This window comes from Lactobacillus gallinarum (genome assembly GCF_002160635.1).
GTDB lineage: Bacteria > Bacillota > Bacilli > Lactobacillales > Lactobacillaceae > Lactobacillus > Lactobacillus gallinarum.
Genome location: NZ_NFKZ01000006.1, coordinates 1 through 94602 on the forward strand (window position 1 = coordinate 1; position 94602 = coordinate 94602).

Annotated in this window: 88 protein-coding genes, 1 tRNA gene, 2 pseudogenes, 1 riboswitch and 1 other annotated feature; of the genes and pseudogenes, 29 read left to right on the forward strand and 62 right to left on the reverse strand. The window is 37.0% G+C overall.

Features of this window, described 5'->3' with window-relative positions:
- Nucleotides 1-372: 372 nt before the first annotated feature.
- Both B5E95_RS03620 and B5E95_RS03625 read right to left on the reverse strand, forming a co-directional pair.
- A pseudogene (locus B5E95_RS03620) lies at nt 373-873 on the reverse strand (YbhB/YbcL family Raf kinase inhibitor-like protein).
- 104 nt (nt 874-977) lie between these two features.
- Nucleotides 978-2324 (reverse strand): threonine/serine exporter family protein, encoded by a 1347-nt coding sequence (locus B5E95_RS03625; RefSeq protein ID WP_025005804.1) that lies wholly within the window; start codon nt 2322-2324, stop codon nt 978-980.
- A 169-nt stretch (nt 2325-2493) separates the two neighbouring features.
- Between B5E95_RS03625 and B5E95_RS03630 the strand changes: the two genes are divergently transcribed.
- From B5E95_RS03630 to B5E95_RS11055, 3 genes are read left to right on the forward strand one after another with little or no spacing between them, the layout of a single operon-like run.
- The gene (locus tag B5E95_RS03630) at nt 2494-3432 is read left to right on the forward strand and encodes a sugar-binding transcriptional regulator (protein WP_025005803.1); all 939 of its coding nucleotides are present in this window, start codon (nt 2494-2496) and stop codon (nt 3430-3432) included.
- Nucleotides 3433-3450: 18 nt separating this feature from the next.
- Nucleotides 3451-3783, forward strand: coding sequence for a transporter (locus tag B5E95_RS03635; protein ID WP_087235593.1), 333 nt, complete (start codon nt 3451-3453; stop codon nt 3781-3783).
- 53 nt (nt 3784-3836) lie between these two features.
- A complete protein-coding gene (locus tag B5E95_RS11055; protein ID WP_255404978.1) occupies nt 3837-3968 on the forward strand; it encodes a hypothetical protein in 132 nt (43 codons plus the stop codon).
- Nucleotides 3969-4033: 65 nt separating this feature from the next.
- Here the strand turns inward: B5E95_RS11055 and B5E95_RS03640 are convergent, their stop codons facing one another.
- Complete coding sequence (locus tag B5E95_RS03640) at nt 4034-4414, reverse strand: DUF1828 domain-containing protein (protein ID WP_025005801.1); 381 nt, start codon at nt 4412-4414, stop codon at nt 4034-4036.
- 132 nt (nt 4415-4546) lie between these two features.
- On the opposite strand from B5E95_RS03640, the gene B5E95_RS03645 reads away from it, so the two are divergent.
- The 4 genes and pseudogenes from B5E95_RS03645 (at nt 4547) to B5E95_RS03660 (ending at nt 8262) form a co-directional block, all read left to right on the forward strand.
- The gene (locus B5E95_RS03645; protein WP_087235594.1) at nt 4547-5104 is read left to right on the forward strand and encodes an ECF-type riboflavin transporter substrate-binding protein; all 558 of its coding nucleotides are present in this window, start codon (nt 4547-4549) and stop codon (nt 5102-5104) included.
- Between the two features lie 12 nt (nt 5105-5116).
- A pseudogene (locus B5E95_RS03650) lies at nt 5117-6826 on the forward strand (ABC transporter ATP-binding protein).
- Nucleotides 6819-7652 carry an energy-coupling factor transporter transmembrane component T family protein gene (locus B5E95_RS03655; RefSeq protein WP_087235595.1) on the forward strand — a complete coding sequence of 278 codons (834 nt, stop codon included), beginning with the start codon at nt 6819-6821 and terminating at the stop codon, nt 7650-7652. Before B5E95_RS03650 ends, B5E95_RS03655 begins: the two are co-directional and overlap by 8 nt.
- Nucleotides 7653-7890: 238 nt before the next feature.
- Nucleotides 7891-8262, forward strand: coding sequence for a dihydrofolate reductase family protein (locus tag B5E95_RS03660; RefSeq protein ID WP_233186977.1), 372 nt, complete (start codon nt 7891-7893; stop codon nt 8260-8262).
- Nucleotides 8263-8522: 260 nt separating this feature from the next.
- Here the strand turns inward: B5E95_RS03660 and B5E95_RS10700 are convergent, their stop codons facing one another.
- The 15 genes from B5E95_RS10700 to B5E95_RS03730 form a co-directional block, all read right to left on the reverse strand.
- A complete protein-coding gene (locus B5E95_RS10700; RefSeq protein ID WP_164480598.1) occupies nt 8523-8681 on the reverse strand; it encodes a hypothetical protein in 159 nt (52 codons plus the stop codon).
- Nucleotides 8682-8711: 30 nt separating this feature from the next.
- Nucleotides 8712-9167, reverse strand: coding sequence for a DUF441 domain-containing protein (locus B5E95_RS03665; protein ID WP_025005797.1), 456 nt, complete (start codon nt 9165-9167; stop codon nt 8712-8714).
- A gap of 287 nt (nt 9168-9454) precedes the next feature.
- Nucleotides 9455-10996, reverse strand: coding sequence for a citrate lyase subunit alpha (gene citF, locus B5E95_RS03670; protein WP_025005796.1), 1542 nt, complete (start codon nt 10994-10996; stop codon nt 9455-9457).
- Complete coding sequence (citE, locus tag B5E95_RS03675) at nt 10986-11900, reverse strand: citrate (pro-3S)-lyase subunit beta (RefSeq protein ID WP_003626613.1); 915 nt, start codon at nt 11898-11900, stop codon at nt 10986-10988. The genes citF and citE overlap by 11 nt, the downstream gene beginning before the upstream one ends.
- Nucleotides 11901-12194, reverse strand: a complete 294-nt coding sequence (gene citD / locus B5E95_RS03680; protein WP_025005795.1) for a citrate lyase acyl carrier protein — start codon at nt 12192-12194, stop codon at nt 11901-11903.
- Complete coding sequence (citC, locus tag B5E95_RS03685) at nt 12184-13236, reverse strand: [citrate (pro-3S)-lyase] ligase (protein ID WP_087235596.1); 1053 nt, start codon at nt 13234-13236, stop codon at nt 12184-12186. The genes citD and citC overlap by 11 nt, the downstream gene beginning before the upstream one ends.
- A 90-nt stretch (nt 13237-13326) precedes the next feature.
- Complete coding sequence (locus tag B5E95_RS03690) at nt 13327-14118, reverse strand: alpha/beta fold hydrolase (protein ID WP_087235597.1); 792 nt, start codon at nt 14116-14118, stop codon at nt 13327-13329.
- A gap of 78 nt (nt 14119-14196) precedes the next feature.
- Nucleotides 14197-15663 carry a DASS family sodium-coupled anion symporter gene (locus tag B5E95_RS03695; RefSeq protein WP_056945425.1) on the reverse strand — a complete coding sequence of 489 codons (1467 nt, stop codon included), beginning with the start codon at nt 15661-15663 and terminating at the stop codon, nt 14197-14199.
- 577 nt (nt 15664-16240) lie between these two features.
- Nucleotides 16241-17557, reverse strand: coding sequence for a C1 family peptidase (locus B5E95_RS03700; protein ID WP_087175846.1), 1317 nt, complete (start codon nt 17555-17557; stop codon nt 16241-16243).
- A gap of 125 nt (nt 17558-17682) precedes the next feature.
- On the reverse strand, nt 17683-18609 hold the full coding sequence (locus B5E95_RS03705; RefSeq protein ID WP_025005791.1) for an L-lactate dehydrogenase: 927 nt from the start codon (nt 18607-18609) through the stop codon (nt 17683-17685).
- Between the two features lie 163 nt (nt 18610-18772).
- The gene (locus tag B5E95_RS03710; RefSeq protein ID WP_087235598.1) at nt 18773-20149 is read right to left on the reverse strand and encodes a flavocytochrome c; all 1377 of its coding nucleotides are present in this window, start codon (nt 20147-20149) and stop codon (nt 18773-18775) included.
- A gap of 11 nt (nt 20150-20160) precedes the next feature.
- Nucleotides 20161-21564, reverse strand: coding sequence for a class II fumarate hydratase (locus B5E95_RS03715; RefSeq protein WP_056945423.1), 1404 nt, complete (start codon nt 21562-21564; stop codon nt 20161-20163).
- A gap of 130 nt (nt 21565-21694) precedes the next feature.
- Nucleotides 21695-22396, reverse strand: coding sequence for a methionine ABC transporter permease (locus B5E95_RS03720; RefSeq protein ID WP_013437718.1), 702 nt, complete (start codon nt 22394-22396; stop codon nt 21695-21697).
- On the reverse strand, nt 22389-23450 hold the full coding sequence (locus B5E95_RS03725) for a methionine ABC transporter ATP-binding protein (protein WP_025005790.1): 1062 nt from the start codon (nt 23448-23450) through the stop codon (nt 22389-22391). Before B5E95_RS03725 ends, B5E95_RS03720 begins: the two co-directional genes overlap by 8 nt.
- 11 nt (nt 23451-23461) lie before the next feature.
- Complete coding sequence (locus B5E95_RS03730; RefSeq protein WP_087235599.1) at nt 23462-24316, reverse strand: MetQ/NlpA family ABC transporter substrate-binding protein; 855 nt, start codon at nt 24314-24316, stop codon at nt 23462-23464.
- A 42-nt stretch (nt 24317-24358) separates the two neighbouring features.
- Nucleotides 24359-24598: a binding site (T-box leader), on the reverse strand.
- A 136-nt stretch (nt 24599-24734) separates the two neighbouring features.
- Here B5E95_RS03730 and B5E95_RS03735 point away from each other — a divergent pair.
- On the forward strand, nt 24735-25667 hold the full coding sequence (locus B5E95_RS03735; protein WP_087235600.1) for a DNA/RNA non-specific endonuclease: 933 nt from the start codon (nt 24735-24737) through the stop codon (nt 25665-25667).
- Between the two features lie 45 nt (nt 25668-25712).
- Here the strand turns inward: B5E95_RS03735 and B5E95_RS03740 are convergent, their stop codons facing one another.
- From B5E95_RS03740 to B5E95_RS03760, 5 genes are all read right to left on the reverse strand, one after another.
- The gene (locus tag B5E95_RS03740) at nt 25713-28127 is read right to left on the reverse strand and encodes a cation-translocating P-type ATPase (RefSeq protein WP_087235601.1); all 2415 of its coding nucleotides are present in this window, start codon (nt 28125-28127) and stop codon (nt 25713-25715) included.
- Nucleotides 28128-28725: 598 nt separating this feature from the next.
- Nucleotides 28726-29232 (reverse strand): dihydrofolate reductase, encoded by a 507-nt coding sequence (locus B5E95_RS03745; RefSeq protein WP_087175838.1) that lies wholly within the window; start codon nt 29230-29232, stop codon nt 28726-28728.
- Nucleotides 29233-29241: 9 nt separating this feature from the next.
- The gene (locus B5E95_RS03750) at nt 29242-30198 is read right to left on the reverse strand and encodes a thymidylate synthase (RefSeq protein WP_087235602.1); all 957 of its coding nucleotides are present in this window, start codon (nt 30196-30198) and stop codon (nt 29242-29244) included.
- 141 nt (nt 30199-30339) lie between these two features.
- On the reverse strand, nt 30340-31728 hold the full coding sequence (locus tag B5E95_RS03755; protein ID WP_087235603.1) for an amino acid permease: 1389 nt from the start codon (nt 31726-31728) through the stop codon (nt 30340-30342).
- Between the two features lie 133 nt (nt 31729-31861).
- A tRNA-Ser gene (locus B5E95_RS03760) sits at nt 31862-31950 on the reverse strand.
- A 148-nt stretch (nt 31951-32098) separates the two neighbouring features.
- On the opposite strand from B5E95_RS03760, the gene bsh reads away from it, so the two are divergent.
- Together bsh and B5E95_RS03770 are read left to right on the forward strand one after the other, a co-directional pair.
- On the forward strand, nt 32099-33076 hold the full coding sequence (gene bsh / locus B5E95_RS03765) for a choloylglycine hydrolase (protein WP_087175835.1): 978 nt from the start codon (nt 32099-32101) through the stop codon (nt 33074-33076).
- 103 nt (nt 33077-33179) lie between these two features.
- Nucleotides 33180-33755 (forward strand): phosphatase PAP2 family protein, encoded by a 576-nt coding sequence (locus tag B5E95_RS03770; protein WP_087175834.1) that lies wholly within the window; start codon nt 33180-33182, stop codon nt 33753-33755.
- Nucleotides 33756-33807: 52 nt separating this feature from the next.
- Here the strand turns inward: B5E95_RS03770 and B5E95_RS03775 are convergent, their stop codons facing one another.
- Entirely contained in the window at nt 33808-34641 is an 834-nt protein-coding gene (locus B5E95_RS03775) for a DegV family protein (protein ID WP_087175833.1), read from the reverse strand.
- A 226-nt stretch (nt 34642-34867) separates the two neighbouring features.
- On the opposite strand from B5E95_RS03775, the gene eno reads away from it, so the two are divergent.
- The gene (gene eno, locus B5E95_RS03780; RefSeq protein WP_025006139.1) at nt 34868-36154 is read left to right on the forward strand and encodes a phosphopyruvate hydratase; all 1287 of its coding nucleotides are present in this window, start codon (nt 34868-34870) and stop codon (nt 36152-36154) included.
- A 78-nt stretch (nt 36155-36232) separates the two neighbouring features.
- On the opposite strand, the gene B5E95_RS03785 is transcribed toward eno, so the two are convergent.
- Together B5E95_RS03785 and B5E95_RS03790 are read right to left on the reverse strand one after the other, a co-directional pair.
- On the reverse strand, nt 36233-36886 hold the full coding sequence (locus B5E95_RS03785) for a DUF4767 domain-containing protein (protein ID WP_241146311.1): 654 nt from the start codon (nt 36884-36886) through the stop codon (nt 36233-36235).
- A 109-nt stretch (nt 36887-36995) separates the two neighbouring features.
- On the reverse strand, nt 36996-37484 hold the full coding sequence (locus B5E95_RS03790) for a nitroreductase family protein (RefSeq protein ID WP_087235604.1): 489 nt from the start codon (nt 37482-37484) through the stop codon (nt 36996-36998).
- Between the two features lie 123 nt (nt 37485-37607).
- Between B5E95_RS03790 and B5E95_RS03795 the strand changes: the two genes are divergently transcribed.
- The 7 genes from B5E95_RS03795 (at nt 37608) to B5E95_RS03825 (ending at nt 44554) form a co-directional block, all read left to right on the forward strand.
- Entirely contained in the window at nt 37608-38468 is an 861-nt protein-coding gene (locus tag B5E95_RS03795) for an ROK family protein (RefSeq protein WP_087235605.1), read from the forward strand.
- A gap of 177 nt (nt 38469-38645) precedes the next feature.
- Nucleotides 38646-40028 (forward strand): glycoside hydrolase family 1 protein, encoded by a 1383-nt coding sequence (locus tag B5E95_RS03800; RefSeq protein ID WP_087235606.1) that lies wholly within the window; start codon nt 38646-38648, stop codon nt 40026-40028.
- On the forward strand, nt 40028-41443 hold the full coding sequence (locus B5E95_RS03805; protein WP_014565767.1) for a PTS sugar transporter subunit IIC: 1416 nt from the start codon (nt 40028-40030) through the stop codon (nt 41441-41443). The genes B5E95_RS03800 and B5E95_RS03805 overlap by 1 nt, the downstream gene beginning before the upstream one ends.
- Nucleotides 41444-41461: 18 nt before the next feature.
- A complete protein-coding gene (locus tag B5E95_RS03810; protein WP_013437702.1) occupies nt 41462-41704 on the forward strand; it encodes a hypothetical protein in 243 nt (80 codons plus the stop codon).
- Between the two features lie 121 nt (nt 41705-41825).
- Nucleotides 41826-42548, forward strand: a complete 723-nt coding sequence (locus B5E95_RS03815) for a GntR family transcriptional regulator (RefSeq protein WP_087235607.1) — start codon at nt 41826-41828, stop codon at nt 42546-42548.
- A 9-nt stretch (nt 42549-42557) separates the two neighbouring features.
- Nucleotides 42558-44039, forward strand: a complete 1482-nt coding sequence (locus B5E95_RS03820) for a family 1 glycosylhydrolase (protein ID WP_087235608.1) — start codon at nt 42558-42560, stop codon at nt 44037-44039.
- A gap of 104 nt (nt 44040-44143) precedes the next feature.
- Nucleotides 44144-44554, forward strand: coding sequence for a DUF3284 domain-containing protein (locus tag B5E95_RS03825; protein WP_025006145.1), 411 nt, complete (start codon nt 44144-44146; stop codon nt 44552-44554).
- Between the two features lie 351 nt (nt 44555-44905).
- Here the strand turns inward: B5E95_RS03825 and celB are convergent, their stop codons facing one another.
- The 4 genes from celB to B5E95_RS03845 all read right to left on the reverse strand — a co-directional run bounded on the left by celB (nt 44906) and on the right by B5E95_RS03845 (nt 47801).
- Entirely contained in the window at nt 44906-46258 is a 1353-nt protein-coding gene (gene celB, locus B5E95_RS03830; protein ID WP_087235609.1) for a PTS cellobiose transporter subunit IIC, read from the reverse strand.
- Between the two features lie 199 nt (nt 46259-46457).
- Entirely contained in the window at nt 46458-46970 is a 513-nt protein-coding gene (locus B5E95_RS03835) for a PTS cellobiose transporter subunit IIA (RefSeq protein ID WP_087235610.1), read from the reverse strand.
- A 105-nt stretch (nt 46971-47075) separates the two neighbouring features.
- Complete coding sequence (locus tag B5E95_RS03840; RefSeq protein WP_014918983.1) at nt 47076-47438, reverse strand: PTS lactose/cellobiose transporter subunit IIA; 363 nt, start codon at nt 47436-47438, stop codon at nt 47076-47078.
- A gap of 27 nt (nt 47439-47465) precedes the next feature.
- A complete protein-coding gene (locus B5E95_RS03845; protein WP_087175826.1) occupies nt 47466-47801 on the reverse strand; it encodes a PTS sugar transporter subunit IIB in 336 nt (111 codons plus the stop codon).
- Between the two features lie 309 nt (nt 47802-48110).
- Here B5E95_RS03845 and B5E95_RS03850 point away from each other — a divergent pair, with 309 nt between their 5' ends.
- Complete coding sequence (locus tag B5E95_RS03850) at nt 48111-48815, forward strand: GntR family transcriptional regulator (protein WP_025006149.1); 705 nt, start codon at nt 48111-48113, stop codon at nt 48813-48815.
- Nucleotides 48816-48899: 84 nt separating this feature from the next.
- A complete protein-coding gene (locus B5E95_RS03855; protein ID WP_087235611.1) occupies nt 48900-50345 on the forward strand; it encodes a 6-phospho-beta-glucosidase in 1446 nt (481 codons plus the stop codon).
- A 75-nt stretch (nt 50346-50420) separates the two neighbouring features.
- Here the strand turns inward: B5E95_RS03855 and B5E95_RS03860 are convergent, their stop codons facing one another.
- Complete coding sequence (locus B5E95_RS03860; protein WP_087235612.1) at nt 50421-51341, reverse strand: aldo/keto reductase; 921 nt, start codon at nt 51339-51341, stop codon at nt 50421-50423.
- A 137-nt stretch (nt 51342-51478) separates the two neighbouring features.
- On the opposite strand from B5E95_RS03860, the gene B5E95_RS03865 reads away from it, so the two are divergent.
- Entirely contained in the window at nt 51479-52408 is a 930-nt protein-coding gene (locus B5E95_RS03865; protein WP_087235613.1) for a nucleoside hydrolase, read from the forward strand.
- A gap of 50 nt (nt 52409-52458) precedes the next feature.
- Here the strand turns inward: B5E95_RS03865 and B5E95_RS03870 are convergent, their stop codons facing one another.
- Both B5E95_RS03870 and B5E95_RS03875 read right to left on the reverse strand, forming a co-directional pair.
- Nucleotides 52459-52974: an SA1002 family membrane protein gene (locus tag B5E95_RS03870; RefSeq protein ID WP_087175821.1), complete on the reverse strand. Its 516-nt coding sequence runs from the start codon at nt 52972-52974 to the stop codon at nt 52459-52461.
- A 10-nt stretch (nt 52975-52984) separates the two neighbouring features.
- Entirely contained in the window at nt 52985-53254 is a 270-nt protein-coding gene (locus tag B5E95_RS03875; RefSeq protein WP_025006152.1) for an FMN-binding protein, read from the reverse strand.
- Nucleotides 53255-53577: 323 nt separating this feature from the next.
- Between B5E95_RS03875 and B5E95_RS03880 the strand changes: the two genes are divergently transcribed.
- Nucleotides 53578-55188 (forward strand): Mbeg1-like protein, encoded by a 1611-nt coding sequence (locus B5E95_RS03880; protein ID WP_087235614.1) that lies wholly within the window; start codon nt 53578-53580, stop codon nt 55186-55188.
- A 36-nt stretch (nt 55189-55224) separates the two neighbouring features.
- Here the strand turns inward: B5E95_RS03880 and B5E95_RS03885 are convergent, their stop codons facing one another.
- From B5E95_RS03885 to lysA, 9 genes are all read right to left on the reverse strand, one after another.
- Complete coding sequence (locus B5E95_RS03885) at nt 55225-55848, reverse strand: NUDIX hydrolase N-terminal domain-containing protein (protein ID WP_087235615.1); 624 nt, start codon at nt 55846-55848, stop codon at nt 55225-55227.
- Between the two features lie 9 nt (nt 55849-55857).
- A complete protein-coding gene (locus tag B5E95_RS03890) occupies nt 55858-56958 on the reverse strand; it encodes a serine hydrolase domain-containing protein (protein WP_241146312.1) in 1101 nt (366 codons plus the stop codon).
- 105 nt (nt 56959-57063) lie between these two features.
- The gene (locus B5E95_RS03895; protein WP_087235617.1) at nt 57064-58122 is read right to left on the reverse strand and encodes an aspartate-semialdehyde dehydrogenase; all 1059 of its coding nucleotides are present in this window, start codon (nt 58120-58122) and stop codon (nt 57064-57066) included.
- A gap of 2 nt (nt 58123-58124) precedes the next feature.
- Nucleotides 58125-59300, reverse strand: a complete 1176-nt coding sequence (locus B5E95_RS03900; RefSeq protein ID WP_087235618.1) for an aminotransferase class I/II-fold pyridoxal phosphate-dependent enzyme — start codon at nt 59298-59300, stop codon at nt 58125-58127.
- Between the two features lie 20 nt (nt 59301-59320).
- Complete coding sequence (dapB, locus tag B5E95_RS03905; protein ID WP_025006158.1) at nt 59321-60100, reverse strand: 4-hydroxy-tetrahydrodipicolinate reductase; 780 nt, start codon at nt 60098-60100, stop codon at nt 59321-59323.
- Complete coding sequence (gene dapA, locus B5E95_RS03910; protein ID WP_087235619.1) at nt 60093-61028, reverse strand: 4-hydroxy-tetrahydrodipicolinate synthase; 936 nt, start codon at nt 61026-61028, stop codon at nt 60093-60095. The genes dapB and dapA overlap by 8 nt, the downstream gene beginning before the upstream one ends.
- 1 nt (nt 61029) lies before the next feature.
- Nucleotides 61030-62184: an N-acetyldiaminopimelate deacetylase gene (locus tag B5E95_RS03915; RefSeq protein ID WP_087235620.1), complete on the reverse strand. Its 1155-nt coding sequence runs from the start codon at nt 62182-62184 to the stop codon at nt 61030-61032.
- A 2-nt stretch (nt 62185-62186) separates the two neighbouring features.
- Nucleotides 62187-62897, reverse strand: coding sequence for a 2,3,4,5-tetrahydropyridine-2,6-dicarboxylate N-acetyltransferase (dapD, locus tag B5E95_RS03920; RefSeq protein WP_087235621.1), 711 nt, complete (start codon nt 62895-62897; stop codon nt 62187-62189).
- Between the two features lie 19 nt (nt 62898-62916).
- Nucleotides 62917-64233: a diaminopimelate decarboxylase gene (gene lysA, locus B5E95_RS03925; protein ID WP_087235622.1), complete on the reverse strand. Its 1317-nt coding sequence runs from the start codon at nt 64231-64233 to the stop codon at nt 62917-62919.
- A 93-nt stretch (nt 64234-64326) separates the two neighbouring features.
- Nucleotides 64327-64499: riboswitch (Lysine riboswitch) on the reverse strand.
- Between the two features lie 204 nt (nt 64500-64703).
- Here lysA and B5E95_RS03930 point away from each other — a divergent pair.
- Together B5E95_RS03930 and dapF are read left to right on the forward strand one after the other, a co-directional pair.
- The gene (locus tag B5E95_RS03930; RefSeq protein ID WP_087175812.1) at nt 64704-66077 is read left to right on the forward strand and encodes an aspartate kinase; all 1374 of its coding nucleotides are present in this window, start codon (nt 64704-64706) and stop codon (nt 66075-66077) included.
- A complete protein-coding gene (gene dapF / locus B5E95_RS03935; protein ID WP_025006164.1) occupies nt 66070-67074 on the forward strand; it encodes a diaminopimelate epimerase in 1005 nt (334 codons plus the stop codon). The genes B5E95_RS03930 and dapF overlap by 8 nt, the downstream gene beginning before the upstream one ends.
- Nucleotides 67075-67116: 42 nt before the next feature.
- Here the strand turns inward: dapF and yjeM are convergent, their stop codons facing one another.
- The 8 genes from yjeM to rpsO all read right to left on the reverse strand — a co-directional run bounded on the left by yjeM (nt 67117) and on the right by rpsO (nt 76627).
- A complete protein-coding gene (yjeM, locus tag B5E95_RS03940; RefSeq protein WP_087235623.1) occupies nt 67117-68625 on the reverse strand; it encodes a glutamate/gamma-aminobutyrate family transporter YjeM in 1509 nt (502 codons plus the stop codon).
- A gap of 123 nt (nt 68626-68748) precedes the next feature.
- Nucleotides 68749-69339: a ribosome biogenesis GTP-binding protein YihA/YsxC gene (yihA, locus tag B5E95_RS03945; RefSeq protein ID WP_087235624.1), complete on the reverse strand. Its 591-nt coding sequence runs from the start codon at nt 69337-69339 to the stop codon at nt 68749-68751.
- Entirely contained in the window at nt 69329-70603 is a 1275-nt protein-coding gene (gene clpX / locus B5E95_RS03950) for an ATP-dependent Clp protease ATP-binding subunit ClpX (protein WP_087235625.1), read from the reverse strand. The genes yihA and clpX overlap by 11 nt, the downstream gene beginning before the upstream one ends.
- Nucleotides 70604-70733: 130 nt before the next feature.
- Nucleotides 70734-72065, reverse strand: a complete 1332-nt coding sequence (tig, locus tag B5E95_RS03955) for a trigger factor (RefSeq protein ID WP_087235626.1) — start codon at nt 72063-72065, stop codon at nt 70734-70736.
- Nucleotides 72066-72209: 144 nt separating this feature from the next.
- Nucleotides 72210-73400, reverse strand: a complete 1191-nt coding sequence (gene tuf, locus B5E95_RS03960; protein ID WP_025005019.1) for an elongation factor Tu — start codon at nt 73398-73400, stop codon at nt 72210-72212.
- A gap of 189 nt (nt 73401-73589) precedes the next feature.
- Nucleotides 73590-74423, reverse strand: coding sequence for a tetratricopeptide repeat protein (locus B5E95_RS03965; protein ID WP_087235627.1), 834 nt, complete (start codon nt 74421-74423; stop codon nt 73590-73592).
- Between the two features lie 2 nt (nt 74424-74425).
- Nucleotides 74426-76198: a ribonuclease J gene (locus tag B5E95_RS03970; RefSeq protein ID WP_025005021.1), complete on the reverse strand. Its 1773-nt coding sequence runs from the start codon at nt 76196-76198 to the stop codon at nt 74426-74428.
- A 159-nt stretch (nt 76199-76357) separates the two neighbouring features.
- Complete coding sequence (gene rpsO, locus B5E95_RS03975; protein WP_003628079.1) at nt 76358-76627, reverse strand: 30S ribosomal protein S15; 270 nt, start codon at nt 76625-76627, stop codon at nt 76358-76360.
- A gap of 196 nt (nt 76628-76823) precedes the next feature.
- Between rpsO and rpsT the strand changes: the two genes are divergently transcribed.
- A complete protein-coding gene (rpsT, locus tag B5E95_RS03980) occupies nt 76824-77081 on the forward strand; it encodes a 30S ribosomal protein S20 (RefSeq protein WP_014919008.1) in 258 nt (85 codons plus the stop codon).
- Between the two features lie 60 nt (nt 77082-77141).
- Here the strand turns inward: rpsT and holA are convergent, their stop codons facing one another.
- From holA to typA, 9 genes are all read right to left on the reverse strand, one after another.
- Nucleotides 77142-78128 (reverse strand): DNA polymerase III subunit delta, encoded by a 987-nt coding sequence (gene holA, locus B5E95_RS03985; RefSeq protein WP_087175808.1) that lies wholly within the window; start codon nt 78126-78128, stop codon nt 77142-77144.
- Nucleotides 78125-80413 (reverse strand): DNA internalization-related competence protein ComEC/Rec2, encoded by a 2289-nt coding sequence (locus B5E95_RS03990; protein ID WP_087235628.1) that lies wholly within the window; start codon nt 80411-80413, stop codon nt 78125-78127. The genes holA and B5E95_RS03990 overlap by 4 nt, the downstream gene beginning before the upstream one ends.
- A complete protein-coding gene (locus B5E95_RS03995) occupies nt 80382-81080 on the reverse strand; it encodes a helix-hairpin-helix domain-containing protein (protein WP_087235629.1) in 699 nt (232 codons plus the stop codon). Before B5E95_RS03995 ends, B5E95_RS03990 begins: the two co-directional genes overlap by 32 nt.
- A gap of 77 nt (nt 81081-81157) precedes the next feature.
- Nucleotides 81158-82192: a SepM family pheromone-processing serine protease gene (locus B5E95_RS04000; protein ID WP_025005025.1), complete on the reverse strand. Its 1035-nt coding sequence runs from the start codon at nt 82190-82192 to the stop codon at nt 81158-81160.
- On the reverse strand, nt 82176-82670 hold the full coding sequence (gene coaD, locus B5E95_RS04005) for a pantetheine-phosphate adenylyltransferase (protein ID WP_025005026.1): 495 nt from the start codon (nt 82668-82670) through the stop codon (nt 82176-82178). Before coaD ends, B5E95_RS04000 begins: the two co-directional genes overlap by 17 nt.
- 2 nt (nt 82671-82672) lie before the next feature.
- Nucleotides 82673-83221, reverse strand: a complete 549-nt coding sequence (gene rsmD / locus B5E95_RS04010) for a 16S rRNA (guanine(966)-N(2))-methyltransferase RsmD (RefSeq protein WP_025005027.1) — start codon at nt 83219-83221, stop codon at nt 82673-82675.
- The gene (locus tag B5E95_RS04015) at nt 83218-83562 is read right to left on the reverse strand and encodes a DUF2129 domain-containing protein (protein WP_025005028.1); all 345 of its coding nucleotides are present in this window, start codon (nt 83560-83562) and stop codon (nt 83218-83220) included. The genes rsmD and B5E95_RS04015 overlap by 4 nt, the downstream gene beginning before the upstream one ends.
- Nucleotides 83559-84740, reverse strand: coding sequence for an FtsW/RodA/SpoVE family cell cycle protein (locus B5E95_RS04020; protein WP_087175803.1), 1182 nt, complete (start codon nt 84738-84740; stop codon nt 83559-83561). Before B5E95_RS04020 ends, B5E95_RS04015 begins: the two co-directional genes overlap by 4 nt.
- Before the next feature lie 95 nt (nt 84741-84835).
- The gene (typA, locus tag B5E95_RS04025; protein WP_025005030.1) at nt 84836-86683 is read right to left on the reverse strand and encodes a translational GTPase TypA; all 1848 of its coding nucleotides are present in this window, start codon (nt 86681-86683) and stop codon (nt 84836-84838) included.
- 251 nt (nt 86684-86934) lie between these two features.
- Between typA and def the strand changes: the two genes are divergently transcribed.
- The 4 genes from def (at nt 86935) to B5E95_RS04050 (ending at nt 90733) form a co-directional block, all read left to right on the forward strand.
- Complete coding sequence (def, locus tag B5E95_RS04030; RefSeq protein WP_025005031.1) at nt 86935-87489, forward strand: peptide deformylase; 555 nt, start codon at nt 86935-86937, stop codon at nt 87487-87489.
- 343 nt (nt 87490-87832) lie between these two features.
- Nucleotides 87833-88054: a DNA-dependent RNA polymerase subunit epsilon gene (locus tag B5E95_RS04040; RefSeq protein WP_025005032.1), complete on the forward strand. Its 222-nt coding sequence runs from the start codon at nt 87833-87835 to the stop codon at nt 88052-88054.
- A 6-nt stretch (nt 88055-88060) separates the two neighbouring features.
- On the forward strand, nt 88061-89740 hold the full coding sequence (gene rnjA, locus B5E95_RS04045; protein ID WP_087175802.1) for a ribonuclease J1: 1680 nt from the start codon (nt 88061-88063) through the stop codon (nt 89738-89740).
- A gap of 45 nt (nt 89741-89785) precedes the next feature.
- Nucleotides 89786-90733: a diacylglycerol/lipid kinase family protein gene (locus B5E95_RS04050; RefSeq protein ID WP_087235630.1), complete on the forward strand. Its 948-nt coding sequence runs from the start codon at nt 89786-89788 to the stop codon at nt 90731-90733.
- A 50-nt stretch (nt 90734-90783) separates the two neighbouring features.
- On the opposite strand, the gene recD2 is transcribed toward B5E95_RS04050, so the two are convergent.
- The 3 genes from recD2 to B5E95_RS04065 are packed head-to-tail and all read right to left on the reverse strand — an operon-like array spanning nt 90784 to nt 94441.
- Nucleotides 90784-93138 (reverse strand): SF1B family DNA helicase RecD2, encoded by a 2355-nt coding sequence (gene recD2 / locus B5E95_RS04055; protein ID WP_087235631.1) that lies wholly within the window; start codon nt 93136-93138, stop codon nt 90784-90786.
- Complete coding sequence (locus B5E95_RS04060; protein ID WP_087235632.1) at nt 93138-93782, reverse strand: tetratricopeptide repeat protein; 645 nt, start codon at nt 93780-93782, stop codon at nt 93138-93140. The genes recD2 and B5E95_RS04060 overlap by 1 nt, the downstream gene beginning before the upstream one ends.
- Nucleotides 93782-94441, reverse strand: a complete 660-nt coding sequence (locus tag B5E95_RS04065; protein ID WP_025005037.1) for a histidine phosphatase family protein — start codon at nt 94439-94441, stop codon at nt 93782-93784. The genes B5E95_RS04060 and B5E95_RS04065 overlap by 1 nt, the downstream gene beginning before the upstream one ends.
- Nucleotides 94442-94602 lie beyond the last annotated feature (161 nt).

The following is a 94602-nucleotide window of genomic DNA, read 5'->3' on the forward strand; positions in this document are numbered from 1 at the left end:
TTTTTTGACCAGGCTTACGATCGCTGTTATTAAAGCTTGCTCGGCTTGCCTGTCCACGAGATCTCTCGGGGTAAGACATTCATCTCTTATTTTCCACTGCCTCCTGGTTTACCGTCTTGGTTTTACGGTTGTCTTTTGGACTTCGACTTGTCTTGCAGTCTTATCCACCATTTGGCCTGACCAGATTTCTGTACGTAGGCTCGGAAAACTCGCTAGCCACTTCCTTCACCCATAGCGTCACCGCTATCAGCTTGTGGTTCACTACACTTGGCGACAACTACCCGTGGTCTAGACTTTCACTAGACTAGATGAAATGTCATGCCCGACACACAAGCATAAAATAAGACTCCTGAAATATCAGGGGTCTTATTTTTATTTAGCACGACTTGGAATTTCAATAGTTGTCTTAGCAATAATGTGATCTTTCACTTTGGCTAAAAATTCATTTAGATAATAACATCTTTTAATTCCAATTCATCATCCAAGGCATAGACTGTTAATGAATAATTATGCGTCTTATCTGGTGGCATAGGACCTGTGTAGCCCAATACCGGTCCTGAAGGCAAAAACTTACTAATATTGCTGTTATAACCTTGAACAAAATCAATATTTTGATGATGTTGACTAATATCAGCGGAAATATCTTTGACTGGCAAGTTTGCAGCTAACCAATGAATCCAAGTAAAACCACAAACTGGAACTGAATCATAATCATAAAAACAAACTGCTAAGTTTTTTTACATCTTTAGGCACGTCAGAAACAAAAATGGGAAAAGAGCGGCTAGGCTTACCTTCAATTTTTTGATCTGCAGGTGCGAATTTGCTATAACGATCAAATAAGTAACCGTTCATTGTTGGTACTTCAATTTTCATATTATCACCTCATGTTCATTATATTAGTCCTTAACTCAAAAAGGTTATCAAAAGCAAATTAAAAGAGCCAGAAAAATCTGACTCTTTTTTGCTATTCAACTTTATTAATCCGCATGTCTCCACTTCTTGTCTGTTAAGATACGTGCGGCAAGCAGCCCAAAAGGAAGTGCAATGACAATCATCAATGCTTCAGTAATCCAGTAAGCACCGATGTTAATGTTAGTAATACCGAAGTTGAACACTGCGCGGTACATATATAGTCCTGGCACCATAATTACGATTGAAGGAACAGTAATCGCAATTCGTGGGAAACCAACTTTTTGTCTAACAATACTTGCCAAAAGTCCGGAAACAAGAGCTCCAATAAAGGCTGCTAAAGCCGGTGCCATATGAGCGTAATCAACTAGACTCAGTCGTAAAGTATTAGCCATCGCACCCATAATTGCGGCAGTTGCGGCCATATTCGGACGACTATTAAACATAATTGAGAAGCCAAATACCCCGCAGAAGCTGGCAATTAAGCGCAAGAATGTTAGCATCCCCGGATTAATGCTCAACTTAAGCATGGAACCCGGATGCAAATTCAAAATCGTAGCCACTGCCCACCCTGACATGGTGGCAATCGTAATGATCAAAAGCGCATAGGTCATTCTCTCAAGCCCAGATCTCATATCTAGCTTAGACATGTCCAGTCCTGAAGTAATGAATGGAAATCCCGGAATCACGAACAGCATTGCACCAATATAGCCGTAAGCATGATGATAATCCAAATGGAAAATCATCTTGCCAATGTGAAATGTCAAGAAGTAAACTGCACAAGCAACTGCTACAGCAACCGCGATTTTAGCTACAAGGGTCATTTTCCGCTTGCCCATGAGTGCTCGAACATAATTTCCTGCCCCTGCACCTAAGAAGGCACAGATAACTTCAGGCCAGCCGCCACCTAGTAAAAAGATAAAGCCTGCACAAGCTAAACCGGAACTTAGACCCGCAATTACTGCAGAATATGCTGATTTTTGATTTTCAATCTCACGCAAACGCTTGTGAATCTGTCCAATATTCCAATTACCATGACCTGCTTCAAACTGACGAACGAATTTTTCTAGTTCATTCAATTTAGTCATATTAACATCAGTCGCTGGCAAAGATAGCGTCTGTGAATATGACTCATTATCTACGTCAAAACAGGTATACTCGATTGAAACCAACCCAATATCCGTCGAACAGGTAATTCCTAAAGTTCTTGCAATCGTGTCCATCGAATCACGTACACGCCAGGCACCTGTCCCACAACTTAACAGCATAATCCCTACTCGGCCAACAATTGAGGCCTTTTCTACTAGAGTAGCATCCTGTGCCATCGTCTTATTATCACTCTTGAAAAATTCCTCCCATAGAATCTTCATGTGATGTTTTTGCGACAAATGATATTCTCGTTCCTTTTCCTTCATTAGATTAATTACTTTCCCTCATTTTTAAAATTAATTAAAATACGCTTTTCTATTTTAACACAGTAATATTTACGGAAAGCATTTTATATTTTTCAAAAAATAAGCGTTCCATTTTACTATTTTAAATCTATAATGAATATATGAATCATATAATAAAGGACGGTTTATAGTGGCACAATTAACCGATGAACAACTTGCTAGCATTGCACATGACTTTTATCTCAGCAAGTTAAATATCGCAGAAATATCACAAAAATATAACCTATCGCGCTATTTAATCACTAAGGCGTTAGACGATGCAGAAATGCGCGGAATCGTTAAAATCAAAATTACTCAAGGAATTAAACGCAATCAGGTTTTAGAACGAAAATTCCAAAAGCTCTTTGGCTTAAAAGAAGCTTTTATTCTCAAAAGTTCTGAAAATGATGCTAACGACGATGAATCTGTTGTCAACTTCGCTACTAAGCAAATTCAAACTTATTTGCAAAATACCCATATCGCCGGAGTCACATGGGGCAGTACAATGCGCGGTGTAATTAACAACTTTAATGAAGAAAACTTTAATAAGCTCTACTTCATTCAGCTCCTAGGGCACGCCATTAATGCAAATCGCCGCAAAAATCCTTTGGTTCAAGACGCTGCAGAAAAATTCCACGCTAAAAGCTTAGGATTGCCTACGCCACTTTACATCTTAAATCCTAAAATTATTCCAGCTTTAAAGAAAGAACCCTACTTTAAAATAGTTGAAAATTGTTATCACAACTTAGACCTTCTTTTTACCGGACTAGGAACTCTTGATTCATTCAAGGCTAATCCATTCTTAGATAAAAATTACGGTCCGCAACTATTTAAGAACATTCCAGAAGAACAAGTGGCCGGATTAATTATGGGACGTCCCTATAATATCAACGGAGAATTTTTCACTGATTTCGAAAAACACATCTGTGGTATATCAATGAATGACATTATGCAAACACCTACACGCTTCTGCGTTGTTAATAATCGCTTTAAGTCTAAAGCACTATTAGGCGCTCTGCGTAGCGGCATCATCACCCACTTGGTTATTAATGATGATTTGGCCCACCGCGTTTTGCGAGAAGCAGAATAATTATTAGAGGGGATAATTATGAAAAAATCAAAATATGATCTATGGATCGGAGCAATCAATTTAATCAACTGTTGTCTATTTATCTGTTCCTGGTTTGCAATCTTTGGTGCAGATTTCACAGCTAAAATTGCCTTCTTTTTCTATCTTTTTGCCTGGATTGGCGTGATTCTTAATGCAATCGCCGTCGTTCAATCACACAACTTAAGCATTTCATTAATAGGACCGATCTTAGGCGTAATCGGCAATGCCTTATATGGTTTTACCGCTGTGTTAGCCTTACCGGCAGTGATTATCAATATCATTTCTGCATTCTTTATTTTCATGCAGCATAACAATAAGAAAAAAGTATGATCAGATTAACTTTTCGATAAATTCGATCTACAATGACGATAGAGGTGATAATTATGGAGTTTAGAGTAGATGACTGTATTCCAGATGTTGAAACAATTATGGCCTTAGCCGAGGACATCGCTGATTTTAATTTAAACGGTAAAAAACCAGAAGATGTTCATGTAGGAAGGATTAGCAATGTTTAAAGTTGCCCGAAAAAGTTTGTATCAAAAAATGCATCCCTGATTAAACAGATCAAGGGATGCATTTTTTAGCCTAAATATGAAATGGCAACTTGCAATTGTGCCAGCTTCATTGCTGCCTGAGCTACATTCTTGCGGTCAACATCAACATAAATTTCACAGTGGTCTTCGTCAAACTGATAACCTGAACCAAGAGCAATATCTGCCGCAGTCTCATATAATTCCATATCTTCTTGATTAGGATCAAGTTTAAACAAAATTCGACCGCCATCACTTACGCGGCAATGATCTTCATCTTCCTTTACCCATACATAAACGGTATCGCCATAAGAATCAATCATCATTGTCGCAATTTGCATGGTTTGATCATCAACCCAAATAATTTTGGTCTGATCGGCCGCATATTGGCCAATTTCATTATCTAATTTTTTAAGTTCATCTTGTCTCATTTTTACCTCTAACTACTACTTCACTATTATCATAATTTTAATTGTAACATATCCACCCTTTTCTGCTACATCCCCTTGACGGTAACCGCTTTCCAATTATACGGTGTTATTATCACAAATCGGAGAAAAATTATGAAAAAACAAGGTTTATCTGTTAAAAATGTTGTCGCTATAGGGATCGGTTCTGCCATCTACGTTATTCTGGCGCGCTTCACCTCAATTCCGACTCCTATTCCTAATACCAACATCGAGCTAGTCTTTCCTTTCCTAGCTCTTTTCGCAGCCATTTATGGTGCTAAAGTCGGTTTTGCGGTCGGTTTCATCGGCCATACCCTATCTGATTTTATTATGTATGGTCAAACCTGGTGGAGTTGGGTTTTGGCTACTGGTGTACTTGGTTTGATTATTGGCCTTGCCTGCAAAAAGCTTGATTTGAAAAATGGTATTTTCGGTATTAAGCAAATTTTGCTATTTAATATCACTCAAATTATTGCCAATATCATAGCCTGGATAATCGTTGCCCCTATCGGAGACATTATCATCTATAGCGAACCTGTTAACAAGGTATTTGTTCAAGGAATCAGTGCCACCCTCTCAAATGGTATCACCATCTTGATAGTTGGTACGCTTTTATTAAAAGCTTATGCAGGTACCAAAATTAAAAAAGGCAGTTTACGTAAAGAAGATTAGAAAGACTTAGGCATGACTGAACCTATTATTACTTTTAAAAACTTTTCATTTAAATATGACAGCTAGGCATTCCCGACGCTACAAGACATTAATTTAACTATTAATCGCGGTGAAAAAATATTGATTGCGGGACCATCTGGTAGTGGCAAGTCAACTATTGGCCACTGCATCAATGGCTTGATTCCTAATATTGATACAGGAACGATTACAGGCGAATGCTTAATTAATGGCAAAAATATCAAGGAGACCGACCTCTTTGACCTCTCATTTACTACATCGACTATCTTGCAGGATACTGACAGTCAATTCATTGGTTTAACTGTCGGTGAAGATATCGCCTTTGCACTAGAAAATGATTGTCGTCCGCAAAACAAGATTAGACAAACTGTTCACCGCTGGGCTGACAAGCTAGAGATCAGCGATTTATTAAAGCAAGCACCGCAAAGCCTGTCTGGCGGACAAAAACAAACCGTGGCCCTTGCTGGCGTCTTGATTGATGAATCACCTATTATGCTATTTGACGAGCTCTTAGCCAACTTAGATCCCGCTTCAGAGATGAAAACGATGGCGTTAATCGATCAAATTCAAAAGGAATTAAACGCCACAGTAATTATTATTGAACACCGTTTAGAAGAAGTGCTCAGCCGACCGATCGACCGCGTCGTTTTAGTCAATGATGGCAAAATTATCGCCGATAAATCACCTAACGACCTGCTTCATCAAAACAAGTTAGAAGACATCGGTGTAAGAAGTCCACTTTATCTAACTGCTTTAACCAAAGCAGGCGTTGACTTGGATGCCATTCCTGATCTCACCTCAATAAAAGCTCTACCTGATGACGAAAAAATTGGACAAAAATTACAAAAATGGGCAGATGATGCTTCTTTGACTTCTAAAAAAGAAGAAAAACAGCCCCTGCTCGAATTAAAAGGCGTAGGACACCGCTATAACCATTTACAAGTTAATCCACTACGCGACGTTACAGCTACCATCAACAAGGGAGATTTCGTTTCCATCGTAGGACAAAATGGTGCAGGCAAAACTACGCTTTGTCGCCTGATCTGTGGCTTTATTCCTAATGAAGGTAAAATCTTATTTGATGACGACGACCTATCGCAATATTCTATTAAACAAATTTCTGAAAAAATTGGTTATGTCATGCAGGATCCTAATCAGATGATCTCGCAAAAAATGATTTTTGATGAAGTTGCTTTGGGTTTATGCCTACGTGGTTACAGCAAAGATGAAATCAAGGATAAGGTTTTTAAGACTTTGAAAATCTGCGGTCTTTACCCTTACCGTCATTGGCCAATTTCTGCTTTGAGTTTTGGTCAAAAAAAGCGTGTGACCATCGCCGCTATTTTGGTTCTAGAGCCTGATGTCATCATCCTAGATGAGCCAACCGCTGGTCAAGATTGGAAGACCTATACAGAGATCATGAGCTTTTTAAAGAAGTTGAATGAACAAGGCAAGACGATCATGATCATTACCCATGACATGTACCTGATGATGGAATACACTAATCGCTCATTGGCTTTTGCCGATGGTAAACTAATTGCGGATACCGAACCGATTAGATTATTAACCGAAAAAAGTTTAATTAAAAAGGCTTCTCTTAAACGAACTAGTCTCTATGACTTGGCTCATAAATATAATTTAAGAGATCCTAATTACTTTGTCCGCGCTTATGTCGATTCAGAAAGGACCAGTCAAAATGCATGATCAAAACCAGATTCTAGGCTACCAGCCCGGCACCAGCTTTATCTATCAACTAAACGCGACTACTAAGCTAATCTTCATGTTGCTGGTCTCGGCGGCTTGTATGATCACTTATGATACACGCTTCTTACTCGCAATTTGTGTTTTCTCGATCATCTTATTTAAAGAAGCACAAATTAAATGGTCACAAATTTCCTTTATCGTGAAATTTATTGTTGCCTTCATGATTTTAAATTTGATCTTTGTTTATCTTTTTCAACCAACTTATGGTCAAGAAATATATCATTCACGTAGCATCATCATTCATGCTGGCTACTTCACTCTCACGATCCAGGAAGTCTTCTATTTATTCAACTTGCTACTAAAATATATCTGCTCAATTCCGATCGTCTTATTATTCTTGTTGACGACCAATCCGAGTCAATTCGCCGCTAGTTTGAATAAAATTGGCATTAGCTACAAGATCTCTTACGCAGTGGCGCTGGCTTTACGTTATATTCCTGACATTCAGAATTCATATTGGGCTATCTCTGCTGCTCAGCAAGCTCGAGGCAACGAATTGTCAAAGAAAGCTAAGTTATCGCAGCGAATCAAAGGAACTTTAAACATCATTATGCCGCTTATTTTCTCTAGTCTGGAGAGAATCGATACCATCAGTACCGCCATGCAGCTACGTCGCTTTGGTTCTAAGAAGAAAAGAACCTGGTATGTAGCTCAATCATTTAAGAAAGAAGATTATTGGGTGATGGGATTGTCAGTCTTGTCTATTTTAATCGTGATTTTGCTCTGGCAATTGAATCATGGCCGCTTTTATAATCCATTTATGTAGCAAAAAGCTCTATCGCTTTTTGACGAAAAATAATTCTAATAAGGTTATTACTTCTAATTAATCGGAAATGAAAGGACCATAAGGTAAAATGAGAAAAGTTGTTCTATTTATTGCAATGAGTCTTGACGGATATATTGCAGATAGTAATGGTGGTGTTGAATGACTAAAGGGACAAGGTAATGATAACGAAAATATAGATACCTATTCTGAATTTACCCAAAATATAGATACAATTTTAATGGGCTGGAACACATATCATCAAATTGTTACAGAGCTTTCTCCGACAAAATGGATATATAGCGATTTTACTACTTATGTGATTACACACAATAAGAGTAATTCTAACAAGCAAATTATTTTTACAGATGTAAACCCTATAGATTTATTGGAAAAATTAAAGCAACAAGATGGCAAAGATATTTGGATTTGCGGTGGAGCTAATCTTGTTCAACAGATAATGCGTGCAGATTTAATTGACAGATATTACATTTCCATTATTCCAACACTTTTGGGGAAAGGTATTAAACTTTTTGGAGAGTTGCCAAAAGAACAAAAACTATCATTAGTTCGAACACGCAATTATAATGGAATTGTTGAGTTAGTATTATGAACACAGAACCAGACACATAGGTGCAGAGTCATTGAATTTGTGAGAAATCACAGTTCGTTGACTCTATTTTATTTCATTAGGTTTCCTATCAGGCCAGAAAGAACAGATTGACGGCATAACTTAATAAAAAATGTCTGTTAAGAAACAGCTTATTCAGCGCACCTAAAAAGCTGCTTATTGCCTAAATTTGGACAACAAGCAGCTTAAAATTTTGGAATATTATCGTGTCAGGCTCTTAACTTAATGACATTGATTTTGCATTAGTCCTTTTTATGTTTTTTCTTTTTATCATCGTCATCAATCGTGACAACTTCAGGCTTCTTAGGAATTGGCGGTGTAATAACTTCATAGTTACGCAACCGTCGTTCTAAATAATCATCTAATCGCTGCGTGATCTCTTCATGCACTATAATCGCCATTACACTCACCCACCTTTACTACATTATATATTAGAAATGTAAGTTAAATAAAGTGATAACCAGATAAGTCATACCGCTGGCAATTACGGGACCGGCAGCCACGCCCTTAAATACTACTACGCCGATGATCGTTCCTAAAACCAAGGCGACAGTTACTTGTGGCACGGCGGCTAACTGATCAACGCCATATCTTGACAAAATAGCTACAGCAATCCCGGCTAAGATAGCGATCCACCCTGCTGGCGATTTGAAAGTATTGATCAAATCCTTAAAACCAATCTGCCCTGTCGCAATTGGAATCAAGATTGCCACTGAAATAACGGTGACGCCCCAATTGATACCTTTGGCTTGAATCACTGGCAGCCACTTGCTGGCAAACGGAATTAACTTTAACGCCATCACTACGCCTGTAGCGATGATCAATGACATGTTTTTACCAACCAGGGCGACAACTAATACTAATGCTAAAAATAGCCAACTCTCCATATTTTTCCCCTTCATTTTATCTATCTTTCATTTAAATCTACACAAGAAAAAAGTTAGTGAAGCTGACTCACTAACTTTCAATTAGAATATTTTCATTATAACTAAATCTGCTTAAAAATAGAATTATTTTTTCTCAAGTCAAAATAAGTGAAAACTTATTATTAAAATGTCATAATAAAGATACTCAGACAAATATATGTATACGCATAGCCTATCTACCAAGATAGGCTCGTTTTTGTATAAAAAAGACATGCGCCTCAGCACATGTCTTTCAACAGAATCAATTTTTAGTCTTTTACTTCTTTAATAGCATCAATAATTGTACCATCACGGTATTCAACTAAAGCTACAGTCCGGTCAGTATATTCAAGTGGCTTTGGTACACCAACTTGCTTTTCTGCCGTCTTTTGCAAATCATGAATGTCCAAAATATTAAGTCCAGGCACATTCTTAAATGCATCAATCAAGTCCTTGCGGGCTGGGTTAATTGCAATGCCTCGTTCAGTAACCAATACATCGATTGATGAACCTGGTGTAACGATAGTTTCAACACTAGGTACAACAGTAGCATTTCTACCACGAACAAGTGGAGCAGTAATAATGGTCATCTTAGCACCTGCGGCAGCATCTTGGTGACCACCAACGGCACCACGAATTACACCATCAGAACCAGTCATGACGTTAACATTGAAGTTAGTATCAATTTGCAATGCGGACAAAATAGAAACATCAAGGTTATTAACAACCGCACCCTTGTTATGAGGATCGGCATACCATGAAGCATCAATTTCTTGTTGGTTCTTGTTATTAGCCATAGATTGAGCAGCACCCTTATCAAAGTCCTGAACATCCATTACTTTTCTAACAAGACCTTCTTCAAGCAAATCAGTAGTTGGCTTAGTAATACCACCCAAAGCAAATGAAGCAGTAATACCGTCCTTAATCATGCTTTGACGAAGGTAACGAGTAACAGCTAATGCGGCACCACCTGAACCGGTTTGGAAACTGAAGCCTTGCTTGTAGTATGGTGAGTTAACAATAACTTGGTTAACCATTTGCGCAATCTTAAGTTCCTTAGGATCCTTGGTAAAACGAGTAGCACCTGAACCGATCTTGTCAGGGTCACCTACTTTATCAACCTTGACTACGTAGTCAACTTGGTCTTGCTTGATTGAAGCTGGGGTATTTGGATAATCAACAATATTGTCAGTTAAAAGAACAACTTTGTTAGCATATTGAGCATCCATTAAGGCATAACCTAATGAACCAAAGACAGCATCCCCATCTTGACCATTAGCGTTACCTGCAGGATCAGAAACAGGCACACCTAAGAAGGCAACATCGATCTTGATTTCTCCTTCTTCAATTGAACGAGCACGATTACCGTGTGAACGGAAAATCACAGGATTCTTCAAGCCGCCGTGAGAAACGAAGTCACCAAGTGAACCACGCATCCCTGAAGAAGTAATGTTAGTAATGACGCCCTTCTTAATAGCTTCAATTACCTTATCATTCATAACACCAGTTAATGAACTTGGAGCCAAAGTTAAATCCTTGTACCCCATAGCAATGATCTTGTCCATTACCATGTTAAAGATGTAGTCACCATTTCTAAAGTGGTGGTGGAATGAAATAGTCATGCCATCTTTCAAGTTGTTCTTGATTACGTCATCAAGAGAAGCAACGACCTTATCTTGACCAGTAGTTACGCGAACCTTTGGAGCTACACGCTTTACTTCTGGATGACCAATTTCAGTAGTTTCAAATGGCTTTAAATCCATTTTATTCATTAAATCGTCTGGTAATTCGCGTTTTACTTTATTCTCCAATGTAGTTACCTTCTTCATCAATCAAGTTAGAAGCTTTTGCAGTTTCAAGTACACGAGTTGCTTTTTCTACAACTGGCTTATCGACCATCTTACCGTTAAGTGAGATAACGCCGCTACCCTTAGCCTTGGCTTCACGAATAGCATTTTCAACATTTTTAGCTTGTTCAATTTCTTCTTTAGTTGGATTGAAGACCTTGTTAACCATCGCAATTTGACGTGGGTTAACCAAACTCTTACCGTCATAACCCAATTCGTGGATGTAATTAGTTTCACGATAGAAGCCTTCGGTATCCTTCATGTTAGAAAAGACAGTATCAAAGGCATAAACGTCGGCGGCGCGAGCTGCTTGCAATACCATATTACGTGCAAATTCAAGTTCACGACCATCTGGGTAACGGTGAGTGTGCATATCAGCAGTGTAATCTTCACCAGATACAGCAAGTCCCATCATCAATGGTGTAGCTGTCGCAATTTCTGGAGCATTCAAAACACCCTTGGCACTTTCAATGGCAGCCATGACACCGATTGAACCTTTTTCAATGCCATATTCATCTTCCCAGTGTTCAATGTCCTTGACCAACTTTTGAATCATTGCTGCTGATTCGGTCTTTGGCAAACGGATAACATCAACGCCGGCCTTAACCATGGCACGAACATCTTCATCATAAAATGGCGTGTCTTGACCATTTACTCTAACTACGATTTCGCTACCGCCAAAATCAACAGTCTTAATTGCTTCGTAAACAAGCATTCTAGCTGCGTCTTTTTCAGTCAAAGATACTGAGTCTTCTAAGTCGAGCATGATTGAATCAGCGCCATAAATGCCGGCATCTTTGATCATGGCAGGGTTATTACCAGGAACGAACATCATGGTTCTACGTAAACGATTTTTAACGTAAGTCATTTAAAGCACCTCCAAGTCAGGCTTATCTTGTGTTTCAGTAGCACGTTGAGCAGCTGCTAAAGTACGAGCCTTAATCACACAATCAAGCGCACCCTTGTCAGTTGCCTTAACCTTGGCATTTTCTAAACCGTACTTCTTCAAAGTCTCGGTGATCACCTTTTCAATTTGATCACCATATGCCTTTTTAACTTCAGATTCCAAATCGATTTCAATACCGTTAGAACCTTTAGAGATCATGATTTGAATATCAGAACTTTCGAGGGTTCCTGCTACGGCAGTAGTTTTAATTTCCATCAATATTCATTCCTTTCTCAATTCTCGATTGCAATTCACTCATATTTTGCTTAATAAACTCATAGGTAGATTCGGGTACAAACTTGTTGATCTTTGCCAAATCTCCATCCTTGATCCATTGTCTTACCTGAGTAGCAGTCACAATTTGTCCTGACTTTTCTAGGCGCTTAACAGTAATCACTTCAATATCAGGACCAAGCTCATGAGCTAAACTAACATTATAAAAGTGCGTCGTACGTGAAATAGGTTCTTGACCGATATAACGACGGGCAATGTTCAAAGCGGGTGCAATTTTATTCTTGAACACTGCAGCATCGACTGAGGTTTGGACGTCAATCAATTCATCAGGTGATTTTAAGAAATAAGCTGGGAATGTTGCTGGAGAAACCATGTAATCGCCACCTGAAACAACTTTTACATTAGCAAATTGCTTGGTCCCTTCCTGCACCAGCTTCATTCTTTCGTTAAAATTGAACAAGGAAACATCATTAGCTACCACAAAAACATAGACTAAATTATTTTCTTCACTTGCCATCTTAACTAAGTGTTGATGACCCAAGGTAAAAGGATTGGCATTCATCACAATCGCTGCGATCTTCTTATCAGCTTGATCTTCTACCTTTAGCAAATCACTCAAGAAATCATTTACATCTGGCATCCCGTTCTCTAAAAAAGCTGCCTCATCTGTCTTAGCCAGCAAATTAAAATGCAAGTGCTCAAAACTAGACGCATACTTGGCTTTAGTAAAAACGAATGAATGGTAAATCTTCTGCTCAGCTAAATACTGGAGCAAGTTGGTAACCACCTTGTTAAAGCGGGCGCCTTGAGTATCTTCATTAATCACGCCCACATACTTCAACACGTTCCCGGCAACGCTGCCTGTACCAACTAGCTTGCCATCCTCATCTACTAAACCAATCGTATGGTCGATTTGATCAACTTCACGTGCACTAAAATTATGCAGATCTAAAGATGAAAGCAAATTCTCCCACTTTTGACGAGTTGCGGCATCACTTAAAAACAAATCAACTACTTTATCCATTGATATGCCACCTTACTATTATCAAAGAGCAAGTAATCTTTTTCACAAAGAATAGTTTACTCTTGCCGTTTTAATATTTCAAATTTGTGCTTAATTTTTTAAATTTTGCAAAAATTCACTAATAATCTGATGAACTTTTGCTGGTTGTTCTGCCTGAGGCAAGTGCCCACATTCCGGAACAATTGCGGTTTCAACCTTCTCATTCAGGAATTTAATTGCCTTCGTAAAATCAGGATTAAAGAATGGTGATTTTTCACCAGCAATTACCAGCATCGGAACTGGACTATCCATAATCATATCGCGCCAATCTTGTTCCGCATGCTCTACCAAGCAATTGTAGTTTTCCTCAGGATTATAAGGAAAAGCTTGATATTCATTCTTGGCATCTTGGAACATTTTTTCATCAATATGATGGTAAAAAGCCTTGCCAAAATCGAATTTTAACATTTCTGGATAATTATCCCAGGTTAAATCCTTAAAGCCATATTGCCAGGTCTTGTCGGCGATCATCTTAGGTGATTGATCTAGATCAACCATCGCCTTAAGCCGGCCCTTACCATAAATGGACAAGTAGGCCCAGATGTTGGCCGCACCCATGGAATTACCGATAGCAACAACATCGTGCAAATCCAGCTCTTCCATCAATTCTTCCAGGTCAACGGCATGACGACTGATTCGCTGACCGCGGTAGGTGCGCTCGGATTGTCCTTGATTGCGCGGATCAAGCATGACGAAGCGATAACGATCATTAAAAAGTGCAATTAGGTCTTGCCACATTTGACTAGAACCACCGATACCGGGGATGCCTAATAAAACAGAGCGATCTTTTTCCCCTGTATCGCTGTAATGCAGCATGACATCATCATTTGTTTTAAATTTCATTTTGATCCTTCTTTGTATTCTTAGTTTTAACCTTATTATTACACAAAAAAGCAACCTGGTTTCCCAGATTGCCTTTTTCTACCAAACACCGATAATCTTCATCCAAAGTGAACCTACAATACCAAAGATCAGCATGTAGAGAATACCCAAGATGAAATTCATCTTCCACCATTCTTTTTGCTTAACGTAGCCTGTCGTAGCCAAAATTGAAGCAGGACCGTTAGCATAGTGAGTAGTTGAAGCGTTAATTACACCAGTAAATGCTAACAGCATAGCTGAAAGGCCAAGCGGTGCACCCATTGCAGTAGCTACAGTTAAGAATGGCAAATAAAGAGCTGTCATGTGAGCTGTACCACTAGCAAAGAAGTAGTGAGTGTAGAACATTAACAAAATAAGTACTACTAAAACAAGGCCCCAGCTGATGCCGTGAACTTCGCTTTGAATAAACTTGGTGAACCAATCGATAAAGCCGTAAGAAATCAACTTACCGGCCATGAAGATCAAGATTGAAAGCCAAATCAAAATGTTCCAAGCACCAGTTTCATGCAAGGCATCTTCCATGCTTAACACACCAGTAATTAATAAAAGCGTTACTGCTAAAAATGCAACAAAGGCTGAGTTAAGTTGTGGAATCTTGAAGAATCCTGAAAGAACCCAAAGTAAAATAGCTAAAGAAAAGACAATTGCCATGATCTTTTCAGGTTCGGACATTGGACCCATCTCTTTTAATTTGCCATCAGCCCAATTTTTAGCATTAGGAGTTTCCTTAATCTCAGGTGGATACATCTTGTAAATTACAATTGGAATAATCAATGTAGCCACGATTACTGGAACTAAGCCTGCCCAGAACCAGCTAATCCAGCTCATTTGATAGCCCTTTTGTGCGGCCATCTGTTGAGCAACCAAGTTAGGAGCAGCACCGGTAATAAATAGTGCTGTTGATAAAATATTAGCGTGAAAGGCGGTGAAGTCTAAGTATGCACCGATCTTCTTTCTTGAAGGATCGTGAGGATTAGACTTGTAACTCTTGGAAATAGATTCAACTACAGGCCAAGTTACCCCACCAGTACGAGCACTGTTAGATGGAATAAGCGCACCCATGATTAATTCCAAGCCGGTAACGGCATAACCGATACCAATTGATCGCTTACCGAACTTTTTAATCATTAAGTAAGCTACACGGTTACCTAAACCGGTCTTGCTAATACCATGAGCCATGATAAAGGCCATAGCGATTAGCCAAGCAGCAGAGTTGCCAAAAGAACTCAAAATACCAGTTTGTACTACCACGCCCTTGGAATTAACTATGTCTTTAACTGGAGCTAAGCCAACTAAGACAGTTACTACCATTCCGAGCAATGTTGTACCACCAATTGGCAATGGCTTTGTGATACATCCCACAATCGTTGCAACAAAGATTGCAAACATTTCCCAGGCTTGAAGTGATAAACCACTTGGTCGCCATGGTGTGATCAACCACAGCACTATACCTACTACTAAAGGCCAAATGAAGCCTTTATAATTTACCTTCTCTAAATTTTTCATTTTTCTCCCCTGATGAGTATTCAATAAAAAAATCAATTCAAAAATGAATTTTTTCACATAGTATTATATACCTTTCAAGGGAAATTTAAACTATTTTAAAAAGAAAGTTATTTTTTATGTTTTTTAAAATAAAAAACAAGTGCATTTCTGCACTTGTTCGCTTGTCTTAACAAACATTAGTTTGATAAAATTATATCTGCAAAAAAGTTAAATTAGCGGTGGTACTTCTTTTAGAAAGAAGTTGATGCTTATGGTGTAAATCATTTTGCTCATATTCTAAAGAAAGGAGGACCAATTTTACTTGATGAATCTTCTTGTATTCATCCTTGGTGTAACATTTTTCTTATGTTGCCTGGCATCGGAGCTTGTATATCTAATCACCCAGACTATTCGATTAGTTATTCTAATTCGAACATTAAAAAAATAGCAAAATTAAAAACCGCTTCAATAGCTTTTGGAAGAAGTTTAGCGGTTTTTAATTAATCCTAAACAGTACCACCGTTTTTTAACGGTTTTGCACTAAAGAGGTGCGGCAGTCGTAATGCCGGCCTCTTTTTTCATTTCTAATTATATCACATTAGCCAATATTATCCCAAGGCTTCAAGTCTACTGCTGGACCTTCTGCAAGTTCAACTTGCTCCTTAGTCAAAAATTCTTTTCTAACTACGACATCATAAACATAGTCTTCAAACCATGGTTGACTCATTTCGTAAAAGCCCTTGTGACCAAACTTGTCACCCCATGAATTTTCAACCTTCCACTTGCGAATGTGGCCGTGATCTTCATCAACACCGACTAAGGTCATATCGTGAGTAGCAAAACCTTCGCCAGTCGCTAAACGATCAGCCTTGCTCATCTTGGTATCAACACCAAATAATTTATCGGTTTGGTAAAGTTCGGTATCAAGATAACCAGTCTTTCTTTCCATTTGCTTCAAAACGTCGTTACCAAAGATTACGGCATCCCCAGACTTAAGTTGTGCTACAGCAGCTTGAGCCAAGTATTCAATTGGCACATTCAAAAACTTAATTTGATCACCGCCATCAACATTGTCATAAAGTGGCATATGGTAAAGCTTGTTAAATTCGTGGTTAGGACAGTTTGATAAAACTACATAATCATCAAACTTAAAGTCCTTGAAATACTTTTGTACGAATTCACGTGGAGTTAAGTCTCTTTCCAAGTGATATTTCTTGTCGTCATCGCGGTATTCCAAGTCAAACTTCTTTGGTGGTTCGCCTAGGGCAACAGATACCATGCGGTAAACTTCATTCAAAAAGTGCTTCTTAGCCTTTTCAATTTCATCTTGTGAACTGCCTTCACTCACTAATTTACGTAAAGCAATAGCATCTTTTCTTTCCTTACGTGCTAAAGAATCGATCAAACCAGTAGTATTGTTGGAGTTAAAACTTTCAGGCATTGCGTATGAAGGTACAACACCATATTTTTTAACTAGGTTGATGGCCATGCTCCAAAGGCCGCCATCTTCACCAGCAAAAGCTAACCATGATTGCACTTCGCGGTCGTTAAGTGGCTTATCAGCCAAACGGATCATTGCATCATAAAAGGCATTTGCACGTTCAATCTTATCCCAGAAAAAGTTATAAGCTTGTGAGAAAGTGAAATCTTTTACTTTGTTTTGCTTGCCAAAGTAATGACGCAAAACATTCAATGTGGCAAATTCCCAGCAACGACCAGAATGCTTTTGGTCAGTTACGCCACCTACATCAAGTTCAGTTGAAAAAACATGGTTTAAACGTTCTGAAACGCGATCGTTAAAGGATGCTTCAAGTAATCCGCTACGACGAGCAGCACGTGAAGCAACTTGATTTTTGCTATTAGTATTGAAATCGGCAGAAAAGTCTGCGATCTCTTGATCAGAAATAACTGTCATATCCTACCTCGTCAGTCTCTAATTTCTTATTAATTCTTTAATCATAATAATACCTTCTTTTGTATTATCTAGCAAGCAAAAAAAGGCGTTCAATGAACGCCTTTTTCTTAATATATCTATATCAATTAAAGTTCAATACCTGATAAAACTTCTTGCATTTTATCAGCTGAGTTGAGCATCTTAGCCTTTTCAGCATCTGAAAGCTTGGTTTCGATTACTTGTTCAATACCTTCACCGTTGATAACAGTTGGAGTACCTAAGTACAAGTCGTGCTTAATGCCATATTCGCCGTTAATTGGTGCTGATAATGGCAAGCAGATTGAACGGTTGTCCAAGATGGCACTAACGATTTGGGTAAGCATCATTGCAACACCATAGAATGTAGCACCCTTGTTAGCGATGATCTTGCCGCCCTTCTTGCGGACGTCAGTTTCAATTTCACTTAAAACATTGTCATTAATTTCTGCATAGTCGCGAAGCGGCTTGCCATCAACAGTTGATTCATCAAAGTTTTCAAAACTAGTATCACCATGTTCACCAAGAACCATTGAGTTAACCTTGGCAACTGGAACATTAAGCTTCTTAGCAAGTTCAACGCGAAGACGCATTGAATCAAGTGAAGTACCAGTACCAATTACACGGTTCTTAGGGAAGCCTGATAACTTTTGAGTTAAAGTAGTTAAGATATCTACTGGGTTTGCGGAAACAACGAATACACCCTTAAATCCTGATTCAACAACGGGTTCTACAATGCTCTTTAAAATCTTAACGTTCTTAGCAACCAAATCAAGTCTAGTTTCACCAGGTTTTCTAGGAACACCAGCAGTAATTACACAAACGTCAGCATCTTTAGCATCACTGTATTCAGCTGGATGGATATCAGTTTGACCCATAAATGGAGTAATATCTTCAAGGTCCATTGAGTCACCAACTGGACGATCCTTAGCTACATCGCAAATTGCCAATTCATCAACAGTAGCGTTTTGCAATAAGTCATTTGCAAAAGTTGAACCTACGGCACCATCACCAACAAGAAATACTTTTCTACTCATAAGTTATATTAGTCCTTTCATAAACGTAATTTTCTACATATTCCATTATACACTAAGCGCTTACATTAGACACTATTTATTAATTAATTACGTTAATATTGTGCTTTTCTTAACAAATATATTGAAAAAAAGACAACTCTCATTGTCTCTTTTTCGGTTAGATTTATTTGTGTTCTCTAGCGTATTTAGCCATTTGAATACCAGCTTGGCGACCAAAGATAACCGTTTCAGCAACTGAGTTACCACCAATACGGTTGTTGCCGTGAAGTCCGCCAGAAACTTCACCAGCTGCATAAAGACCTTTAATTACGTTACCGTTGGTATCCAATACTTGAGTTTCGGTGTTGATATGAATTCCGCCCATAGTGTAGTGAATAGCTGGGTGAATGTGAATAGCGTAGTATGGTCCAAGGTTTAATTCACGATCCATACCAGTAGTTCTGCCAAATTCCTTATCCTTGTGGTTTTCAACGGCCTTGTTCCACTCATCTACTGTGGCAGCTAAGTTTTCTGGATCAACATCAATTTCCTTAGCTAAGTCGGCCAAAGTGCTGCCCTCCTTAACCAAGCCAATGTGGTCATAAAATTCTACAGCTGCAAAATGAGCACGAACACCTGAATCGAAGACCAAGTATGCACCGTCTTCGTTTAAACCAGTAATCGCACTTGAAACAATTTTACGGGTGTTTAATTCGTTAACAAAACGCTTGCCGGCCTTGTTAACCAAAATAGCACCTTCACCACGTAAACCTTCACCGATTAAGTAAACGTGTGGGTTATCAGTATCTGCAGTTGGGTGAACTTGAATAAAGTTCATTTGCATCAATTGCGCACCAATTTCTTTAGCAAGCTTAATCCCATCGCCAGTAGCACCTGGTTGGTTGGTAGTCTTGTAGTCAACTAAATCTGGACGATACTTCTTGATGATTTCTTTAGAAGCGCCAAAGCCACCAGTAGCAAGCAAAACTGCCTTAGCCTTAATTGTTTTAACGCCTTTATCAGTTTCAACTTCTACGCCGTTAACATTGCCATTCTTGTCTTGCAACAATTTAGTTACTTTAGCACCAGTAAAGATGTCTACACCGGCCTTTTTAACTTGGTTAGTTAAACGTGAAGTCAAATAAAAGCCAACAGGTTCCATTGAACCTGGACGGTGAGCTCTCTTTACGCTCATCCCACCGGTAATGGTTAAATCAGTCAAACGAACGCCATATTTCATTAACCAGCTAATTGCAATAGCAGAGTGGTTAACAAAGTACTTAAGCATTGCACGGTCGTTTAATAAACCGCCACCCTTTAAAGTTTCTTCGTAAAAGTCACGGTTGTTGTCAATGATTCCTTCATCAAGTTGAACCAATGATTCAGATGCGTTCATACCACTAGAAGCACGACTAGTGTTACCACCAATTTTACCGTTCTTTTCCAAAATAACAACATTCAAACCAAGTTCACGAGCTTGAAGTGCTGCTGTTAAACCAGTACCACCTGAACCAACAATTATTGCATCATATTTATTTTTTAATTCTTTATTATTTGGCATAATATCCCCTATTATTCTTCTGGAGTGGACTTGTCGACATTAGTCATCTTCATGTAGTCCATCCATTCATCGTATTGCTCTTCGGTAACCTTGCCGCTCTTTAAGGCAGCTTCTTTCAAAGTAGTGCCCTCTTTTTGTGCAGCTTGGGCAATTTTAGCAGCAGCATGGTACCCAATGTGTGGTGATAAAGCAGTAACTGTCATAAGTGAATTTTCAAGCAATTCATCCATACGCTCTTCGTTAACAGTTAAGCCATGTATCATTTTATCAGCAAAACCAGTAATTGTACCAGTTAATATATCACAAGAATCAAGGAATGAAGCAATCATGACAGTCTTAAAGACGTTCATTTCAAAGTTACCTTGACTTGCAGCAAAAGTAATCGTGGTATCATTACCAAATACTTTAGCAGCAGCCATAGTTACAGCTTCGGCTTGAGTTGGGTTTACCTTACCTGGCATGATACTTGAACCTGGTTCGTTAGCAGGAATATTTAATTCACCGTAACCAGCTCTTGGACCTGATGCCAAGAATCTGATATCTTGAGCAATCTTAAACATGTCGGCTGCGAGCGTCTTAAGTGCACCATGCATTACATCAAGACCTGAGTGGTGAGCTAAGCCCCAGAACTTGTTGGTCTTAACCTTGAATTCGTGACCATATACTTCTGATAATTTACCAGCAATCTTTTCAGTCATGCCTGGTGCAGCGTTAAGTCCGGTACCTACAGCAGTACCACCGATAGCCAATTCATAAAGAGTTGGCTTCAATTCTTGAATGTATGAAAGATCATGTTTCAATGCGGAAATGTAGCCAGATAATTCTTGACCAAAAGTAAGTGGAGTTGCATCTTGCAAGTGAGTACGACCAACCTTAACAGTTTTCCAGTACTTCTTTTCCTTAACTACTAATTCATCAATCAAATGCTTGATAGCAGGTTCAAGCTTGTCTAAGGCTTCAACAGCAACGATATTCATAGTAGTTGGATAAGTATCATTAGATGATTGACCACGGTTAACATCATCGTTAGGCAAAATACCTAAACCTGGGTGAAGCTTGTTGGCCAAGTTAGCCACTACTTCGTTAACGTTCATGTTACTTTGAGTACCTGAACCAGTTTGAAGTACGTGTAATGGAAAGTCTTTTCTTAAATCTGTATCATTAAGTGCTAAAAGATGATCAATTGCATCTTCAATTGCTTCACCTTTTTCTTTAGGTTCATCCCCAACCTCAACGTTTGATTCAGCTGCCGCCTTCTTCAAATGCAAAAAGGCACGGATGATTTGAATTGGCATTAATTCACCGCTTGGGAAGTTATTGCGACTTCTTTCTGTTTGTGGACCCCACAAAGCATCCTTAGGAATTTTTACAGGGCCAATAGTATCACTTTCAATACGATATTCTTCTTCGCTCATTATTTTTCCTCCTTACATAAGCATAAGGTTTTTGTTAGTTTTCAATCACCTTTTATGATACCTGTAAAGGCTTTCTTTTTCAATTAAAGAAAAAAGATCTAGGATAGCCTAGATCTCATCTTAAAAATTTCTACCTATTTTGATGGTTCATCTTTTTAGCAAAGAAGTCACCAACAATTTGTACAATAAAAATCAAAATAATTACTAAGACAGTAGCAACTAAGGTAACGTCATTGTTAAAACGATTGTAACCATATGAAATAGCTGTGTTACCTAAACCACCGGCACCGATGGCACCAGCCATTGCAGTTAAACCAATCAATGAAATGATGGTTACTGTTGAAACGCGGATTAATTCTGAACGTGATTCACGTAAGTAAACATCAAAAATGATATCTGAAACAGTTGCGCCTAAACTTTGAGCAGCCTCTACTTTACCTGTGTCAACACTTTCAAGGGCAACTTGTACCTGACGAGCGTAGAATGGGAAAACACCTAAAGTTAATGGAACTAAGGCTGCCTTCATCCCGATTTGAGTACCAACAATCTTTTGCGTAACAGGTGCAACAAAGGCAAGCAAGATTACAAATGGAATAGCTCTAAAAATTGAAACTATCTTATCGCAAACGTTATACCAGAACTTGTTTGGACGAATACCGTCTTCTTTGGTTACAACAAGCAAAACACCAAAAATAATTCCGAGAATGCCACCGAAGATTGTGGCCCAAAAAGTCATGAATAATGTTTGAAAGATACTAGTTCCCCAGCCAGCGTCTCCGCCCCAGCCGAGTTGTACGACATTTGGACAAACTTTTTCAAACCAACTAATCATCTAAATTCCCCTTTTCATCCAATCTAGTCAAAGTAACGTTTTGCTTCTCCAAGAATTCTCTAGCTTGCTTTTGCTTATCGGCATCCCCTTTAACCAAAACAACCAAAGTACCGATCGCTTCGCCATTTAACAGTTCCACGTTACCATAAAGCATTGAAACCTCTACTCCAATTTGACGGTAAAGTTCAATAATGATGGACTTAGTCACATTGGCAATGCTGTAAACCAGTTGATATACCTCTTCATTTGCTTCTAGTTTGCCAAGGTTCAAGGCCTCTAAAGTTTGAATAGCTTCAAGGCCACCACCAACAAAGCGTTTAGTCAATTCCTTCTTAGGATGCAAGAAGACTTGACGCAAATTGCCTTTTTCAATCATCTTACCGTGTTCCATTACAGCAACCTTATTACAGATCTTCTTAACGGCATCCATTTCGTGGGTGATTAAAACTACAGTCAAACCTAATTGCTTATTGAGTCGCTTCAATAGATCCAAAATTTGTTGTGTATTTTGTGGATCAAGCGCACTAGTAGCTTCATCAGAGATCAAGATATCGGGGTGGTTAGCCAAAGCACGAGCAATAGCTACTCTTTGTTGCTGACCACCTGATAATTCAACTGGATAAAAGTTAGCCTTATCTTTCAAATCAACTAAATCAAGCAATTCTAATGAACGTTTTTCTAATTCTTCATCGGAAAGTTTTGCATGCTTTAATGCAAAAGCAACATTTTCTAAAACCGTTGTTTCATTTAATAGGTTGAAGCCTTGGAAAATCATGCCGATTTTTCGACGTTCCAGTTGCAATTGTTTATTAGAAATAACTTGTTTGCCCTCTTTAACAAAATCGACATCGTTGACCTTGATATTACCCTTGCTAGGATGTTGCAGGAGATTAATCGTTCTAACCAAGGTTGACTTACCGGCACCAGAGAAGCCGACAACTCCATAAATATCGCCTTTTTCAACGTGCAAAGTTACATCGCTAACTGCTTTGACAACTTTACCCTTTTTTTGAGGAAAATCTACATCAATATGATCTAATTGAATAATGCTCATTCTAACCCCTCCTACTTAATCTTGATATCCCAAGCAGCAATTTGTGAATTACCGTAGTAGTGCTTAGTCATCTTCTTTGTCTTTTCGGTTTGGTAGGCCTTAACCACATCTTTGTAAAGTCGGTTGTTTTCTTGAACCTTCTTAGCACAAATGATGTTGATCCATTGCTTAGAATCTTTGTTAACTGGTTCAACGTAAATAGTTTGCTTATCGCCTAAACCAGCTGGACCAGCATAGTCGTTGTTAACTACTGAAGCATCAACTGAGTTGATTACTCGACCAGTTTGTTCAGCACCAACTTCCTTTAACTTAAGGTTGCGTGGGTTCTTAGTGATATCGGCTACAGTAACAAGTGTCTTGCCCTTTCTTAAACCGATTAAGCCAGCGTTTTTAAGAACAAACAATGCTCTTGATTCATTAGTTGCATCATTTGGAATGGCAATAGTTGCACCATCTGGCAATTGAGACAACTTCTTGTATTTCTTAGAGTACAAACGAATTGGTGCAATATAAGTTTTACCGATTGGAACTACACCACCACCATTTGACTTGTTCCATGCTTTAAGGAAGGCGTAGTGTTGGAAAGCATTCAAATCAACATCGCCAGATTTCAAAGCCTTGTTTGGCTGGTTGTAATCAGTAAAATTCTTTATCTTAATCGTAATACCATATTTATCTTTAGCCGTTTGAGCAACGCTCTTCCAAATAGCTGCATCTTGTTTACTTTGTGAGACAACACCAACTGTTACAGTCTTGGCTTGGGTTTTACTTGGAATTCCTGGTCCAAAACTAAACCAACCAGCAATTAAGATTAAAACGCCGATAATTGTCCAAATAATTGTATTTCTCCGTCTACGCTTACGCATGTAACTCAACTCCTAATAATGAAAATAAAAAAGCATTCATCCTAAAAGGACGAATGCTCGTGTTACCACCTTTAATTCATTTATCACTCACGCGATAAATCTCATTAGCTATCAAATTAATAGCCTGCACTGTTAACGGGTGCAAATCCGCTGATAGCTAAATATCACTATCAGTCATCGTTCCAAGCCCATATTCGCTAGGGCCTATTTGCTAACTTTCACCACCACGTTAGCTCTCTTTATAAATAGGAAACTAGTTACTCAGCTCTTCAAGATGTTTGATTAATAATTTGTTATAAATAAGTTATCATCATTTTTTAATCTAGTCAACATATTTTTTAATTATTCTTCTGAGTAAGCGGTTTTATTTTATAATATGGTTATATCTTATAATTTAATAATTGCTAAGGAGAAAGAAATGAAGAAAAATCACTTTCGAAGTTTGGCTCTCTTATTAGTAGCGGCAGTAGGCTTGATTTCCTTTGCCAATACTAATGTCCCATGCAATAACCAAACCGTTTATGCCGTTTCAGATAAATCACTCGCTAATCTGAAATTTCATAAACAAGAAATTGTTACGGTCGACCATAATGAACCGCGCTTCTCTAAAAGTACGTTGTCAAAGAAAAATGGTCCCTGGCAAAAATACAGTAATTTAGATTACTTAAATAGAGCTCAGGCGGCTAATGCCCTTTTGAATAAGAGATTGATGCCCCATAGTCCAAGAGCCGGTTTGACTTGGGATCCAACTGGTTGGCACAACAAACGCATTGCTAGTGGCTGGCTTTACAACCGTTGTCACCTAGTTGGCTATCAATTAACCGGTCAAAATAATAATCCGCGCAACCTAATTACTGGAACACGTGAATTAAACGATCCAGACATGCTCAAGTACGAAAATGAAGTTGCCAATTATTTGAAAGATTCTTCAAGTAATTACGTTCGCTACAGAGTTACACCAATTTTCAAAGGTAATGACTTGTTAGCAAACGGTGTTGAAATGGAAGCTAAATCAATCGGCAGCAATGCTGTTGATTTCAATGTTTATATTTTCAATGAGCAACCTGGCGTAATCTTAAACTACAAAGATGGTACTAGTCGCGTTAAACATGGTTCAAGTATGATTGCTGAACATGTAAAAGCTAGAAGCCATCATGTGACTAAAGCAAGAACCATTCATAACATTAAGCACAAGATTTCTACTGCAAATTACCGTGTAATTGGTAACAAACGCAGCAAGATTTATCATGTTGCCAGTGGTGAAAACTATCATATGAGTTCAGCCAATGCAGTTTACTTCCATTCAGAAGCTGCTGCTAGACGTGCTGGTTATCGTAAATCATTAAGATAATGAAAAAGAGTTATCTGCTTTTTTAAACAGATAGCTCTTATTTTTTTATTGAACGCTCTTGCGCCCGCGTTGATAAGCTTCATGCAGTTCCGCAAAAGTCATATTCTTGCCCTTTTGATCAAAGACAACCAATACTTCTTGCACACCATCCAAAATTCTTGATAACCAGCGGAAAATTGTAGTTGCCGCACAGAACAAGATAAATAGAATGAACATTGCCTTATCAGAAATCATGGTCAGTGAGAACAGATTGTGTAAGAAGATAATCGCTAAAACTAACCCGGCGAATGATCCAATCATTACGCATAAACGGAATTTATTTAATGGAGCTGAAATGTGGTAAAGTACCATCATTCCCACTGCCACCAATAAAAGTGTTGCCGTTGTACCTACATCATTATGATCAAGCGATATATAGCCGCCTGCAACCACCAAAATACTTACCGCCAGCATATCGGTTACCCCACCAGGGATTGCTCTTGCCAAAATATTGGGAATAAATTGTCCGCGAATTCTATTGTGATTACTTTCTAGAGCCAACAAGAATGATGGTAAGCCAATGGTGAAGGCAGAAATCAAGGTAATCTGTGATGGCTGTAATGGATAATCAATGACCATTACGAGTGAGAAGATAGCCATCAAAAATGAGAAGATATTCTTTACCAAGAACAAACTGGCTGAACGCTGAATGTTATTAACTACGCGCCGACCTTCATTTACCACCTTAGGCATTCTAGCAAAATTTGAATCAAGCAATACTACTTGAGAGGCTTGAACAGCCGCACTGTTACCGGATGCCATCGCAATTGAACAGTCTGCTTTCTTCATTGCCAAAATATCGTTAACACCATCGCCTGTCATTGCCACAGTATTACCTTGTTTTTGTAAAGCCTTAACAAATTTACGTTTTTGTTCTGGTTTCACTCTGCCAAAGACACTATAATTTTGGACTGCTTCTTCATAACCATCTTCTGGAATTTCGGAAGCATCAATATATGCATCTGAATTTTGGATACCGGCTTGCTGCGCTACTCGCGAAACCGTGACAGGATTATCACCGGAGATCACCTTAATAGCCACACCTTGTTTAGCAAAGTATTCAAAGGTTGCTTTAGCTTCTTTTCTAATCGGATTAGTCAAAAGAATGTAGCCATAGACTTCAACTGGCTTAGTCAACTTAGAATCATCTTCAGTTAAAATTCCAGGATAGTCGGCCACAATTAAGACACGATAACCAGTCTTGGCATATTTTTCAAATTCAGCTTGGTATTCCTCAAATTGGTCTCTCAACACCATTTCTGGTGCCCCAATTAATAAGGTATGATCGTCAAAAATGACGCCGCTGTATTTATTAACAGAGGTAAAAGGTAAAATGCTGCTGGCTTTTTTGCCATTATTTTGAGTGAAAAAGCCGTGAACAGCCTTCATCGTAGCATTATCAGCTGGCATATTTTGAGCAAAATCACCAATTACATTATCCAAGTCACCTTGATAATTTTTGGAAGGAACAGCCTTTTCCACGCTCATTTTTGGCTCAGTAATTGTACCAGTTTTGTCAACGCACAATACGTTAACGCGAGCTAGAGTTTCAACACTCTTCATATCATGCAGCATTACCTGTTTGCGTGCCAATCTTACAGCAGAAAGAGCCAACGCAATCGTTGTCAAAAGGTATAAGCCTTCTGGAATCATCCCGATAATGGCTGCTTCCATGGAAACGATGCTGCGGTAAAGCGACATTTTATTAACGAAAAAGCTCATTGAAAAGAGGGCTATTCCCAGGGGAATAATAATGATTCCGACCCATTTAATCAATTTATTAATGGAGCGAACCATCTCTGATTGCTCACTATTTCCCATGGCTTTTGCTTTAATAGTTAATTTAGAAATATAGCTTTCTTTACCAACTTTTTCTAGTTGCATGTATGCAGAACCTGAAACTACGAAAGAACCAGACATCAATTCATCGCCCACTTCTTTAGTAATTTCATCGGATTCACCTGTTAACAGTGATTCATTGACGCGGATATTTCCTTTAATGACTTGACCATCGGCAGGAATCTGATCCCCAGTTTTCAATAAGACAATATCGCCCTTAACCAGTTTTTCAATCGGAACTTGCTCTTCTTTTCTATTACGCAAGGCTCCAATATCCGTGGCATTCATCACATTTAACTTGCTTAAAATTTTCTTTGCTCGAATTTCTTGTACAATCCCGATCACGGTGTTCAAGATAATTACTGGCAAAAAGGTCAAATCCTTATATGCTCCAACCACTACCAGCAAAATAGATAGAACTAAGAAAATCAAGTTAAAGTAGGTAAAAACATTTTCACGAATAATTTGCTTATTTGTTTTAAATTGATCGTCAACAGCTTTGTTGACTTCTCCAGCTGCAATTTTTTGTTCAACTTCAGCTGTAGTTAATCCTGTTTCTAAATTTGTCTTTTCTTCGTTCATTTTCTTTTCCTAAGTAAATATTTTTACGTACTATTATACCGAAGAAATAAAAGAGCCCGCAACTTGCAAGCTCTTTTTTAATGGATTTAATTTTTTCTTTACAGTTCTTCTAAATCACTATCGGCCTTACTTTCAACAATGAATTCTTTCATTACATTTTAATCTTTGATCATCACTTTTAGTAGGAATTTCACCTACTTCATATAAAGCTACAGTAGAAGGGCTCCACCCTATTACTTTTGCAAATTGCTTTTACGTTAAATTCCACTTTTGTCGTAATGCTTTAATCTCTTCAGGTTTAACGAAATCAAACATTTCACGATATTTATCTTGAGCTATCTTTATAGCTGCATTATCTAGAGTCATATCTGGAACAACTTTTTGAGTACTATCATCAAATCATGCAGGCGCAGTTATTTTGATTTCTTTGCCTCTAATATTGAAAGTGTTGGTATAGTTCTTAATTGAAGTAGTCATAGCGTTCCCCTTAATATAACTAAATTATATAGGATTTCACTATGAATTCATAGTAAAGCATTAGCTAAAATTTTAGATGTAAAAACACGTTACTAACAATCATAGTAACGTGCTCTCTATTTTAATTCTTTCTCTGATAAGTCAAAAAAGTATAAGGATATTTATTCTTTTCATCGGCTTCATGATGTTTTTTCTTCACCAACTTAAACTGATCATAATCTATCTCTGGCATAACAGTATCTGCTTCAAAAGTAGCGTCAATCTCCGTTTTTTCCAAAACATCTACTTGCTCAAGCAATGTCTTAAAAATTGACACCCCACCAATCGCGCAAAGCTTTTCACCCTGATGATTTTGAATATAATCATTTAATTCAGCAACCGAATTAACAATCAATACCTGATCATTATCTTGGTACTTCTTTTTCAAATCTTGATCATGAGTTAAAACGATATGCTTTCTCTGAGGCAATAATCTTGGCAAACTCATGAAAGTTTTTCTACCCATGATAATTGGATGACCAATGGTTTTCTCTTTAAAATGATGCAGATCTGCTGGCAAATGCCATGGCAAATGTCCGTCTAATCCTATCTGATGTTTTTGGTCTTCTGCCCAAACATACTCGATCATCGCGTCCTCCTAAACTGCAACCGGCGCCTTAATCGTGCCATGATGCTGATAATCAACCACTTTAATATCCTTCATTTCAAAATCTTCGATCTTTTTCTTTTCAGGATTAAGCCATAATTGTGGTGAATCATACGGCTTACGGCTAAGCAATTCTTCAACTTGCTTGAAGTGATTGCGATAAATATGGGCATCCCCCAATGTATGAATAAACTCACCAACTTGCAAACCCGTTTCTCGAGCAATCAAATTAAGTAAAAGCGAATATGATGCAATATTAAATGGCACGCCTAAAAACATGTCCCCTGATCGTTGATAAAGCTGTACACTGATTTTGCCATCAACCACATAAAACTGAAACATGACATGGCAAGGTGGAAGTGCACTAGTCGGAACGTCTTCAGGATTCCAAGCGGTAACAATCATGCGGCGTGAATTTGGCGTTTCCTTAATTTGCTTGATCACATCAGCAATTTGATCAATAAATCCGCCTTCCCGCTTTTTCCAATGTCGCCACTGCGCACCATAGACATCGCCTAAGTTGCCATACTTCTTAGCAAAATCTTCATCATCCAAAATCCGTTGATCAAACTTTTTCATTTCTGCTTGATAAATCTTGTTAAACTCTGGATCACTTTGACTGCGCAAGCCAAAATCCGTCATATCGGGACCTTGATATTCGCTGCTATTAACCCAATTTTTAAAGGCCCATTCATCCCAGATATGGTTATTATGCTCTAATAAAAAGCGAATATTAGTATCTCCTCTTAGATACCACAACAACTCACTTTTAATCAGGCCAAATGGCACCTTCTTAGTAGTCAACAATGGAAAACCTTGCGAAAGATCGAAACGCATTTGAGCACCGAAATAACTCCTAGTACCTGTCCCCGTTCGATCATCCTTATCATATCCTTCTGTCATAATTTTCTGCAATAGATCTAAATATGGTTGTTCAAGAATCGCCATTTTTGTTCACCTTTCAAAAAATCATTTTCTATTACAATACCATAGATATAGTGGTTTTGATAATGCGATATAGTCATATTTAGTAGTTTATATAAATTAAGCAAAGAAAAAAATCCCAAAACTTAATTTGGGATTTTTCTTCTAATTTTTCTTAAATTCACCTTTATGTCTTACCAAATATACGATTGTCGCAGCAATCAATACTAAGGCACCCACAATAACGGAAATTCTAGTATCCGGATTGATAAACATAAAGACAACGATGACTAAGAGCATTAAGAATGCGAAGTAATTTGAAAATGGATATAGTGGCAACTTAAATGGATGATTTGCCATTACGTCCTTATTGTGTCTTCTAAATCTAAGTTCAGCTAACAAGATTACAAACCATGGAATCATTCCCGGCAAAACTGATGAACTGAAGACTACTACAAACAAATCAGAAGCTGAATGATTAAATTGTGAAGCAATTACATTTAAAACAAAACCGATAAAAATACCACCTGAAATACCCATAATTGCACGATCTGGAACAATTCGCTTAGAAATGTGCTTGAAAATTCCAGGAGCTTCTTTATCATGTGACAATTTAAACAGCATTCGACTTGAAGAATAAATACCTGAGTTGGCACCCGAAAGCGCAGCCGTTAACACCACAAAGTTAATAATTGAGGCAGCTGCGGTAATTCCCACTTTAGCAAAAGTAGTTACAAATGGTGACCCCAGACTACTCAATTGATCCCATGGGTAAATAGTCACAATTACGAAGATGGCACCAACATAGAAGATCAAAATTCTGAATAAAACAGATTTAACACTTTTGACAATTGCTTCTTGTGGGTTGGCAACTTCCCCTGCAGAAATTCCTAAAAGTTCAATACCTTCATAAGAACCTACAATAATAGACATAGAGAAGAAGAAACCTTTAAAACCACCGGTAAAGAAACCACCATGTGCCCATAGATTGCTAAAACCGGTAGGTTTACCACCGTTACCCACGCCAAAGAAGATAACGATAAAGCCTAAAATGATCATTAAAATAATGGTAACGACTTTGATCATAGCAAACCAAAATTCCAAGGACGCATAGGCTTTGGCACTTGCAAGGTTAGCTAACAAAAGAAAGGCGATAATTATTATCCCCGACCAAAGCACGCTGATATTCGGCCACCAATATTTTAGATATTCGGTTGCGGCAACAACTTCGGACATCCCTACGACGATGTATTCAAAGACATTCGCCCACTCGGCAAGATACCCAGCTAAGGGATGCACGTATTCCGTTGCATAATCAGCAAATGAACCAGTACCTGGGTTGACATAGAGCATTTCCCCTAGAGCTCTCATGACAATGTACAAGATTAACCCAACAAACATGTAGGCTAATAATACGGACGGACCAGTCCATTTAATAGTTGATGTTGACCCCATAAATAAGCCGACACCGATTGCTCCACCAAGTGAGATCATCTCCATTTGGCCAGCAGACATGGTACGGCGCAGTTGGGGTGCGTTATTCTTTTTACTCATATAACAACTCCAAAAAAATCAGTTCTATCCTATTAAAATATTCTTCGATAAATTTAATTTTAAACTTGATGATTTGTCAAGAGAAAAAGAAAAAAACTACCATTCATTACATGGTAGTTTGCTAAAAATTCTAAGGAGTGTACAGGATTTGAACCTGCGCGCCAAGGAAAACTTGGTTCGCCGGATTTCGAGTCCGGTGCATTACCACTCTGCCAACACTCCATAACGTTATCATTATAACTCATTATTATAGATAATCAAAAACAAACTAGAATTTTATATAATTTCAAAATTTATTGTGCTAAACTATCCCTAAAGCATCATATCGGTACTCTATTTTTAGATATAGTTGATAGAAAAGAGAACAATTATGTGTACATCTATTATATTTAGTCCAAGGGATCACTACTTTGGCCGCAACCTTGACCTTGAAGTTACTTTTGGACAACAAGTTGTTATTACTCCACGCGACTACGTATTCAAGTTTCGTGACATGCCTAAAATCGATCATCACTATGCAATGGTTGGTATTGCATTAAATGCAGATAGTTACCCATTATACTTTGATGCAGCTAACGAAAAAGGCTTAGGAATGGTCGGTCTTAACTATCCAGATAACGCCATTTACTACGACGTAAAAGAAGGCAAAGACAATATTGCTTCATTCGAATTTATTCCTTGGATCTTAGGCCAAGCAGCTACTGTTGCAGAAGCTAAGAAATTATTATCTACCATCAACATTACCAAGAAGAACTTCAGTGACAAGATGCAAGCATCCCCACTTCACTGGATCATTGCAGATAAAACTGGTGTTTCTATTGTTGTTGAAACTGATGCAGACGGTATGCACGTTTACGATAATCCTGTTGGCTGCTTAACTAACAACCCACAATTCCCTAAGCAATTGTTCAACTTAAACAACTACGCAGATGTTTCTGCCGCAATGCCAAAGAACAACTTCTCAGATCAAGTTAAAATGGACGGCTACAGCCGCGGCTTAGGTTCACGCAATTTGCCAGGTGGTATGGATTCAGAATCCCGTTTTGTCAGAGTAGCCTTCAACAAGTTTAACGCCCCTACTTCCGATTCTGAAGAAGAAAACGTGGACACTTACTTCCATATTCTGCATTCAGTAGAACAACAAAAAGGCCTGGATCAAGTCGGCCCAGATGCTTTTGAGTACACTATTTACTCTGATGGTATCAATTTGGATAAAGGTATCTTCTACTACACTACTTACACTAATAAGCAAATCAACGTAGTTGATATGAATAAAGAAGATTTAGACAGCAGTGATTTAATTACTTACGATATGCTCACTAAAGGTAAATTTAATCATCAAAACTAAAAATTGCGCAAATAATGTTAATTTTGTTTAAAGATTAGCATTATTTTTTCTTTTGCGGTTAAAATAGATTTTACAAATAAGTTATTGGGGATATTGTGCATCAATGAATAATTATTTAGTGTTGCTCCTTGCAGCAACTGTTTTATTGTTACTCATTTTTAATATCAAGACCTCACGTCGTTTTAATCTATTTGACCACTGGCTACACCATCAATTAGTTAAAAAACGCAGTGGTTACAAATGGCAAGTAATTGCCTTTATTAACGATCCCAAATTGATGGTCGTTTGGGACGTGCTCTTAGCTGGCCTTTTGTTAAATGAAGAGCGCAATTTAACTGCACTTTGGGTATTGGGTACCTTAGGTTTTGCGGATATTTCCGGCATCATTTTAAAGAGATTGATCCGGCGCAAGCGTCCTATTCTCCACTCAAACATGGAAGAAGGCTACAGCTTCCCTAGTGGGCACGTTTTAGGAGCAACGACCATGGGGCTAATTCTATTGCAGCTTTTTGCTAAAGATTTAGGACTCGCCTTCATCATCACAGTTATTGCTGTTTGGATAATGGTAATCATTTCTCGCTTGAGTTTAAAAGCCCATTACCCATCAGACATAATTGGTGCAACTAGTTTAGCAATCGTTTGCTTTAGCATTTCACAACAATTGTTTTTAGCACTCTAAACAAAAACGAGTATGTTTCTTGGAACATACTCGTTTTATTTTAATTTATCTTTTATTCGTGAAAACCAACCATAATTCCGCCCTCTTCAGCATAAAAACTGCAAAGGCCGCGCATTGGACGGATCGTAACTTGAGCATCAGGATATTCAGCCAAGATCTTATCTTTGATAATCTCGGCATCTTTTTCATTTTCGCAGTGGTCAATAATCACTTCACCGCCATGATAATTGTCGTCCTTCATGTATTTAAGCAATTCACGTATTGCTTTTTTCATACCCCTAGCCTTAGTTAATGGTTCAAGCTTACCTTCCTTGCTTGCCGTACCGATCAAGTTGATTTTCAAAAGACCGGCAACCTTGGCTGCGACTGGTGAGACACGCCCATTCAGAGACAAATTATGTAGTGATTGCAGAATAAAGAGCAAATGCGTACGCATTCTGAATTTGGCAATTACTTCTTCGAGATCAACAAAGCGGATATCGCCTTGAATCATTTTCTCAATACCGTGCAAAACAATAGTTAATTCAGGGCCCGCACTTCTTGAGTCAACTACAATAATTTGACTGGTGGGATGCTTTTCCTCATACATTGTTTTTGCTTGAAGTGCTGAGGAAAAAGTACCACTCATACCACTAGTCATCGTGATGATGATAGCTTTTTCGGTACCTTCTAGTGCATTAAGCCAAGCTTGAATGCTAGGACAAGTAGTCTTACCGGCAATTTGATTTTGATTCATATCATTCAAAAATTCTCTGATATTCAAATTTTGATCGTCAATATAATCCTTACCGCCAAAAGAAATAGTCAAAGGTACTACTTCCACGTTGTGGTCAGGATCGCTTTTCATATTGCTACTAGAATCAATAATTAATTTAATATTCTCCATAATCGAATTCCTTATTTATCATAAACAATTATTTTAATACATGTATTATAGCGCGTTGATATAGTAATTTATTATTGTCTTTATTAATTTTTAAAATGTAAACCGCTTTCATATGTTTACATGATCACAAAGTTAGGCTAAAATTTGAATTGTAAGCGGGACAAAAATTGTTCCGTATGGCATGCAAAATTTTTGTTACATGCCATAATTTTTGAGGAGGTTTATAATGCTCAAATCAGTTATTGAAAATGTACACGCACTCGAAATTTTTGACTCACGTGGTAACCCAACTGTTGAAGTTCACGTTACCCTTTCAAACGGTGTCGTAGGTAAGGCTGAAGTTCCATCAGGTGCTTCAACTGGTGAAAACGAAGCCGTTGAATTACGTGACGGTGGTTCACGTCTTGGCGGTAAGGGCGTTTCAAAGGCTGTTAACAATGTTAACACTGAAATTAACGACGCTTTAAAGGGTATGGATCCATTTAACCAACCTAAGATTGACCAAACTATGATCGACTTAGACGGTACTCCAAACAAGGGTCGTCTTGGTGCTAACGCTATCTTAGGTGTATCAATGGCTACTGCTGTTGCTGCAGCTAAGGCTAGTCAACAACCTCTTTACCGTTACCTTGGCGGTATTGATCTTGAAATGCCACAAACTTTCCACAACGTTATCAACGGTGGTGAACATGCTGACAACGGTATCGACATCCAAGAATTCATGATCACTCCAATTGCTAAGACTTCATTCCGTGATGGTTTCGAAAAGATCGTTAACGTATACCATACTTTGAAGAAAGTTCTTGAAGACATGGGTTACGAAACTGGCTTGGGTGACGAAGGTGGTTTCGCACCTAACATGAAGAACTCAGAAGAAGCTTTGAAGGCTTTACACGAATCAATCGTTAAGGCTGGTTACAAGCCAGGCGAAGATATCGGTATTGCATGTGACTGTGCTGCTTCATACTTCTACAACAAAGAAGACGGCAAGTACCACCTTGAAGGCAAGGTTCTTGACGATGAAGAATTAGCTGCATACTACGACAAGCTTCTTGACGAATTCCCAGAATTAATGTCAATGGAAGACCCATACGACGAAAACGATGTTGACGGTATGGTTAAGTTCACTCAATCACACAAGGACCGTATCCAAATCGTTCTTGACGACTTCATTTGTACTAACCCAGCACTTTTGAAGAAAGCCATCAAGGAAGGTGCCGGCAACGCTTCATTAATCAAGTTGAACCAAATCGGTACTGTTACTGAAACTCTTGAAACTATCCGTATGTCACGTAAGAACGGCTACAACACTATGATTTCTCACCGTTCAGGTGAAACTGGTGACACCTTCATCGCTGACTTGGCTGTTGCTATCAACGGTGGTCAACTTAAGACTGGTGCTCCAGCTCGTTCAGAACGTGTTGAAAAGTACAACCGTTTGCTTGAAATCGAAGAAGAACTTGGCAAGGGCGAACGTCTTGCATTCTTCCCAGATGATGTTGACCACGATTAATTTCGATTAACCGAGTACAATTTCAACAAAAAGCATGTAGATTAATTTCTACATGCTTTTTTGTTTTATCTTTAATTATTATTTTTCAGTATATATCTTGCTAAAATCTTTATTTAGCTCCTTATCTTTTACTACTTTAACTATTACTGGATTAGCATTTTTAGATTGATCTAATAAAATAACTGGTTTATTCTTCATCAAGCAGAATAAATAGGTATTATGCCATGACTTAAAGTCCTCATTAGCAATGGCTACAATATTATATTGATAATTATTTTTTCCTAGTGGACTATAGCCAATCTTGATAACCTTTTTATTAAGTAAAAATCTATTCTTCTTAAGAACGTCAGGATAAGTGGGGCCATTTTTAGTTTTCAAAACACGTTTACCATCATAAAAACGATAATTTTGTCCCATTGTCTTACCCCATTGATTAACAGCTTTTTGCAATTTTTGCGTCTTTGCGGTATCCCACTTATTTACAATTTTCTTCTTAGGAGCCTTGGTCTTTTTCTTAGTGACTTTCTTTGTGTTTTTCTTTTTAACTACTTTTTTCTTTTTCGGCACAGTTTTCTTACTTGAAGATTGTGCCTTTTTTACCTTAGTTTGAAAACTTTCCTTTTTCTCACTGCCGATTGTAACTGCATCTTTTCCAAAATGCACTTGACTACAACCAGTCAGCGTTGTCATTAAAAATAGTGTAGATATTCCTACTAAAACTTTCTTATTCATAGTTTCCTCATCTTAATCATATAACTACGAATATTATATGATAAAAGGCTTACAAATAACTAATTTGATCAAAAAATAAGGGCTAACTAATGTCAGTCCTTTATTTTTATTAATAAATAGTTACTTGATATCTCTTAGAACGATCTCCTTTTTCAGGTTCCACTGCACTTTTTCCTACAGCCACGATTACTGTAGTTTGAAAAGCGGGATCAATTCCTAATTCTTGTTGCAGATCGTTAAAATCATTAAGTCTTGCTGCACCGCCCATAATATAAACTGAGCCTAAATCCAGATCAGTTGCCTCAAGCATAATATTCTCTGCAGCAACTGATGCATCCCGTTCACCAAATTCACTATCTTTTTTAGTATTGATCAAAAATAAAACTGGTGCATTATAACAAGAATTATTAGTTACCTCTTCTATCTTATTGCGTAGACCTTCGTCTTTAACTACAACTAAGTTCATCACATTTGCTTGGTGCATGCCACAAGGTGCGGTTTGAAAAGCGGCAATCATTTCTTGAATCTTCTCATCAGAAATTGCTTCATTAGAATATTTACGGACTGCTCTTCTATTTTCAAAAATTGAATTTACCATATATAAGCCTCCTAAGCTTCCTTACATTCCTATTTTATCATTAGGTGAATTGTTGACAACGCTTTCAAAAATATTTATGATTATCTTAAAAAGTATATATTTTTACTAAGGAGATTTTTGATCATGAATTTAGCCGCAATTGATATAGGTGGTACAACAATTAAGATAGCAACTTGGAAAGATGGCAAATTACAAAATAAACATGCCGTAGATACTCCCAAAGATTTAGACACTTTTTATTCTGTTTTAACTGATGAAGTAAACAAAATAAAAGAAGATACTGATATTAAAGGTGTCGCAATCTCTGCACCGGGTGCTGTAAACCAAAAAACGGGCATTATCGGTGGTACTAGTGCACTTCCATACATTCACAACTTTAAAATTGTTGACAAATTAGAAAAACGCTTTGAATTACCTGTTTCCATGGAAAACGATGCTAACTCTGCTGCTTTAGGCGAATTAGCAGAAGGTGCAGGTAAAGGCTCCGATAGTATGGCCTTCTTCGTAATTGGCACAGGTATCGGTGGCGCCATTATTATTAACCAAAAAGTTTGGCATGGTGCTCACCTATTTGGTGGTGAATTTGGCTACATGGGGTTTGATACAGAATCCGTCAGTGACCTCGCTTCCCCAGTAGCAATGGCCAACCGCTACAATGAAAGAACTGGCAAAAAACTTGATGGTAAAACCGTCTTTGCCTTAGCAGATGAAGATGATCCAGTAGCTAGCGATGAACGTCAAACTTTAATTCATTCCCTAGCTCTGGCAATTTACAATGTTCAACAAAGTTTTGACCCTGAAAAAATTGTAATCGGTGGTGGAATTTCCAATAATCCAGAATTAATTCCATTGCTGAATCGTGAAATCGATCATATTCAAACTCAAATTAATCCATCAAGCATTAAACCTGAGATCGTTCTCTGCAGTTTAAAGAGTGATGCAAACTTACGCGGTGCGGTAGCAAATTTTGAGCAAACACATTAATAGCTAAACGCTAATTGCTATTTAACCCTTCTAAAAGGCCCAATATAATGGGCTTTTTATTTTGCAATTATAAAAAGTATAGATTTTTAATTAAAAAGCTATTTATTTTTGCATGCATTATGCTATACTTATTTGTGTAAAAAATGAAAGCACTTACAGAGAGGAGAGAAGATCTAGATGACTGAAAAGCGCAAATTGCCATCCACATTCCTTTGGGGCAACTCAGTTTCCAGTATGCAAACTGAAGGTGCATGGAATGAAGATGGCAAGGGGCTTTCAGTCTATGATGTCCGACCTGCTACTGACAATACTAGTGACTGGCATGTAGCAATTGATGAATATCATAGATATGACGAAGACCTCGACTTACTGAAGGACATGAACATGAACATGTATCGTATTCAAATTTCATGGTCTCGTGTTTGTCCTGATGGAGACGGCGACTTCAATCAAAAAGGTATTGACTTCTATGATCGATTAGTTAATGCAATGCTTAAACGTGGCATTCAACCAATGATCTGTCTTTACCACTTTGATATGCCGCTTAATTTAGCCAAAAAGTACAACGGTTTTATGTCACGGCACGTAGTTGACGCCTTTGTCCGTTTTGGTAAAAAAATGATCGACCATTTCAGTGATCGAGTGAAATATTGGATTGTCTTCAACGAGCATAATCTATATTTCCAAGATGAAGTTTTTAATATTTCAGGTTACGAATCTGGAGATAAAAGTTTGGATGATATGTACACTATCTTCCACCATACGATGATGTGTCATATTCAATTAGCAAATTACATCCACGAAAATCACTCAGACGTAAAAATTGGTGGAATGCTTGCTTACCAACAAATTTATCCAGCAACGAGTAAACCTGAAGACGTTTGGGCAGCAAAGCAAGTACAAGAGTTTTTAAACTTTAATATTTACGATGCTGACAACGGCTGCGGCTATTCACCAGAAGTAATGCAATATGTCAAAAATCATGGCATTCAAATGGACATTACAGATGAAGATAAAGAAATTATGAAGAAAGCTAAAGCTGATTTCCTAGCATTTTCTTACTATTCATCCTGGGTTTTATCTAGCGATAAAATTCCTGAGGGTGAAGCTCCTAACCATTACCTTAACAAGGGCGGAGTTGAGTCCAAATATGTTAAGACAAACGATTGGGGCTGGGCAATTGATCCACTAGGATTTAGGAATGCAATTACTACAATGTACAACTACTACCGTATTCCTATTTTCCCTATTGAAAATGGTATCGGCCTCAAGGAAACTTGGGACGGTGAGCATATGATTGAAGATGATGAGCGTATTGCTTATCACCGCGACCATATCAAAGCAATGAAAGATGCTATTTTCGATGACGGCGCCAAGGTGCTTGGTTATCTCGGCTGGGGATTAATTGATATTCCAAGTTCTCATGCTGATATGGAAAAACGCTACGGTGCTGTTTACGTCAACAGATCAAACCACGATTTAAAAGATTTAAAACGTGTGCCTAAGAAATCATTCTATTGGTTTCAAAAGGTACTTAAAGATAATGGAGATGAATTATAATGACTGATCAAAAACAATCTGGGTTCAGTAATTTTGTGAACAGCAAAATTCTGCCACCTATTATGAAATTTGTTAATACTAAAGCTATTGTTGCTTTACAGAATGGTATGATTTATACTTTGCCATTCATTATTGTTGGTTCTATTTTCTTAATTTTATCCAACATCCCTATTCCAGCAGTGGCTAATGCAATTAATGCTTCTGGTTGGGGGGCAATTTTCAATCAAGCTTACACCACAACTTTTAACATTATGGCACTTTGGGGCTCAATTGGTATTGCTTATATTTATGTCAAAAATGAAGGCTATGAACCATTAGCTGGTGGGCTTACCGCATGTGCTTCCTTCTTAATGCTCCAAACTTTAGCAATCGACAGCCCATTAAAAGCCGCTTTAACTTCCGGTATCAATAACGGTCAAATGAGCGGCAAGGTAGTTGCTGAAAATATTGATAAGTTACCTCATGCTTTACAAACATTCTTGGAAGCTCCTGTAACTGGTGTTATCAACATCAATTGGCTTGGTGGTGACGGTATGATCGCTGCCATTATCGTAGGTTTGATTGTTGGTTGGGCTTACTCAGCAATGATGAAAGCTGGTTGGACTATTAAGCTTCCTAAGCAAGTTCCACCTGCAGTATCTAACCAATTTACTGCTATGATTCCAGCTGGTGTAATCTTAACTGTTACTATGCTTATCTTCGGTGCATTTAATAACTTTGCACACACTGACTTCTTACAATGGGTATACAAAACCATTCAATCACCATTACAAGGTGTATCAGATTCATTTGGTGGTGCAGTTGTTATCGCTTTCTTAGTACCATTCTTCTGGTTCTTCGGTGTTCACGGTGGTTTGATTGTTGGTTCCATTGCTGGTTCACTTCTTCAAGCAAACTCATTTGACAACGCTCAATTATACAGAGCCGGCAAATTAACTATTGCCAACGGTGCTCACGTTGTTACTAACGAATTCTACAACAACTTTATTAACTTAACTGGTTCTGGTATTACTATCGGTTTAGTTATCTTCATCTTAATTGCTGCTAAATCAGCACAAATGAAATCATTAGGTAAATTGGAATTAGTACCTGGTATCTTCAACATTAACGAACCATTCCTCTTCGGTATGCCTATCGTTATGAACCCATTCCTTGCAATTCCATTCTTCTTAACTCCAATTGTCGTAGCTATCTCTACTTACTGCGTAATCAGATTTGGTATTGTTCCACCATTAAATGGTATGGCTGCACCTTGGACTACGCCAGCTGTTATTTCCGGATTCCTAATCGGAGGTTGGAAGATGGCCATTTGGCAAGCATGTACTCTAGTAATTTCTACTTTGATCTATTGGCCATTTGCTAAGAAGTATGACAATATCTTACTTAAACGTGAACAAGCAAACGAAACTAAATAATAAAAGAGGTATTTAAAATTGAATAATGAAGAAAAAATTGTAAATGAATTTGATCGTGACGGTCATCATTATAAAATTGGCGTCAAAGCCGATGGCCAAGTATCTGTATACTTAGATGATGAAACCAAAGCTCATCATGGATATCACTTCCCTGGTGTTATCCAAATCCCTAAAGGAATTGAAATCGATGGTCAAATGGTTTTACGACTCCCTATTGACTGTGATGATGCAATTGATCAAGGTATTAAAGATTTGAAATAATTCATAAAAAGAGACGTTGTTAAGCTATAAAAAGAGTAAAATAATGTCTCTTTTTTACTAAAGTATAGACTTTGCTATATAATAAAAATATAAATCTAATATAGAAATAGAATGGAAAAACATGGCAAAGGCAAAATATCTAGAAGTAGCAAATGAATTAAGAAAAAGAATTAAACAAGGCATCTACAATAAGCAAGAGCCTCTTCCCGATCAAGAGACATTTGCTCAAGAATTTAATGTCAGTCGCTTAACTGTCAAAAAAGCATTTGATGGTCTTGAACGACAGGGTCTGGTTTATAAACAATCCGGACTTGGCACCTTCGTTACTGGAGAAATTCCAATTAAGGAAAAAGTTGATGCTCCAGCTAACGCATTCATTGGTTTAAGAAATCAAATGGGTAAAGATGCCATTAAGAGTCAAATTATTCATTTCTCCGTAGAATTTCCTGATGAACAAATGCAAAAGAATCTTGAAATCAAAAAAACAGAACCGATTTATAATATTGTTCGTTTAAGACTTTATAATGATAAACCACTTATCCTTGAGCATACTTACATGCCGGTTAAATTAATTCCTGATCTTGATAAAAACATTTTGCATAAATCAATTTATGACTACATTCATAAGAATCTTAATTTAAAATTTGGACACGCCTATCGTAAGATTCGAGCTAATAAAGCAGACGAATATGATCAAAAATATTTAAATGCTAAAAAAGATGATCCTATTCTCGAATTGGAACAGATTATTTGGCTTACTAATGGTCAACCTATCGAATATTCTGTCAGCAAGAATCGTTATGATACACGTGATTATGTACTATTAGATAATAATCGTTTTTAGAGGTAATATATGGCATTCACAAAAGAATTTACTTGGGGCGGCGCTACCGCTGCTAACCAATATGAAGGCGGATATGATGAAGGCGGCAAAGGCTTAAATGCCGTTGATGTTTTAACTAATGGTTCAGCTACTGAACCACGTAAAGTAACTTGGAAGAAGCCTAATGGTGAAACAGGTGCTACTCCCCTAGTTTGGGGCAAAGACTTCAAACTGCCTGAAGGTGCAGTTCCTACTCTGCTTGATGGTTACTACTACCCAAGTCACCAAGGTACAGACTTTTACCACCATTACAAGGAAGATATTAAATATATGGCAGACATGGGCTTTGATGTTTTCCGTTTATCAATGAACTGGTCCAGAATTTTACCAAATGGCGATGATGAAAAGCCTAATGAAGAAGGATTAGCATTTTACGACAAGGTATTCGATGAATGTGCTAAGTATGGTATTGAACCATTAGTTACTTTATCTCACTACGAAACTTCCCTCTCTTTAATCACTCGCTTCGGTGGCTGGAAAGATCGTCGTTTAATCGATGCTTTTGTTCATTATTCAAATATTGTAATGAATCATTACAAAGGCAAAGTTAGATACTGGCTTACTTTTAACGAAATTAACGCGATGGATATGGCTCCATACATGGGCGGTGGCCTAATCGATGGTAGTGAACAAAATCGTGCCCAAGGTGCCCACAATCAATTTGTAGCAAGTGCTAAAGTAGTTAAGTTGGCTCACGAAATCGATCCAAATAATCGCGTTGGCCAAATGTTAGCCTACTCTGCTTACTACCCATACACTTGTGATCCTAAGGATCAAATTAAAGTTATGGAAGTAAAGCAAGATATGCTTTTCTATAGTGATGTTCAAACTGGTGGTCACTATCCAGAATATCGTTTAAAGAAGTATGAACGCGATGGAATTAAGCTGGATGATACTCCAGAGGATTACGAATTGATCGCTAAGTACCCTGCTGACTTCTTAAGTTTCTCCTGCTACACTTCAAATGTTTTAACTACTCATGAAGCAGAAGCTAAAGCATCTGGTAATGTTAGCGCAGGTGGCGTTAAGAACCCTTACCTTGAAAGTAATGCCTGGGGTTGGGCAACTGACCCAGATGTTTTAAGAATTGCTCTTAATGATCTCTGGGACCGTTACCACAAGCCTCTCTGGGTAGTTGAAAATGGTTTAGGCTCCGCCGACACTTTAGAAAAAGACGGCAAGGTCCATGATGATTACCGTATTAATTACTTGCGTAGTCAAATCAAATCTATGAGGGATGCCGTTACAATTGATGGCGTTGACTTAATGGGCTACACTACTTGGTCGGCAATTGATTTAGTATCTAACGGTACCGGTGAAATGAAGAAACGTTATGGCTTCGTCTATGTCGATCGTGATGATCGTGGCAATGGATCACTTAAGCGTTACCCTAAGGATTCATTCTACTGGTACAAGAAAGTCATCTCATCAAACGGTGAAGATTTAGACTAATTTAATCCTAAAATAGAGCCTAACTTATGAAAAAGCTAGACTCTATTTTTTTAAATAAATATAATTAAGATATAAGTAATATAGAAATAGAGAGAAGAAAAAAATTGATAACTATTACAAGACAATTCAACTTTAAAGCTAAAGATTTCTTTGATTATTTAGAAGAACAACTAATCCCTGCTATTAAAAAAGCTAGAGGCAATGATATGCCCGTTGTTTTAAGCAAGGGTACTAAGTACGAAATGGACGGTGCTAAGGTTGAAATTACCGATTATGAGCGTAACAAGGTCTATGGTGCTCACTTCAAGACTAGCCGTCTTGAGCTCCAGATTAAGTATGTAACTGAAGATAATGCCGAAGGCGTAAAGATTACCTTCAGTGAAGATATGCTCAGCTTTGACCGTGAAAAGCATGGTAAGTTACAGACCTTGTTCTATAACTGGCAGCTTAAGATGGGCGCTAGAAAAGAATTAAAACGTATGGGTGACAACGTTTATGCCAATATGGCTGCTTAGAATCACCCTCTCAGCATGAAAAAGACCGTAGTTCGTTTGAATTACGGTCTTTTTTATGGATCAATGCTGGTATTGGTTAAATTGAGTATCAATGCTAATTAATTAAATAATACGTTTCTGCTTCATGCATATTACTCTTCCTTTCTTATTCAATTTAAATACCCAATAATACTCGTCAACATCTTTTCGTCTACTGCTCTTTTCAAATTTGTTGCCAATTATGAATTACTACTTAAAGTTAACTAAATTAATATGAACTGAATTTTTAATTAATCAAAAAAACGTTGCCAGATTAGACAACGTTTTTTATCGTTCAAAGTTAACAAAGTTTTATTTTAATTTTTTAATTTATTAATTCTTAGCAGTATCTGCTTGTTCTTGCTTAAGCAATACATTGTCGTAGTGCTTAATGAATGGGAACCAGATCAAGAATGCAACGATCGCACAAACTACTGAAAGAACGGCACCTTGCCAACTAGCAGTTGCGATGAAACCACTCAAACCAACTGGAGTTGGCCATGGTTGTTGTACGATGATCTTAGGTACTAAATGAGTAGTTACAGCAACATAACCAATAATACCTGAAGCAAGCGGAGCACAAATAAATGGAATCAATAAGTTAATGTTATAAACGATTGGTAAACCGAAAAGAATTGGTTCGTTAATGTTAAAGATAGCTGGGACTAATTCAACCTTACCAATTTCTTTTAATTGGACTGAACGTGAACCAAAGGCAAGCCAGATAGCCATACCTAAAGTGGCACCAGAACCACCAATAATTACGAATGAGTTCATTGGGTCACCAGCGAAGAAGTGTGAAGCACCATTTACGTTAGCAGCCATGTTAGCCAAAACAATTGGCGTATAGAAAGCACTCATAATTGTGGCACCGTGAATACCAAACCACCATAAGAAGTGGATCAAGAAGATAATGATGAGGAATCCCCACCAAGTATCAGCGATATTACTAATGAATGAGAATGGAATGTAAAGAACCTTGAAGATATCAGTTCCTAAAGTTACCAAAATCAATTCAATAACTGCAACAGTTAAAGCAATACAGAAACCTGGAATCAAAGCACTGAATGAGTTAGATACACCAGCTGGAACAGATGCAGGCATCTTAATTCTCCAGTTATGCTTAACCGTGTAACGGTAGATTTGAACTGTTAACCAAGCAACTACCAAACCGGTAAAGATACCAACTGAGGCAATTCTAGTAATACCACCAGTTGAAGCTTCATAACCACCAGCAACCATCTTAGCCTTAGTAAGAATAGTAACAAATTGAATTGAACCATTCTTCCAAACAAGTTCTGGTACAGTAATGAAAAAGGCCATTAAGAACATTAATAAACCGTTCATTGGTACCAAATCAAGTTTTTCTTCTTGACGGTAAATATTTGTATATGAATATGCAAAAGTACCGGCAAAGATCAATGCCAAAATACCCATAGTAGCATTGTAAACAACTTGGAATAAGTTGGTAAAACGACCCAAAGTATTTGCATAAAATTCAGCAAATCCAGGAATTGGAAATGCTTGTGGTAATACAGTTAAAATTAAGAATATTGCTCCGATAATAGAAAATGAAATAACGCTATAGCCAGCGTCCATGATAGCTCTAACAAAGCGTGATGAGGCAAATTTCCCGGCTTTTGCCGCAATCTTATCTTTGAAAGAAGCTGAATTAGAATCAGCCATATTCTTTTCCCCCTCAATATTTCTGAAACATTCATCAAATCTGAACAACTTTATTATATCGAAAGCGATTTCTTATGTAAACGCTTTTTCTTTACATACGGTATACCGTTGAAATCAAAAGTCTTTACTTTTCCCATTATCACGGGCTTTTGGACAAAATAAAAAAACTTATAGTTATTTATAAGTTTCTTCATATAATCTATTGTTGATGCTTCTTGAAAACTTCAATTACACGGTAATAACGATCCTTATCGTTCAAAATTTGATGAATTCTGAATTCGCATAAAGCCGCTAAAACAATTCCGATTAACAGGAAAGCAACCATGAAATACAAAATATCATTGTTAATTACAAATGGAAAAATCATCTTTTTAAGTGGAGTAAACAAACCGATTGCCAGCAATGCATTAACTGCCATCTGGACGTATAAATATATTCTAGTAATTGGAATGTCACGCTTACGATTGTGCATCTTAGATAACTGCTCAAAACTAGCTACAGCAGAATAAACTCCCACAATTAGCGCAGCAAAAATTCCAAATCGTGAACCATAATATGCACTAATAATAAACCACATCAAATTACAAAATAAAAAGATGGTTACAATATATCTAATCATCAAATACCGACTAAAATACATGTACTTAATACTTTCTCGGTGCTTAGTCCGTGCTACTTCTGCTTTTTCTCTTTCGACTTCTTTTTGATTCATATTTCTTCTCTCAATCTAAACTTAATTATTTTCATTTTAGCATTTTTGCGTAAAAAAATAGATCCCACTTTTTCGTGAGATCTATTTTTATAGCGATTACTTTTATTATTTCTTAAGAGAGCCAGACTCATATAGCTTTTCATAAAGATCTACCATTTCTCCAGCTAAGTCCCTAAAGGTAATAGCGTTCATCAAGTGGTCTTGTGAGTGTACCACTAATAAAGTGACATGCATATGGTCACCTTGTGCCTCTTTGGTAAGCATATTGGTTTGTGAATTATGAGCTTCAAGAAGTGACTTGTCACTTTCCTTAAGCTTTTCACGTGCGCCTTCAATATCGCCTTTTTTAGCAAGACGAATTGCTTCAAAGGCTAAACTTTTTGCGTTACCACCATTAGCAATAAGGCCCATAGCAGCCATTAATGTTTCTTGTTCCTTTTGCTCTGGAGTTTGCTTTTCTTCTGCCATAAATCTGTCTCTCCTTTAATTAGTCAATTAACCCTTAATCATTTTTTCGGCTTGAGCCAAAACGTTCTTACCGTTCATCATGCCATAGTCTTGCATGTTAATAACATCTAAAGGAATGTCCTTGCCGTCCTTGCCTCTACCTTTAACCTTCTTTTCAAAGTCACCTCTCATGTAGCTTACTTGAGGCCCAAGAAGGACACAGTCAATTTCTTTTTGATCCATTTTGTCATCAGCTTCTGAAGCTGGGCAAGCAAAGATTTCTGCATCAATGCCTTGTTCCTTAGCAGCTTCTTGCATCTTAGTTACCAAAAGTGAAGTACTCATACCTGCACTACAATTTAACATAATAGTTTGTTCAGCCATAATATAAAATCCTCCTGATCATTACGTTTTATATTTAAATTTCTTTTATTGATCTACGCCAATTATTATAAAACGCTTTCATTGTTTTGTAAACAAAAATATATACTTTTGTTTTCCCATCACTAAATATTATGTATCACTTGTATGCCTTTTCAAATACATACAAGCTACATGTAAAGCATACCACTTTACTTATGAAATTGCTTACAATTTTTGTACAAAAAATTAGCAACCGCTTACACAACGATAAAGAAAACTGGTAAAATAGCAATGAAACATTTCCCTTTACAATAGAGAGGAGGCTTACCCTTGAGTCGTTATCAAGAAATAGCCAATGATATAGAAAAAGATATTATTGAAAAGAAGTATGTTAGACAGTTGCCTGAGCAATTTGATTTGGCTAAGAAATATCATACTAGCCGAGTAACTATTGTTCATGCTCTTAAAATTTTGCAAAGCAAAAAATTAATCAAAGCTGTCAAGGGACACGGTACCTTCATTACTAGCAAGTCGATTCCTGATATTTTTCTTAACTCTGGTGTCAACGAACATACCGGCTTCACCAGACATGTCAATAGCGCCTTTCTATTAACTAGCAATGTAATTTCGTTTAATATTCGACGGCCGAGCGCTGAAGAATGCAAAGCTTTATGTCTAGACAAAAATGATGAGGTTTATGACATTATTAGACAACGTATCTTAAATGGAAAACCAGCTAGGTTGGAATATACCGTCATGCCGATTAAGCGCATCCCCGGAATCACAATGGATATTCTGCACAAATCAGTTTACTCCTATATTCAAAATGAGCTGGGGCTTAAAATTGGCAAGGACGATCGGATCATTACCGCAGAAAAATCTGATGCCTACGATATGAAATATCTTGACTGTGCCATCGACGATCCCGTTTTATGTATTCAACAAAAAGCGTTTTTAGAAGACGGCCGTCCCTTTGAATTATCAGAATCGCGCAATCGCTATGATCGAGGCGCCTTAACAGTCAACGGTGACTAAATTCAACTTGATTTTAAAAATACACTGTGTCAGAATGACTATTGTAAACGTTTCCAGTTACATACAGAAAGAGAGGAATAATTAATGTATTCAGCAAAAATGCCAAAAAACTTTTTATGGGGTGGTGCTGTAGCTGCTCACCAACTTGAAGGTGCTTGGAAAGAAGGCGGCAAAGGAGTTTCCGTTGCCGATGTTATGACAGTCGGTTCCGCTACTAAGCCACGTGAAATTACTGATGGTGTTCTTCCAGGTAAGAACTATCCTAACCACTCAGCAATTGATTTCTACCACCACTACAAGGAAGACATCAGGTTAATGGCAGAAATGGGCTTTAAGGCTTTCAGAACTTCTATTGCCTGGACTAGAATTTTCCCTAACGGTGATGAAAAAGAACCTAATGAAGAAGGTTTAAAATTTTATGACGATTTATTTGATACCTGTCATGAATACGGCATTGAACCTGTAATTACCCTCTCCCACTTTGAAATGCCATTCAATTTGGCTAAGAACTATGGTGGTTTTACCAACCGTAAAGTAATTGACTTCTTCGTACATTTCGCAGAAGTTTGCTTCAAGCGTTACAAGAACAAGGTTAAGTACTGGATGACTTTCAATGAAATTGATAACCAATCAGCATTTAACAATGACTTCTTAATGGCTACTAATTCTGGTATTCTTTTCAAAGATGACATGACTGACAGGGATAAAGAAGCTGCAATGTATCAAGCTGGTCACTATGAATTAGTTGCTTCTGCATTAGCAGTTAAGATTGGTCACAAGATCAACCCTAACTTCCAAATTGGTTGTATGATCAACTACTCACCTGTTCGTCCACTTACTCCATCAAGTGATGATGTATTATTAGCTGACAAGTGGGAGCAACGCCGTGATTGGTTCTCAGACGTTCATGTTTTTGGCGAATATCCAAATGCTGTTGAAGCTTATATCGAAAGAAATGGCTACCGTCCTGACATCACTGATGAAGATAGAATTGTCTTAAAGGAAGGTACAGTTGATTATGTTGGCTTTAGTTACTACCAAACTACTACTGTTTCAAGCGAAAAAGTTAAGCCTGATGATTTAACTGATTTAGCTAAAGCTGTAGCTAAGAACCCTACTTTGAAGCGTAGTGACTGGGGCTGGGAAATCGATCCAGAAGGTTTGAGAATTGCCTTAAACCAATTGCAAGATCGTTACCACAAGCCATTGTTCATCGTTGAAAATGGTCTTGGTGCTTACGACAAGGTTGAAGACGGCAAGGTTCACGATGACTACAGAATCGACTACTTGAGAAACCATATTTCAGAAATGGAAAAGGCTGTTGAACTCGACGGTGTTGACTTAATGGGTTACCTTCCATGGGGCTGCATCGACTTGGTTTCTGCTGGTACTGGTCAAATGGACAAGCGTTACGGCTTTATCTACGTTGACAAGAATGATGCCGGTGAAGGTACTTTGGCTCGTTCACGTAAGGATTCATTCTTCTGGTACAAGAAGGTCATCAAATCAAACGGTAAAGATTTAGATTAAAATAATTATCTTAATTACTAAAAAAAGAGTTAGGTGAAATTCATCTAACTCTTTTCATTTGGCCTTTTTAACTTATTATGGCAAATCATTACCGGCTGCTAAATACAAATCGTACCATTCTTGCTTAGTTAATTGAATGTCGCTACCAGCCGCTGAATCCGCAATATGCTGAGGATTCATTGAACCAACCAAGATTTGAATCTGTCCAGGACAACGCAAAATCCAACTGGCTGCAATTGCATTTTTACCTACTTGATAATGTTCGGCTAACTTTTCTAATTCTTCATTTAATTGCGGAAACTTCGAATTATTGATAAAGGTTCCTTCAAACATACCATATTGGAATGGTGACCAGCACTGCAATGTTATTCTGTGCCGCAATAAGTAATTCCACGTTTGGCCATCATGATCTACTGACTTTTCATCGGTCATGTTGGTATGAACAATACTATCAAGCATCCCCGTATGCATCAAGCCAAACTGCAATTGGTCAAACATAATTGGCTGAGTCACTGCTGTTTTAAGCAATTCAATTTCACTAGCATTAAAGTTAGAAACACCAAAGAAGCGCACCTTCCCTTGTGCCTGCAATGTATCAAAAGCCTCCGCTACCTCCTCTAGATCCATCAAAATATCGGGCCGGTGCAGAACCAAGCTATCTAAGTAGTCAACCTGCATTCTGTCTAGGATGCCATCTACAGCAGTCAAAATATATTTTTCAGAAAAATCATATCGCTTGCCTGGTACAATCCCTGTTTTAGATTGGATGAAGAGCTTATCTCGGCCAATCTTTGTTTCTTTTAGTGCCTGCCCAAAAACTGTTTCTGACTTTCCACCGCCATATATATCGGCTGAATCGATAAAGTTAATTCCTTCTTCATAAGCTGCACTAATTGCATCCGCCGCTTCTGTTACGCTTTTTTGATTCATCCGCATAATGCCTAATGCCATAGCCGGAATGGAAAGCGTAGATGGTCCCATTTTAATTTGTTTCATAGTTATTGCCTTTCTGTGTATATCAATATTCTTATTATAAGATTAATGTAAGCGGTTTTACAAATATCTTAAATTAAAATATTTCTTGTTAATTAGACATGCTAAAATGAATGTAATTAGTTAGAAAGGTTCAAAAAATGAAACAAATATATTTTAATCATGATGGTAACATTGACGATTTAGTATCTTACCTGCTTCTTTTGCAAGCTCCTGATATCAAATTGTTAGGTGTCGGTGCAATCGATGCCGACGGTTTTATCGATCCCTCTGTTGCAGCATGCCGTAAGATGACTGATCTTTTTAATCTGCGCGGAGATAAATTAGCAGTTGCCCGTTCAAATTCAAGAGCTGTCAACCAATTCCCACACGACTGGCGCATGGCTACATATTCCTTTAATTATTTACCTATCTTAAACGAAAAGGGTTCGATCGATACTCCACAAGCTGAATTACCTGCTCACCTTGATATGGTTGAAAAACTTAAGCATGCAAAAGAACCAGTCACATTAATTATGACCGGTCCTTTAACTGACTTAGCACGTGCTCTTGATGTTGACCTAGATATTGAAAAACATATCAAAAAACTTTACTGGATGGGCGGCTCTCTTGATGATCATGGTAACGTAGCCATGGTTAACGCAGATGGCAGTCAGGAATGGAATTCATTCTGGGATCCATACGCTGTTAAACGCGTTTTTGATTCCAATATTTCAATTCAAATGGTGGGCCTTGAAAGTACTGAAGAGATCCCATTAAATGATGAATTGCGGCAACACTGGGCAAGTTTACGCAAATATCCAGCTATGGATTTAGTTGGCCAAGGCTACAGCCTAATTATCTCAATCCCTTCTGCTGAACTTTACCTTTGGGATGTACTTACTACAGTTAGTGCATTGTATCCAGAAGTTGTTAAAACTGAAAAAGCTAAGGCTACAGTTATTACTGATGGAATGAGTGCTGGTAGCTTTAGACGTGATCCTAACGGTCGTGAAGTTGACATCGTTACTAAAGCAAACAAGGAATTATTCTTCCAAAAGATGGATGAAATTCTTGAGAGAACTAAGTAATAACATTACCATGAACAATAAAAGCATCCCGGAATTGGGATGCTTTTTAATTAAATTGCCTTAATAAACTTTTTATATAAAATCACGGCAATCCACGCCGAAATAAATGAAGGTAAAACGACAACCACTAGCAAATTCGGATCTAGGAAATTACCTACTCTAATGAAGTGAGTAATCGTACTGATATGCTTAATATTGCTGAAAATTGCCTGATAAACTGTCACATAAATCAGCGACCATTGAATATAATATTCAACCAAAGTCAAAGTCGTCGTCGAAAACTTGAAAACATGAGCGGCCACTCGCATTCCCCAATAGATAAACATCCCGGAAAGTACCACAAATGCCGCCAGCAACAAGAAGAGATTCCCTAAATTCACATGATCCTTATCCTGCATCATGAAATATGCAATTACAAAAAAGAGCAAAAAGTTAACTGTACTAAAGAAAATTTGAGCAAGAAATAGAATTGCCGCCTTCAAAAATTCAAATTTATGCTCCGAACGAAAAAGGGCAATAATCAAGATGATAATTGCTCCAATAACAAAGTATGTTGTAACGTGCATTAATCTTCCTCTACTTTTTTGCTTGCTTTAGAGCATCCGTAACTGCTTCTTTAACTCCATTTGAAGTAAAAGTTGCACCACTTACCGCATCGATATCTGCAGATTGCTTAGTCAGAATTTCATTTTCAAGCTGCTTTTCTGCTTTTTGACCATATTGTGGCGTTTCAGTAGATAAATCTAAATCAGCTGCCACGATTTTTTGATCCTTAACAGTTAACTTCACTTTAACAAAGCCTGCCATGCCTCTTGCTTCAGCATCATATATTCCATCTTTTAACATAAAAATTCCCCTTTTAAAATAAAAAAACGCCCTCATACATATTGTACAATACATACAAGAGTAATTTTTTCAAAAAATGTAAAGATATAAGTATACCATTAACTATCAATAACTGATATACTTATGTGCGGGTTATAATTTCTATAAGTCCTTATTATAATCCATCATTACAGGTAGTTGAATCCCCTTCTACCTGTTTTTATTATAGTATAAAATAACGAATGTTGCTAAATAGCTAAAAAAGTTTTTTGTTACACTATCTCTCAATAGTTACGTTAAAATTGTAGAGGGGATTATAGTTTTTTCATTTGAAGAGGTAAAACATGTATCCAGATAATAATATTCTTACATATTTAAAATGGCGTGGAGACATTGACTTTAGTACATCGCCTTTCAATGATATTGATGCACTTGTTTTATCTATTTTTTCTTATCTTGAATTGCATGATATTGTTAGTGGCGATGCTAAAACAATTACTGTAGATGAAGCAGCTAAGCTCTATTTTGCAGATGATCACCCACGTAATGATAATTTGCAATATCAAGAACTATTTAAATTAATGGCACGAGCCGAGCGTTTTAAAAAGGCGCAATTATCTTATTTTACTAGCACGTTAACTGAACATACTCAATTTAGTGCCATTAAAATCGAATTAACTGATGGAACTAATTTCGTCGCCTTTCGTGGTACAGATGATTCACTTATCGGTTGGAAAGAAGACTTTGAAATTAGTTTCAGAATTACTGTTGCACAAAAGCAAGCAGTTAAATTACTCGAACGTATTTTAAAAGCGGACGATCAAGATTATTATCTTTGTGGTCACTCAAAAGGTGGCAATTTAGCCGAATATGCTGCAATTAATATTGAGCCCAAACTTCGTAAACGAATTAAGCGGATCTACACTTTTGATTCTCCTGGTATCGCTGAAGAAGTAGGTGCACAGCTTCCATTAAAATATCTACAAAACACGTTAAGAAGATTTGTGCCAGAGTTTAGCGTTATCGGCCGCTTATTTGAACCTGAAGGAATCCATCCAACTATTGTGAATAGTACGCGCAATAATTTGAGTCAACATGATACTTTCAGTTGGCAAATCATTGGTTCGAGCTTTGATACTAAAAGGCATAGAAATCCGCAATCAAAAGTTTACAATCAACTAATCAACCAATGGATTGGAAACGCAACGCTTGAAGAACGCGAATCTCTAACCAATGATTTATTTGCTGCACTAGGCGCAAGTGGCGCTACCAAGATCAACGAATTAGATAAAAATGGTTTCGGTGGTTTTGGGGCTATTCTGCTGTCATTTACAAATTCTTCTCGTAGAACACGCTTCGTTTTTGGCTCCTTGTTTTCATCAATTTGGCAAACAATCAAAAGTCGCCATCTAACTAAAGTACTGTTTTCGACTGATACAATCGTTGGTTGGATCCTGGTAGTGTTGGGTATCATCAGTTTAACCATGCCTCAATATGCATTACGTGCTTTTGGTGTTCTAGTAGCATTTGCTGGAATTGGCTTTAGTGTCCATCAAATTTTAGATACGGCAAATTCTAGTTTAAAAGAGAAGCAGAAACAGTTCTTTATTATTTCATACTTAGTTGTTTTTGCTCTATCAACGGCTTTAATTTCTAATAATCGTTTGTTAATCTTCTTAGCTCACTATTTCTTGGGAATATTTTTAATTATTTATTCTTATGTCAGACTGCGGCAACTAATTCTTCATAGAATATCAGGCGTATTCCGGATCACAGTCGTGGCTACGGAAGCAGTTATCGCCTTTGCCTTAGGAATTATCGTCATCATTAATCCACGAGCATTCGATCGCAAATCTATCCTGATAATGGGAATTTTATTAATTATCTACGGTTTCTTCAAACTTATTGGAGAATTATTTGATCAGCGGCCCAAGATGCCAAAAAATCACAGATGAAAAAAGCAAGATGGATTTTTCCATCTTGCTTTTTCGTTAATCAAAAACAGTTTGCCAATTGGGATCTTTGGATGCCTCATAACACATCTTTATTTGTTCAGGCGTATTTCGACCAAGTGATAACTTAGGCAGATTATTTAATGAAAAGTAACGACAATCTGTAGTTTCAATGTTCTTTTCGAATTCGCCACCTATTACCTTGCACAAATAAAAAGCTTTTATAATTCCAGTAGCTCGAATTGGCTTATTATGTTTATTTCGATCTTGTAAAGCGATCAATTTAATTGGTTTGACATCTCTGCCTGATTCTTCTTTTGCTTCCTTAATACAGTTTTCTTCGGTAGAAAGATTAGCTTCACACCAACCACCTGGAAGTGACCAATCGTCAGATAGTTTCTCATGAACTAACAAAATCTGATCATCTTTAAAAATTGCGGCTCTCGTCTCTATTTTTGGAGTTTGATAGCCTTCATCACCACAAAATAAAGTTTTAACTTTTTCAATTGGCATCCCTGTTTTAACAGTCATCATTTCAGCCGCAATTTGACGAATTTGTTCATATCGTTCACGATCAAAGACATCATGACCATATTTCAAACCATTTTGAGCAATGCTCTGTAATTCAATTGCCCAATCAGTAAATTGATCTCCTGTTTTCATCTTTTGCCTCTATCTTTTAATGAAAGTGTCAGATTTAATATGCTTTAAAATGCTATAACCTACGCTTTTAATTTGATTTTTACTACCGTATGGCTGATTTAAAAACATCACAATTCCATTTTTATTGTCTGTAGTAAGTTGCATCCAATTAGTAAAATGAGTATCTCCAAAATTACCATAAGCCAATTTCAGTTTACCACCATCTTTTAAATAAAAACCGCCAGAGTATGTATTAACTTTGGATTTTAAATGACTTAAATAATTGAATTTCTTCTCAGTTAAAACTTTGCCATTATGCAATCCTCGTTGAATCTTATAATAATCACCAGCGGTAGAGAATAAGTTTCCCGCACCTGGAAGTTGAGACACTACATATCTATTAGCATAAGAAGCGCTTTGATAGTTTTTACCATGACGATAAAGATATGAAATAGCATCTGTCTTTGAACGAGGAATATTTTGATAAACATATGTATGCTTTAAATGAAGTGATTTAATAATTCTGTTTTTTACGTTTGCTGCATAAGATTTACCGGTTACTTTGCGAATGATACCTGCAAGCAAAACATAATTGGCATTATTATAATTAAAAGCTCCCCGCTTGGTGTGAGATGTAGCATTGGCCTTAGCAACAGTCCAATTAATTGCGCCATTTTCAGAGAAATTAATACCATGACTAGACTCGGTACCAATCACATTAATTCCTGAAGTATGGGTCATTAATTGACCTACTGTAATATGCTTAGCCTGCTTTAATCTTGGATACCAACGTGAGATTTTAGTATTTTGTGAAAACTTTTTTTGATAAATTAACTGCGTAATAATTGCCGCTGTTACAGATTTTTGCAATGAGCCAACAGGATATAATAATTTCTTATTACCATTTTTAATTTTACGTCTGTAGTAGCCATAACCAACATTAACTGTTTGACGATGTCCATCCTTAACAATTTCAATCGTGCCGCGTAAATGATGCTTATTCATTGTTTTAATAGCATATTTACGTAATTGACTATTGGAATATGTCTTGGCATTAACTGTTGCGCTATTACCTAAAAAAATAAATGAAGATAAAAATGCAATGGCTAACATTATCTTTTTTGACTTCAATCTAAAAAATCCTCCTCTGCCGTTTAATCCTGACATATTCTACCACAAAATTAAAAGCACAAATATTGCCTACTAAACAATATTTGTGCTTTTTTCTTTTTAGTTTTAGATCAAATTCATTTTTACTAAGTATTCCGCATTTTCAACAGTGTTCCAAGCTGCACCCTTTAAGAGGTTATCAGCTACGATCCACATATTAAATGCACCTGGATTTTCATAGTCAGGACGAATACGACCCACAAAAGTCTCGCGCTTACCTGCTGCATTAATAGGTTGAGGATAAATTTGATGTTTAATATCATCTTCAAGCACAACACCTGGGAAGTCAGCAACTGCAGCCATGATATCTTGAGTTGTTGCACTTTCATCTTCAACAGTGAAGTATACACTTTCACCGTGAGCAATTGGAACAGGGACTCTAACACAAGTTGCAGTGACTTTGATGTCTTTAGCGTTCATGTCGTTAAGCATAATCTTCTTGGTTTCATGAATCATCTTCCATTCTTCATGAGAATAACCAGAATCTTCTAAGACATCAATTTGTGGTAAAAGGTTAAATGCTAGTGGATAATGCTTCTTATCACCTTTAGTTGGCAAAATCTGTGCATCTGCTTGCATATCTTTGCCATCTAAATAATCTTGTGCTTCCTTTTTTAATTCTTCAATTGCGGCTTGACCTGCACCGGAAGCTGCTTGATAAGTTGAAACGATAATTTGCTTCAAACCAAACTTTCTTCTAATTGGTTCCAAGGCCATCACCATTTGAATGGTTGAACAATTTGGATTGGCAATAATACCGTGATGTTCTTTCAATGCATCTGGATTTACTTCTGGTACAACTAATGGGACATCTGGTTCCATTCTAAAAGCACTGGTATTATCTACACAAACTGCACCGCGCTTAACAGCTTCTGGTAAAAATTTCTTTGATACTGCACCGCCAGCTGATGAAAGAACTAAATCAACGCCATCGAAGGATTCTGGTGTAGTTTCCTCAACAGTTAAATCTTGATCTCTAAACTTTAATACAGTACCAGCTGAACGTGATGAGGCTAATAACTTTATACTTTTTACCGGAATAGTTGACTTAGCCAATTGATCAATCATTCTTCTACCAACAGCACCCGTAGCTCCTAAAATTGCAACATTATATTCTCTAACCATTTTTATTCAACCTCTTGTAAAAAATCATTCATTCTCTTCATTGCTTCTTGTAAGTTCTCATCGCTAGATGCATATGACAATCTTACATAACCTTCACCGCCAGGACCAAAGGCACTACCAGGAGTTACGCCTACCTTAGCTTTGAAGGCCAAGTCTAATGCAAATTGCATATCATCTTTACCATATTGAGATGGGATTTTCGTAAAGATGTAGAAGGCTCCTTCCGGCTTTACTGCTTGCATCCCCATCTTATTTAATTTTTCTAAGACAAAATCTCTTCGTTTTTGGTAAACTTTGCGATACTCCACTGGATCATTTAATCCATTTTCTAATGCTTCGATCGCTGCGGCTTGGGATGAATCAGTTGTCGTTGTTACCATTAAGCCGTGTACTTTACCAATTTGATCCATAATTTTAGCAGGTCCTGTAATGTATCCTAAACGATAGCCAGTCATCGCATGGGACTTGGATAAACCAGAAATATAAATTGCTCGCTCAGGAATCAAACTAGCAATAGAATGATGCTCAACACCATAAGTCAAAGTACTGTAAATTTCATCAGTAATAACGTACAAATGATTTTCTTCAATTACCTTAGCCAAAGTCTTAATTTCATCTTCTGTATATTCCACGCCTGTTGGATTAGTTGGATAATTTAAAATCACGGCTTTAATTGTCGGATTTTCTTTAATAGTCTCAGTCAATTTTTGCGGCGTTAATTTGAAATTATCTGCAGTTGTGTTCATCAACACGTAACTGGCATCGGCTAAAGTAGCAACTGGCCAATATAATGAAAAGACTGGCGTTGGAATAGCTATCTTGTCACCAGGATTAGTAATAGCAAAAAGTGCAGCGTTGATCGCTTCTGTAGCACCAACTGTAACTACAATTTCTGTTTCTGGATCGTATTTAACGCCGATAGTCTTATCTAAATAGTTGCTAATAGCTTGTCGCAATTCTAATTTTCCTTTTTGAGGAGCATAGTGTGAATCATTATTTTGGATGCTTTTAATTGCGGCTTCTTTAACATGTTCAGGCGTATTCATATCAGGCTCGCCTAAAGTTAATTTGATGATTCCTGGAATAGTTGAAACCTTATTATCAAAGATTCTAATTCCTGAGGCTTTGACATTTTGTACTTTTTGGCTAAAACCTAAATCATTAGCTAATTCCGGCATAATCTTTCCTCCCTTAGTCTTTAAAGGATATTTTCTAAACCAATTACTAATTCATCTAATTGGTCAACTTTTTCTAACGCCACTTTTACTCCACTCATAAATGAGCCACGATCAAATGAATCTTGACGAATAGTTAATGCTTCACCTGGTCCCCCAAATAATACTTGTTCATGTGCAATATAGCCAGGCAGACGAACTGAATGAATCTTGATTCCTTGATAATCACCACCGCGAACATTTTTCAAGGTTTCCACTTCATCTGGTGCTGTTTGATGTTCAGGACGATTTTCAGCAATCATCTTAGCTGTAGCAAGCGCCGTTCCGGACGGAGCATCTTTTTTATCAGCGTGATGCATTTCAATAATTTCAACATCTGGGAAATATTTAGCAGCTTCTTTTGCAAATTTCATCAACAAAACTGCGGACATTCCGAAATTGGGGGCAATCAGACCGCCTACTTTTTCTTTTCTTGAAAGTTCAATCAGTTCTGCTTCTTGCTCATCACTCATACCGGTAGTACCTACTATTGGTCTAATATGATGTTGCAATGCAAATTTTACATTGTCATATACTGCCTTAGGTGTAGTAAAGTCGATCCAAAAGTCTGCTAAATGATCAGGAATTTCTGTTAGGCTCTTAAAAATTTTAGCGTCTGCAGGCAAATGATATTGTTCAGGATTATTTTCGGCAATTGGAGAAAGTCCTGCAACTACTTCAAAGCCTGGCATATTGTTAACTAAATTCACGGCTTTTTGCCCCATGGCCCCCGTAAAACCTGCAATTAATACTTTTTTAGTCATTTTCAAGGTCCTTTCCTAAATCTAGTGGCAATTTTTGCAATAAAGCTTTATCTTCTAAGCCTAAATGCTGGGCTAAAGTTACTTTTTCTTCATCATTCAAGGCAACTAAAGGCAAACGACAATCTCCTGTTTCAAAACCTTGTGCATTTAAAACTGCCTTTACTGGTGATGGAGATGGATACATGAACAGAGCTTGCATTCTAGGCGTTAACCAACGTTGAATTCTTGCTGCTTCGGGATATTTTCCTTCATATAAAGCATCATACATCCGGCGCATTTCTTTAGTATAAATATGAGAGGCTACGGAAACGACACCATTTGCTCCGAGCAATCTTGCAGTTAAGGCTTGGGTATCTTCTCCGGTAAAGACTTGAAAATCTGCTGCTTTATGATCGATGATGTATTCCATTTCTTCAAGGGATGCACATTGCTTAATTCCCTTAATATTATCTAATTTAGATAATTGAACAACCGTCTCTTTTTCCATCTTAACGCCGGTTCTGCCTGGAATATTGTAGATTAAAATTGGCATCTTAACGTTGTCATTCACTGCAGTAAAGTGAGCAACCATGCTGCGTTGATTTGGCTTATTATATGGCGGTACAACAACCAATGCATAATCAATGCCGTCAATTTCTGCCACTTCATTGGTAAATTTAATTGTTTCAGCAGTATTATTGCTACCAGTTCCGGCAATCACAACAGCACGGCCATTAACGATTTGACCAAAGTGTTTATACAATTCGATCTTTTCATCATGAGTCAAAGTCGGGGTTTCACCGGTCGTACCACCTATCACAAAGCCATTACAGCCTTGCTCAATTAAGTAATTGGTTAATTTTTCCAAACTATCAAAATCAATCTTTTTATTCTCATCAAATGGCGTCACAATTGCCGTCAATAAATCTGCATCAATTAATGTAGCCATATTAGTTCCCCATTCTATCGATTAAAAATCCCTTAATTGCGTTAACTCCGCGCATAATACTCTTTTCGTCTGGATTCAAAGTTGCTGAATGCAGCTGTGAATTTGGATCACCAACACCTAGCCAAAACATTGTTCCTGGAAATTTGGCAAGTAAGAAGCCAAAATCTTCTCCTGTCATTTTTGGCTTAGTTTCAACAAAATCCACTTCCGGATTATTCTTCATATAATTAATGAAGTTTTTAGTTAGCTCTGGATTATTTTCTACTGGCCAATAACCACCCTGATTTAACTCAAGATTTACTTTCATGTTATAGCTACGAGCTATACCTTCACATAGATCACGCAACCGTTGATCAATTTGCAGAATCATTTTTTGCGTTAATCCGCGAATTGTTCCTTCAATCCGAGTCTGTCCAGCGATTACATTTCTAATAGTTCCAGCTCTAACCTTACCCAAAGTGATAACACCGCTTTGAATTGGATCGATACTTCGTGAAATAACCGTTTGTACTTGCATAATTAGACTAGCAGCAGCCACCACAGTGTCATTAGCATTCTGCGGAAAAGCCGCATGACCGCCCTTACCAACCAAATCAATGTTAACTTCAGTAGTTCCTGCAAATAATGTACCTTCACGACAACCAATTGTTCCAGCCGGTAATTCAGGGTTATCATGCAAGCCATAGAATTCATCAGGTTTAAACTTCCCCTGAAAGATTCCTCTTTCATATGCTTTTTTACCGCCACTTTCACTTTCTTCAGCTGGCTGGAAAAAGAACAGCATATTATCCTTAGGCTGATTTTCACTGAAATAACTAAGTAGTCCTAATGCAACACTCATGTGAATATCATGACCACAGGCATGCATGACTCCTGAATGCTTTGACGAAAAAGGTAAATCTGTTTTCTCCTCAACTGGTAACGCATCAATATCGGTCCGATAACCAATTGTTCTTTGCGGATTGCTTCCTTTAATTAGTACCAAAATCGCTGTTGGTAATTCTTCTGGTACTTTTACAGTTAAAAACTCTGAATTAAATCCCTTAATTACTTCTAGTAAATAATCATGTGTCTCTTTTTCTTGTAAAGCTAATTCAGGAATTTCATGCAAATGCCTTCTAATTTGAATTAGCCCGCTTTCAGTTAAAACTGCCATAATTAAATCTTTCTCAAGTTATCTTCTAGTCCTGTCTTGCTCTCAGTTTGATCGTCAACCTTTTTAATTACTTTAGCAGGAATGCCAGCTACCATCGTATGTGGTGCTACATCATGAGTTACGACTGCACCAGCGGCAATTACGGCACCTTCACCAACATGGACACCTTCGATCACTACTGCATTGGCACCCATTACTACGTTGTCGTCAATCTTAACTGGAGTAGCAGAAGCTGGTTCAATTACGCCTGCTAAAACGCTGCCTGCACCGATATGGCAATGCTTGCCGACGATTGCACGTCCACCTAAAACAACCCCCATATCAATCATGGTATCATCACCTATTTCAGCACCGATATTAATAATCGCACCCATCATGATGACTGCATTTTTACCAATAGCTACCTGATCTCGAATAATAGCACCTGGCTCAATTCGCGCATCAAATTTCTTCATATCAATCAGAGGCACAGCTGAATTTCTAGCATTATTCTCAATACGATAATCTTGAATCTTGTTGTAATTTTCTTTTAAAAATGGTTCAACATCTTTCCAATCACCAAAAATCACTCCGGAATGTACTTCAGTGAAATTGTCGATTCCTTCTGGAAACTTAATTTGATCAAGTCGTCCCTTAATAAAGACCTTAACTGGCGTTTTTTTAGGAGCATTGCCAATATAATTGATAATACTTTTTGCATCTAATTTCGTCATAATCTTTCCCCTTTAAAAATTAATCTTCATTATTATATGGTTGATCTAAATGAACTAAATCTTCTAGACTTTCTCGTTTAATGACTAGTTGAGCCTTGCCCTTTTCTGCAAAAACAACAGCTGGACGAGCATTGCGGTTATAATTTGAAGCCATTGAATAACCATATGCTCCAGTATCAAGCATTGCTAAAAGTGAGCCTGATTTAGTTGCTGGAAGTGCTTGATCTTCAGCTAAGATGTCACCACTTTCACAATATTTACCAGCGATTCTGACATGTTCAGTCAATTCAGCTCGAGGATCAGTAGCCAAAACTGTTTCATATTTTGCATCATATAGAGCTGGACGAATATTATCACCCATACCACCATCTACAGTTACATATGGACGATGACCTGGAACAATTTTGCGACTCCCTGTTGTATATAAGTTATAACCGGCTGGTCCTACGATAGAGCGACCAGGTTCAATATCAATTTCTGGAAGTGGAAATGAGGCATTCTTAGCTTCTTCTTTGATAGTTTTAACAATTGCCCTAACAAATTCTTCTGGCTTTAATGGATTATCTTCTGCAGTATATTTAATACCAAAGCCACCGCCGACATTAATTACTTGAGCAGTATAACCATATTGACTACGCCAATTTTCAGCAATTTCCATTAATTTTTTAGCAGCCATTTCAAAACCATTCAATTCAAAAATTTGTGATCCAATATGAGCATGTAGCCCGATCATATTCATTCTTGAGTTAGCTAAAACTTGTTCTAAGGCTAAATCGGCTTGACCAGATTCTAAGTCAAAACCAAATTTACTATCGACCTGACCTGTTTGATCATATTCATGTGTATGAGCTGAAATGCCTGGCGTAATTCTTAACATGACATCAATTTTGGTATCTTGTTCACGTAAAACCTGATCCAATAACTTAATTTCATGAAAATTATCAACAATAATTTTGCCCACATGATTTTTAACGGCCATTTCAAGTTCTGACTTGGACTTATTATTACCGTGAAAACTGATTTTCTCTACTGGAAAATGTGCTTTCAAGGCTGTATATAACTCTCCATCTGAAACCACATCAGTGTAAGCTCCTTCTGCTGCAGCTACTTGGTACATCGCTATACAAGCAAATGCTTTGCTGGCATAACTGACGGCATACTTTACATTTTCTTCTTCAAAAACCTTTTTAAAAGCTCTAATTTGATTACGAATTTGCTCTACATCGTATACAACAAGAGGTGTGCCATACTTTTTAGCTAATTCAACTGTATCAACACCGCCAATAGTTAAATGTCCTGCTTGATTGATCTGATTTTCTAAAATTTGTGAATTCATATCTTGCCCCTAGTCTCTATCCATGCGAAGCACCCAATAAAAAAATCCATTGTCTGCGCTAAACAAACAATGGATTAGTCTTCACTTAATCTAATGGTCGATAGCGCTCCGCGAATTTTGTCCGCGACAGTCCGTAATTTATTCAATCACGACCCAGCTTATCCCTTTAGCCTGGTTTAAGCTTCGGCAACCTCCCCTTTCGCAATTAGTCTTCGTTTTGCCTAACTCGTAATTGCTACTTATGTCAGTTGCGCCTCTTCGATTTACATGTAGTCTACATTTTTATTAAATTTTAGTCAATACTTTTTTATTGATTTTTAATTTATACTATATATGCTTTTCTATTCAAGGCCAGTATTTTCAACTTTTTGTTGCAAGATTAAAAAATAATGCTAAAATTCAAATTAATTTAGTTTGGATCCATTTTTAAATTAACGAATTATGAAATTTCACTTTAAGGGGATTATGTTATGAAAGTAGTTAAGTTTGGTGGTAGCTCTTTAGCTAACGGACAAAATGTAGAACAAGCATTAAATATTATTTTAAGTGATCCTGAAAGACGCGTAATCGTAGTTTCTGCGCCAGGTAAAAGAAACGATGACGACATCAAAATCACAGATCTTTTAATCAAGTACGCCAATATGACACTTAAGAGTGAAAATACTGATGAAATCGTCCAAACCATTTTTATGCGTTATCAAGAAATCGGGCATTTCTTTGGTGTAGCTGACGAAGAACTTAAGGTTATCAAAGATATTCTTTTAGCTTTACCTAGCAGAAATTATCCTAATTCGAGCTACTTAATGGCCGCTTTTAAAGCTCACGGCGAGCGTCTTAACGCCCGTTTAATTGCCATGATATTGCAACATCAAGGTGTTAAAAGTCGCTTTCTTGATCCAACAGAAGCGGGTTTAATCGTTACAGGCGAACCTAACGATGCATTGGTCAATCCGGAAAGTTATCTCAATCTTGACCAAGTAAAAATAGAACCTGATGAACGGGTTATTTTCCCTGGATTTTTCGGTATCACCCCATCAGGTAATATTGCCACATTTTCACGTGGTGGATCCGATATTACTGGGGCGATTCTAGCTCGCGGATTTCATGCAGATATGTATGAAAACTTTACAGATGTTAACGGAATTTTTGCAGCTAATCCGCATATTGTAGATAATCCACAATCCATTAGGAAAATGACTTATCGCGAGATGCGAGAACTATCTTATGCGGGCTTCTCTGTTTTTCACGATGAAGCTTTGATTCCCGCTATTCAAGGCCAAATTCCTATCAACGTAAAAAATACTCATGAGCCTGATCAACCTGGTACTATCATCGTTCCAGACAAGGACTTTGTACCAGATAATGTTATTACTGGTGTAACCAGCCAAAAACAATTCTCAGCTCTTTATTTGCATAAATATTTGCTAAACAAAGAAGCTGGTTTTACTTTACGTATCCTACAAATCTTGTACAAGCACAATGTGCCATACGAACACATGCCTTCTGGTATTGATGACATCACAATTATTTTTAACAATGATTTCCTAAATGATCAGCTAATTGATCAAATTTGTAATGAAATTCAAGCAACAATCAATCCAGATCAACTTGAATGGATTGACGATTATGCCATTATCATGGTCGTTGGTGAAGGAATGAAGAAATATCATGTTGTTAGTCGCCAAATTTTAGATTCTTTAGGTGATCACGATATTTCACCTCGCATGATCAACCAAGGTGCATCCCAAATCTCAATGATGATCGGAACCAAGAAGGAAAAGGCAGACGAAGCAGTTAAAATTATCTATCAACAATTTTTTACGAAGGGAGAAAATCATGGTTAAGTTATTAAAAGTACATGGGTCACAAAATCATTTCTTTATCCTTGATCAAACCGAATTGAAGCAAGAATTGTCTGATTCTGAACTAAAAGAATTAACTATTAAGCTTACAGATTCACAAACTGGTCTTCTTGACGGTGCAGACGGTGTATTAGTAGTCAATAAGCCAGTCAGAGAAAATGCTTTGGCCCAAATGCGTGTTATCAACGCCGACGGTAGTGAAGCTTCAATGTGTGGCAACGGGCTTAGAACTGTCGCTCGTTATTTAAGTGAAAAGTACCAAAAAACTAATTTCTTGGTTGATACAATGAATGCTAGTCTCCGCGTTAGAAAAGACGATGACTTTGCCCCAAGCGTTCCTGCCTTTGCAGTTGAAATTTCGCCTGTCCATTTCAATAAAGAAGCCTTGCCATTTGATAATTTAGGACATGATCGTCTAATAGATGATTTTGCCCCTGAACTTTATCCCGGTTTACGTTTTTCTTCTATTGCCGTGCCGAATCCCCATTTAATTAGCTTTGTTAATCAAAAACAAATAACAGGTCCTATCCTAGGAATCGTCGGTAAGCGACTCAATAGTGAGAATCCTTACTTCACTGATGGTGTTAATGTTAATTTTGCTCAAATCCTTGATAAGAATCGCTTATTTGTGAGGACTTATGAACGCGGTGTTGGCTTTACCAATGCTTGTGGAACTGGAATGTCTGCTACCTCATTAGCATTTTGTTTAACCAAACCAGAAATGGCAGAATTTGACACACCAATCAACGTTTACAATCCAGGTGGCATGGTAAAAACCATTGTTCACTATGAAGACAATAATTACTGGATTGAACTCATTGGAAATGCGACCTTTACTCATCAAATTTCTATTGCTGAAGAGGATTTAAGAAATAGGAACTTTGCTAATGCACAAATTACTGAAACTAATGAGCAAACCGCCTATGAAAGATTTGTCGATAATTTACCTAAATTCAACGACATTACAACTTTAGCGTAATCAAAAAGACTTGCTTTTTTTTAAAGCAAGTCTTTTTTGTATTTAATTTAAATCGGTTAAACCATGTTTTTTCTTTGAAGTACGATAAAAAATATAAGCTATTAAACCAAAGAAAATAGGTCCAAATCCAGTCCAGAAAGCTGTCGCATATCTGTGTTCCAAAATTGGTTGTAAAACTGTAAATATAATACCCGTGCAAACAATTATTTCAACAAATACTACCAGCGCTACTGTCCATTTATAATTCGTAAATACTCTAAATTTACGCGAATAATCTTTCTTTAAGAAAAATGGAAATGCACCTATCAAAAAGATATATGGTGCAGTTGCAGCAACATTACCCATATCGGTCAAAATTTGATAAAAGCTTGTAGCTGCACTACCACCGAAGGAAACGACCGCAATTAACAAGCAGACGAAAACAGTTTGAGCCCACATTGCATTAGCAGGAATGCCATGTTTGTTTAATTTAGTTGCAGCCTTCGGCCAAAGACGTGGATCAGACCCCATGATAAAGGACTTAACGGGTGAATATAGTAATACGAAGAAAGCACCCATCATTCCCATTAATCCTGATAAGGCAATTGCTCTCGTAAAGATTTTACCAATCATTAAACTAGTCTGCGGATCCAAATGTAAGGCGGTACCGAACGCTTTACCCAAAGTCCCGTAAACCACATAAGTAATATTACCTGTGTTAGCACCGGTTTGAACGATATCCTTTTGATAATTAACCGAAAAACCGGTCATAAAGATCATTAAAACATAAGAAATAATCGTAAACAAACTACCGATAATTAAGCCCTTAGGGAAATCTTTTTCGGGATGCTTCATACTGTCAATTACCCCACCTACGGTCTCCATACCACCATATGCAAATACTGCATAGACAACAAAGGAAATAATAGTAATTGGAGTTTGGAAATCCTTATTAGGTGAAATAATAAAACTCTGCCAACCAGTGATTGGCTGTGCTAATTGTCCATGATTCATAATGATGACTAACAAACTAGATAAGATAAAAATCAAGTTCATCCCGATCATAAACCAGCCACCAATTGAGGACATGATCTTAATTCCAGTCATCCCTCTTGAAGACAAGTATGTAGATACAATCATGAATAGAATTGCCAATACACCTATTAGCTGTGTTCCATGTAAATCAAATAAATTCCAACTCTGAGTTGTATCTTTACCAAAAATTAGCGCTGAAATCGAAATCCAGAGTCTTGAGGCACTAGATACTAGCCAAAGTACCCAGTTAGCCAGCCAAACAAAAGTCCCGATAAAGGCCCATTTTTCGCCAATAGAGCCCGCAAGCCAGGAGTAAATTCCACCTTTTGCATCGTGAAAGGCTGAACCATATTCTGCCATCATTAATCCAGCTGGAAAGAAAAAACAAATTCCGGCTAAAATAAACCAAATAATTCCGGCATAAGTCATTTGCCGGTATGAAACCGAGACATTACCGAAACCATAAACCGTAGTTATGATCATTAAAACCAGGCTTAAAGTAGTTAATGTCTTTTTCTGTGTTTTATTATCATCCAAGATGAAGCCTCTACTTTCTTTACTACACTTTCAATTTTAGCACCCTTTCTTTTAAGTAAATTTATTCTAATAATCATCTCATAAGAAAAAGCTGCTAACCTCAGTTAACAGCTTTCTCATTCTTTATTTACTAATTTTTTCTTCAATCCAGTTGCCCAGTTCTGCAACATGCAATTTAGTTACGGAACTGAATGTCAAAACCGTTACATGATCATAATTAAGATCTATGTTCTTTTTCAAACGGGACATTACTTTATTTACTTGGCTCCTTTTTATTTTATCAATCTTCGTACATACAACTAAAATAGGTAAATTCAGATATTGAGCATAATTATACATTGCAATATCATCTTTAGTTGGTTCATGACGCGAATCAATTAAAATTACTAATCCCTTTAAGTTGGGTCTTGTTTCCAAGTAATCTTGAATCATCTCACCAAATTCTTGGCGTTTCTTTTGCGAAACTCTTGCATAACCATACCCTGGTACGTCTACAAGATAAAACTCATCATTTACTAGATAGAAATTCAAGGTTTGCGTTTTACCAGGCTGTGAAGAGGTTCTAGCCAAGTTTTTTCGATTAAGTAGAGTGTTAATCAGACTTGACTTTCCAACGTTTGAGCGGCCTGATAATGCAATCTCAGGCAAATCATCCTTAGGATATTGATCTTCTCTAACTGCACTGACAGCATAACTACTACTTTTAATTATCATTAGCGCCTACCTGTGCTTTACTACTTTCTTTTTTATCCTTTTTACGAATAACCTTAGGTTCAGCATGACGCGTAATTACATCTTTGGTTACCTCAACGGCTTCAATGTCTTTTTCACTTGGAGTCTTGTACATGATATCCATAATTGAATTTTCAATTATAGTTCTTAAACCACGTGCCCCCATATTTCTTTGAATTGCCAAATCAGCAATTGCTTTAAGCGCACCATCAGTAAACTTAAGGTCAACACCATCAAGTGAAAGTAGCTTCTTATATTGCTTAACCAAAGCATTCTTTGGTTCAGTTAATACTCTTACCAAATCTTCACTGTTAAGCTTATCTAAAGTTGTGATAATTGGAATTCTACCAATAAATTCAGGAATCATTCCAAATTTAACTAAATCTGCTGTAGTTAAATGACGAGTCCAATCATCTGCATCAATTTTATCAACTTCATTTTCAGCACCGAAACCAATCGTCTTTTTACCTAATCTATTCTTAACGATTTGTTCAATACCATCAAAAGCCCCACCAACAATAAACAGAATGTTAGTGGTGTCCATCTTGATCATTTCCTGTTGTGGGTGCTTACGACCACCTTGAGGCGGAACTGAAGCAATAGTACCTTCTAAGATCTTCAGTAATGATTGTTGTACACCTTCACCTGAAACATCACGAGTAATTGAAACATTCTCAGATTTCTTAGAAATTTTGTCAATTTCATCGATATAAATAATGCCGCGTTGAGCACGTTCCAAATCGTAATCTGCATTTTGCAATAATTTTAGCAAGATATTTTCTACATCTTCCCCAACATAACCAGCCTCGGTTAATGTGGTTGCATCTGCAATTGCAAAAGGTACATTTAAGATTCGAGCTAAAGTTTGAGCTAAATAAGTCTTACCTGATCCAGTAGGACCAATCATTGCAATATTAGACTTCTGTAATTCTGTAGAAGAATCAACATCCATTTGACTGATTCTCTTGTAATGATTATAAACAGCAACAGATAATACCTTTTTAGCACGATTTTGGCCAATTACGTATTGATCAAGTTGTTTTTTAATTTCCATTGGTTTTGGTAATTGACTTGCAGTTTTAACAGAATCTGCACGTAATTCATCATCAATGATTTTTTTAGATAAGTCAACGCATTCATTGCAAATATAAACGCCATTACCAGCGATCATTTTTTTGACTTGGTCTTGAGTTTTACCACAAAAAGAACATTTAATCTCTTCTTGATCTGTAAACTGATTTGCCATTATATTTCCTCCCTATACCTACCAAAATAGATTATCATAAATTAACATATTTTGATAAATATTAAGCTTAAATATCAAAAAAAGCGGCCTAAAGCCGCTTTTTAATGAGAAATCAGTAATAATTTATTTATTACTTACTTTCCTTCTTGTCTTCTGCTTCTTTTGCTTCAAGCTTTGCCTTAGCAACTTGCTTAGCATTATCAGTAACAAGATCCATAGCCTTACGTACAGTGATGTCGTGACTTAACATGTCGTCTGACAAAGTGTTACGTACAGTCTTTTCATCCATGTTGTATTCAGCAGCAAGGTCCTTGATTTCCTTATCAATTTCTTCCTTGGTTGCCTTAAGGCCTTCTTTTTCAACAATAGCTTCAAGAACTAAGTTAGTCTTAACTCTTTCAGCAGCGTTCTTAGCAAATTGTGAACGTAATTGTTGTTCATTAGTATTGGTCAACTTGTAGTAAGTTTGTGGATCAATACCTTGACGTTGCATGTTACCTAAGTATTGGTTCAATTGAGTATCAACGTCGTCTTGAATCATTGCATCAGGAATTTCATCAACAGTAGCGTTCTTTACTGCACCTTCAATAGCTGCTTCTTGAATAGCATCGTTTGCAGCTTGTTCCTTTTGATCCTTCAATTGCTTCTTGATCTTGTCTTTTAATTCATCAAGAGTATCTACTGAATCATCAACATCCTTAGCAAACTCGTCGTCTAACTTAGGAAGTTGCTTTGACTTAACTTCGTGAATCTTAGTTGCAAAGTGTGCTTCTTTACCTGCTAAATCCTTTGCACCGTAATCCTTAGGGAAGGTTACAACAACATCAACATCGTCGCCTGCTTCGTGACCGATAAGTTGATCTTCAAAGCCAGGAATGAATGCGCCTGAACCTAATTCAAGTGAGTAGTTTTCAGCTGAGCCGCCTTCAAATTCCTTGCCATCAATAGTACCCTTGTAATCGATGGTTACAGTGTCGCCCTTAGCTGACTTACCCTTCTTAAGTACAAGTTCAGCATTTTGTTCACGGCGCTTATCAAGTTCAGCATCAACGTCTTTTTGGTATACACGAGTATTTTGCTTTGGAACTTCGATACCCTTGTAGTCGCCTAACTTAACTTCTGGTTCTACAGTAACAGTAGCCTTCATAGTCCAGTCTTTATCTTTGTCCATTGATACTGGAACAATTTGTGGTTGACCAACTGCAGCAATACCTGCTTCCTTAACAGCAGCAGAATATGCATTTGGCAATACAATGTTTAAAGCATCTTCATATAATGCTTCTTCACCATAGTATTGATCAAAAATAACACGAGAAACGTGACCCTTTCTAAAACCAGGAACACGTAAGTTTTTCTTAACTCTTCTAAAAGCTTGATCCAAACCTAATTTAATTTCATCTTTTGAAATATCAAAAGTAAGTTCACCGGTTGTTTTACCGGTCTTTTCCCATTTTACAGACATTAATAAAATACCTCCAATGTCAAGTTTGAGTTTGCTTCTTGCATACTAAGTTATCTTACCTTAAACTGGCACAAAAAACAAATCTAAAAGAAAAAAGATGCGCTCCTGTGAAGAAGTGCATCTTTTTTGCTATATCGTTAGAAATTAGTCAAGGATTTCAGTAACCTGACCGGCACCAACGGTACGACCACCTTCACGGATGGTGAACTTAGTACCCTTTTCGATGGCAGCTGGCTTAATCAAAGTAACAGTGAATTCAGTGTTATCACCAGGCATAACCATTTCAGTACCTTCTGGCAATTCAATTTCACCAGTAATATCAGTGGTGTGGAAGTAGAATTGTGGACGGTAGTCTGAGAAGAATGGAGTGTGACGTCCACCTTCTTCTTTCTTCAAGACATAAACTTGAGCCTTGAATTCCTTGTGGGTTTGGATTGAGCCTGGAGCAGCCAATACTTGACCACGAACAACTTGGTCACGGTCAATACCACGAAGCAATACACCAACGTTATCGCCGGCTTCACCTAAGTCCAAAGTCTTGTGGAACATTTCCAAACCAGTAACAACTGACTTAAGAACCTTGTCTACCAAACCAACGATTTCGACTTCATCGCCGACCTTAACAGTACCACGGTCGATACGACCTGAAGCAACAGTACCACGACCAGTGATAGTGAATACGTCTTCAACTGGCATTAAGAATGGCTTGTCAGTTTGACGTTCTGGAGTTGGGATGTATTCATCAACGACGTCCATCAACTTAAGAATTTGTTCTTGAGCTTCCTTGTCGCCTTGTAAAGCCTTCAAAGCTGAACCACGAACAACTGGAATATCGTCACCAGGGTAATCGTATTCAGTTAACAAGTCACGAACTTCCATTTCAACCAAGTCGATCAATTCTGGGTCGTCAACCAAATCGCACTTGTTTAAGAATACTACGATGTAGTTAACACCAACTTGACGAGCAAGCAAAATGTGTTCACGAGTTTGTGGCATAGGACCATCAGTTGCAGCAACAACTAAGATAGCACCATCCATTTGTGCAGCACCGGTAATCATGTTCTTGATGTAGTCGGCGTGGCCTGGAGCGTCCATGTGAGCGTAGTGACGATTTTCAGTTTCGTATTCTACGTGGGCGGTGTTAATAGTGATACCACGTTCCTTTTCTTCTGGTGCAGCATCGATTTGTGAGTAATCTTCAGCCTTAGCCAAACCCTTGTCGGCTAAAACAGTAGTAATAGCCGCAGTTAAAGTGGTCTTACCGTGGTCAACGTGACCGATAGTACCAATGTTTACGTGTGGCTTAGTTCTAACGTAATGTTCTTTTTCTGCCATTAAAATGACCCTCCTGTAAATTTGCAAGAAGTCCGTTGAGATAAGTTAACGGATAATTCTCTGTTGAATATTGTACTACTTTCTTCGGCAATTGCCTAGTAAAAAAGCTTAAGCTAAATTGCCTAACGAAAATATCCTTTGCTAATTATACTAAATACTTTGAAAATGTAAACCTTTTTTACCTATTTTTTAATTTGTAAATTTTCGATAAATTTTTTCAAATAAATCTTGATGAGTTCTGCCATTTCTTTGTTGCAAATAAGCTACCAAATCGCTAGCAAAACTATCAGGTTCATCTACATAATCATCTAGCTTAGGGTACAAACTACCTAATACTAAATTGGTTTCACCAATCATAAGCGGTAATTGACTAGGATTATGACTAAATTTAGCCCCAATAGCTGAAATTATCTCTTTGTATTTAGGGGCTTTTTCTAAAAGCAAAGTATCTGCAGGAATAAATTCGGTTAAATCATCCAAAACCCACACTTTAAATTTATCTTTCAACTTTAGTCTAATAAGATCTTCACAAAGAGATAAGCGCACAGCGAATTCTGAAATAGGTTCTAATAAAATACTTTGAGCAAAAGTTGTAAAATTAACCAAATTTAATTTATGCAAGCTTTCATAATCCATTTGGTTAACCTGCTTTTTTGCCTTAAAGGACTGCATAATTTGCTGTTGCTTTTCTTCAGAAACAGGCTGCACCTTAAAAGGTAATTCGAACCCTGTAATTTCTTTTAACTGTAAAGCTTCTATTAAAAAGTTATTTTCCTTTAAAACTTTACAATACATCCGATATACTTGCTTATTAGAAAAAAGATCAGGCTCTTCTTTAATTAAAGCATAGGCCTGATCTTCTTGTTTATTTGCACAATAGAGATCACAAAGCTCCAAGATCACATCTAATGAACGCTCTCCTCGCAATGCTTCTTCTAAATTTTGAATTGCCGCAGCAAGATCTCCCTTGTGCTTATTTTCTTCAGCAAGTTTCAATAAATTCTTTTGACTTACTGATGTCATAATTATTCTTTCTTTTCTTTATTATTTCTTGTTTTATTGTTTGATGAATGTGATTTGTTATTTTCTTGCTTTTTTTCATTACGCTTTTGCATAGCACGATGACGGTTTTGGTTTACTTCCATCACAACTGGCAAAATAACGGGACGACGATTTGTTTTCTTATATAAGAATTTCTCCAAATCGCTGCGAATATCTTGCTTTAATTCTGTCCAATCAAACTTCTTGTGCTCGAAGTTGCTGTTAATTGCCTTTTTAATCACATCAATTGAATCATTCATCAACTGTCTATTGGCTTTAATATAGACAAATCCACGGCTAGTTACTTTAGGTTCTGCGATAATCTTTTTCTTTTTACGATCAATTGTAACTACAGCAATGAAAATACCATCATCAGAAAGCACTTCTCGATCGCGCAAAACAATGTTACCTACATCACCAACACCTGAGCCATCGATCATAGTGTCTTCACCAGGGACAGGATCAGATAAGTAGAAGCGTTTCTTCTTAAAGTCGTAGTCTAAGCAATCACCATTTTTAGTAATATAGATATTCTTAGGACTCATACCAGTCTTAATAGCCAAGCTACGAACAATTTCTAATAATCTATACTCACCAATAACTGGGATTAAGAACTTAGGCTTTAAAGTATCAATCAATAATTGAATATCACGACCGGTTGCATGCCCACTAGTATGCATGTTGCGGCCCAATTGAATAACTGTTCCGCCTGCTTTATAGACAAGGTCACTGGTTTCAGCCACCATAGTTTCAACGGCATGAGATGGAGTTGTAGCAATAAAGACTAAATCACCATCATGAATAGTAATCATACTATGGCGATTCTTAGCCATTTTTTGTAATGAGTTAAGTGGTTCACCCATTCGACCAGTTTCCAAAATAACTGTTTGATTATCTGGCACGGTCTTTAAATCCTTAACTCGCATTAAAAGGCCATCTGGCACATCTAAATAGCCTAATTTCATTGAAGTTCTAACAATTTTAGCCAAATCACGACCAGTTAAAAGTACTCTCTTTCCAGTAGCTTTAGCTGCGTTTAAAACTTCTTGCACGCGATTCAAATTAGATGCCTTAGCTGCAACGATAATTCGACCAGTTGCATTTCTAAAAACATTAGTTACAAAGTTACCAATATCTTGTTCTGAAACATTAGGATATGAAGCTTCCGCATTTGATGAATCACTTAAAAGAGCAAGAACTCCTTTTTGTTCAATTTTAGCTAAGCGATCCATATCAGTCCGGTAGTTGTCGGCAGCAGTTGGATCAAACTTGAAATCACCAGTATAAACGATCTCACCTGCTGGAGTATGAACATCAATACCTAATGAATCAGGAATTGAGTGGGTAGTATGGAAGAATGAGATACTTGCATTCTTAAAATCGATTTCGGTATCTGCATCAATTACGTGGAATAAACTATTTTTGCGATGCTTATTTTCACGTTGAACTTCTATCTTGGCAAGTTCAATACTTAATTGAGAACCAAATACTGGAATATCATACTTACGCAAAATATATGGCAATGCACCAATTGAATCAGCATGCCCGTGCGTTAAAAAGATTCCTGCTACTCGGTCTCCATATTGTTCAAAGAAATCAAGATCAGGAATTACTACATCGATACCGAATAAAGAACTATCAGGATACTTCAGTCCGGCATCAAGAACAAAAATTTCATCATTAACCTGAACGGCAAACATGTCTTTACCCTGTTCACGTACACCGCTCAAGACCATAATCTTTAGTTGATTAGCCATTATATTTCCTTTTCTATATTAAAATTTTTAATTTTTTATGGATCTAAAAGATCACAACGTAAAAATATCTGTTTCAATTTTAGCATAAAGGAGGAAAATATGACAGATGCAAAAAAAGCCAACCCTATGGTTGACTTTTCTTTCGTTATGATTAAGAAATTAACGACGAAGACCTAGCTTCTTGATCAATTCACGGTAACGGTTAATGTCGTTGTTTTCTAAGTAACGAAGCAAGTTACGACGGTGACCGATCTTCTTAAGCAAACCAACGTATGAGTGGTGGTCGTGCTTGTGGCTCTTCATGTGGTCAGTCAAGTTGTTGATGTCTGCAGTTAAAAGAGCAACTTGAACTTCTACAGAACCAGTGTCGCCTTCGTGAGTTGCGTATTCTTTAATAATGTTGTCTTTTTCAGTTTTTGAAATTGCCATAAAAATTTCACCTTTCATAAATAATTGCCATTAACAACGTTTACCGTCGGTGTGAGCGGGTAAACAGCGTTAACGGTTCACTTGAACTATATTACACAATATTTTTTAAAAAAGCAAGCTCAAATTATCTTGCATCCCAAGTGGTTCTTAAGTATAATGGATGAAGTAAATTTCTAAATCATTGGAGGTGAATTTCATGCCACAAATCAAATCAGCTATCAAACGTGTTAAGACGCAAAACGCTACTAACAAACGCAACGCTTCTGAATTGAGCAAGTTAAGAACTGCTGTTAAGAAGTTCAAGAACGCTGTTGAAAGTGATAGTAAAGAAGACGTCTCCAAATTGCATTTAGAAGCTGTTCGCGCTTTGGACAAGGCTGCTTCAAAGGGCTTAATCCACAAGAACAAGGCTGCTCGTGACAAGAGTCGTTTAACTAAATTAGCAAACAAGTAATTTTACTTATTACTAATCAAAAAGAGAGAAGAAATTTGATTTCTTCTCTCTTTTTTTGCTTTAAACAGATAATACAAACAACTTTAAGAAATTGTCTTCATGATATGTTCCATTTTTGTAATTAAACTCCAGTTGAATTGCTTTTTGCAATAACTGCTCTAATTTAGACACATTTAACTTATTTTTTAAAGCCAATTTTACTCTATAGGGATGGACGCCGAGTTCTTTCACAATTTGTACTTCGCTTCTACCCCTTTTAGCTAGAATTTTTACCACTAATATTAATTCTAATTGGTTTTCAAAAACTGCTAGCAGTTGAATCGGATTTGTACCTTCTCTTAATTGATTATCAAGACGCTCTATGGCTTCTTGATAATTTTTATTTAATGCGGCCTCTAAAATAGCAAAAATATTTTGCGCTAATGATAAATCCACGTTCTGCATAACGGATTTTTCAGTGATCTTATTATCACTAGCTGCCATCTTTAATTTCTGATAATTACTTAAAATAGTATCAATAACTTGATCGCTGCGTTCAATTAATAGTTGCAAAGCAGATTGCGTAATAGTATATCCTTCAGCTTTAATAAGCGATTTTACTACTGCCCCTACTTCATAAGAACGAATAGTTGGCTCAACCACATTAAACTGCTTTAAGACCGTCTTAGTCAGCTTTTTACGACGATCAAGTTTATCATATGAAGCAACAATTACCACTACATCTTCTAATTCATTTAGATTATCAAAAATTTTCTGTAAATCATCCATCTGTTTCTTTAGCTTTTTTGGTACCTTTGCCGTTAAGAAAAATGGATTCTTTATAAGGATTAATTTATTTTCACTAAATAAACTTGATTCTGTCAAACTAGCAATTAATTCATCCAAACCATCATTTTCACAATCTACACTGACATGCTCTAAGTCCTTAAATTGATCTTCTTTAATATATGAATTAGCTAGATAATCATTAAGAAAATCATCTCCACCCCAAATCAAAGTATGGGGGTTATTATTATTCGTATTTTTAAATAAAGAAAGTAAGGTCATTTTTTACCCCGCTTCAAAAAGTAATTAAATTCTGATTTTTGCATTCCACCATAATACCAGCTAATCATACCACAGTCTTGGGTTGAAACCCATGGTATCTGTTGTTCACTAAGCGTGGTTAGCGTCTCTTGATGTGGGTGACCAAAACGGTTCTTTCGTCCTGCTGAAATAAAAACTTTTTGCGGATGAATCACTCGTAGAAAATCCGGATTGGATGAGGTTTTACTGCCATGATGTCCCAATTTGAAATAATCAACAGATAAATTGGATTTCTGCATAATCTCTTTTTCTCCTTCCTGGCCTAAATCTCCTGTAAAAAGCCAATTCTTATTGGCGACTCTAAAGAATAAACTCAAAGAATCCTCATTCTTTCCTTCTCCAGGTTGGTACGGATAAACCACATTAAACGTAATTTTAGGCTCTTTTACTTGCATCCCTGCCAGTAGTTCAACTAATTTAGTATGTTTAATTCGACCATTTAATCTTTTTTGAAAAGAAGGATTATTAATCAAACCTTTAGCCATAAAAATTCTTTTCACATGAACTTGCTCAAGTAGCGGCCCTAAATCACCAACATGGTCTGCATCCTGATGCGAAACAAATACTCCATCAAGTGTACTAATCCCCAAACTTTTTAGAAAAGGAATAGTAATACGATTGACTTGGGGTGTTACTTTTTTACCCGAAAAATTCAGCTTTCCCCCTGTGTCAATCATATATGCCTTGCGCAGAAACGGAGTAGTAATCAAAATACTATCTCCTTGTCCTACATCAATCAAGGTTACTTGTCCTCGCAACGGAAAATGTATCATGCCGAAAAATATTAGATAAGTGCTAATTAAAACCATGCTTAATTCTTTTTTATTAAATTTCCATTCCGGACGTTCTCTTAAAGCAATTATCAGCAACATTGTTATCAATATTAAAATTAAACACTGCCACCAATTTATTTTGCCAAATGTTAATAACCCTAATTGGGTATTAGATAAACTACCAATTGCTTTTTCACCCAATTCCAAAATCTGTTCAAATAATGGAGCCAATTTTTTAGTAAAGCTAAATAATACGATATTGGTAAACGTTACAGGCATAACACCCCAATTAAAATAAGGGACCACCATCAAATTAAATAAAACAGTCAGGAAATTAACCTGGTAAAAATAAAACAGTAATAATGGCGTTAATAGCACATTCAATAAAATCGATTGTTGCATTTTGCCAAATTTATTTGTCAGCTGTAGGCCTAAAGCCAACAAATAACTCAAAATTGCTCCAGCCATCATAAACAGACGTGGCACAATCATAATATGCAAAATGCAAGCTAAGCCCAATATATCAATTGCCGCTACTCGATATCCTTTGAATTTGCAAATTTTACCTAGAAAGTACGTTAAGCTGGCCCTAACAAATCCCGCTTGCCCATAGCTTAAAAAGATGCCCAACAATAGCACTGCGCAACAACAAATAAATGCTTCTTCATCTGTCATTTTTAAGTAAAAACAGATTGTACTAATTATTAAGACGTATAATCCAACGTGCAAACCAGAAATGCTTAATAAGTGAATAACTCCCAAATCACGATAATTATTCAGAATTTCTTGATTTTCTTGCGCATTATTTTCACCTAAAAGTAATTCACTGGCAAAAAAGCCTAATAATTGTGGCATTTTTTGAAAATATTTTTGCAAATTAAAGCGCAATTTATGCAAACCAGTAATTACGCCATTTGATTTGACAGCCTTCATCTCGCAGCTAAAATATTTTATCTTTTGAGTGATTCCTTTTGCCGCGTAATAAGTTTGATAATCAAATTCGCCAATATTAGTTGCAGGTTCAATAATTCCGCATTCACCTTTAATCTGGCTAACTATCAATGGCAGTCCTTGCTTTAAATTATTTTCTTGTTCAGTTGGTACTTTGCCACTTATTAAGATTTTCCCCTGCTTAAAATGACCTACGCCCGTTAAATAATTATCTTTAACACGAACTTGATCGGGATAAATCTGTATTTGACTTTGCTCAGATAATTCAAAATGCACTTCTTTTTTATTCAAAATAATCGAACCAATAAATAGAGTGACTAGTACTAAAACCAATTTCAGACTAGCTGCATATTTTTTTAACAATAAAAAGGAAAAATAACCAGCAGCAGAAATGCAAACTATTTTTTGACTGAATGAGTCACAAATAAATGCTAAAAAAGAGATTGCAATCAATAATAAAGCTGTTAATAAATAAAATCCAACATCATTTTTAAACAGTGAGTTGATCCTTGAGACTGGCAAAAGTCTTCTCTCCTATTCCTGATACCTGCATTAAATCCTCCACTTTTTTAAATGAGCCATTTTGTTCACGGTAGGCAATAATTTGCTCTGCTTTCTTTTCTCCTATTCCCGTTAATTTCTGTAAGCCAGCTACATCTGCTGTATTTAAATTAACCTTTTCCCCACTTCCTTGATTTTCAGAGGAGCTATTAGCAGCCGCTGAAGCTGAATTATTGCCCGTACCAGCAGTTAATGCACTATCTACTTTTTCGCCTTTATACGGAATATGAATCTTGTCTTGATCCTTTAATAAAATAGCCCGATTAATCGTCTTTAATTGCGCTTTATCCGTAGTTCCACCAGCGGCTTCAATTAACTCTTGCAATCTAGCCCCATTTTTTAACGTATAAACTCCCTGATGCTTAACGGCACCTGAAATATCGCAAGTTACTGTTTTAGACTCAGAAGAAGCAACATTAGACGCGTTGCTTGCTGAACTAGCATTAGCCGCAGAATTATCATTTGAGCTCATATTACTGGACTGACTTACTTTCTGATTATTATCAAATGAGGGCCCCTCTGCCCCATCTCCTTTTTTAAGCCATAGTCCACCTAGTAGCAATACAACCGCTACAATGAAATATAATTTCTTTTCCAACACAAATTCTTTAATTTTTTCAAAATCCATAAAATTTCACCTCTACTATTTAATACGCAAAAAAAGCCCAGAATTTTTTCTGGACTTTAATTTTTTTGCAAAAATTTTTAGTAATGTGATTTCAAATAGTTCAGAGCATCATCAAAAGTATCTACTGGAACTATTTTCATCTTTGTATGGATTTTTTTAGCGGTTCTTTTAGCTACAGCATAATTAGTTTCACTCTTTTTCACGCTTGATGAATCAGTTGGGGCAAAGAAGACTTCTGCTCCTTCTCGGCTGGCTGCTACTACCTTTTTATCGACCCCACCGATAATGCCGACCTTACCTGTTGGTGAAATTGTGCCTGTACCGGCAATTTTATGTCCATGACTAAGATTTTGCTTGCTGAATACTTCGTAACTTTCCAAAGTAAACATTAAACCAGCAGATGGACCACCGATTTCGCCAGCATTAATTGCTAGTTTAGGCTTAGTTTTAACTTCAACATGTTCAACTAGCTGAATACCAATTCCCGGTTTATTGGTTCCCTTAACTTTAACAACTTTACCGCTGATCTTCTTCGTTTGTTTTTCTCTTAAAACTGAAATAGTTATTTTGGAACCAATTTTTTGCTTACGTAAATATGTCATCATTTCTTCTGTTGAATGAAAACGATGACCATTTGCACCTAAAACAGTATCTCCGATTCTGAGTTTATGCTTAAAGCTAGAATTCTTTTGAACTTCCATTACATAAACGCCTAAATACTGCAAACTATGCTTTTTACCGGCCTTTTTAGCTGCATAATAAATCGCATTTTGTTGACTAGTTTCCATATACCAATCTTGCAACTCATTATATTGCACACTAGTCTGACCACCGAGTAATTCCTTGCTAGGAACTCGTTCATCATACGGCTTAGTGTAACTCCACAAGTATTGCAAAATAGATGCCGGCCTACTAGTTACGCTAACGGTGACTAAGTAAAAATTATCCGGCTTTTTATTTTTGGATTTAATAAACTGACTCACCGGAACCGCTTCACCCGGAGATTCAATAAAATAATCCGTTGGCCAAAATATTAATATACCAACAACTAAAATAGCAATAAGTGCAAGCAGCCAATTTCGTAATTGATGCTTCTTATTCTGCGTATTCATTGTTTAATTTCTTTCTTAAAGCCTTAGCAGCTTTTTCAGGTAAAAATTGACTAACGTCTTTGTCAAATCTAGCCAATTCCTTGATCATGCTGGAAGCTACAAACGAATTTTCTGGACTGCTAAACAATAAAACTGTGTTAATATCCGGAGCCAAGCGTTTATTAATTCCCGCAATTTCTTGTTCATATCGAAAATCAGCACTATTACGGACTCCACGTACTATTGCCTTAGCTTTTAATTCATGAGCCAAATCAACTGTAATCTCATCTGGCTTTTCTAAAACTTCGATGTTAGCAATATCTTTTAATGCATCCCTCGCAAAATCAGCTCTTTCTGCTGGAGAAAACAGATAATGCTTAGAAGTATTAGTCATTGCTACTAAATAAACTTTTTCAAAAATTTGAGCTGCTTTTTTTGCCGTTTCAATATGTCCATTTGTGATAGGATCAAAACTCCCTGGAAAAAGTGCAATAGTCATTTCTAATCCTTTCGATAAATTCTCACAATCGTTTTACCCAAATGGTGTTCCTTAATTAAGGAAAAGCCACTGATATCACCCAATTCAGTGTGATCATCAGTCTCTGCTACCACAGTTGCATTTGCATTCAACAATCCCAACTTATCCATTTGCAACATATCTTTAGCAATTTTTTCTTTAGCATATGGTGGATCCAAAAATACTAAATCAAATTTCTCTTGATTTTCTGCAAACAATTTTAATGCAGCATTGCTGCGCATATTATAAACGCTAAAACGATTTTCTTCTTTAGTTAAAGCTACATTCTTTTTAATAATAGAACAGGCGGCATGATTTATATCCACCAAACTGGCATGGTCGTATCCTCTTGACACGGATTCTATTCCTAAAGCACCGCTACCAGCATATAAATCTAAAACATTACCACCATTAAAAAATTGTCCTAATGAGTTAAAAAGCGATTCTTTAACTTTATCACTAGTAGGCCGAGTTTTATTGCTTTTTAAAGTAAATAAATTTCTTTTAGCATATTTTCCTGAAATGATTCTCATTGCATTTGATCCTCATTCTTTTCTTGTTCAAGTTGTAACTTTTTCTCCGCTTCTTTAGCCATTTCAACCAACTGCCCCTCAATATGTTGGCTATCTAAATTGACTTTTTCTTCTGGAGAAATTTCTACGTGATTTACAAAATCTAATTGTGCTATTTCATTTTTTAACTCTTTAGCTTCTTTGCGATTCACATACAGAACACAGTATTTCATATTCTTAGAGAAATAAACGATGTCACCATAATGACGCAGTTTGTATTGATCACTAACAGATCTTAGATAAATAATTAGTGCTACTCGTTTGGTTAAACGAGTATTTTCTATCTCTTGATTGATACTCACGCTATTGTTTCATCCTTTTCTTTGAGCATTTTTTCATTAGCAGATACATTTAAAACTAGCCCAATTGCGGCCGTTAAGACAATCATAGAAGAACCACCATAAGAAATAAATGGTAAAGTTACCCCGGTAATTGGTAATAATCCCAATACAGCTCCGATATTAAAAAATGCTTCAGTAAAAATAATTGTGGCAACGCCAAAACAAATTAGAGCATCAAATTGAGAAACAGCATGAATTCCCACATTCATGATTTCCAGCATTAAGTAAAATAATAAGCCAACTAACAAAATAGTTAAAATTACTCCAACTTCTTCAGCTGTAATTGACAAAATAAAATCAGTATATGGCTCTGGCAAATAGCCTCTTTTTTGCATACTATTGCCTAGCCCTACTCCTAATACGCCACCATTATGAATGGCATAGTACGAGTTAACTAACTGAGCTCCACCTTTTCTTTCTAATTCAAAGGGATGCAAAAACGACATTAATCGTTGAAATTGGTAACTCTTTTGCAAAAACTCAGGATTCCAAATAATGATTATAAGAACCACCAAGCCAATAACAAGTGCTATACCGATTAGCCAAGTTAAAGCTAATCTAGCTGGTATACCGGATACTGAAAACATTACTAGAGTAATCATAAACAGAATTGCAGTACCACCTAAGTCTGGCTCAACAATAACTAAGCACATTAAAAATGCAGCTAAAATAGCAGGGTGTGATAAATTATCCTTAATCTTACCTTTAACCAATTTACCATCCCTATGGTCTAAAACATAAGCCAAGTAAATAACTAAAGCTAATTTAGTGACCTCTAGTGGCTGTAAATTAATAAAACCTAAATTAATCCAACCTACAGCACCATTAACCGCTGCCGAACTATGGAAGAAGCGCAAAAAGACTAACCATAACAGCATTAAAATACAAATAATTAAAAAGCCCGCCACAAATTTAGGACTTTTAAATACCTTTATTTTTAGTGCAAAAAATGGAATACCAAAAAATAAAAATGCTACTAAAGCATAAATCGCTTGTCTAATACCATAAACACTTGGCTTAAAACCATTAACTAATAAAATATCTGAACTTGCTGAATAGACCAAAACTATCCCCAGAACTACCAAAATTAGATATGGGATAAATATACGATAGTTAAGGTATCTTAATTTTCGACGCACGAGCGTTGCCCCTTTTATGAAATAATACTTTTTCATTATAAAACAAAAAGGCCACCACTTCTATTAAGTGATGACCTTTTTAAGGTTATCTAAAATTAACCATTAGCACGAGCACGCTTCTTATCAGCCTTTTGACGCTCTGAAGTATTCAAGATCTTCTTACGTAAACGAATTGATTCTGGAGTTACTTCACAGTATTCATCATCGTTCAAGAATTCAATAGCTTCCTCAAGAGTCAAAGTTCTAGGGGTCTTAATTGCAGCTGCGTGGTCCTTACCTGCAGCACGAGTGTTAGTTAAGTTCTTACCCTTAGTTACATTAACTGCAATATCACGTTCACGTGATGATTGACCAACAATCATACCTTCGTAAACTTCAACACCAGCACCGATGAATAATTCACCACGTTGCTCAACTGATTGAAGTGAGTAAGTAGTTGATTGACCTTGGTTAATTGATACCAAAGCACCATTACGACGGCCTGGGTTCCAGTTCTTAACAACTGGCTTGTATGCTTCAAAGGTGTGGTTCATGATACCGTACCCACCAGTTTGTGACATGAATTCATTGTTGTAACCAATCAAACCACGTGATGGAACTAAGAATTCAAGACGAGTTTGGCCGTTACCAGTTGATTCCATGTTCTTCATTTCACCTTTTCTTTGTGAAAGTGAATCGATAACTGAACCAACGTATTCATCTGGAGTATCAATTTGAACAGACTCGAATGGTTCACACATAGTACCATCAATTTCACGGTAAATAACCTTAGGACGTGAAAGTTGTAATTCGAAGCCTTCACGACGAAGTTCTTCAACCAAGATTGAAAGGTGAAGTTCACCACGACCAGAAACAGTCCATGCGTTTAATTGATCAGTAGGTTCAACCTTTAATGAAACATCAGTACGAGTTTGACGGATCAAACGATCTTCAAGCTTCTTAGGAGTTACTTGGTCACCTTCACGACCTGCAAATGGTGAGTCGTTAGCAACAAAGTCCATTTGAAGGGTTGGTGGATCAATCTTAAGAAGTGGCAATGCTTCTGGATGTTCTGCTGAAGCAATTGTTTCACCAACGTAAATATCATTAATACCACTAATAGCAATGATATCGCCGGCCTTAGCTTCTTTAATTTCGTTACGCTTCAAACCGAAGTAACCAAATAATTTAGTAACACGGAAGTTTTGAGTAGAGCCATCACGCTTCATAACAGTGATGTTGTCTCCAACTTTAACCTTACCGCGGTAAATTCTACCAACACCAATACGGCCAACGTAGTCATCCCAGTCAAGCATTGTGATTTGAAATTGTAAAGGCTCATCTGAATTGTCGATTGGAGCAGGAATATTCTTAATAATGGTATCAAAGATAGGATCCATAGTTTCTTTTTGAGTACTTGGATCTGCATCATATGATGAAGTACCATTCAATGCTGATGCGTAAACAACTGGGAAGTCAAGCTGTTCATCGTTAGCACCTAATTCGATGAAGAGTTCAAGCACATCATCCAAAACCTTCTTAGGACGAGCACCTGGACGATCAATCTTGTTCAAAACAACAATTGGCTTTACACCGGCTTCCAAAGCCTTCTTCAAAACAAAACGAGTCTGTGGCATTGGACCTTCATAAGCATCAACCAAAAGTAATGCTCCGTCTACCATGTGCATAACACGTTCAACTTCCCCACCAAAGTCGGCGTGACCTGGTGTATCCAAGATGTTGATAGTAGTATCCTTGTATCGAACAGCAGTATTCTTAGATAAAATAGTAATACCACGTTCACGTTCAATAGCGTTTGAGTCCATAGCACGATCTTCCAGATTCATATGTTCTGGTAAAGTATCAGATTGCTTCAATAATTGGTTAACCAAAGTAGTTTTACCGTGGTCAACGTGGGCAATGATAGCAATATTTCTAAGATCGTCTCTTCTTTTTTCTGACAAAAGTATTCCTCCCCACTCTTCAATAAAAAAACTGTGACTCTGTCACAGTTTCGGTAACGCAGTAGCGCCTTATCGAAGTGCTTCTATTTTTGATCTGTATAGTTACGTTAGTGAATTTTACCACCTAACTGCACGCGGGTCAACGCTTAACAATAAGTTAACTTTTAATTGTTTTCATCTAAAATCAAGCAAAATCGCTTAAAATATGGTAAAAATATATTAGATAAGTTTTTTAAAAAGGAGTAATTATTTTGATCTTAATGAAAGATATCGTGCGTGACGGCGATCCCGTTTTACGCCAAGTTGCTAAGCCTTTAACTTTTCCGCTTAGCGACCACTACAAGCAATTAGCAGAAGATATGATGGAATATTTAGTTAATTCACAAGATCCAAAGATCGCTGAAAAACATCAACTTAGAGCAGGTGTTGGATTAGCTGCTCCACAAGTTGGCGAAGGCGTTCAAATGGCTGCGCTTTTAGTTCCTGATGATAAAGGTGAAATCATCTTTAAGGAAGTTTACGTTAACCCAGAAATAGTTTCTGAATCCGTACGTCAAGCTTGCCTTAGCGAAGGTGAAGGTTGCCTTAGCGTTGACAAAGTAATTAATGGTTACGTACCACGTCCAGACAAGTTAACTATTCATTACTACACTGTTGATGGAGAAGAAAAAACTATTCGCTTGAAAGATTATCCAGCTATTGTATCTTCTCATGAAATCGATCACCTTAATGGTCATCTTTTCTATGACAGAATTAATAAAAAAGATCCATTTGCACTTAAAGAAGATACTGTGGTTATTTCTTAATTGTTATTTAACCAAAAAAAGAGTCTGCATAAGCAGGCTCTTTTTATATAATAAAAACCACTGGGTGACTGGACCAGTGGTTCATACATTGGGAATTAAGAAGATTGAAGAGACTTCTTATAGCGAGTAAATGAGTTTATTCATCATTCACTACAAATTCATAGTACAACTAATGTTATTTTACGTCAATAATTATCAAGAGAATTCCTTAATGATTTTCAAATGAATATAGATCTAAACATATTTATATACTTACCTTTACAAATATGATAAAATTTTTATTAGCTATAGAGTAATTTCACTCTAAATTGAACGTTTATACATTAATTAAGGAGAATCATTTATGATTTACAAAGTTTTGTATCAAAAAGACAAAATTGTCAACCCACGTAGAGAAACTACTCAAACTCTTTACATGGAAGCTGACAACATGGTCGAAGCAAGAAGTACGGTTGAGGACAACACCCCCTATAACATTGAACTCATCCAAGAATTAACAGGCAATTCTTTGGCTTACGAAAAAGAACACGCTGACTTTAAGTTAACTACGTTCGATAAGAAGTAATAAAGAGTGCGAATTAAAAATAATGAAGTAGCCGTTTATGCAATCGGGGGTTTGCATGAAATCGGTAAAAATATGTATTGTGTCCAGTATCAGGATGAAATTATCATCATGGACTGTGGTATTAAATTCCCCGAAGACGATTTATTAGGTATTAACTACGTTATTTCAGATTATTCATACCTAATCAAAAACCGTAAGAAGATTAAGGCTCTTGTAGTTAGTCACGGACATGAAGACCACATTGGTGGTATTCCATTTTTATTGGAAAAGATTCCTGAAATTCCTGTTTATGCAACTCCATTTGCCCTCTCATTAATCAGAGGCAAATTGGAAGAACATGGTATTTTGAAGACTACCGAACTGCATGAAGAACATGAAGATACGGTTTTAAAATTTAAGAAATTATCTGTTTCTTTCTTCAGAACCACACACTCCATTCCTGATACTTTAGGAATTGCTGTTCATACACCGCTTGGTGCTGTTGTCTTTACCGGTGACTTTAAGTTTGACTTAACTCCTGTTATGAATCAACCTGCACCAGATTTCCAAAAAATGGCTCAATTAGGTAAAGAAGGTGTACTTGCCCTTCTTTCAGATTCTACTAACGCTGAAGTTAGTCAATTTACTAAATCTGAAAGATTCGTTGCACAGTCGCTTCATAATATTATTACTGGTATTCATGGGCGAATTATTTTCGCTACATTTGCCTCTAACCTTTATCGTGTTTCTACAGCTATACAAGCAGCTATCGATACAGGTAGAAAAGTTGCCATTTTTGGACGTAGTATGGAAAATGGTGTAGATAACGGAATCGATTTAGGATACTTAAATGTTCCAAAGGATTTAATTGTTGATGCAGAAGAGATTAACAAGCTGCCACCTGACAAAGTTATGATTCTATGTACTGGATCACAAGGTGAACCATTAGCAGCTCTTTCAAGAATTGCCAATGGTACTCACAGACAAATAACTTTACAGCCTGGCGATACAGTTATCTTCTCTTCTAACCCTATTCCAGGAAACACATTGAGCGTTAACCACTTAATTAACAAATTAATGGAAGGCGGCGCTAATGTCATTCATGGTCGTGTTAACAACGTCCACACTTCTGGTCACGGTGGTCAAGAAGAATTAAAGATGATGGTTCGCTTATCTAAGCCTAAGTACATGATTCCAGTTCACGGTGAGTACAGAATGCAGGTTATTCATACACAGTTAGCACAAGAAGCTGGTGTACCTGCTGAAAATACTTTCGTGTTGTCCAACGGTGAAGTTGTTTGTTTTGGGCCAAATGGAGCTAGAATTGCTGGTAGAATCCCTGCAGGCGATGTTTATGTTGATACTTCGGGTACTGCAGATGTTGGTAATGTTGTCGTACACGATCGTCAAATTCTTTCAGAAGAAGGTTTGGTTGTCGCTGTAGCAACTGTTGATTACAAACATAAACGTGTCTTAGCTGGTCCTGATATTCTCAGTCGTGGTTTCGTCTACATGCGTGAATCAACTGAACTGATTAACCAAGCACAAAAGCACGTCTACCACGTTCTTCGAAATGAAATGGCTAAATCAGACAAGCCTAAAGAAAGTGATATCAAGAAGGCAATTTCTGAAAATCTTTCTGATTTCCTTTACTCTAAGACTGAACGGCGACCAATGATTTTGCCAATTATTATTGAAAAGAAATAAAAAATTAGACTCCTTCGGGAGTCTTTTATTTTGAATATAAGATATATGAATAAAAAAATTAAAGTACATTTATTAGTTAATGAAGTAGCTGGAAATGGAAATGCTGTTGCAGCTGACCATTCCTTGCAAAAGGTATTAAATAATCTAAATATTCCATTTAGTCATAAAAAGAGCAATTATCCTGGCGAACTCATTAAGTTGGCTGAAGATTATGCCAATAAAAATCCTAACCCAAATGATATTTTAATCGTTGTGGGTGGTGATGGATCTTTCAATGAGGTTTTAAATGGCATTAAAAGATCAAATTTCCCTGAAACACCTATAACATATTTACCTGCTGGAACTGGCAATGATTTTGCGCGAGGAGCTGGATTAACTAACGATCCTTTGCAACTAGTTAATAATTTATTGCAAGATCCCGAGTCGGAACGCGTTGATTGCGGATTCTTTACTTCAAATATAGCTAAAATGCCGCATGGTTATTTTGTTAATAATTTTGGAATCGGCTTTGACGCATTTGTTGTTCATGAAAGCAATAATGAGAAACTAAAGAAAAAGTTAAATCATGTTAATTTTGGTAATTTGATTTATGGCTTAAATATTATTAAAGCTCTTGCAAAACAGAATACATTTACGGTTACGATCAAAACGGCAAATGAAACTGTGCGCTACGGGGATGCTTATTTCGTGACTACTACCAATCATCCATATTTTGGTGGTGGAATTGCGATTTTACCCAAAGCTGACATTTACAGTCATCATTTAGATACTGTGATCGTAGAAAAGCCCAACTTATTCAAATTTATCCATCTTTTTGGCAAATTATTAAAAGATGGATCACATGTAAATGCTCCCCAATTTCACTATATAGAGGCTAAAGAGATTCAAGTTACAACTCAAAAGCCAGAGTTTGCACAAATTGACGGTGAAGATTATGACGCCCAAGATTTTAAATTAACATTTAAAATAGATCACTTTAATTTGTTGAAATAAGCAAAAAAGCTAAGGTTTTCATTCAGATGAATGATTATCTTAGCTTCTTTTTATAATTTAATATTTTCCATTCCAATCATTGGATCTATCTCACCTGAATAAATCTTTTCAGGCGTCAAAATATAATCCTCTGGTTCTTGTTTTTCAGATTCAGGTGCTGCAACTTCATCTTTTGTTTTTTCTTCACTAGTTTCAGTAACTTTAATACCCAATTGAGCACAGATTTTATCTGCCAATCCAGTTTTTCGATCATTTCCTGGCGTATTAAAAGCTGCTGCAAAGGCTCGTGGATCTCCTACTAAAACCAAATTTTTCTCAGCTCGAGTAATCGCCGTATAAAGCAAATTTCGTTTAAGCATCACATAGTTCTGCATAGTCAAATTCAAGATAACTAATGGAAATTCTGAACCTTGTGACTTATGAATAGTAATCGCATACGCTCTGGTTAAATCAGTTAAATCTTTTTTACCAAAACTTACTTCCCGATCATCAAAATTAGCAACCATGCATTCTTTAGAATTATCTTCATCGATACTAATTATTTTACCAATTTGGCCATTATAGATATCTTTTTCAGGATTATTTTGCAATTGTAAAATTCGATCACCAATTCTGAAAATTTCATTGCGTACTTCTAAAAATTTACTCTTAGCTTTAGGCGGATTCATTATTTCTTGAATAACATCATTTAAATTGTTTACTCCGCCGCTACCATGATACATGGCACTCAATACTTGGACATCATCCTTATCAAAGCCACGTTTTAAAGCTAATTTGACAATTTGTCCTACTGCATCCCCCACCAACTCAGGTCTACAGCTAATAAATGAATAATTCTTAGTCTTCTTAAATAAAGCTTGTTGGTCTCTGCCCTCATTTACATCGTGAGCCAGCGTAATAATCGTTGACTCATCCCCTTGTCGGTGAATTTGCTTTAAAACTGTAGTCGGAAAAGCATGTGACTTAATTAAATCGCTAAATACGTTCCCCGCACCGACAGAAGGTAACTGATCCTTATCTCCTACAAACACAATATGACGAGTTTGGTTAATGCTAGAAAGAAGCTGCTTAAACAAGAACATGTCGACCATAGACATCTCATCGATGATCAAAATTTCACCATTTAGCTCATTTAGATCTTCAGCATTTGCGTCTCCAATGCCTAACCCTAGAAGTCGATGAATCGTTTTGGCACTAATTCCGGTTATTTCTCCCATTCTCTTAGCAGCTCTACCAGTTGGCGCTGCTAATAAAAATGGTGGATCTTCACTATATAGCGATGAAGCAGGTATTTCTGCCAATTTTCTTAATGCTAGCAATATCCCATTGATAATAGTGGTTTTACCTGTCCCAGGACCACCTGTCAAAATTGAAATAGGATTGTTCAAAGCATTCTTGATAGCAAGCTTCTGTGTGTCATCATACTTAATTTTTAATTCTTGCTCCGCATCCTTGATAGCTTGTTCAATTTTCTTATCGCTATACTGTTCATCATCCTGTGCTTTTCTACTTTCCACCAAACTCTTCATAGAACGGGCAATATCGACCTCTGTTTGATAAATATTTTGTAAAAAAGCATTTTCACCATCAACTATTACTTTGCCCTTTTTCTGCAATTCATTTACACAAATCGCAATTGGATCAAATTGTGGGATTTGCAATAATTCTTTAGCACCAGTCAGTAAATCGGATAGTGGAACATAAGTATTGCCTTCACCACTCAAAGCGTCTAGCAGAACCTGATAAATGGCCCCATTTATTCTTCTTGGATCATCATTGGGTATCTCCAATTGCTTGCCGATGGTATCTGCCGTTTTAAATGCATAACCTGTAATTTCATTAACGGCAGCATAAGGATCCTCTTTTAATTTATCTAGAGCTGCTCCATGATAACATTGGTAAATCCTAGCGGCTACCTGTTTCCTTATTCCATATTGAGCTAGTTTTAAGACGATTTCAGAATAAGAATCCATCGAATTTAGACCCGACAATAAGCTATCTTTTTGCTTTTTAGTTAAAGATAACGTGTCGATTTTAGCAGGATTTTCTTTTAAAACATCTAAAGCATTTAATCCCAATTCTTCAATAATGGTACCCGCTGTTTTTTTACCAATACCTGGGAATTTATTAGAACTCAAATAATTAGTGAGTGAGCCTTCTTCATGAGGCATGATCGGCTTATAGCTATTAGCGCGAAATTGTAAACCGAATTTTTCATGCATAACCAGTTTACCATCGAAGCGATAGCTACTACCAATTTGCACATCACCAAAATTACCAGTTACCTTAATTTCGCTACGTGAATAATTTTCAAGTGAACCAATGATTTCAACATTGAGGATTTTATATAAATCTTTATCATTTTCAAAAACAATCCCGTTAATTTTACCGGTGAATTCGCTCATTACTTTTTCTTTTCCTTATCATTCAGCATTTTCATAATTGAAGCATATTGATCCATTGCCCGCTTATAGTATTTTTCATCCATTGCTTTCGCTTTTGCAAAATATGCTTCTGCCTGAGTTCGATCTTTTTCCATGGTAGAAACACCAAGCAAGAAATATATCTTAGCTGTTCGCCTATCTTTAGGAATCATGAGATAGGCTTGCTGGGCTTGAGCATTTTCGCCTAAGCTCATCCAAATATCCCCTAATAATTCTTGCACCTTATCATCAACTTTTTTGATTGTTAAAGCATACGCAAGAGCTTTTTGGCTCTGACATAATTTTAAATAAGTTAATGCCTTCTGATATAAAGTCAAATCGTCATTAGGAATTTGGTCCAATAATGCCAAAGCTTTATCAAAATCACCCTGCATATAGTAGCTAACAGCTAAATTGTAATTTAACTCTTGCGGCTTTTTAACTAAGTGCTGCGCTTGTTCCAACAGCTGCTGTGCCTGATCTACACTACCTTGTTCAATTAAATAAGTTGATAATTGCAAATAGTTTTCAATATTCTGTGGTTTTTGATCAATTTTTTGAACTAATAAATGAATCGCCTGATCAACCTTGCCATTATCATAAAGCTGTGCAATTTTTTTATCCATTACAGTGAATCCGTCTTTGATAACTTTCTGCCTAAATAACTAGTTTCGTTCCAAACAACTGGTTTAAAAGTCTTACCACCATCAAGCGTTTCAAGTACTGTTAAACTGGTATTGCTTAAACCGCCATTTTTACGAATATCTTTTAAAGGATAGCCTAACAAACCACCCATAATTGCTGATAAAGCTGCTCCATGACTGACTGCTAATACTTTATCATCATCATTCGGGAATCTTTCAGCCATTTCTTTAGCAAAAGACTTGCCACGAGCAATTACGTGTTCATAATCTTCACCATGTAATTCGGTGGGATCATACTTATCCGGATGATGCCAAAAGTTGTTCATTTGCTCAGGAAACTTCTTTTCTGCTTCCGCAAATTTCATTCCTTCCATATCACCTAAGTTAAATTCACGTAATCGTTCATCAATCACTACTGGCAAGTTGGCATTCATAGCATTATCAATACCTTGAGCAGTATTAAAGGCACGATCTAAAGGACTAGCAAAAATACCTCTAAACTTAGTTCCTTTTAAATGTTCACCTAACTTCTTTATATCTTTTAAGCTTTGTGGCAAGAGTGGTGAATCACCATGTCCACCTTGAAAACGACTTGCTAAATTCCATTCAGTTTTACCATGACGAACAAAATAAATTTGCATTTTTATCCCCCAAACATGTTTAATTGATATAACTAGTTTAGCACAATAGAGTAGAGGGAGTTTAATTCTCGCCCCTCTCATTGCACCGGACGTACGGTTCCGTATCCGGCGCTACATTTGTAATTCTTTACGAGATATATAATATTCTAGCGGATCGACCA

Bases quoted from the DNA above. Each gene is read 5' to 3' on its own strand.
- B5E95_RS03790 (WP_087235604.1), bottom strand. From the start codon at position 37,484: ATGGTAAATTCAATTTTTGAAAATAGAAGAGCAGTCCGTAAATATTCT.
- B5E95_RS03625 (WP_025005804.1), bottom strand. From the start codon at position 2,324: ATGAAGGAAAAGGAACGAGAATATCATTTGTCGCAAAAACATCACATG.
- rpsO (WP_003628079.1), bottom strand. From the start codon at position 76,627: ATGGCAATTTCAAAAACTGAAAAAGACAACATTATTAAAGAATACGCA.
- tuf (WP_025005019.1), bottom strand. From the start codon at position 73,400: ATGGCAGAAAAAGAACATTACGTTAGAACTAAGCCACACGTAAACATT.
- B5E95_RS03835 (WP_087235610.1), bottom strand. From the start codon at position 46,970: ATGAATCAAAAAGAAGTCGAAAGAGAAAAAGCAGAAGTAGCACGGACT.
- B5E95_RS03855 (WP_087235611.1), top strand. From the start codon at position 48,900: ATGTATTCAGCAAAAATGCCAAAAAACTTTTTATGGGGTGGTGCTGTA.
- B5E95_RS03930 (WP_087175812.1), top strand. From the start codon at position 64,704: ATGAAAGTAGTTAAGTTTGGTGGTAGCTCTTTAGCTAACGGACAAAAT.
- B5E95_RS03965 (WP_087235627.1), bottom strand. From the start codon at position 74,423: ATGACATCAGTAAGTCAAAAGAATTTATTGAAACTTGCTGAAGAAAAT.
- B5E95_RS03715 (WP_056945423.1), bottom strand. From the start codon at position 21,564: ATGAGCGAAGAAGAATATCGTATTGAAAGTGATACTATTGGCCCTGTA.
- clpX (WP_087235625.1), bottom strand. From the start codon at position 70,603: ATGGCAAATCAGTTTACAGATCAAGAAGAGATTAAATGTTCTTTTTGT.
- B5E95_RS03770 (WP_087175834.1), top strand. From the start codon at position 33,180: ATGAATAATTATTTAGTGTTGCTCCTTGCAGCAACTGTTTTATTGTTA.
- B5E95_RS03730 (WP_087235599.1), bottom strand. From the start codon at position 24,316: ATGCGTAAGCGTAGACGGAGAAATACAATTATTTGGACAATTATCGGC.
- B5E95_RS03785 (WP_241146311.1), bottom strand. From the start codon at position 36,886: ATGAATAAGAAAGTTTTAGTAGGAATATCTACACTATTTTTAATGACA.
- B5E95_RS03775 (WP_087175833.1), bottom strand. From the start codon at position 34,641: ATGGAGAATATTAAATTAATTATTGATTCTAGTAGCAATATGAAAAGC.
- coaD (WP_025005026.1), bottom strand. From the start codon at position 82,670: ATGACTATTGCACTTTTTCCAGGGAGTTTTGATCCTATCACAAATGGA.
- B5E95_RS03705 (WP_025005791.1), bottom strand. From the start codon at position 18,609: ATGAGTAGAAAAGTATTTCTTGTTGGTGATGGTGCCGTAGGTTCAACT.
- B5E95_RS03755 (WP_087235603.1), bottom strand. From the start codon at position 31,728: ATGAGTAAAAAGAATAACGCACCCCAACTGCGCCGTACCATGTCTGCT.
- celB (WP_087235609.1), bottom strand. From the start codon at position 46,258: ATGGCTGATTCTAATTCAGCTTCTTTCAAAGATAAGATTGCGGCAAAA.
- B5E95_RS03710 (WP_087235598.1), bottom strand. From the start codon at position 20,149: ATGCCAAATAATAAAGAATTAAAAAATAAATATGATGCAATAATTGTT.
- citE (WP_003626613.1), bottom strand. From the start codon at position 11,900: ATGACTTACGTTAAAAATCGTTTACGTAGAACCATGATGTTCGTTCCT.
- B5E95_RS03915 (WP_087235620.1), bottom strand. From the start codon at position 62,184: ATGGCAGTTTTAACTGAAAGCGGGCTAATTCAAATTAGAAGGCATTTG.
- eno (WP_025006139.1), top strand. From the start codon at position 34,868: ATGCTCAAATCAGTTATTGAAAATGTACACGCACTCGAAATTTTTGAC.
- citD (WP_025005795.1), bottom strand. From the start codon at position 12,194: ATGGAAATTAAAACTACTGCCGTAGCAGGAACCCTCGAAAGTTCTGAT.
- B5E95_RS03700 (WP_087175846.1), bottom strand. From the start codon at position 17,557: ATGACAGTTATTTCTGATCAAGAGATCGCAGACTTTTCTGCCGATTTC.
- B5E95_RS03665 (WP_025005797.1), bottom strand. From the start codon at position 9,167: ATGGAGAGTTGGCTATTTTTAGCATTAGTATTAGTTGTCGCCCTGGTT.
- rsmD (WP_025005027.1), bottom strand. From the start codon at position 83,221: ATGAGAATCATTTCAGGAAAATATGCTAAAAGAAATTTATTTACTTTA.
- B5E95_RS04040 (WP_025005032.1), top strand. From the start codon at position 87,833: ATGATTTACAAAGTTTTGTATCAAAAAGACAAAATTGTCAACCCACGT.
- B5E95_RS03880 (WP_087235614.1), top strand. From the start codon at position 53,578: ATGTATCCAGATAATAATATTCTTACATATTTAAAATGGCGTGGAGAC.
- dapF (WP_025006164.1), top strand. From the start codon at position 66,070: ATGGTTAAGTTATTAAAAGTACATGGGTCACAAAATCATTTCTTTATC.
- recD2 (WP_087235631.1), bottom strand. From the start codon at position 93,138: ATGAGCGAATTCACCGGTAAAATTAACGGGATTGTTTTTGAAAATGAT.
- dapB (WP_025006158.1), bottom strand. From the start codon at position 60,100: ATGACTAAAAAAGTATTAATTGCAGGTTTTACGGGGGCCATGGGGCAA.
- B5E95_RS03885 (WP_087235615.1), bottom strand. From the start codon at position 55,848: ATGAAAACAGGAGATCAATTTACTGATTGGGCAATTGAATTACAGAGC.
- B5E95_RS04050 (WP_087235630.1), top strand. From the start codon at position 89,786: ATGAATAAAAAAATTAAAGTACATTTATTAGTTAATGAAGTAGCTGGA.
- rpsT (WP_014919008.1), top strand. From the start codon at position 76,824: ATGCCACAAATCAAATCAGCTATCAAACGTGTTAAGACGCAAAACGCT.
- dapD (WP_087235621.1), bottom strand. From the start codon at position 62,897: ATGACGAAATTAGATGCAAAAAGTATTATCAATTATATTGGCAATGCT.
- B5E95_RS03635 (WP_087235593.1), top strand. From the start codon at position 3,451: ATGAAAAAATCAAAATATGATCTATGGATCGGAGCAATCAATTTAATC.
- B5E95_RS03860 (WP_087235612.1), bottom strand. From the start codon at position 51,341: ATGAAACAAATTAAAATGGGACCATCTACGCTTTCCATTCCGGCTATG.
- bsh (WP_087175835.1), top strand. From the start codon at position 32,099: ATGTGTACATCTATTATATTTAGTCCAAGGGATCACTACTTTGGCCGC.
- B5E95_RS03795 (WP_087235605.1), top strand. From the start codon at position 37,608: ATGAATTTAGCCGCAATTGATATAGGTGGTACAACAATTAAGATAGCA.
- B5E95_RS03870 (WP_087175821.1), bottom strand. From the start codon at position 52,974: ATGCACGTTACAACATACTTTGTTATTGGAGCAATTATCATCTTGATT.
- B5E95_RS03800 (WP_087235606.1), top strand. From the start codon at position 38,646: ATGACTGAAAAGCGCAAATTGCCATCCACATTCCTTTGGGGCAACTCA.
- B5E95_RS03995 (WP_087235629.1), bottom strand. From the start codon at position 81,080: ATGGATTTTGAAAAAATTAAAGAATTTGTGTTGGAAAAGAAATTATAT.
- B5E95_RS03645 (WP_087235594.1), top strand. From the start codon at position 4,547: ATGAAAAAACAAGGTTTATCTGTTAAAAATGTTGTCGCTATAGGGATC.
- holA (WP_087175808.1), bottom strand. From the start codon at position 78,128: ATGACCTTACTTTCTTTATTTAAAAATACGAATAATAATAACCCCCAT.
- B5E95_RS03640 (WP_025005801.1), bottom strand. From the start codon at position 4,414: ATGAGACAAGATGAACTTAAAAAATTAGATAATGAAATTGGCCAATAT.
- B5E95_RS10700 (WP_164480598.1), bottom strand. From the start codon at position 8,681: ATGGCGATTATAGTGCATGAAGAGATCACGCAGCGATTAGATGATTAT.
- dapA (WP_087235619.1), bottom strand. From the start codon at position 61,028: ATGGCTACATTAATTGATGCAGATTTATTGACGGCAATTGTGACGCCA.
- lysA (WP_087235622.1), bottom strand. From the start codon at position 64,233: ATGAATTCACAAATTTTAGAAAATCAGATCAATCAAGCAGGACATTTA.
- B5E95_RS03970 (WP_025005021.1), bottom strand. From the start codon at position 76,198: ATGGCTAATCAACTAAAGATTATGGTCTTGAGCGGTGTACGTGAACAG.
- B5E95_RS04060 (WP_087235632.1), bottom strand. From the start codon at position 93,782: ATGGATAAAAAAATTGCACAGCTTTATGATAATGGCAAGGTTGATCAG.
- citC (WP_087235596.1), bottom strand. From the start codon at position 13,236: ATGGATAAAGTAGTTGATTTGTTTTTAAGTGATGCCGCAACTCGTCAA.
- B5E95_RS03735 (WP_087235600.1), top strand. From the start codon at position 24,735: ATGAAGAAAAATCACTTTCGAAGTTTGGCTCTCTTATTAGTAGCGGCA.
- B5E95_RS03725 (WP_025005790.1), bottom strand. From the start codon at position 23,450: ATGAGCATTATTCAATTAGATCATATTGATGTAGATTTTCCTCAAAAA.
- B5E95_RS04065 (WP_025005037.1), bottom strand. From the start codon at position 94,441: ATGCAAATTTATTTTGTTCGTCATGGTAAAACTGAATGGAATTTAGCA.
- B5E95_RS03900 (WP_087235618.1), bottom strand. From the start codon at position 59,300: ATGCCGGAATTAGCTAATGATTTAGGTTTTAGCCAAAAAGTACAAAAT.
- B5E95_RS04000 (WP_025005025.1), bottom strand. From the start codon at position 82,192: ATGAATACGCAGAATAAGAAGCATCAATTACGAAATTGGCTGCTTGCA.
- B5E95_RS03820 (WP_087235608.1), top strand. From the start codon at position 42,558: ATGGCATTCACAAAAGAATTTACTTGGGGCGGCGCTACCGCTGCTAAC.
- B5E95_RS03845 (WP_087175826.1), bottom strand. From the start codon at position 47,801: ATGGCTGAACAAACTATTATGTTAAATTGTAGTGCAGGTATGAGTACT.
- B5E95_RS03745 (WP_087175838.1), bottom strand. From the start codon at position 29,232: ATGATCGAGTATGTTTGGGCAGAAGACCAAAAACATCAGATAGGATTA.
- B5E95_RS03695 (WP_056945425.1), bottom strand. From the start codon at position 15,663: ATGAAAAATTTAGAGAAGGTAAATTATAAAGGCTTCATTTGGCCTTTA.
- yihA (WP_087235624.1), bottom strand. From the start codon at position 69,339: ATGATAATTAAAAGTAGTAGTTATGCTGTCAGTGCAGTTAGAGAAGAT.
- B5E95_RS03865 (WP_087235613.1), top strand. From the start codon at position 51,479: ATGAAACAAATATATTTTAATCATGATGGTAACATTGACGATTTAGTA.
- tig (WP_087235626.1), bottom strand. From the start codon at position 72,065: ATGTCTGTAAAATGGGAAAAGACCGGTAAAACAACCGGTGAACTTACT.
- B5E95_RS03690 (WP_087235597.1), bottom strand. From the start codon at position 14,118: ATGAAATTTAAAACAAATGATGATGTCATGCTGCATTACAGCGATACA.
- B5E95_RS03895 (WP_087235617.1), bottom strand. From the start codon at position 58,122: ATGGTTAGAGAATATAATGTTGCAATTTTAGGAGCTACGGGTGCTGTT.
- B5E95_RS03740 (WP_087235601.1), bottom strand. From the start codon at position 28,127: ATGAACGAAGAAAAGACAAATTTAGAAACAGGATTAACTACAGCTGAA.
- B5E95_RS11055 (WP_255404978.1), top strand. From the start codon at position 3,837: ATGGAGTTTAGAGTAGATGACTGTATTCCAGATGTTGAAACAATTATG.
- B5E95_RS03805 (WP_014565767.1), top strand. From the start codon at position 40,028: ATGACTGATCAAAAACAATCTGGGTTCAGTAATTTTGTGAACAGCAAA.
- B5E95_RS03815 (WP_087235607.1), top strand. From the start codon at position 41,826: ATGGCAAAGGCAAAATATCTAGAAGTAGCAAATGAATTAAGAAAAAGA.
- B5E95_RS03840 (WP_014918983.1), bottom strand. From the start codon at position 47,438: ATGGCAGAAGAAAAGCAAACTCCAGAGCAAAAGGAACAAGAAACATTA.
- B5E95_RS03660 (WP_233186977.1), top strand. From the start codon at position 7,891: ATGGGCTGGAACACATATCATCAAATTGTTACAGAGCTTTCTCCGACA.
- B5E95_RS03655 (WP_087235595.1), top strand. From the start codon at position 6,819: ATGCATGATCAAAACCAGATTCTAGGCTACCAGCCCGGCACCAGCTTT.
- B5E95_RS03875 (WP_025006152.1), bottom strand. From the start codon at position 53,254: ATGTTAAAAGATGGAATATATGATGCTGAAGCAAGAGGCATGGCAGGC.
- B5E95_RS03750 (WP_087235602.1), bottom strand. From the start codon at position 30,198: ATGGCGATTCTTGAACAACCATATTTAGATCTATTGCAGAAAATTATG.
- B5E95_RS03720 (WP_013437718.1), bottom strand. From the start codon at position 22,396: ATGATTAGTTGGTTTGAAAAAGTTTGTCCAAATGTCGTACAACTCGGC.